This is a genomic window from Vibrio sp. St2 (genome assembly GCF_947311885.1).
Lineage (GTDB): Bacteria > Pseudomonadota > Gammaproteobacteria > Enterobacterales > Vibrionaceae > Vibrio > Vibrio coralliilyticus.
Genome location: NZ_CAMZNA010000001.1, coordinates 575,582 through 690,924, shown reverse-complemented (window position 1 = coordinate 690,924; position 115,343 = coordinate 575,582). Strand labels below are relative to the sequence as shown.

Here is a 115,343-nt window from a genome sequence, read left to right as displayed (position 1 = left end):
GTGATGAGCTTAATGAGTCTAACCATAAGTATATTGGTAAAATGTTGGCTAAGAAGATCCTCCGTAGCGCTTACACCTTAATCGCAGAAAAGGACAACAGTTGGAATGTGGAGATAAAGTGGTGTGCAAAAGCCGTATTACGCCATTATCCAAAAGAATCACAGAGTGTTGAACTTGCGCTACGCATGATTGAAGGTCAACCCTATGGTATTAAGGATATTCAGCAATTGGCAAACGGGTGGGGTAGACGAGTCGCTTACCAGTTTGAAGTTGAGGAGTATTAATATGGGGTCTGACCTAGGTTTTTCCTTTGAAGAGAATCGGGCTGAACTGAGGATTTTGCGTAACGGTAAGATTGTTACCATATTGCGTGGAAAACAGGCATCTGAATTCGTTTCGAAGGTTAGTGCGCTCTCAAATCATGACCAACAGCAACTAATGGCGAGAGTCACTGGCAATTACAAGCGGGGCAACGAAAGGTTAGCTAAAAAGCACCGTAAACACAGATGAGTTTAATAGTAAGGGAGGTTCCGGTGGAAGCATATCGTACAAACAGGTTAACCATAAAGCAGTTTAAAGATGGTGACCGCAATGCTCATTTTCTATCTGAAATTCAAGCAACCTTGACAGAAAAGGTTGTTGAGAATTTACCACCGTACTTTCACCAAGTCAGGTCTAATGAATCAGCAGAGACCTGGTTAAGCAAAATGAATGATGAAAGCGTGCTTTACGTAGTGAGAACTAACGATGGTGCGTTAGCAGGGTTCGTATTTGTCTATCAAGACAGCGGTAGTGCTCATATCGGCTATTTACTCGCAGAAGAGTACTGGGGGCAAGGGTTGGCTAGTGAGCTGCTTACTGGATTTATTGACTCCATTGCGAACAAAAGTGGTTGGAGAGAGCTCGTCGCTGGTGTTGATGAGTCAAACATTGCATCGTTGAAACTTTTAGAAAAGCTTGGCTTTGTAAAACAGTCCATGAATGAACAAAGAGTTGTTTTCTATCAATATGGTCTAAAAAATAATTCTCAGAATGAGGAACAGAATTGATGAGATTAATCCCCCCTTCATCGCAGTTAAAAGAGGCATTTTCTCGATTTTACCGGGATTTCAAACACAATGATCCTGAGAACGCAGATTACTATGCGGAAGGTGAGAGTGATATCGAACGCTATGTGAGCCGACTTTCCAATGAATCCTTGGGTATCGATTTAAAACCGGGTTACGTCCCTTGTAGCCATTTTTGGTTGATTGATGAAAATCAGAGTATTCGTGGAGCCATTCGTATTCGTCATCATATTGAAAATGAATTTCTTTCTTCTGAAGCTGGCCATATCGGGTATGATATCGCCCCCAATTTCAGAGGCCAAGGTAACGGTAAGATGATGTTGAAGTTAGCATTGGCGGAAGCTCGTAAACTGGGGATATCCAAAGCACTTGTGACTGCAGATGATGATAACTGGCCATCCCGAAAAGTGATTGAAGCGAATGGCGGTCAATTAGAAAACATTATTATGGGTAAAGTGTTTCCCAACCTTTTGGCAAGATATTGGATTCAGTTGTAGAGAGCGAGTAGTTGGCCATGAAATACAAACAGATAGCGCCTGAACACGTGCCATTACCACTATTACTCGAAGCGGACCCAAGCGAAGAAAACATTCAGTCGTATCTGAGCAAATCTCAATGTTTTGTTGCTGAGGATGATGAGGGAAAGTTTATTGGTGTCATGGTTATGCTGCCACGCAGCCAATCGCTGGTGGAGTTAATTAATGCTTCTGTTTTGCCAACTTTCCACGGGAGAGGAATAGGCAGCCACTTGCTCGAGTTTGTTCTCAGAGAACTTAAGTCCTCAGGTGTAAAACGTGTTGAGTTGGGAACAGGATGCTTTGGCTATCAACTCAAGTTTTATCAACGCCTCGGTTTCCGCGTGGATTCGGTATGGAAAGACCATTTTCTCAACCACTACCCAGAGCCGATTTTTGAAGATGGTATCCAACACAAGGATATGTTGAGACTCTACCTCGAACTCTAATCTTCTGATATCACAAGCACACTTTGTATTAATGGAGTAAAAAATGAATGCAAAAGAAGTCGTGACCACTTTTTGGCAAGCGATGCAAAGTAATGATTTTTACAAGGCCAGCGAATGGTTAAGCGAAGATTTTGAAGGCGTATGGCCCCAATCGAAAGAAAAGATTATTGGACGAGATAACTTCGCCGCGCTCAACACGAACTACCCAAGTCACGGTATCTGGACTTTTGAGATTCACTCGACAGTTTGCGAAGGTGAGACGGTAGTTACTGACGTGTCGATAACAGATGGTACTCAGAGCGCCAGAGCGATCACATTTCATACTGTGGTAAACGGGCTCATTGCAAAACAACTCGAGTTTTGGCCTGACAATTATCCAGCACCAGAGTGGCGCTCTCAGTGGGTGGAGGCTTTGTAACCTAGATTACGAAATGAGAGCTGAGGAGGGGGGGATGCTAGATAAACAAGTTTTAAGTTGCTGGGCGCAAACATCTGAACGATCGGAGATTCAAGAAGTGATCTCTGGCACTGTAAATTCTACTTATAGAATTCGATCAGACGAAACATACTATCTACGCCGTTTTAAACATACGAACAATCATCGAATCAAAGATGAGCTTCGTTTGCTGGCAGAACTTTCCTCTTCATTGCATTTTATTGTAGAGCCTTGCTTGAATGCCGAAAATTTACCTATCACTCTATGGAAAGGAGAATGCTTTGCTCTCTATCCGGAAGCTACTGGTAGGCAAGTATATTCAGACGAGTTTGACTGCACTTATGCATTTAATGCAGGGTACGCGCTCGCTAATTTACATCTAGCCATGGAGACAGCGACACAGAGAAGTTTCCCTACTATTGAGCTGAGTTGGAGCCAGCAAAACTGGCTTGAAAGACTGGAACGAATCATTAGAGCGATTAACAGCATAAAAGAGCCTGAAGAGGTCGATCTTTGGGCTCTGGAACGTGCTCAAACTCAGATGGCTTACCTTGCTTCTTCTCAAAGTCAGCACGAATTTCAGCCGAAGACTAAGCGAATTTTGATTCATGGAGATTATCATCATTACAATCTCTTCTTTGATATGAACAAACAGGTTTCGGGTATTATTGACTGGGACCTATTACAGTACATGCCGCCTGCTTATGAAATCGCGCGTGCTTGTCAATATATGTTTCAGTTGGATGTAAACAAGTCTAAAGCCTTTATAGAGGGTTACCTAAGTAAGAAGAGTTTGAGTCTAGAAGAAATTCGCGACGGCGCATTAGCATGGGGCATATACGCTGATCATCATATCTGGGCGCTTGAAGAAGTTTACTTCAAGCACAATCTATCAGCTAAAAAGTTTATTCCTTTCAAACAGTTCGAACCTTTTCTATCACTTTGGTGTCCTATAGAAGATACGATATTTCAGTAAGGAACTTGAGCGTGCCGAGAGTATTACAAGCCAAGGTTGTGGATGTGACGTTTGGAGACGATGTCACCATTGTTGAACCCTCCAACTTATATGGATGCACATTGGAAACCGGTGTGTTTGTCGGGCCATTTGTTGAAATACAGAAGAATACCGTTATTGGTGCGCGCACTAAGATTCAATCGCACAGTTTTATTTGCGAGTACGTGACGATTGGTGAGGATTGCTTCATTGGGCATGGTGTGATGTTCGCAAATGACTTGTTCAAAGATGGTCAGCCTGACCCCGACCCTGATAGTTGGGGGCGAACAAACATTGGCAACCATGTGACAGTAGGGTCAAACGCGACCATTCTAGCCGTCAACATATGTGATGGAGTCGTGATCGGTGCGGGTAGTGTCGTGACTAAAAACATCACAGAAAAGGGGATTTACGCAGGAAACCCGGCGAGGAAATTACGAGATTTACCATAAAATCAAACATGGAGTAGCGTTTGAAAAATTACGATGTTTACCTGTTCGACATGGACGGTACCTTAGTCAACTCAGAACCACTTAAAGGCCAAGCTTTAGCGCTAGCGTGCAAGGATTACGGCGCCGAAGTTGATTTTAATATCTACAAAGATGTGATGGGAGAAAGTTGGCCAGTAGTGACCGGGCATTTTTTCTCGCATGCGGACATTGCGCCGGAGTTGAAGGAGTTCAACCAGCACTTTAGAGCTCATTATGAGAGATTGCTGGATGAGAATCTGACCCTTAACCCGGGAGCAAAAGCGTATTTGGAAAATCTAAAATCAGCTGGCAAGCAGTGCGCGGTAGTCAGTTCTGCGGCCACTTGGATGGTGGATAATATTTTACAGTCCCTACAGCTCAGCGGGATGTTTGATGTGGTGATAACACAAGAACACGTAACAAAGCACAAGCCGGACCCTGAAGCCTATCAACTTGCTTTGAATAAGCTCAGTGTTTCTCCAGAGCGAACGTTAGTATTTGAAGATTCTTATGCAGGCGTTGAGGCAGGAACAGCATCAGGCTGTGATGTTATCGCGATTGCACATGACTTCAATGGTAAAAACAACCTTTCAAAAGCGCTAAAAACCATTCAGTCTTATCAAGAAATGTAGGGCTTAGTTGACGGTCCAAATGTTCTAGAGTTGCTAATACGGTCAGATTTTTCCTTTTGTTTAGCTTCCTGAAAGTATGATATAGCTATCGTTGGGCAATATGCTTGAGTGATTAAGGAATCAGTCAAATGATGATGGCTGCAATTTGGATGACAGGTGCTCTGGTCTCTTTTAGCTTGATGGGGGTTGGGGCCAGAAAATTAAGTGGCCACGTTGACACTTTTCTAGTCCTGTTTTTTCGCAGCCTGATTGGTTTGATTATTGTCTCTCTATTGATCGTTAAATCTGGGCAGTTTAGGTTGTTTCGAACGCAGCGTATGGGCCTACATACGCTGAGGAATGTCTTCCATTTTGGCGGTCAGTATGGCTGGTTTGTTGGTATCGGCTTGCTACCTTTAGCCGAAGTATTTGCAATAGAATTTACCGTTCCTTTATGGACATTATTGATCGCTTGTTTATTTCTGGGTGAAAAGCTCAATGTGCGGAAAGTGAGTGCAATAACGTTTGGCTTCGCTGGCGTATGGATGATCGTTCAGCCCGGAACCGAGATAGTTAATCTTGCTGCCATTATCGTTTTGGGGGCGGCGATAGGTTACTCCGTTGCCCATGCGACAACGAAGTCCTTATCATCAACTGAGTATCCGCTAACGATACTGTTTCTTATGTGTATGATTCAGCTTCCTATTGGCCTAGGTATGTCTCTTTCGGAGTGGCAGCTTCCGTCGGGTTGGCAATGGGTATGGATTGCTGTTGTAGGCATCACCGCGTTGACCGCTCATTTTTGTATTACGAAAGCGATGCAATATGCTGAGGCCAGCGTGGTCGTAACGATGGACTTTTTGAGGCTGCCAGTCATCGCAGCAGTCGGTATTGTTCTTTACTCGGAGTCGTTTGAAACTTCTCTGATACTAGGTGCTCTATTGATGTTGAGCGGGAATTTACTAAACCTCTACTCTCCCAACAAATCCATGGTTAAAACCTGACATCGCACCGTTTGAACGTCTTGAGGCCTTGCTGCTAAGGGAGTAGGATAACGAGGCCATTCGGCGCGTTGGACAGAAAGGAATAAACGATGGAATACATGCTGGTCATTGCTCATGTCGCAGTCATTTGGATGCTTGCAGTCATCACACCGGGCGCCAATGTTTTATTGACCATCAATACGTCTTTGCAATACGAGCGTAAGTTGGCAATGTTTTCTGCGTTAGGGGTCAGTGCTGCTGTAATGCTCTGGGGATTTATGGGTGGATCTGGGCTCGTACTGTTGCTTTCTCATTTCCCACAACTGTTTACAGTGCTAAAAGTCATCGGTGGGATGTATCTCCTATACCTTGGTTTTAGCCAGATATATAAGTCATTGCAACGTAAGCGCGGCGGCAAAGAACTGGATAGTGGTGTCGCCATCCCGCCTTCCGAAAAAAAGGTGTTCTTTTCAGCTTTCTTAACCAGTATTTTGAACCCCAAAACAGGCTTTTTTGTCGTGAGTTTGTTTTCGGTATCCATGCCACAAGAATTAACACTTCTTATGATGGTCGTGATCATGATGACCATGTCGTTGATTACGTTAGTTTGGCACCTGTTTCTAGCCGTCGCTTTTTCTCATCGCTCTGCGAAATCCGTCTATCAGAAAATATCAGTGGTGATGGATTATGTGACCGGAGGGTTATTTACTTTCCTTGGTATCAAAATCATGGCCTCCTAGATTTAGAAGAGCAGGTAAACGTACACTGCGAGTGCGGAGAGTTTTACTTATAGGCAAGCATTCGTTTAATTTTTCAAGTTTAGCTGGAGGGGTATATATAATTATATCAATTAAAGGTAGGAGAGAATTAATAAGTAAAACGATTGCACTGAGGAGAGTTATTCATATAAAGAGCTTATATTTAAAAGGGTGTTTTTATATAAGCTCACTCAAATGATGAAAATATGAACTCTTAAATAAAGGTCCCCATCTTCAATAGTTCTTCTAAATCCTCGATATTGATTTTTAATACGTGTTCTTTACCTAGTACATCGAGCTTTACAAACATAATCTCCTGTACGCTCAAACTTTTAAACAACTCAGCATCTCTTTCTTTACTCAACCGCGTAAGCGTTGGTCTGATGTAATGTCTGTTTGTCGTAAGATCATAGAGATTCGGGTCTTCGCTGAAGCGAATTTGAATCTTGCCTGATATTGGCCGCGTAACGTAGTGACTCTTATTCAGGTTAGTCGCATAGACACGGACTAGATCTGACTTCTCACTTTTTTGGAACACCAAACATTTGTCCGAATCGAGATCTTTCAAAACCAATTCAAATGTTTTGTTATCCGGTGAAAATACATCATAGCTTTCTGCTAAGTAGTTGCTTCCAGAATGATAAATTTGTTCTGTAGTTCCTTTTTCTGAGGCTTCGGCGAGTGACAGTGATGAAAAAGCACAAGTGACGATGAGTAATGCAGTTCTTATAAACATTAATATGCAATGTATTGTTATTGAGACGGCGCAGTTTAACAATCTATATTTATGCTATCAATATTATTGACTATAAATGACTAGCGAAATAATGAAGAAATAAGTAATTAGATATTAACCGACATTACGTTGGTTGTTATTTGAGCAAGATGGCTAATTGAAGTGAAGAGCCAGATAATATAAGCTGGCTCTAATTTAGTTATTATTAATGAGTTAGGTAATGTTTCACAAATTGTGAAATTTTTACCATATCATCGATTGCGATGAATTCTTCGGTAGTATGAACTTTTGCCATACCAGTCGAGACATTAACTGTTGTTAGACCCTTCGCGTTAAAGTTATTTGCATCGCTGCCACCACCAGTGCCTTTGGTGTAAGGTTTGGCGCCAATGGCTTCAAATGAGGCTTTAACGGACTCAATGTGCGGGTGATCATCTGCTATAACAAATGCATTGTATGCACGGGTGGACTCAATCTCTACCTCAGCTCCGTGTTGCTGGCATGTGTGCTCAAATGTCTCGATCATATGAGACACTTGTTGGGTCAGTTTGTCGTCATTTAGAGAGCGGGCTTCTGCGACGACTTTAAGTTCCGGCATAACGATATTTGTTGCGTTTCCGCCTTCCACAATACCAATGTTCGCAGTGGTTTCGCTGTCGATACGAAGCAACTTCATTTTACTGATAGCATCAGCTGCTACCTGAATGGCACTAATTCCCTCTTCAGGTGCTAGACCTGCGTGGGCTGGTTTACCTTTAATTTTCGCAATTATCTTTTGTTGGCCTGGTGCTGCGTTGACGATAGTGCCGATTGGTCCACCTGTATCAAGAACAATCGCTTTGTCTGACGTGATGTATGACATGTCAAAGTGCTGAGAACCAAACAAGCCACCTTCTTCATGAACCGTAAAGGCAAGTTCAATGGTTTTATGCGCCAATCCGTCAGACTGAATACAGCGGATAGCTTCCATGATTGCAGCGATGCCTGACTTGTCGTCACCGCCAAGAATAGTGTCGCCCTTGGAACGAATAATACCGTCTTCAATGACAGGCTCAATGCCAATACCCGGTGTGACAGTGTCCATGTGGCTACTTAGAACAATGCTGCCATCAAGGCTACCTTCGAGGCGCGCATATACGTTAAAGCCATTGGAAACTTGATGCGGTACGGGTAACTTGTGCACCGCGAGTCCCATTGCACCAAGCTGCTCTGCGAGTGTTTCAGCTATCTGCTTTTCATTACGTGATTCACTGTCAATCTTTATAAGCTGAAAGAAATGCTCTATCAGACGTTCACGGTTTATCTCACTCATTGTTATTTGACCTTTTTGGGAACAGAGGTCGTTACCATATCCTTGCCCGTAGATTCCGATCTCTGAGTTAAATCAATAAATGAGGGGTTATATGGCTGAAATCTTGGGAGCCTAAAAGTGAGATTTTTACTATTTATACGTGTTCGGTTTATCTATTCATTCTTCAGATAAATCTGATACTTATTGCTAGGCAATGTGTTTAATTTTACCTATCAAATCGGAGTAGTGCTGGCTGAGTAAATGGTGTGCATGGGCAACGAAGTTGCTAATTGATATGTTGAATGTAAAATAAATGTTACTAATTTTTGCGATAAATTTATATTATTCAGTCTCTTAACGATTTGGTCTGGTTCTGTTACGTTTTATTTACAAAATTACTTAAAAGTACATCCAGAGCGATTTAGAGCAGCTTTATTCCCTTAGTCATCAAGTTGGTTCAAGTTAATAAGAAAGGACGTAACCAATCACTGAGGGAAGAACAATGACTCAAGCATATAACCCACTTGGAACTGATGGATTTGAATTTGTCGAGTACACCGCTGCGACAGATGAAGGGATCGGGCAATTGAAGGCGTTGTTTGTTTCTCTAGGGTTCGCGGAGATAGCCAAGCACCGTTCGAAAGAAGCGTGGCTATACCGCCAGGGAGATATCAGTTTCATCGTCAATGCTCAGCCCCATAGCCAGGCTGAAGAGTTTGCCAAAATTCATGGACCATCGGTTTGTGGCATGGCATTTCGTGTTAAAGATGCCGGTGTTGCAATGGCACATGCGATAGAAAATGGGGCAGAAGAGTATAAAACTGTAGTCGGCCCAATGGAATTGAGTATTCCAGGGGTATACGGAATCGGTGAAAGCTTACTGTATTTCGTGGATCGTTACGGAAAACAGAGCATTTATGATGTTGATTTCAATTTTTATGAAGATGCTGAAGCTCGCTTGAAGGAAGCGGATGTAGGCATGTATGAAATTGACCACCTGACTCATAACGTTAAACAGGGCAACATGGATACATGGGCTGGTTTCTATGAGCGTATCGGTAATTTCCGTGAAATCCGTTATTTCGACATCGAAGGTAAGCTGACTGGCCTAGTCAGCCGCGCGATGACGGCACCATGTGGCAAAATCCGCATCCCAATCAATGAGTCTTCAGACGACAAATCACAAATTGAAGAGTTTATTCGTGAATACAATGGCGAAGGCATCCAGCACATCGCAATGACAACGGATGATATCTATCAAACCGTACAAACATTGCGCGACCGTGGTATGGACTTTATGCCAACGCCAGACACTTACTACGAAAAAATCGATTCGAGAGTTGAAGGCCACACGGAAGATGTTGAGAAACTAAAAGATCTGCAGATCTTGATCGATGGTGCGCCGATGAAAGATGGCATCTTGCTACAAATCTTTACCCAAACGGTAATTGGTCCGGTTTTCTTTGAGATTATTCAGCGTAAAGGAAACGAAGGTTTTGGTGAAGGTAACTTCAAAGCGCTGTTTGAATCGATTGAAGAAGATCAGATTCGTCGAGGAGTATTGAGCGATGCATAAATGGATTACATTCCCTCACCGGGAGGGAGTGTGCTCCAAGCAGGCACACGCCGACTTCCCGGAAGACGCAATTTATGAGCGCGAAGCAGGCCGAAGCGGATTCTTCGGCCCAGCGGCACACTTCCATCACCAACATGCACCAACAGGTTGGACGGAATGGGAAGGGGAGTTAAGACCTCGCGCGTTCAATTTTAATCTGGTTGAGAAAGCGGCACAGGTTTCACCATGGGTGGTGCCGAATCTTTTGCATAACAATGACTGTAAAATTCGCATCTGGCGTATGGAAGACAAGATGGATTTTCTTGTACGAAACGCCGATGGGGATGAACTGCTGTTTATCCATCAGGGTAAAGCAGATCTGTATTGTGACTACGGTCATCTAGAGGTAGGTGAAGGGGATTATGTGATGATTCCTCGCTCGACCAACTGGCGCCTAGAGCCATCTGAGCCAATGTTCATTCTAATGGTCGAGAATACCGATGCCGCTTACTCATTGCCTGAAAAAGGTATGGTTGGTAACCATGCGGTGTTTGATCCTGCCGTGTTGGAAATTCCTTCAATTGATGATCATTTCAAAGCGCAGTATTCGGAAAACCAAACTCAAGTGCAGGTGAAAAGACACGAGCAAGTGAGCGTGATTACTTATCCGTTTAACCCGCTTGATGCGATCGGGTGGCACGGTGATCTCTCTGTTGTGAAGCTTAACTGGCGTGATATTCGTCCGTTAATGTCTCACCGATACCACTTACCACCTTCAGCACATACGACGTTTGTAGGAGCAGGTTTTGTCGTTTGTACCTTCGTACCAAGACCGATTGAAAGTGATCCTGGTGCGCTGAAGGTACCGTTCTATCACAACAACGATGACTACGATGAAGTGCTTTTCTATCATGCGGGTGACTTTTTCAGCAGAGACAATATTGAAGCCGGCATGGTGACTTTCCACCCAGCAGGTTTTACTCATGGCCCACACCCGAAAGCATTTAAAGCGGGTCAGCAATACAAGAAGAAATTTACTGATGAAGTTGCTGTGATGATCGATACCCGACACGCTTTAAACTTTAGCGATGAGGCTCATGCAGTAGAGAACCCAGAATACGTTTACAGTTGGAAATCACATCCAGAAGAATAAAAGGGAACAATGATGAAGTTAGCGACCCTGAAAAATGACACTCGAGACGGACAATTGGTCGTCGTCAGTAAAGATCTGACTAAATGTACGGCTGTGCCTGATATTGCCACCACTTTGCAGTCGGCGCTTGACCAATGGTCGAAAGTAGAGCCTCAACTCGCTGAGGTCTATAAAGCATTAAATGAAGGTAAACTGGTTGCCGAGATACCGTTTGAACAAAATCAGTGTGAATCCCCATTACCGCGCGCTTATCAGTGGGCCGATGGCAGTGCTTACGTTAATCACGTTGAGCTGGTGCGTAAGGCTCGTGGTGCGGAAATGCCACCGAGTTTCTGGACCGACCCACTCATGTATCAAGGGGGCTCCGATGCGTTTATCGGGCCTAGAGATGATATTCCTGTAGGCAGTGAGGAGTGGGGCATCGATTTTGAAGGTGAAGTGGCTGTGATCACCGACGATGTACCTATGGGTGCGACCTCGGAAGAAGCCGCGAACTCGATTCGCCTATTGATGTTAGTGAATGATGTTTCACTACGTGGTTTGATTCCGAACGAATTGGCAAAAGGCTTCGGCTTCTTCCAATCTAAACCTTCTTCTGTATTCTCTCCAGTCGCCGTAACGCCAGACGAATTAGGCGATGCATGGGATGGTGGTAAAGTCACTCTGCCTCTGCTGTCTTTCTACAACGGTGAAGCATTTGGCTGCCCCAATGCAGGCGTGGATATGACGTTCGAGTTTCCTGAGCTGGTGGCGCATGCTGCGAAAACTCGCCCATTATCAGCTGGCGCTATCGTGGGGTCTGGTACAGTTTCAAACAAACAAGGCACAGAACACGGCACATCTATTGCTGAAGGTGGCGTAGGTTATTCGTGTATTGCAGAAGTGCGCATGATTGAAACGATTCGAGATGGCAAACCTTCAACCAGCTTTATGAAGTTTGGCGACCGAATCAAAATGGAAATGAAAGACGTAACTGGTGATTCTATTTTTGGCTCGATTGACCAGAAAGTGGTGAAATACTGATGTCGGAAATGACGTTGTATGGATACTGGCGCTCATCTGCGGCTTATAGAGTTAGAATTGCGCTCAACTTGAAACAGCTGTCCTATGCGCAGAAGTCAATCCATTTGGTCAAAAATGGCGGAGAGCAACACTCCGCCCAATTCCAGTCTCTTAACGCCAGCGAACTCGTTCCAGTTCTTGTGGATGGTAACGTACGCCTTAATCAGTCACTTGCCATTATTGATTATCTTGATGAGCAATATCCTAGTCTTTTGCTCACGCCTTTGGATAAACAAAAGCGGTATGTGGTTAAAGCTTTGGCGCAGGATATTGCAGTTGATATTCATCCCATCAACAATTTGCGTGTACTGCAATATTTAACCAACGAGCTATCGGTGGAAGAGGCAGAAAAATCACAATGGTATCGCCATTGGATTGAAGTCGGATTTCATAGTTTAGAGAAGAAGCTAGCTGAGACTCATGGTGCCTATTGTGTGGGGGATGAAATTAGTTTGGTTGACGTTTGTTTGGTTCCGCAAGTGTATAACGCAGAGCGATTCAATGTAGATCTCAGCCGTTATCCAATTATTCATAAAGTGACAATGTCACTAAGGCAACACCCTGCTTTTCAGGCAGCTTCCCCTGAAAATCAACCCGACGCTGTGATCAACTAATATCAGCGCTTCTTAAAACAACAAAGCCACCGTCAAACGGTGGCTGTTTTTTCTCACGAGAAAGCAAATTGCGGCTGCTATGACTGAGAGTGGCGCTCACGTTGTTGGCTCTCTGCGATATTGAATTGGCGAACGTCCAGTTTTGCTAGGTCGTTACACTCTTTGCAAGAGTGGTGGCAGAGGCCATCAATATACTCATGTTTGGTAACTAGGCTAGGTTTTTTGCACCAGTCGCAAATACCTTCGATAGTAAACATAGATTTCTCCTCACCTTGTTTTACCAGGTGTTATTTTCGGCGCAAATTATGACATACATGCGGAATGTAAGTTAACTATTTGTTACGTAAACTGGGAGAGAGATCGATTGCGCAAGTTAGTAAAAATAAGCCCTTTGAGCGTTTTAAACTCAATGTGTTTTAATTTGTAACTATCTATTAACATTGGTAAGAATGATCTTTAACGCACTATTCAGGCGTTTCATTTCTTCATCACTGCCTTTTAAATCTGGATGGTAAATCTTACACAACTGCTTATATCTCACTTTGATTTCTTTTTCAGCAGGAATTGCGCCGACTTTGAATCCGAATAGAGCACAGGCCAGAGAAAGCTTTTGTTCTGATGCTGAAGGTTCAGCACGGCGTCTTTGGGGGTTAGGGCTTTGAGCAGACTGAATTTTCTTAAACTGTTTGTACAATGTTTCCAGTTGCTTTTTCTGTTGCTTCAATAAGTTATTTTTGTCTTTTAGCTGAGACTCCAATTGACGCTTTTCTGAAGATAGATCTTTATGCGAGAGTGTTGAATGTGCTTTCAGCTTACTCACTTTTCGGCCTAGCCAGATCGCTAAAATAAAAAGTACTGTCGAAACCCCAATCAAAGAATAGATGATGTCGTTACTGCGCTTATTGGAGCTGGATTTGCTCTTAGCGATTGGACTTAGTTGAATACTGGAATCATCAAAAGCGACTTCTAACTGACCAATTGAGGATACTTGCTTCGCTCTCTGAGCGTTGAACTTCTTCTCCAACACTCTTGCATAAGCTTGCTCTGCTTCTTCACTTTGTGGCGAAGCTGTGCGATACCAGACTTCTGCCAAATCCAGTGTTTCTGGTGAGTGAGGCATGCTTTCATACACTTTGCCAAGATTTAACTGAGCCTGTACGTTACCTGCTACCGCGAGTTGCGTCAGCCAGTAAATCGCTTCTTTAGTGTTTCTATTGTCACCCTGAAGATGAAGAGAGGCTAATTGGGCGATGGCTTCAGTACTGCCATTGTTAGCGGCTTGCTCGAACCAGTAAATAGCGTCACCTCGTGAAGGTGGTGTTTCTTCACCATTGAGGTATTGATTGGCTAGTTGGACCTGTGCTTCTATGTCGTCATTCTGAGCTTTAGCGGTTAAAGCTTCAATCGACTCTGCCAAACTGAGAGGGGACAATAACAACAATAAAAGGCTGATAAATTTCAAGATATTCCTTAGTCCATTAAAACTGGCTTACCTGCACTATAGTGTAATGTATTTATCTGATAAATAAAAAATGGCTTCCTGAGAAGCCATTTTCATCGAGAAAATTACGGATGTTATTTGAGAGGTAGTATCTTGATCTCGACTCTTCGGTTGCACGCACGACCTTCTGAGGTGCTGTTCGTACATAGAGGGAAACGTTCGCCATTCCCACGTGCGATGGCACGTCCGGAAGCAACACCCTGAGAGATAAGATAAGAGCGCACGGATTCGGCTCTACGTTCAGATAACACTTGGTTAGTGGTATCACTGCCAGTGCTGTCTGTATGTCCTTCAATGACCAAGCTGGTATCAGGGTATTCGACCAGAATTTTCGCCACGCCACGCAAGGTGTTATGAATGCTTGGGTCTAAGTTGTATGAGCTGGTTTGAAAGCCAATGCCATTTTCCATACGAAGCATTAGCTGATTTTCACCAACACGCTCCACTTGCACGCCAGAGTTTAACAACTCTTTTCTTAGCGCAGCCTCTTGTTGATCGAAGTAGTAACCTACGCCGCCTCCAACAGCTGCACCGCCAGCTGCGCCTATTAAGGCGTGTTGACGACGTTCAGTCGCGTCGTCGCCAGTTGCTAATCCAACAGCCGCACCTGCTAGAGCACCGAGTAAGGCACCTTTGGTCGCTGAGTTTGTTTCTGATTCACCAGTGGTTGCATTTTGGCGCTGAGTTGCCTGACAGCCGGACAGGGCAATAGCGACGGCTAGCGCTAAAGTCATTTTTTTCACGAAAACATCTCCATGTATTCTTAGTATTCGTTTGTTCGCGAGGAATGAAGCAAAGAAGCGAACTTTTGCGGGAACAGAATTAACTATTTGTTGTTACTTATGTCAATTGAGGAGATATTAATTGACTGAATATTAACGCTGGCTGAACGTAAGTGATGGAAATTCAGCCAGGTTATGGGAAATTGGATAAGAAATTAGCGGAGCATTTTAGGGGCTTGTGCGCCATCAATAGGGCGGCTTACTGATACTGAGCGGCCTTTTTTAAGACCGACTTCGTAATCTTCGGTCAGGTTTTTCATCGCTTCTCTGAGCTGTTTCTTGAACGTCTCACGGTCGATGTTCTTAAACTCTTTATCGATGTAGTCATCGATTTTCTTGTTTGAATCGTCATCTGGGCTGATGATCGGCAGCTTTTCCAATGCGCCTTCGACCCAGCCAGACACAAACGAATTAACCCGTCGAGAAACTTCACCCGTCGAAGTCCCCGTCCCCGCAAAGCTATTGCGGAATTTACCTGTTTGCTCATTCAGTTCACGATAAATGATATCGAATGCGAACGCCGCGAAAATTGCACGATCTGCCTCACCGATGAACTCTGCGCGTTTCAAGCCTTTGTGGTTGGTCAGCACAGCCTCAACACCAAACTTAGTATTGATACCCCGAATGATGCGAAGCAAGGTAGAGCTGACGTTAGATGGCAGTAAGTGTGTCGATTTAGTTTTGCCCATTTTGATGAATTCAATATCATCTTTATCTAAGCCGTACTTAAGCATGAGGCGGTGCGCCATTTTGATCGCATTCGCCGCTTCATTAACGTTGGCTGAGTTACCAAGTTCTAGACACTTAGCAATTTTTTTGAGGGCTTTTTGTTTATCCATCGACAACAGAAAATCTCACTGATTTTTACGAAGTCGACCATTTTAACGCTTCTGACATTAAAACGAAACTCTTGACTGGCTCGCTTGGAAGATTTGTTTCGAAACAAACCATTAATAAAAGTAAAAAAGCCGCTTTTTTTCAGCGGCTTATTGAAGGAAGAGAACTGGCTTAGATACCTAGTTCATCGAGTAGATCGCTGCCATTTGGATCCGCTTCTTCTTTAGGTGCTTCTTTCTTTGACGTCAGCTTTTTCTGAGCTTGTTCAAGAATTGAATCTGGGCTCTCATCTTCGTGTGATTCGAATTCCTCTAACTGAATAAACTCAGTTTTGTCCATTGCTAGCTCAAGGTAGAAAATATTGCCATTTTCTGTTGAGAAGGTAACTCGACGCGCCTGTGGGCGATCTAAGTTGGTGTCTACCGACAAGATCACTTGTTTGTTCAGCGTTAACATCTTCGGCTGATTCTGAGTGATGTGCGTTTGAAGATCTTTTCTCACTTGGTTGGTAAAGTCACCAACTAGCTGGTTCATTAGCTCACCAAGAACATCACCCACCTCATCTGAAGTGTGTAGGACGGCTAATTCCTCTTCCGGCATGCCCATATTACGCATGTAGTTCGTATAAATCTCTAAAGCAGCTTTTGATGTGAAGTTGATAACAACCAGTCCTGAAAAGCCACCGTCAAACAATACAAAGCAGCCAAAGTCAGGTTTCAAGCTGGTCTTAGTGATTTTTTGCACCATCGCTGAATAGCTAATATCGGAGCTTGTTGCTGAAGTCAGAACGCCAGACACAGATTGGCAAAGCTTTAATAGAATATCTTCTGTGGTGATAATTTTATTTTTTTTCATTGATGATTCGCTCATAAAAAGGCACTTACTAATCTAGGTATAATTACTAAGTGTGGGTAAGAATTGCGATTAGTGCCATTCTGACATTGCAATTCTGTTTTATTCACCCTTTCAAATGTTGTAAAGTGACGAAAATCAAAAAAATATTACTTATTGTATTGAACCCAATGCTGAATAGGATCAGCGTAGTAGGGGCAGGAAGCAAATGTTACCAAGATTACACTCTCAATCTGATGTGGATCCCGTCGTACTCAGTTTTCTGGAAGAACTCCGACAATCGGGATTTTCCGGAGACATCGAAAGCCAATACTCAAGCCGTCTGGCTGTTGCTACTGACAACAGTGTTTATCAGCAATTACCCCAGTCGGTTGTCCACCCTAAATCCACTCAAGACGTTGCTTTAATCGGCAAACTCAGTATCCAACCTCAATATGAACGTATCACTTTTTCCCCGCGCGGAGGTGGTACAGGGACCAACGGTCAGTCGTTGACTAAGGGTATCGTGGTTGATTTGTCACGCCATATGAACAAGGTGCTGGAAATCAACGAAGATGAAGGCTGGGTTCGTGTTCAGACTGGTGTGGTGAAGGACCAGTTAAACGATGCTATCAGGCCTTATGGCTATTTCTTCTCGCCTGATCTTTCGACCAGCAACCGTGCGACTCTGGGCGGTATGATCAATACCGATGCTTCCGGACAAGGCTCTCTGAAATACGGAAAAACGTCTGATCACGTATTGTCTTTGCAAGCGGTTTTCGCTGATGGCTCGGTGCTTGAGTCGGATATGTCTCAAGGGGAACCCAAGGATGGCGAGTACGCATACCAAGCATTACAGGTTACAGAGCAAGTTTGTCGTAGCAAGCGTGAGCAAATCAACGCGAAATTTCCCCCTCTCAATCGCTTTCTAACGGGCTATGACTTAAAGAATGCAATTGATGAAGAGACACAGAGCTTCGATTTAACTCGAGTCTTATGTGGCGCGGAAGGCTCTTTGGCATTTATTACAGAGGCTAAGCTTAACCTCACTCCAATCCCTAAAGCTCGCACGTTAGTGAACGTGAAATACAACAGCTTTGATTCCGCACTGCGTAACGCCCCATTTATGGTTGAAGCCAATGCGCTTTCAGTAGAAACCATCGACTCAAAAGTACTCAATCTGGCTAAGCAGGATATTGTCTGGCATACCGTCAGTGATTTGCTGACTGACGTTCCAGGTAAAGATATGCAAGGCATCAACATGGTGGAGTATGCAGGCCAAGATGTTGAGGAAGTCGAGCAGCAGGTCGATGCGCTGACCAAACGTTTGGATCAAATGATGGAAGCCGAGCAAGCGGGCATTATCGGTTATCAGGTGTGCAGTGATGTGGCTAGCATTGGCCGAATCTACAATATGCGTAAGAAAGCGGTTGGTTTGCTTGGCGCCGCTAAAGGAAGAGCTAAGCCTGTTGCATTCGCAGAAGACACTTGTGTCCCGCCTGAAAACCTTGCTGACTTTATTGTTGAGTTCCGAGAACTACTGGATTCCAAATCTCTCAGCTACGGTATGTTTGGTCACGTTGATGCAGGCGTTCTTCATGTTCGACCCGCGTTAGATTTGTGCGATCCTAAGCAAGAGGCCTTGATGCATGAAGTGTCTGACGAAGTCGTTAAGCTAGTCGCCAAATACGGTGGTTTGATGTGGGGAGAGCATGGCAAAGGCTACCGTTCAGAATATGGACCAGAGTTCTTTGGTGAAGAGCTTTTTACTGAGTTGAGACGAGTAAAAGCGGCGTTTGACCCTCACAACAAGATGAACCCCGGCAAGATCTGTACACCACTAGAGAGCCAAGAAGAACTAGTTAAAGTCACAGATACAAAGCGCGGCTACTTTGATCGCCAGATCGACGTTGAAGTGCGAGACAGTTTTAAGCAGGCGATGGAATGTAACGGCAACGGCCTTTGCTTTAACTACGATACATCTTCGCCAATGTGTCCTTCGATGAAAGTGACGGCAGATCGTCGCCACTCTCCTAAAGGTCGTGCTGGCTTGGTTCGTGAGTGGCTGCGTCAGCTGACAGAGCAGGGTGTGGATATTCTCGATTTGGAGAAGCAGGCTTTAGAAGAAACGTCATCCATCAAGTCGATGTTGGACAGAGTGCGTAATTCTTTAAATAAGCGTCATGAGTATGACTTTTCCCATGAGGTCTACGAGGCGATGAATGGCTGTCTAGCCTGTAAAGCTTGTGCCAGCCAATGCCCGATTAAGGTCGATGTACCGAGCTTCCGTTCAAGGTTCCTCAATATTTATTACTCGCGCTATCAGCGTCCTGCAAAGGACTATTTGGTTGCGAATATAGAATCAGTTTTACCTGTCATGGCGAAAGCTCCGAAGTTAGTGAATGGCGTTCTCAGCCAAAAATGGGTCCAAAATCTCACGGCTTCTGCTGTAGGTTATACCGATGCGCCATTCATGTCAGTGCCAACACTCAAGTCGCGATTACAGCATCATCAACCTTTTGATCTGCAATACCTGGCGGCTTTGTCTAAAGAAGATAAAGTGAACCATGTGGTGATTGTGCAAGACCCATTTACCAGCTACTACGATGCTGAAGTGGTGGAAGACTTTGCTAAGCTGTTGACTAAACTTGGTAAAACGCCTGTTTTGCTGCCTTTCAAACCTAATGGTAAGGCTCAGCACGTGAAAGGTTTCTTACAGCGTTTTGCCAAAAGTGCTAAGAGCACTGCGATGTTCTTACAGCAAGTCGCCGATCTGGAAGTGTCTATGGTCGGCGTCGACCCGGCGTTGGTGCTCTGTTATCGCGATGAGTATAACGAAGTACTTGGCGACAAGCGTGGTGATTTCGAAGTGCTGACGGTTCATGAATGGCTGCAACCTAGGTTGGGTGAGTTCGAGGCCTCTGGTAAGAGTGCAGAAGAACCTTGGTATCTTCTGGCTCACTGTACAGAGAAAACCAAAATGCCAAACGCAGAGAAAGAGTGGGGAGCAATATTCTCGCACTTTGGTTCCCGCCTGAATACGGTTCCTGTGGGCTGTTGTGGTATGGCAGGAACGTTCGGTCACGAAGTCGATAAGTTGCAGATGTCGAGAGACATTTACGGGCTGAGCTGGAAACCTCAACTAGAGCAGTTGCCGAAGGAGCGATGCTTGATCACTGGCTATTCCTGTCGAAGTCAGGTGAAGCGCTTTGAGGACATCAAAGTGAAACACCCTTTACAGGCGCTACTGCAAATTGTGTGATTAAACCTAGCCCAGCTTTCAAAGCTGGGCTATTTTTTAGTAACGTCAGCAAAGCTATTGAACACTATGGAAAAATTAGAAAGAAAAATTCCTCCTGTTGCCCTGTTTATTGTTCTCGGTGTGGTGATGAACCATGTGGGGCACGAGTTCCATACTTTCTCGGTTAGTTTACCGATACCTTGGATAGTTTTATTGGCGTGCTTCGCGATTTCTGTTTTTGTTGGCGTAGCTGGGGTCTACGAGTTTCGCAAAGCGAACACAACCGTGAATCCAGTTAAGGTGAAGGATGCGTCTCAAGTGGTGGATAGTGGAGTGTTTGCCTACTCGCGAAACCCAATGTATCTGGGGATGTTTTTGCTGTTGCTTGGGTTTGCGTACTGGCAGCAGAACTTGTTGTGCATTGCGTTGGCTTTCGTGTTTGTACTGTACATGAATCGTTTTCAAATTAGTCCTGAAGAACGCGCTCTTGAAGAGCTTTTTGGGGCCGCTTATTTAGACTACAAGCAACGTGTCAGACGCTGGATATAAAAGAACCCCGCTCATTTGAGCGGGGTTCTTTTTAGAAATCTGAGTAGGCTATGCCGCTTTGTTGAACTGCGCTAAGAATTCCTCTTTGCGCTCGTTAAAGCGTGTCACTAAGCCGTCAATGTCTTCTTGGTTGTATGGCTTCAAACCACTCGCAACCATACGCTTAACGCCTTTACCGACAACCTCGTCACCTTCTTTAAAGTCGAAATTCAATGTGACGACACCACGTTTGCCTTCAACATCAAACGTTGCGCCTGCAAACTCGACTTCTGGGTGAGATAGGTTTAAGCGAGTGAATTCCACTTCCATGCTCTCGTATATGACTAACGGGCGCTGGCAGTTGATCATCATCTGCTGTTCTTCCATTAGTGGAACCATGATGTGTGGAAAGTTCATGCCTGAGAACTGAACGTAGTTTGTTACGACATGCTCGATGAATGCGGCATCGCGATTCACTTCACCTTCACGGTTCATGTGTAGGTATTCTTTACCGCTTTCGTCAACAACAGCGGCCTCTTTGTCACACTTGTTTTCAATGTGCAGAGCAACACCGTCACTGACCATACCTGAGAAATCAAAACGCATTTTCTGGCTAACGCCTTCTTTCTGTAGCAATACAGCGAAAAGCAGGTCGCCCGGAACGCAGAAGCGCTTGTTGTCTTCATCGTGAATGGGGTTGAAGTCGCCCGCAACCATCTTTGCAAAATGGCTTGCTTGCTGACGAGTGAACTGGAACTGCTTGTCGTTGTTAGAAAAATATGGTTTTAAAAACATAATTTACGGTAAATAGCCAAAACTGAGATGGATTATATATGACGATTCTTTTTGAATGGTCCATCCAGTGGAGTTATTACTGAATTATGACATTGAGAAGAAGAAAGGGCTCCGAATCGGAGCCCTTATATTGGTGTTTAGATACTAGGTAGAATCGAGTCTGGCATCAGATGATTGTGTACTGCAAGCTTAAGCAAACTGTTTGCTTGCTCTATGTCCGGCGCAAAGTAGCGATCTTTATCGTAGAATGGTACTTTCTCGCGCAGAATTTGTTTTGCTTCTTCGACTTTGGTAGACGACTTGTTTGGAGCACGGAAGTCTATCCCCTGAGCGGCGGCAAGATACTCAACTGCCAAAATGCCGCGAGTATTCTCCGCCATGTCACGCAGACGGCGCCCAGCAAACGTTGCCATAGAGACATGATCTTCTTGGTTTGCCGATGTTGGCAAGCTATCAACAGACGCAGGATGAGCCAGCGTTTTGTTTTCACTTGCTAATGCAGCGGAGGTGACCTGAGCAATCATAAAGCCTGAGTTAACACCGCCGTTGTCGACAAGGAAAGGCGGTAGCTTACTCAGTGCGCTGTCGATCAACAGTGCCATACGACGCTCAGAAAGACTGCCGATCTCAGCAATAGCTAAGGCGAGGTTATCCGCTGCCATGGCGACAGGCTCAGCATGGAAGTTACCACCAGAGATGATGTCACCATCTTCGGCAAAAACCAGTGGGTTGTCAGAGACAGAGTTGGCTTCCACTTCTAGGATGTCAGCGGCGTTACGGATTTGTTGTAAACACGCGCCCATAACTTGAGGTTGGCAACGTAGAGAGTATGGATCCTGAACTTTCTCACAACCTGTGTGTGAGTCGCCGATTTCACTATTGGCATCCAATACGTGGCGATAAGCCAGTGCTGCGTCCATCTGGCCTCGATGACCACGGACGCGGTGAATACGAGGGTCGAATGGACGACGGCTTCCCAGTGCCGCTTCTACAGACATTGCACCACAGGTTGTTGCTGAAGCAAACAGATCTTCAGCCGCAAACAAACCCTCGAGCGCAAAGGCAGTCGATGCCTGAGTGCCGTTAAGCAGCGCAAGGCCTTCTTTAGGCGCAAGTGTGATTGGTTCAAGTCCAGCGATTTTCATCGCTTCCAGACCTGAGATGATCTTACCGTTGTGGCGTGCCTGACCTTCACCGAGTAATACGGTACTCATGTGCGCCAGTGGCGCAAGGTCGCCAGAAGCACCGACAGAGCCTTTTTGTGGCACACATGGATAGACCTGAGAGTTTACTAGGTCGATCAGCGCTTGAATGACTTTAAGGCGAATGCCGGAAAAACCACGAGCAAGGCTGTTGATCTTGAGTACCATCATCAGGCGAACGGTTTCATCTGACATGAACTCGCCGATACCTGCCGCGTGCGACAGTACGATACTTTTTTGCAGCGTCTCGAGATCTTCTGGGGCAATACGAGTGTTAGCAAGCAGACCAAAGCCTGTGTTTATGCCGTAGACAGTGCGGTCTTCGGCAATCACTTGTTCAACCACTTTAGTGCTTTCATCGATAGCAGGAATGGCTTCCGGATCCAGAGTCAATCTTGCAGGAGAGCGGCTCACCTGACGAAGTTCTTTTAAGCTAATATTTCCCGGCTTTAGCGTTAAATTTAACATCTTTGTCTTTCCTTTCTTCAGGTGTGCTTACTTAAGCTTCTTCAGCTCTTCATTGAGCATAGGTAGGTCGAGCCCTTGTTCTGCTGCGCACTGCTTGGCAATGTAATAGCCAGCGTCTGCGTGACGCATCACGCCGGTACCTGGGTCATTGTGAAGAACGCGAGCAATTCGCTCAGACGCATCATCACTGCCATCACAACAAATAACCATACCAGAGTGCTGAGAGAAGCCCATTCCTACACCGCCACCGTGGTGGAGTGAAACCCAAGTAGCACCGCCTGCTGTATTTAGCAGAGCGTTCAGCAGAGGCCAATCCGATACTGCATCAGAACCATCCATCATGCCCTCGGTTTCACGGTTAGGGCTGGCAACTGAACCAGAATCTAGGTGGTCACGGCCAATAACAACGGGCGCCTTAAGCTCGCCATTTTTGACCATTTCATTGAATGCTTGGCCTAGACGTTCGCGATCTTTCAATCCAACCCAACAAATGCGAGCAGGTAAGCCTTGAAACTGAATACGCTCGCGAGCCATGTCTAGCCAGTTGTGCAAGTGTGGGTTGTCAGGGATTAACTCTTTGACTTTCTGATCGGTTTTGTAGATATCTTCTGGGTCACCGGATAGTGCAGCCCAGCGGAATGGACCAATACCTTCACAGAAGAGTGGGCGAATATAAGCTGGAACGAAACCCGGGAAGTCAAACGCGTTATCTACGCCTTCTTCTAGGGCCATCTGGCGGATGTTATTGCCGTAATCCAGTGTCGCTGCACCGCGTTCTTGAAGCTCAAGCATCGCTTTAACTTGAATCGCCATCGATTCTTTGGCTGCTTTGACAACAGCTGCTTCATCTTGCTTACGCATGTCGGCTGCGTGTTCCATCGACCAACCAATTGGAAGGTAACCGTTGAGTGGGTCGTGTGCTGACGTTTGGTCTGTCACTACATCTGGAGTGATGTTGCGCTCAACCAGCTCAGGGAAAACATCTGCGGCGTTTGCTAGTAGACCGACAGAAACAGGCTCTTCAGATTCATAAATGATTGCTAGTGCTTCATCTAAGCTGGTGGCTTTCTTGTCAACGTAGCCTGTACGTAGACGGTAATCGATACGAGACTCGTCACACTCAACCGCGATCATAGAGAAGCCCGCCATGGTGCCAGCCAGAGGCTGAGCGCCGCCCATGCCGCCAAGGCCACCGGTTAGAATCCAACGTCCGTTTGCTTTACCATCAAAGTGCTTCTTCGCAACAGAAACAAACGTTTCATAAGTGCCTTGAACAATGCCCTGTGAACCGATGTAAATCCAGCTGCCGGCGGTCATCTGGCCGTACATCATCAGCCCTTCTTTATCCAGCTCATTGAAGTGTTCCCAGTTTGCCCAATGCGGCACAAGGTTTGAGTTTGCGATAAGAACACGTGGCGCATTTTTGTGTGTTGGGAATACACCAACAGGTTTACCAGACTGAACCAGCAAGGTTTGGTCATCTTCCAAACGCTCTAAAACTTCAACAATCTTGTCAAAACATTCCCAGTTGCGCGCTGCACGGCCAATACCGCCGTACACAACCAGCGAATGAGGGTGTTCTGCTACGTCAGGATCCAGATTGTTCATTAACATGCGAAGCGGGGCTTCAGTCAGCCAAGATTTTGCTCTCAGATCTGTGCCATGTGGGGCACGAATGGTGCGGGTAGTATCGAGACGCATATCTTCTACTTGGCGTTCCGTCATGGTAAGACTCCTTGTATTTCACGTTTTCAGGTTGAAAGCGGTCTGCGCAAGAGCGAAGCTCTCACGCAATCTAGTCGCTTTCCTTTCTGTTTTTTCTATTTTTCGGAAAAGGCGTTAGCAATATCCCAACAAAGCCTTGCAGCTAACCGCGCCGTCTGACTGTCAACGTCATAGGTAGGGTTGTACTCAGCGATGTCGGCAATAACCAACTTCTGTTTGTAGTGTAAAATTCGGTCCAAAAAGAGTGCCAGCGTATCCATACTGACGCCTCTGGCGGCAGGAGCGCTGACGCCCGGAGCTGTCGCAGCTGGGAAAACATCAAGATCGATGGTGAGGTAGATGTAATCGCAATTATCGATGAAATGCTGCAACTGGGTTAGATGATAGATGTGGTTTAGATGTGCGAGATCTTTGTCTTCAACGAACCACACGTTGAGCTCTTTGGCTCGCTCAAACAAGGCTTGCGTGTTACTGGCTCTGCTGACACCCAGGCAGGCGTAATGGAATGGCCAGTCGTGCTTTTGGCAGTAATCATAAATTTGGTTGAATGGTGTACCAGAGCTGGGTTTTACATCGGCATTACTGCTTTCAAACGCACGTAAATCAAAGTGAGCATCAAAATTGATGATACCAATCTTAGGAGGCGTTACTGGGTTTAAGTACTCGAAGTAGCGCGCAAGTCCTTGAAAGGAAGCCCAAGCCACTTCATGGCCACCGCCTAGTGTGATAACTGGAGTAGAGCGAAGCGCTGCGGCGATGACATCGGCACATTCTGATTGGTATTGTTCCAGCAAGTCATCTTCACAGACGACATTACCTAAATCGATAAGTGCGCTTTCTTTATGCCAAGCCATGTTGGCAAGTGCTCGTCTAATCAAATCAGGTGCTTTTTTAGCGCCGACGCGACCTTTGTTTCGTGCAACACCAGCATCGCAGGCAAAACCCAAGATGCTCACAGCGTTTCGGTAAGGTTCAAGATCCTGTACTTGCAGCTGTTTGATAACGTGATGGACGCGTTTTCCCATCGCACCATCTTCAGCGTCATGGCGTCCTTGCCAGTGAAAATCCTGGTTAGTCGTTGGTAGGTTAGACATATTCCAGTTCTCCGTTTACCACGCGAGCAGATAAGCGTGACAAACCCTGCTGATAACTGAAATCGGCAGGGTGGCTCACGTCCCAAATAGCAAGATCAGCATCATATCCCGGCTGAATTTGCCCTCGGCTGTCACCGAAGCCTAGCGCTTGAGCAGCATTGCAAGTCACGCCACGCAATGTTTCCTCAGGTGTTAGGCCAATAAGTGTACAGCCCATATTCATCATCATAGTCAAATCTGAGAAAGGCGAGGTGCCTGGGTTAAGATCCGTTGCAATTGCCATTGGAATATTGTGTTGACGAAGTAGCTCAATAGGCGGTAATTGGGTTTCTCGTAAGAAGTAAAACGCCCCAGGCAGCAGCGTGGCAACCGTTCCAGATTGGGCTAGTGCTTTTACGCCTTCTTCATCGAGATATTCGATATGATCTGCTGACAGCCCTTGGTAGCGAGCGGTTAGGGCTGTGCCGCCTAAGTTAGATAGCTGCTCAGTGTGACCCTTTACATGCAGACCGTATTGCTTGGCTGCGGCGAAGACTTTTTCGGTTTGTTCCAAGTTGAAGCCAATCGATTCGCAGAACACATCGACGCTGGTGGCTAGCTTCTCCTCAGCGACAAGAGGAATAATCTCTTCGCATACCAGTTTAATGTAGTCATCCGCTTTACCCGCATACTCTGGAGGAAGGGCATGTGCTGCGAGTAATGTTGTGGTGATTCGAATCTTACGGTGATCTTCTAGTGCTTTTGCTGCACGTAGCATTTTGATCTCGTCTTGTACAGTCAGACCGTAACCCGACTTTACTTCTACCGATGTGACACCAGTTCGAATCAAACCGTCCAATCGTGGCAGGGCGAGGTTAATTAAAGCTTCTTCACTTGCTTCTCGCGTTGCACGAACGGTTGATAGAATTCCGCCACCTTGCTTGGCAATCTCTGGGTATGGGACACCATTAAGACGCATTTCAAACTCATTGGCGCGATTGCCTGCATATACTAGGTGAGTGTGGCAATCAACAAACCCAGGTGTGACCAACTGGTTTTTACAATCATAAGAGTTGGCGCAAGAAAGCTCGGAGCCACCGATTTGCGTGATCTTTCCACCCTTAATAAGAAGGCTACTTGGCTCAGAAACGGAATACCCTTGCGATCCAGCGACCATAGAGACCAGCCGTGCATTGGTTAGCAGCAATTCTTGGCTGTCGATGTTTAAGGATGAAGAAGCGCTTCCAAGCATGTAATTGAGTCCATAAGTTCAAATGTATATACAAATAATTGTTCAGGTATAACAATTGATCAAGTGGCTTGTTGCAAAAATGTGATCAGTAAAAAGTATGAAATGCTTTAACCGAGTAATATTTTAGAGCTTAATTTGTAGCGAGTGCCCGGGTGGTAAAGCAATGCAGAACTCACTAGTTTATCTTGGCTCCATGTCCTTCTGTTCAGTAGCAGGCAAGGTTCGTTAGCCCCGAGTCTCAAGGCAGTACGCACCTCATCATCTGCAACGATGGCTTCAACGGTATGTTCGATAGCACTTAGTGGGCAATTTTCGGATAGGTACTGGTTTGGGGTGATTTGGGTAAAGTCTTGTTCAAGATAGTCAGGCGCGTAGGCACTGTTTACCCAGCGAAGCTCATATTGAATAGGCGAATTATCTTCAAAGTGAATGATCTCACTATAGAAAATCGGGCTGTTCAACATCACCCCTAACTTTATTGCTACAGTTTCATCGGCGAGCATCGAGGCTTGTTTAATTACCTTACTAGAGTATGTTTTACCCCGTAATTTCACTTCTTCAGCAATGTTTTGGATATCCAGTAATGGAGATTCCGCTTTATCATCGGGAGCGCAGACAAAAGTGCCTACTCTAGGTCGTCTTTGAAGCTTTCCTTCGGCGACCAAATCGCGAATCGCCTTATTTACCGTCATTCGGCTAACCTTGAATTGTTCTGTTAGCTCAAGTTCAGTCGATATACGATGACCCACAGGCCAATGTCCGGAATCAATTTTGTCAGTAATATATTGTTTTATTTGAAGATATAATGGCGATTGGCTCATGATGATTTAATAATTATGTATTTGACTATACAAATGGTGGTTCATTTGTCATGAAATTGCAACTCTGGTTGCGGATTAAGCAGTCTAACCGATGGTTTACACATTATTCAGATAAATGTCTTGCGACTCGATAACCGCGCATGTTAATCAGAAACAATAACGACATAGAAAGTAAAAGGAAACCTTATGTTTGGTAAGTTAAAGGCGTCACTGGGAATTGGAGCTGCAAAAGTGGATACGGTTCTTGAGAGTATGTCTGTGTTTCAGGGAGAAACTCTGAAGGGCGTGGTTCATATTCAGGGTGGCGATGTTGAGCAGCAAATTGATGCCATTAATCTCAAGCTTTGTACTGAAGTTAAAGTGGAGAGTGATAACGGTGCCAGCTATCAGAATTTCACCATTGGTAGTCTTCAAGCGGTTCAGCCTTTCACCATTCAGCCTCAGGAACATAAACAGGTTCCGTTTGAATTAAAGCTAGATGATGAGACCCCAATTACGGCACTGAATGCAATGAAGAATCAGTGCCACGTATGGGTAGAAACCACGCTAGACATCGATTTCGCGATTGACCCTAAAGATCGCGATTTCGTTGAAGTGAAAGCACTGCCTGTCGCTTCCAAAGTGATTTCAGCTATAGAGCAAGCGGGCTTTGGAATGGTCAAAGCAGATGTGGAAAAAGGGCATTTGCGAGGCAGCAACTTCTCATCTAAATCTGGTTGCTATCAGGAGATAGAATTTCGCAACAATGGCTTCATTAACAAGAAAGAAATAGAGTTGTCATTCATACTTGATGGCAGTGTTATGCATTGTTTAGCGGAAGTTGACCGTTCGCTTAGCATGCGAGGTGACCAGTACGTTTCTTTCTCTCTGAGCCTTAACGCCAGCGATGCTGAAATCAGCTCTGCGGTTAGCCGAGTGCTTTCAGTTTAAGCTTGGTTATCTGAACCTCCAAAGCGGTACCGGTATCCTATTCCAAAGGCGATATCGGTGCTGTTATCTGCGTTAAACATGTTTTCCACTGCAGTCAATTCAATGGCTGAGTTTTCCATCTGGTAACGATAGCCAAAGGTGAATTCGGTCGATGGCTTGGAAAATTCATCCTCCCCATCTGATACGCCCTCATGAAAAGCGATTTGCCCAATAAGATGGTGCCTTTCCAATAGCTGGTAGCGATAACTAGCTCCAACTGTCCAGGTGCTAGAGCGATAGGGCATATCTTTGAATACTGTTGGTGTATTGCGAAAAGTGATAGCAAGTAGGGTGTCTAGAGAGTGTTTATCGCGGCGATAGCCGTAGTTTAGCTGAATACCTTGTTCGAATTCTGAAGAACTGAAAATGCCATGTTTGGTGTCGTTGTAGTAAAGAGATGCCCCGACTGAAAGCCCGTGATGCTCTTTATTGATAAATTGGTATTGCATGTAACTGGTGATCGCGTGACTTAGGCTTTCTCCACGGAAGTCTTCCAACTCTATGCCATAGTCAGGCATATTGATCACAAAGCGATCGTTGTCCACATCCTCTCGGCCATTTTGGTCAATGCCAACCCAATCGTGAAACGCAATGGTTAATCGATCTAGGTGGTTATTACCAGCGTAATTCCAGCGATAGCTAAGCTCTAGTTGCCATTCTGAAGAGAATTGCCATTTCCCACCAACGGCGATTTGATTTTGGTAGTAGTCTAACTCGTAGTCTGGAGTGACGGCCCAAATACTTGAAATGGTACCCGTACCATAGACCTCGATATCGTCTACATCCATTGAGAATCCAGAGCGGAGCTGAGGTGACAAACTGTTGGTATGGAAGGGCGATTGTGTATAGCTTTGTACAGGTCCGTAGTCGATTTGTGCCCACGCAGCGTTAACGATTACCAGAGGAATGAGAGAGAGGAAAAACTGCCTGCAAAGGATCATAGATTCATTTCTTATTCTTATGTCACTGATAAAATGATAGTTTATGATTTTATCGCGTGCCGAATTTATGATCGGATATGTGCTGATGGACGTCTGGCTAACCCTCAGCAGTCGGGCTGGGTAAGCTTTACAGTGGATACACTTTTTCGAATCGTTCTAGTACCAATTTGGACTGTAAATCGAATTTGGCGCCAATCTCACCAGCGTACTGAGTAAAGAATTTAATGTGCGCGTCACGCCACCATTCATAGCTCAGATCACCTTCTCCTTCTGAGCGGGCAAACTCTTCAGTTACTTGATCGAAAGGGCAGATAGAAACTTCTGTTAGGCGAATGATACAAACCGGCTCTTGCTGCCAGTTAAGCACCACTGTAATGCGACCTACCTGAGGAAGAGGCTCTTGCTCAATGTCGTAGCCTTGTTTAAGGCTGCAAGACGCTCGCTTTGTACCTTCATTAATCAACCTTGCACATTCGTTGGCATTAAACTCGTCAGCACAAAAATATTCAGCGATGGTGTCTGGTATTGATTCCCGCTGTTGAGGTGTGAGTGTGGTGAGGTATTCGTTTAGATACGCTTGCTGCTGTGGGGTCATCATCTTCCTTGAAAAACAACCCCTTCATTAGAAGGGGCTGTTAGCATTTAGTTAGGCCTAGGCGGCACTTAGATGGGTAGTAATATAAGGCTGCCATGCTTCTTGGTAAAGCGCTTTCGACTGAGCTCGCATTGACTTAATCTGGGCGAATTCAAACTCACTGATATCTCGGCTTTCTGAAGCCGCTTGACGTTCGATTTTCTGAATACGTTCGTACAAGTCATGCTCTGGACCACTTTTTACATCAGCAATGGCTTTAAGGTGTAGCTGGACTTCAGCAATCAAGTTGGTCTTTGGAAGCTGGACCAATAGATTTAGGTCACGATAGCCTGAAGCCCCGGGTTTCTTAAAGCGGTTTTTTACTTTTACCACAGTGGTTTCACGATTCAACACTTCGTAAGCTGACATCAAGCCCTCGATGTCATCAGCAACAATCGTCGCACGGGCAAGGTCAGTAATACGCTCAGCATCACCATCAAGTTCATAGGCGATCTTTTGCTTTGCTCGCTCTGCAGATTTCACACCTGCAAAGTGGGCGTCTGTTGAAGTTAGCATTGCAGTGCTCTTACAGATCATTTCTAGTTCAGCCTGAGCTTGGTGTGCTTTGCTGTATAGAATGTCGAAGTCAGAGTAGGGTTGAAGTGGAGTTGTTGGTGTGGATTGGATGCCATACAGGCCACTCAGGTTGTGTTTGAATGCTTTGGAACAGACTTCGTTCTGGTTAGTCGAACGATTTTCCTCACTACCGGGTGCTGTTGGAATAGCGGCGAAAGCTGGCGCACGGCTGAGCATTAAAAGCATCAGGGCCGTAGTTCGCAAAAATAGGCTCATTCACTCTCCTTAGATTCGTAGCGTCTTGTGTAAACGGTGTAAGAAAAGGCTCAACAACCAAAACGTACCAATCTCTAATATCTATATGGGGGCTAGCTGGCGAATTACAATGTAGGAATTACCCTATGGTGTAATTGTTTGAACTAACTCTCAATTTGTTTGAGTGCCCGATTTCCTTATGGTTCATTCTCAAGTTGTAAATAAGTATAAACACCTTACCTGAACCTAATCTGAACGGTTTATACAGCTTGAGGGATACCACTAAGAAACGCTTTCGTATAGGCTATGAAGCAGTCACGTCAGGTAGGGAATTGAAATGAAAGATCCAGAATTTTGGCACAGTAAATGGGCATCAAACCAAATTGGTTTTCACTTAGAAGACGTAAACCCGCTGCTGGTTGAGTATTGGTCCGAAACCAAGCCAAGTAGAGAAGATAAAGTGTTTGTCCCACTATGTGGCAAAACAGAAGATCTTGTTTGGCTAGCGACCAAACACGAGGACGTTCAGGGTGTTGAGCTAAGCAAAATCGCGGTGCGCTCATTTTTTTCTGAACATTTTTATACGCCTACGGTGATCCCTGTAAACGGCCAGCATGAATTGTACCAGTTTGATGAGCTGTCTATTTACACTGGCGACATCTTTACCGCACCCGTTCAGCCAGTAGAGATTGTGTATGACCGTGCCGCTCTGGTCGCTTTACCGGAAGAAATGCGCGCAGATTACGTCCAACGCGTTAAATCGCTGCTGAAGCCGGGCGGAAGAATTCTGTTAGTTACGTTAGATTATCCCCAAGCTGAAATGGCGGGTCCACCGTTCTCAGTCACCGAAAGTGAAGTTCGTCAGCTGTTTTCAGAATATAAAATTTCAAAACTGTATCGTGATGACGCAGATGAAAATCATCCTAAGATAGCGAAGAAAGGTTTATCCAGCTTCGCCGAAGAAGTGTATTTGATTGAAAGTTAATGATGAAAGCCCCTGAATAAGCTCAGGGGCTTTTGTTTTAATAAACGATTTTTATCTTATCTGCGCTGGCAACGGCACTTTCTATCGACTGCTCAATGGTCTCTCGACGAGCGATACTCACTCCTAGGCGTCTGCGGCCATTGATATCAGGTTTTCCAAATAAACGTAGCTGAGTTTGTGGTGTTGCTAGAGCATCTGCCATTCCTTCAAACTGAAGGTTATCGGATTGGCCTTGCCCTAAAATCACAGCTGAAGCGGTAGGTCCGTACTGGGTGATACCTGAAATAGGTAGGCCAGTGAATGCGCGTACATGAAGTGCGAATTCAGAACTGTCTTGAGACATGAGAGTGACCAATCCGGTATCATGCGGGCGAGGGGAGACTTCATTGAAAATAACGGTGTCGCCCTTAACGAATAGTTCTACGCCGAAGATACCACGGCCTCCCAATGCGTTTACAACCTTGCCGGCGGCGTCTTGGGCGGCAGATAGCGCCGCATCGGACATCGCTTGAGGTTGCCATGACTCGCGATAATCACCGTCTTCTTGGCGATGTCCAATCGGAGCGCAGAAGTGGATACCATCCACAGCTTTGACTGTCAGTAAGGTAATTTCGTAATCAAAATCGATAAAACCTTCAACAATGACGCGTCCAGCACCAGTGCGGCCACCTTCTTGGGCATACTGCCACGCTGTCTCTACATCTGTTACTGACTTAATAACGCTTTGGCCTTTGCCAGAAGAACTCATAATTGGTTTACATACGCATGGGATGCCAACGGATTCGATGGCTTGAGTGAACTCCTCATAGGTGCTTGCAAAGTGGTAAGGAGAGGTGGTGAGGCCAAGATCTTCTGCCGCCAGTCGACGAATGCCTTCGCGATTCATTGTTAGGCGAGTTGCATTGGCTGTTGGCACAACATTGAGCCCATTAGCTTCAAGCTCAACAAGCTTGTCTGTGGCGATGGCTTCGATTTCAGGCACTACGTAATCAGGTTGTTCTTTGGCGATGATCTGCTCTAGTGCTTCACCATCAAGCATATCCAATGTGTAGCTTCGGTGTGCAACCTGCATGGCTGGTGCGTTTTCATATCGGTCGCAAGCGATGACTTCCAAGCCTAGGCGTTGACATTCTATAGCGACTTCTTTCCCTAGTTCTCCGGAGCCGAGCAGTAAAACACGGGTCGCGTTCTTACGAGTTGCAGTACCAAACATAGATAACCTTTTTAAATAAGCGGATATGAAGTTGACACGAATCATACGGATATAAACGCAAAAAGCAAACGTTTGCGTCGAGTGGGTGGTTTTAGTCTAGCAACTCAAAATCTGCTCTAGTACACAATCTGGACAATTAGTTTTGTGAGCGATGATTTCGTCTTTGTTTAAGAGTGTACTGGGGGAATAAGGGCATCTAAGACAACCTGCTTGCCACGTATCATAAAAATTCTTAAATATGTGACGTATCAATAGAGCAAATGCTTAAGTAAAGTGATGAGTTTGAGCTTATAATTCATTAAAACTATAGAAATAACAATAGCAGCCATAGTCCATAGATGAAGTACGATCCAAGCAACTCAATAAAGGTTCCGATTGATACGTTAATGGTTGGGATGTTTGTTACCGCAATCGAAGATAACAAACGCGTCAATTTAGCCAATGCAGGTAGGGTTTCCTCCCAGCAGGCTATTCAGCAACTTGTTAAAAATGGGATCAAATTTGCGTGGGTGGACCAAAGCCTCTCCGCGAAAGGGAGTGTTTTCAAACCTGTAGTGGAAGAGGAACCACCTGAAGAAGACGTGTCTGCCACTCCAGTAAAACGCAAATCTATGAGCCGCTTTTCCAAGCAGAAGAAAGCGTCGAAGATTATCCGTGAAGCTAAAGGCCTTGCTCAAAAGATTCTTAACCAAACATTTGATGACAAGTCGATTCATGTCGATGACTTAGAAGGTTGGGCCGATGATCTTATTGAAGCAGTCTTAATTGATTCGGATGCGTTACATTGTGTTTCTGCACTTCGCAGTAAAGACGAGTATCTGCTTGAGCATTCAGTCAATGTTGCAACTTTACTAGTTACGTTTGGTAAACATCTTGAGTTGCCAAAAGATACGCTTAAGCAGTTAGCGATTGGTGGCATCATTCATGATGTCGGCAAAATAAAAGTCGATGATAAAGTCCTCCATAAGCCAGGTAAACTCACTCCTGAAGAGTTTGATCATATGAAGCTGCATCAGGTGTTTGCCGAAGAGATCATCTTTACTGTTGATGGATTGGGAGACATTAGCCGAGACGTCTGCTTGATGCATCATGAAAAGTTGGATGGGAATGGTTATCCAAAAGGGTTGAAAGGGGATGAAATTCCGCTCCATGGCCGAATGAGTTGCATTGTTGATATTTACGATGCATTGACGGCGGACCGTTGTTATAAAAAAGGCATGAGTTCAGCAGAGGCGTTTAAGATAATATTGAGCCTAACGCCGTTTCACCTCGATCGAGACTTGGTTTATAAGTTCATCAACTGTATTGGTGTTTATCCTGTTGGGGCATTGGTCGAGCTAAATGATGGAAGAGTAGGTATTGTATGGACATCGAATGCCGATGAGCCCTTAAAACCTGAAGTGAAGTGTTTTTATTCGCGTAAATATAAGCGCTTTGTCGACGTCAGCTTTGTCGATATTAAAAATAGCCAATATAAAATCGAAAAAGCGATTGCACCATGTAACCTTGAGGTCGATCCCACCCCTTTTTTTGATGTTTGATTTTTTAAATGTACAAAAAAGGCGCTATTTACAGCGCCTTTTTTCATTTACCCGATTAGATGGCTAGATATGCAACAGGAATATCTGGGTTAATTGCTTCCAGAGTAGACTGCGTATCTGCAAGGTGACTAATCGTACCTTCAGACATTTCTACAAGTGCTGTTGTTTCAATATCATCAAATGATCCACCATCAAGCAAGAGCTGGATAAGTGCAACCTGTAAAGGTGGAAGGCTAGGGTTGAATGCTGCGTTTTCAGCATAAGCGCCTTGGTATACTTTGCCATTTTTTAGCTTAATGCTTACACCACTCAAGTTGTGAGTATACGGGGCATGGCTCTTATTAAGCGCATTGAGTGCTTTCAATACCATCTCATCGGACTCTTCACACTTTTTGCCATGATCGATGGATGCCATTAAGCCAGATTTGATACCAAGATCCGATGGACCAAAGGATTCTGGTAGATATTCTTGCAGCGTTTTCTCATCACGTTGAGGTAGTTGTACCACCAACTCGTCTGCGGTCGTTAGTTCGTTCATAAACTGACGACAGTGGCCACAAGGGCTGAAGTTGATTGTGATATCTGAGATGCCTTGCTCGCCCTTCATCCAAGCATGGCTGATTGCTGATTGTTCTGCATGTACCGTCTGGCCAAGTTGAGCGCCTAAGATCTCTACGTTTGCTCCAAAGTAAAGACGCCCGGTGAGTCCGCGAACAATGGCACCCACGTAGAATTTCGAGATAGGCGCATAAGAGTAAGCTGCTGCAAAAGGAAGCAGGGCTACACGTAGCTCATCATCTTCCAATCCTGAAATGGTTAATAGCTCTGCAAATTGTGCTGGAGAGAGCGTTGCGTCAAAATCGTCCGCTAACAAAATAGGAGAAAGAAACTCTGCGACTTTAGCTGGCGCTTCAGACAGCGCTTGTTCAATGCGGCTTCTCATATTGGATCCTTGTTTAAGCAATAGTAGATATCTTCGGGTCTGCCTGAGTTACCTGTTTAGAGTGGCTTACCCTGATACTGGTATTTCATTTTATGTAACACAGAGAACTTTGCTGAGATGTTTGTCACATAATTCAGTGTAATGAGATTTGTCGTTTCACAATTAGAGTGAGCTCACACATGATAACGATTGCAGCATTCAATAGAGTGATGTGCGTCGGAATGCGGAGATAAGCAACCCGACGCAAAGGATCTTATGTAGCAAGCCAGACAGCCAGTGCAAAGAATGAAGGGGCAAGGATTGAGGTAATCACCCCACAGACTACAAGTGCCAAAGAGCTGAAAGCGGCATCTTGAGCATCTTTTTCTGCGCAAGTCGCGGTTCCTAGAGCATGAGAAACTGTGCCCATGGTCAGCCCTTTTGCAATAGGATGTGTGATGTTAAGTAAGTTGTAAATTGGATAAGCCAAGATGGCGCCAAACAGACCAACCAGTAAAACTAGGATAGCCGCAATGGCAGGTTCTCCACCTAGGTGGCTGGACACTTCCATCGCAATCGGAGTCGTGACAGATTTACCTAGTAGACTAGCGATTAAGGAGAGATCTGTTTGCATATATGAGGCGATAACCGTGGCTGTCAGCATCGACATGACACTACCGACACCACACGCCAGCATAATGATTCGCCAGTTAGCTCTTATTTGTGGAAGTTGCTCATACAAAGGGTAAGCGAGCGCAACCACGGCGGGTTGCAGTAGAAAGTTAATCCATTCATTGTCATTGTAATAAGTTTCGAACGGAACCTTGAGGTGCGTAAGTAGCGGAATCATCACTGCTAAACTGATTAACAGAGGGTTCATAAAAGGGCTGCTGATCTTCTGGCAAAGCCAGCGTGCAGAGAGAAATACGATAATCGTTACCAGCAGCCACATTATTGCTCACCTCGCTTCAACATTCTATCCAACATCAGCCCTAACAAGACTAGTACAATGAATGTGCCACCGACGGCACTAGCGAGGATTGGTAGGGCATTGTTATATAGCAGATCGAAGTGTTCCATAAGCCCAACGCTGATCGGAACAAAGAGCAGCACCATATAGCGAATAAACAGAGTGGCACTTGGGCGTACCCATTCTACAGGTACTAAGCCACTTGCAAGCAGAGCGAATAGGATAAGCATGCCGATAATGCTACCCGGAATAGATATATCTAGAAGGTTTTGAATGTTAATGCCTGCCATGAGGCAGAGGAAAATCAGCCCCATAGATACGACGTATTTAAGCAAGGTTTTCGCCATAGGTAGTGTCGTCCAAATTTTATCAACTTTTGCGTATGTGTAAGCCCTGAACCGTGGGTTCAGTTTGCTCACTGGCCTCGATCAACGTAGTGTTTTTTATTGTTTGATGAGGCCTGAGTTTTATAGGGTGCAGGCAATAAGTTGTTAAGATACTAGCTTTTGAACGTATTGGTAAACAGATTTTAAGATAGCTATCTTTTTTTCGTCACTCTCATGCTCGTGAACTAAGTTTTCCAAATTCAACATGTAGTCTTCTATTCGACTTTCGAAGTATTCGCGGCTGTGTGCTGCCCATTTTTGCTGTTCACTCTCATCCAATGTCCACGGAAAATGTCTGGCGCGATAGCGGAATAGAAGCGGAGCAATTCTGTCGTCACTGAATGAGATATCAAGGGCGGAAAGATTCTTGGGTTCAGTTTCTCGTATGATATCCATTGATTGCTTTGCCGCAGGAGAAAAGAAACCATCGTAAAGCATAGTATCAACATCATCGTTCTTTTCGTATTCTCTCTCGATGCTGTATAGCGAATTGAGTTTTTCTCTAATCTCAGGGTGCTGTCTTAGTCGCTCAAGGTTTTGTAAGCATTTTTCTCTGTCAATGCCTATGTTAGCTGCATTCTCAGCAGTTAATGTTTTGGCTGGAGCTAAAATAGGGCACTTGTTGAGATGGACAAGTTTGATTGGTACAGGCAGTTCGTCTGGGCCAAGTTCAGAATGTTTGGTGTAGAGACGCTCATTAAGTTGTTCTACATCTAAATCCAACAACGGCTGAGGGTCTTTCGCTAAATCGACAACAATCACCGCATTCTGGTTGGTTGGATGCCAAGCGACCGGAACCACCCAGCTAGTGTAATTGCATTCGCGCCCCAGCATACCCGATACGTGCATAAGCGGTGTCATATTCACGATATCGACGAGTTCGTTCAGTTTGCGCTTGTGGCGCATGCTAAGGAAATAATCAAAGAGCTTAGGCTGAGCGGCTTTTACCTTTTTAGCCATTTCAATCGTTGCTATAACGTCAGCCATCGCATCATGTGCATTCTCGTGTTCAATGCCATTGGCAACGGACAAGTGCTCTAGCTTAAAGCTGATAAAACCTTCGTCATTCTCTGGCCAATTAATGCCTTCTGGGCGAAGGGCGTGACAGGCACGCATGACATCAAGTAAATCCCAGCGAGAGTTGCCGTTTTGCCAGCTCCATGCATATGGATCGATGAAATTTCGATAGCAGGTGTATCGCGTTACTTCGTCATCAAATCGAATGCTGTTGTAACCCAAGTTGATGGTGTTTGGCGTGGACAACTGCTCATGAATTTTAGCAATAAATTCCGGCTCAGGTAACCCTTTACTTGCCGCCGTCTGAGGTGTGATACCAGTGATAAGCGCGGCTTCGGGTGATGGAAGATAATCTGAAGGCGGTTGGCAGTAGATAACAAGAGGCTCACCGATGATATTAAAATCCATGTCGGTGCGTACACCCGCAAACTGGGACGGTCTGTCTTTTGCTGGGCTGGTTCCCCACGTTTCATAATCAAAAAAGAAAAACGTAGGTTGATGCGCTTGTTGCATTATCTCTTTACCAAGTCTTTGAAATTCACTCGGGTATTAGACCATTGAGACCGAGACAAGGCAAACGGGAAGCGCTTGATTGCTAGAAATTTGTGCGGATAGAAAAAGCCCCGAGCTGTTCACTCAGGGCTTGGTCATTTTAGGCTTGTTGAGCTTCAAGCTCTTCGTCTGAGACTTTATCGCCAAGGATACGACTGGTTATGGTGCCAGCCGTCATAGCGCCAGAGACGTTGAGCGCGGTTCGCGCCATATCGATCAGAGGTTCGATTGAAATAAGCAGCGCAGCGATGGTTACTGGTAACCCCATTGCTGGAAGCACGATTAGCGCAGCGAAAGTCGCACCGCCACCCACGCCTGCGATACCGAATGAGCTTACTACGATAATTGCGACTAGGGATAGGATGAAGTTGATATCCATTGGGTCGATACCCACTGTTGGGGCAACCATTACGGCTAACATTGCAGGGTAGATACCCGCACAGCCATTTTGTCCTATGGTTGCACCAAATGACGCTGAAAGGTTCGCAATTGCAGGTGGCACGCGTAGCTTATTGATTTGCGCTTCCACGTTAAGTGGGATAGTTGCGGCTGAGCTGCGTGAGGTAAATGCAAATGTCAGTACTGGCCAAATCTTCTGGAAGTATTCTTTCGGGCTCACACCAACGAATGACACCAAAATACCGTGAACAACAAACATTAGGGCGATTGCAACGTAAGAGGCAACGATAAAGCCCAATAGATTCAGGATGTCACCTGCACTGGATGTCGCGACAACTTTCGCCATCAACGCCGCAATACCATATGGCGTGAGCGCCATAATCATTTTCACTAGTCGCATCACAACAGATTGAGTTGCTTCAACAAAAGTGCGAATTGGCGCTTCCAACTCTTCCTTTTCCGCCATCACCTTACGTGCAGCAATACCAGTCAGGACACCAAAGATCACGACAGCAATAATGGAAGTAGAACGAGAACCTGTCAGATCAGCGAATGGGTTGGTAGGGATAAAGCTTACCAGCATCTGTGGAATAGTGAGATCAGCGACAGTACCTACGCGATCTTCTAGCACTGCGATACGAGCAGTTTCACGCGCGCCCTCTGTCAGCCCTTCTGCTGATAGGCCAAACGCTTGGGTAATTACAATGCCCACAATTGCTGAAATCGCTGTAGTAGCGAGTAGCACAGAAATGGTGAGGCCTGAAATCTTGCCCAGTGAACCGCCTTTCTCAAGCTTGACGACGGCTGCGATCATAGAAACAAGAACGAGTGGCATGATGACCATTTTAAGCAGGCCAACATAGCCACGGCCAACGACGTTAACCCATTCTAAGGTTTGAGCGATGACAGGGTTACCTTCGCCAAAAACAAGCTGCAGTACTAGACCAAATGAGCTGCCGAGTACCAAGCCCAATAGTACGAGTCGGGATAGCGTATTCTCTTTTCGTTGCTGTCCGTAGAGGAAGAAAAGAATGCCGACAAATGCCACTAATGAAGCGATAGCCGCTACTGACATAATTGATAGTCCTTATTGAGTGTTTGTAACGTATTTATTGAGTAAATTAATTACAGGATTAAATTCTGTAACAAACGATAATGATTTGAAATGTATGATTGAAATGAAAAAAAGATATTTGATATGTATTTAAGTTATTAAAAGATGCGAGCTGAGTCTAATTTGCTCAAAAGTCAGCAGAAACCGTCGAATTATTGATATTTATTAATCAAGTTTCGCATCTGAATACTGTCCAATGTCTGAAGCTTTCGATCAGCATTTGTAAGAATTCCATATTGCATTGCTTTCGCTACTTCGCTTGCCTGGATCGGTATGAGTTTTGCGAGTTTGCCAAACATCAGAGGGCGCAAAGATTTTAGGACGACTTGTACGATGGCTTCGTCAGTGCGCGGTGTGTCTCTTAAACCCACTAAAGGGCCTGGTCTAACGAAGGTGATATGTTCAAAACCCAAACGTTCAATCGCCATTTCCATCTTCCCTTTACAGCGAAGGTAGTGGGAAAGAGAACGTACAGAGGCACCGTAACTTGAAACGACAGCCAGATGAGTGACACCAAGTACTTTCATTGTCTGGGCGACATCACACACCAGTTCATAATCAACACGCTCTAGTCCTTGCTTGGAGCCTGCCTGTTTAATGGTTGTGCCTAGGCAGATGAATCCATATTTAGGTGAAGGCTTATCTGCGTCCCACTCCTGAACTTGAAGCTGCTTGTTTTGAAGGACTTCTAACTTTGGGTGGAAAAAAGGGAGTTCACGTCGGCTAAGCGCATAGATACGTGTGACAGGATCTTCTTCTAACATTTGCTTGATGAGCTCGGTTCCTATTAACCCCGTTGCTCCGGCGACCATAACGACCAGATCTCTAGACTCAGACAAATTTCTTACCTTTAGCTAATCGTGACGATCAGAGCATCTAACAACAAACACAGAAAGTCTGTGATCAATCTTTTAGGTTGCGAGTAAAATTGGATTACGTTTGGCCCCGTTTAACGAGGCCAATTCTGATGGTGGAGTGGTCAAGTAAGAGAGAGAGGGACTCGTTTTTGAGTCTTTTGATTCGACTTGTGTTGCTTCTGTTTCTTTGATTTTTGATTGGCAAACATACAAACCTCCTTGCACTATCAAAGTTGGGTTAACCTCATTACGGCAATATCTAATGCAGTCTTTATGCCGTCTAAAATTCAGGTTGTTACAATTCAATAAGTTAGCGTTCGATTAGGTTGTACCCATTTAATAAGATAGGTGATAAATGGAAAAAGTTTCATTTTTGGTATCAATTTGATTGCAAAAATGACACGAGAATAGTCTTTTTCCGCCGATTGATAGGGGTGTTAACTGGCTGATTTCACGTTACACTCTGAGGTTCACAGGGGACTCGCGATACGAAAAGGATGAACAAGATGAATATCGACGCTAGCACTCTCGCTCCCACTCAGATATACCACTTAATGACTCAAACTGTTATTCCAAGGCCAATAGCGTGGGTTTTGACGGAGTCTGGTGAAACTGATTACAACTTGGCTCCATTTTCCTACTTCACGCCTGTCTCTAGTAATCCGCCTCTGTTGATGTTCTCTGTAGGTAAGAAACCGACCGGAGAAATCAAAGACACAACCCGTAATGTTCTTGAGACAGGTCGAATGGTGGTGCATATCGCGAATGCTGACTTGGCGGAACAAGTGACGCAGACTTCGGCAACATTGCCGCACGGAGAATCTGAAGTCGCTTTAGCTGCTCTAGAGCTCATCGATTTTGAAGGGTTTGAATTACCCCGAATCAAAGATTGCCCAATTGCTTTCGGGTGCAAGCTGTTTGAAGTTAAAGAAATTGGGGAAACACCTCAAAGCCTAATCTTTGCTCAAATTGAAGACATATACATTGCGCCGGAAGTGATTGGAGATAACCAAGAACGTTTAGTTGTTGATGCACTAAAAGTGAATCCTCTTTCTCGTTTAGGTGGCAGCCAATACGCCAATCTAGACCAAACCTTTACTGTCGCCAGACCGAAATAAAGCTGTATGTTAGATCAATCTTATTCAGATGCTATTTGGCATCGAATCAATCAAAAAACTAAACCACTGGGTGCTCTTGGGCAGTTAGAGTCACTTGCCCACCAGCTCGCACTGATTCAGAGTAATTTAAAAGGTGACGCCGTCACTAATGTGAGCATTGTAAAGCCTACAGCAATCGTCTTTGCTGGTGACCATGGCATTGCGGACGAAGGTGTTAGCATCGCGCCAAGTGCAGTGACTCAACAAATGGTGTTAAATTTTCTTGCTGGTGGGGCGGCAATCAATTGTTTTTGTCGGATAAACCAGATTGAGCTTAAAGTGGTTGATACGGGAATATTGATTCCTGTAGAGGCGGCAGCGCCTAACTTTGTAGTGCAAAGGCTGGGTGACAGAACGGCAAACTTTGCCAATGAAGCGGCAATGTCTAGTGAGCAAGTCCAACAGGGTATTGAGTTTGGTCGCGAGCTGGTTAAGCGAACGGTCAATGAAGGCTGCAACCTTTTCATGTTTGGTGAAATGGGGATTGGGAATACCTCAAGTGCCGCTGCCATAGTTGCAGCTTTGACAGGTCAGGATGCCCAGTCATGTGTTGGTCTAGGCACAGGAATTACTCCTGAACAGTTAGCGAAAAAGATGGCTCTAGTCGATAAAGGAGTCTCACGATGCCAAGGTTTGGATGTTTACCAAGTTCTATCCGAAGTGGGCGGTTTTGAAATCGTTCAGATGGTTGGGGCCTTCCTAGCTGCCTGTGAAACCAAGACGCCGGTTATTGTTGACGGTTTTATTGTCACAACGGCCGCTTATGCCGCGAGTTTGATTCAACCTGAATGTCGCGAATTTATGATCTTTGCCCATAAGTCAGAGGAGTTGGCGCACCAACTTCTGCTTGAAGAATTAGGCGCCAAACCTTTGTTGGATTTGTCAATGCGCCTTGGTGAAGGCACGGGCGCAGCGCTTGCTGTCCCTTTGGTTCGTGCAGCAGCTGAGTTTTACAACTCAATGGCAAGTTTTGAAGATGCTGGAGTGACAGTGTGATCAGTACCCTCAAGTATCAACTTGAATTGTTCTGGCTGGCTTTGGGCTTTTTTTCTCGCCTACCAATACCTCCGTCTACGCCTTATTCTGAATCACGCATGAATCAAGCGGGCCGCTATTTCGCGTTAGTCGGTCTGTGTTTAGGCGCATTATGTGCGGCCGTGTATTGGTTGGCTGAAAGTGTATTGGGCCCTAATGTGGCGGTTGTTGTCATGATGGTGTTCAGTTTATTGCTTACTGGCGCGTTTCATGAAGATGGTCTGACGGACATGGCAGATGGCATTGGTGGTGGGATGACGCTGGAAAAGCGTTTAACCATTATGAAAGACAGCCGTATTGGTACTTATGGTGCTAGCGCGCTGGTGATGGCGTTACTGGGTAAGTATGTCCTGCTAACTGAGCTTGCATCATTGACGAATGTTTTATTGGTTATCGTTGCTGCTTACACGCTAAGCCGCGCCGTGGCTGCATCGCTCATTTATGACATGCCTTATGTGAGTGACCCTGATGCCAGCAAAAGTAAGCCACTTGCGAATCAACAATCTAAAAGTGAGCTAGCCATACTGGCAGTATCGGCGTTGGTACCTTTATTGTGGTTTGATTTTGAATTGGTCGCTGTGATCGTCGGTATAACCGTTATTTTCCGTATTATGTTTAAACACTGGTTGATGAAACGAATAGGTGGTTTTACGGGGGATTGCTTAGGCGGCGCTCAGCAAATTATGGAACTGCTGATTTACATGATTGTTCTTGGCTGGTCTTTAAGGTGAGTGAATGAGTGTACATCTGATATTGGGCGGAGCTCGATCAGGAAAATCCAGTTTTGCAGAATCACTGGTCGTTGAGAGCCACTCTGTTTACACACGTCACTATGTTGCGACTGCAACGGCTTTTGATGATGAAATGGCGGTAAGAATTGCTCATCATAAAATCAGCAGAGGCAGCGGGTGGGTAGAGCATGAGTGCCCGAATGCTCTCGAAGAGCAGATCGAAGGCTTTACATCTCAAGATATCGTGTTGATTGATTGTTTAACTCTTTGGATAAATAACGTCATTTACAATCAAGGCCAACCTATTGAGCTACACCAGATATCTGACAGGGTGGGGCGTTTGGTAAAAACGCTGGCTGCCAGTGAAGCTAATCTAGTGGTTGTTTCTAACGAAGTAGGGTTAGGCGTGATTCCAATGGGAGAAGTCACTCGCCTATTCGTTGATCATGCGGGTTGGATGAATCAAGCCATCGCGAAGGTAGCAGATAAAGTAACGTTTGTTGCGGCGGGGTTGCCTATGGTGCTGAAAGAGAAGTCGCGTGAAGACAGTTAATATTTACCTATTGCGACATGGAAAAACGTTAGGCGAACCGGCGCTCAACGGAGCGAGCAATGTCTTAGTCGCTCACAGCACACAGCAAGCGATTTGCCAAAGTTTGTTAGAGGCTTCAATCAGTTTTGAACATATTATCACTTCACCTCTTCGCCGTTGTGCTGATTTAGCTGATTTACTGGCTGCAACGACCCCCCAGCTTTCTTTATCGATTGAAGATGATCTTAGAGAAATGGATTTTGGTGAGGTTGATGGAAAGCCATTTGATTCTATCAAATCAGAGTGGCCACTACTCGAACGATTTTGGAATGACCCTGCGGCGGTCGAGTTACCGCAAGCTGAAACACTGCAAGCGTTTCATCAGCGCGTTAGCAGGCAATGGGGCTCACTGGTAGAGAGTGTCGAAGAGGACACATTAATCATCTGCCATGGTGGTACCATACGTATGATATTGGCTTCATTATTAAATTTAGACTGGCGAAACCCCGCACTTTACTCCGTTTTACAGATAGGCAATCAGAGCCTAACTCATATTCAACTTACCAAAGCGGACAGTCTATATCAGCGAGTGTGTTCTATTGGCACACCACTTCACATAAAGGATTAAAACATGACGACACCAAGCTGGAATTTGTCTATTGCTTACCAAGGATTGGACGATAGTAAAATTGAGCAAGATGTAGCGCTGGTTCAGCAATGCATTCAGGTATTGGGACTAAACGTCGATCAGCGCAGTTCGGTCACGGTAATGCAAAACGCAATATTGACCAGCGAAGCCGCAGGAAAACTGCTTGCGACGATCAATACCTTTGCAAGCTGTCACGCGTCTGTTGATGCGATGAACAGTGATGCTAAAGCCATGATTGGCCGCGTTGCCAAATTGAGCTCAGAGTTATCGCAAGCATTTACCCCTTATGAAGACACTCTAACCAATGCGCCTCAAGAATTTATCTCTGAAGTTTTGAACCATGAAAACGGCGATGTATTTGGTCAGGCATTCCAGATCGAATGCACACGAAAGCAGGCAGATACTAAGCTCAGTGTCGCTGAAGAGCAGTTATTGTCAGCCATGCAGGTGGATGGCCGCGATGCTTGGGGACGAATGTACGACAATATCACAGGCGCACTTCAGGTGGAACTGAAAGAAGGGGAAGAGAGCCGTATTGGTTTCTCCCAGGCTGCCAGTATTTTGTATGGCACAGATTTCGACAATCAAGAGCCCGCTTGGCGTGGCATTCAAGAAGCGATGCAGACCCATCAGGAAAGCTTTGCTGGGATTCTAAATGCGTTAGCTGGTTGGCGTCATACAGAAAATCAAAAACGCTCTCACCTTAAAGACGTTCACTTTCTTGATACCAGTCTCTACGACAGCCGTATTCAAGCAGATACGCTGAGCGCGATGATGCAAGTCGCAAAAGACAATCGTCATGTGGGGCAAAAAGCTGGCCTACTCATGGCTCGGGTTCATGGCCTGAATGAGATGAAACCTTGGAACCACTTAGCAGGTATGCCTAGCCTGACTGACGGCGAGCCTAAGGTCTATAGCTTTGACGAGGGCATTGACATCATTACTAAGGCCTTTGCACAGGTGGATGGTGAAATGGCGGAATTTGTCGCCATGATGATGGAAAATGGATGGATTGATGCCGCGCCTTCTGCCAGCAGAAGACTTGGGGCTTATTGCACTAAGTTTGCAGCTACACGCTCACCATTGGTCTTTATGACTTGGGGTGGAAGTCGTTCGGATCTACTGACTCTCGCTCACGAGCTAGGGCACGCTTTTCATAACTGGGTGATGCGAGATATGCCGCTGTGCCAGACACGCTACCCAATGACGCTAGCAGAAACGGCGTCTATCTTTGCAGAGAATATTGTGCGTGATTATCTGCTTGAACAAGTACAGAGCCGTGAAGAAAAACTCGAGATGCTGTGGGAAGAGCTCTCTAGTTGTTATGCCTTGATGATTAATATTCCTGTTCGTTTCGAATTTGAAAAAGAATTCTATCAGCAGCGGATGTCAGGTGAGCTCAGCGCTGAGCAATTGTGTGACTTGATGAGCCAAACTTGGAAAGAGTGGTACGGCGAATCAATGACGGAAGCGGATCCTTATTTCTGGGCAAGTAAACTGCATTTCTCTATCTCGGAAGTCAGTTTCTACAACTATCCGTATTTATTTGGTTACCTGTTTAGCAAAGGCGTGTATGCACAACGTGAAGCGAAAGGTGAGAGTTTCTATTCAGATTACGTTAACCTTCTGCGCGATACTGGTTCGATGATGGCTGAAGATGTGGTTCAGAAGCACTTAGGTATGGCTTTGGATAGTGAAGCATTTTGGCAACAAAGCGTCGATATGGTGAAAACCAAGATTGATGAGTTTGAATCTCTGTTGGATCAAGAATAAATTCACCACAAATATGATATGATAATCAGCAAGCCGGGCAGGGAGTCTGCCCGGTTGTTTTATGTACAGCGAAAGCATTCTATCCCGAACGGAAAATGGTATCGGGCGTGGCAATTGAGTTTTTTACGATGAAGCACGGGTTTTCTCTTGATAAGTGAGATCGTGGCTACATAAATTGCCTGAACAATTCATTAACATACCCGCTGTGCAATAAAGGAGTAGCGCATGACGAAAAACCTCTTTCGCCAATCTTTTCTTTTTGACAGCCTGAACTTAGAACAAGAGATGCCAGCAGGGGAAATTACTGTTGCGAACGGCACTGTGTTCAAGCTTCATGAACGCGGAGTTCTGGAAGTCATCCCATCAACGTTGGACGAAAACAGCAAACACATCATTCTTTCCTGTGGTGTTCATGGTAATGAAACCGCACCTATGGAGTTAGTGGATAAAATCATTTCTGATATCCAGTCTGGCTTCCAGCCGGTGACAGAACGTTTGTTGTTTATCATTGCTCACCCTGAGTCAACGAACGCTCATACCCGCTTCCTTGAAATGAACCTTAACCGTTTGTTCGATGATAAAGAATATGAGCCAACGAAAGAGCTGGCCATTGCGCAGAACCTGAAACGTATTGTTGCTGATTTTTATCAAGACACGCCATCTGATAAACGCTGGCACCTAGATCTACACTGTGCGATCCGTTTGTCCAAACACTACACCTTTGTCGTGAGCCCGAAAACGCGCCACCCGGTACGCAGTAAAGCGTTGATGGAGTTTGTCGCGAGTGGTCATATCGATGCGGTGATGTTCTCTAACGCGCCTTCCAGCACATTTAGCTGGTTCAGTGCCGAAAACTTTGCAGCGCAGGCGTTGACAGTTGAGTTGGGACGAGTGGCTCGTATTGGAGAAAATGATCTCGATAAACTGGTCGCCTTTGATTTGGCAATGCGAGATTTGATTGCTTCCAGCGAAGCTGAGCATTTGCCGCGTGCCCCTGTAATGTACCGTGTCAGTCGGACTATCGTGCGTTTGCATGATGACTTTGATTTCATGTTTGATGACGACGTTGAAAACTTTACCTCGTTTAAGCACGGTGAAGTGTTTGGTCATGATGGTGACAAACCGCTCATGGCGAAAAATGAGGGAGAAGCGGTTGTGTTCCCTAACCGTCATGTGGCAGTTGGCCAGCGTGCAGCACTCATGGTGTGCCCGGTGAAAACGCGTTACGAAGAAGGTCAACTTGTCTACGATTAAAGCGTTTACGGCCTAAACTCATCTGAGAAGCTTTCTATTTTAATGGCTTAACGGTATCGTTAAGCCATTATTTTATTGTACCTATAACTTTAGCCGTTTAAGGCCAATCTAAGCTGCATGGAACTGAGTGAATTATTAAGCCGTAGGCATCAACGCTGGAAGCGCTACTTTATCGTGATCCTATCTGCGCTTGTTCTTTTCTCAGCGACGCATCTGATGGTTGGTGAAGTCTTTATTTCTCCTTTTTCTGAGCTGTCGAGTCTTCAACAGCAGCTGATTACTCAACTTCGTTTACCAAGGTTGCTTGCCGCGATTGCCATAGGAGCCTCACTGGCCGTTTCTGGTGCCGTGCTGCAAGTTTTGCTTGGCAATGTTCTGGCAGAGCCCGGTGTGCTTGGTATTTCTGGTGGCGCCAGTGTCATGATGGTTATTGTGTTGTTTTTCCTTCCCGCGCTTGCAACACCCATCGGGTTTATGATCGCCGCGGTCATTGGCGCATTGGTGTTTACTCTGTTGCTTGTTTCAATGGCGAAAATCATGCGTTTAACTACTACTAGACTCTTGTTAGTTGGGGTGGCGTTAGGCATTTTGACAGGCGCTATTGTCACCTGGGCATTCTATTTCAGCGACGATCTTAGCTTAAGGCAGTTAATGTATTGGCTAATGGGCAGCATTGGTGGTGCAAGCTGGTATCATCACGTATTGACGCTGACTCTTGTCCCTGTGCTTGTTTGGCTATGCATGAAAGGTAAGACACTAGACAAGCTAATGATGGGGGAGTTGCATGCCAAACAGCTCGGTTTGGACGTAGAAGCGGTCCGCTGGAAGTTAATCTTAGCCGTTTCGATTCTTGTAGGCGGCGCAGTTGCACTTGGTGGTGTGATTGGATTCATTGGCTTGATCGTTCCTCATCTTCTCAGGCTTGCATTGGGTAGTGAGAATCGTTATTTGCTGCCTATCTCCGCATTGTCCGGTGCGATGCTGTTGGTGTTTGCCGACATTATTGCTCGAGTCGCCCTAGAATCTGCTGAGCTACCACTTGGAGTGGTCACTACTACCATTGGGGCTCCTGTCTTTATCTGGATGCTGGTGAAACATCATGATTCACGTTAATAGCTTATCGGTTGGCTCACGTTTATTGCCGCTTTCGTTCTCTGTCGACAAAGGTGAAGTACTTCATGTCGTTGGTCCAAATGGTAGTGGTAAAAGTACCTTGCTGACAGCGATCGCTGGCTTGTTAGACTTTGAGGGTGACGCCGCGATTTTTGATTTAGATGTCAAAAGTAGCTCTATTGAGAGCCTTGCAAGTTATCGCGGATTCTTGAGCCAGAGTGATCGTCCCGCTTTCAATCTTGAGGTTTCGCAATATCTTTCCTTGTCACTCCCAAGCTCCGTCCAAGGCTTGGATGAAGCTGTGGAGCTAGCCGTTAAAGAGCTGGTGGATGTACTTGAGCTAGAGGATAAGCTTCATCGTTCGATTCACCAGTTGTCTGGCGGCGAGTGGCAGCGAGTGAGGTTATGCGCGATATGCCTGCAAATCTGGCCGTCTCTAAATCCTTATGCGAAGCTCCTTATATTGGATGAGCCTGCTGCGCCGCTGGATATTGGTCAGGAAGCCCTACTGTATAAACTGATTCGCAAAGTCGCTGCTATGGGAATCACTGTGGTGATGTCTAATCATGACCTCAATCGCACACTTAAACATGCCGATAAGGCTTTGTTGTTGGATAAAGGCGTGATTCAGCAAGTAGGCTCCGTAGGTCAGGTATTCGAGCCGAGTGAGCTTTCTAGAGTATTCAAAACTCGAGTTCAAAAAACGGAGTTTAACGGAGAACCTGTATTAATCTTTGATTAATCAGGCAATAGCCCCATTTCCCAATTCTCAAATTAGTGCGCTATGCACTACATTTGAGCACGCCTCATGCTCACAGAAATCGCTGAAAATACCATTCCTATAAAAATCAATAAGTTACTATTTCTAAAAACTTGGCATAAGTTTGGCTTTAATAAAAACGATACATTCTCGTTCTTGTTAGGCTTAGTCAATTTGAAGGGAGACTGGAAAGCTGACAAATATAAGCCCATTTTTACGACTATGGCAGCTTCCGCCACCTAAGGTTTTCCGAAGGTGGCGGCTTTTTATCTGGAGGCTTATGCTGTTAGCGGAGCAAGATCAGCAGGGCGGTAGTAAACAGACTTCAATACCTTTCCTTGGCGAATCGTTTTTGCTTCTGAAACAAAATCTTCAGCACATTTTGCGATGATGTAATCACCTTTTTGTACTGCCATTAGTTTGATTCCCTGCTCAGCGTAATGCGCTTCTGTCTCAGCGTATTCTTTCTCGTTGCGGCAAACCTTGCTCATGTTGCTTGAGTGGACTTCGTCCCAACAAGGGATAAAGTTGATGCCACGATTAACGGCAACATTGAGTAGTAGGTCAATCAGATAACTGATAGCAAGGTTCGACTCAACCTTGTCATCACCCAAATGAACTAGACGACCCATCAAAACGTAAACGCTGTCGATGATAGCGTCAGCTTGTTCCGTCTTGTTATCAGCTTCTGCCAGTTCAGTGAGCTCTTCTACCGCTAAAGAGGTATGCAGCGTATCTGCTTTCTCGTCTAAGCTTTCAGGAGAGGCAACAGGTAAGTCGAAAGTAGTACGAAACTCAGTAATGTCGCGGTAAAGGTGGTCAAAGATTTCTTGAGTAAGTTTGGAAAGGTGCATTCACTTAACCTGCATTTGGTAATTATCGCGTCATACTAACAAAGCCTTATGAAACGTGCCATTACAGCACGAAAATAAATGGGGACAAGGGCAAAGTATTCAGAGTTTTATGTGCAAGGCTATTGATGTGATTATTGGGATAAGTCTATCTTACGTATAAGAAATTTTAGCTATCAGGACAGTATATGGTTGTAGCAAGTGAAAGTGAAAAGGTCATACGGAGACTCTATCAGATCACAAACGATTATCAGAAAGGGTTTGATATTCAGATTACCCAACTCATCATGATGGGCTTGGAGCGTTTCAATCTGGATATTGGTATTTTATCCCGCATTGATGGCGAGCTATATACAGTCTTGTATTGCGTTACTTCTGAAGGTGTAGAGTTAAAACCTGGCGATACGTTTAATTATGAGTCAACTTATTGCCAAATCACCTGTAGTTCATTTGGCCCAGTATCCATTGAGCATATGGGAGAAAGCGATGAGTATGCTAAACATCCTGCCTATGAAGCGTTTGGCTTAGAGTCGTACATTGGTATTCCAATTTTTGTTGATGATGAAGTTTTTGGCACACTGAATTTTTCTTCTGCGTCACCTTACCCTCGAAAATTCAAAGATATAGATGTTGATGCGCTCAAACTGATGGCGTCTTGGATTGAAGTAGAATTAATCCGCCGGAAACAGGAAGAGCGCCTTAGAAAGTTGAATAGCCAACTGGAATATCAAGCCTATCACGATGCGTTGACCAATGTTGCCAACCGCCGGTGTATGTTCAAAACCATCCATCTTGATATCGAACGCATGAAGATCGCCAATGGCAAAGGTTCACTGGCCGTGATTGATATTGATAACTTCAAGAGGGTCAACGATGTTTACGGTCATCAAATCGGTGATGACGTTTTAAAGAAAACCGCGCAACAACTTCAAGCATGTTTATCTGAAAGGGACTTTATTGCACGGTTCGGGGGAGAGGAGTTTGTCGTTTGGCTGCCCGAGAGAACAGAACTTGAAAGGCGTCAACTTATCGAAGAGCTTCACCAATCTGCCAATGAGATTCTTCTAGATGGCGAACCCGTCACCGTGTCCATCGGTGTGTGTGAATTTGATTTTGGTAACGAATCAGCAATAGATAACAAGAAAGGTGCACTTGACCAAATCATCTTAGTAGCCGATGAAGCTTTGTATCAGGCAAAGAATCAGGGGCGAAATAGAGTAGTTGTTCGTTCCCTATCAGAAGAACCAGCGACCGAAATGATGAGTGGAGACTGAGCTCCACTCTTATCAATATGATTATTTAAACAAGTAGGGGAAAAGCTTCACTAGCTCAGACTGAGTCAGGGATTCCACACGAGCTATGTTGGTCTCAGGAATTGATTCAGGATCTGGATAATGTTTGAGAACTTTCTCCATGCTCTCTTCACGAATCAAATGGAACACAGGGTAGGGGGAGCGGTTAGTTAGATTCTCCGCATCCTCTGGTTCTGCTCCACCAAAGCAATACTCAGGATGAAACGTCGCCAACTGGTAGGTTCCTTCCCAGCCTTGCTGACGGATTAATGCTTCGACCCAGTCTATAAACAAGTTATAGTCATAAAAATCTTCCAGCATGTTTGGTACAACGACCAATGTAGTTTCTAACTCTTCAGCTGTCTTTGATTCTAATTCCATTAGCTGGGTGAGTATGTCCTCTAGCAATGCTTCTTCTTGCTTCGCTTCACTGACAAATATTTTTATTTGTTTATTGCGCTGTGGCTTTGCAGCGAATGGACATAAATTAAGGCCAATTACCACGTCATTAAGCCATTGATTGACTTGCTCTGCGATAGTCTCTTTTGAGCTTGGGGTTGTCATCTTACTTCCAATTTATAGTTTGGAAGCAAGAATAACAGATTCGTTTTGTGGTCGTAAGCGTCGAGATGAGTCTAGTGAGATGAGGGCGTTGCCTTTAGCTCAGAAGTTGGACTGGTGTTAGCTTCGTTCTCCAGTTCTGCTGAACTTTGATGAATTACATTCAGTTTATAGCACAACACAAAAATCATCAGATAAAGCAACATACCACCAGCAATGACGTAACCCCAACCGCCATGTTGCCAGCAATAAATTAAGAAGAAGCCTCCTAAGCTGCCACCAACATAGTAGTGAACAAGATAAAGAGCTGTGGCAGTCGCTTTAGCTTGGGTGGCTTTTTGGCTAACCCAGGCATAGGCCAGCGTATGCGTGAAGAAGGCGCCAAAACTAATAAGCGCTAATCCGAGGATCATGAATGGAATACGATCCAAATATGCGACCAACATACCGAGTAGGCTTATTATAGTCCCGCAGACCATACCTGAAATGGGCTGACGGTTTCGGTTCCACACTGAAGTAAGCTTAGAGCTTAATGTGCCGGGTAAGTAGCAGAGGAAAATCAACGAGGCTAGGCCAATAGGTAGTGAATGTGGAGCCTCAACAAGACGAAAGCCCATAACAGAATACAAGTTAACAAACAGAGCAAAATTCACCCCACCAATCAGCATAGCTAACCAAATAGCTTTGTTTTTTAGGTGCTTAACCAACGCTCGGTTGTGGTATCTAAGCATGCCTCTTTGGGGAGAGAAGTATTTCTGCTTTGGTAACATCGCGCATACCGCGATAGCTCCAATCAAGGAAAACACCGCCATGGTAATCACTGCTTGTTGCCAGCCGAAAGCATCAGTGAGTGTACCACCGACGATTCGCCCGGTGATGCCGCCGAGTGAGTTAGCCGCTATATAGCCTCCAATTGCTTGACCAAAGGCTTTAGGGGACAGCTCTTCAACCATGTAAGCGACTGCCACAGAAGCAAAAGCGGCTAATGCGACTCCCATTAGCGCACGCAAGACTACTAAGCTAAGAAGTGAGGGTGATAGAAGCATCCCGATACTGATTACAGGCATAGCTAAAAGGCCATACAACATCACTCGTTTTCTCCCTACGGACTCAGATGCAACTGCCCATGGTACGAGGCTAAATGACAGCGCCAGCGTCGTTGCTGCAAACAACCAGTTAATTTGAGTCTCGGATACGGAGAAGTGCTGAGCCATGTACGGCAGCATCGGTTGAAACAAGTACAGGTTACAGAACACGATGAATGAGCCGAGAGCGAGACTCAGTGTTACTCGTCGGTAATCTTGGCTTCCAAGTTCGATCATTGGCGTTGGCTACTCTAGTTATTCAGTCAGTTATTGTGATCAAAATATCAGTGATAACTGGATTAATAAAATATATTAAAAATATAGAGTTGATATATTTATGATATGGGTATCTGATGGACTCCCGACACTTAAAACACTTTGTGGCCGTCGCTGACCATGGCCACTTCACCATGGCGGCGAAAGCACTACATATTGCTCAGCCTGCGCTGAGTATTTCAATCAAGAAGTTTGAACAGCAGTTGGGTGTTGAGTTATTCCGACGAGAAGAGCGACGCATAACGCTTACCGATGAAGGCAAAGTGCTATATGAACACGCCAAGCGGGTTTTGCAGCAAATCGATGATGCTAAGTTAGCAATAGATGAACTGAGAGGCCTTGAAAAGGGAGAAGTTAGACTTGGTGCGCCAAGCATGATGGGGTCTTACTTTTTCCCCCAAGTCCTGATGGCGTTCAAATCGCATTATCCTAATCTCAAGCTCACGCTAATTGACGCAGGTACCCGATCTATTAGAAAGATGCTTTTGGATGGTGAACTAGACATTGGCGTGATTGATGATGAAAACGTCCCGGAAGATCTTGAAACAGACCATTTATTGAATGTAGAAATGGTTGCTGTTGTTGGGCTGGAACATGCTTTGGCACAGAACAAAAGCATTAGTTTTGAAGAGTTTTTCAAACATGAACTAGTCATGTTTAAGCCCGGTTATTTTCACCGTGACTTTGTCGAGAAAAAGGCGCGCTTATACGACAAAGAAATGAAGTTTTCATTTGAAACGAATCTATTGCCAATGATACTCAGTATTGTGAAACATGAGTTTGCGATAACTGCGCTTTTGAAGCTGGTGACTGAGCATGAAAAAGATGTGGTTGCCATTCCTTTTGATGAACCGGTCAATCTGACTTTATCTCTTGCGTGGCGAAAGAACGCCTATTTATCAATTGCGGATAGAACATTCATTGAATTTGTTAAGCAATATGTGTAGTTCACATTTCTTTTCAAGGTGATCGCAACATTGTTTTAAATAACGTAATTTAATTGCATACAATTTGAAAAAGAGAGATTTGGTTAAATGCAGTTGAAGATGACAGATCTGGTGGTTGAAACAGGTTCGAATACGTTAGAGATAAAAGACTGGGCTATCGAGGAAGGCCAATCTTGGGGCGTTTTCAGTACCGAAGGTGATATTGGGTCTGCTCTTGGCTGCTTGCTTTGTGGCGAGTCAGAAATTAAGCAAGGCTATATGGAACTCTCCGATGGCAAGGTTTCACAAGTTTCATTGGTTGAACAGCAAAGGTTGCTTGAAGAAGAACTGGCTAAAGATGACACTGATTTTCTAGACCGAATAGATAAAGGCAGCTCAGTTTACTCTCTGATTTATGAACAGTGCGAAGATGCGCAATTGACTGCTCAATTACTTGATGATTTGGATCTGGAACATTTGAGTGATAGTGGATTTCGAGTTCTGTCGACCGGAGAAACCAGACGGGTAATGTTAGCTCGCGCTTTGGCAACCAAGCCAGATCTGATTGTACTCGATAACCCTTACACAGGCTTAGATGTGGCTCATCGCGCTTCACTTACCAATTATTTGACTGAGTTATCGCAGTCGTTGCAGATGGTGGTGACATTTAATCGGGAGGAAGATGTCCCTTTATGGATTGAGAAAGTTGCTTTGTTTAGTCATGGCAAGTTAGACAGCGTGATGGATATTCAGTCATGGCACCAGCATCCGGTGATTAACCAAATCAAAGCTCAGTCCAAGCAGCAGAGCGAGCAGATGATGGATCTCATTCGAAGCCATCAACACAAAACAGAGTTCAGCAATCCGATTTTTGAGCTTAAAAATGGCAAAGTAGAATATACAGAGAAAACCATTTTCTCAGAGGTTAACTGGAGAATCGATAAAGGCCAGCATTGGCAGGTGAAAGGACCGAATGGGTGCGGGAAAAGTACGCTCCTTGGGTTAATCTTCGGTGATCACCCCCAATGTTACTCTAACGATATTCATATCTTGGGTAACCAGCGAGGCTCGGGTGAGTCTATCTGGGATATTAAAAAGCACATTGGGATGGTTTCCTCTTCTCTGCACCTTCAATATCGCGTGAGTTGCAGTGCTTTAGAAGTCATTTTATCTGGCTTCTATGACTCCATTGGCTTATATCAGCAACCGGCAAAGAAAGAAATTCAAATTGCCCAAGAGTGGTTAGAAATTCTGCATATGTCAGAGTATGCAAAGACATCATTTAAACAGTTGGAATACGGCCAGCAACGTTTACTTCTTATCGCCAGAGCAATTGTAAAGCAACCAGCAATTTTGATTCTGGATGAACCTTATCAGGGCCTCGACTATTTAGGCAGAAGATTAGTCAAGAACACACTGGAGCTTATTGCTAAAGAGAATTTGAGCCAGTTGCTCTATGTCTCTCACTATCATGACGACAAATTAGAGAGTATTCAGAATGAGCTGGAATTTTGTTTCGATGAAGTGGAGACGTGCTACAAATCGACCATTCGTCAGTTGTAGCAATCTTGAACATAAATAAAGCGGGTTGGTGTCTTGAAGAATAGACGCAACCTGTTTTTTGTTTTGTAAAGTCAACAAATTACTGGAAAAAACTTCATGCTTTCCTAGGCTAACTATAGAAATAAATAATAACGACTACGTTGGTGACAAGTATGGCTAGGAAATTTCTAATTTTAGTGTTGGCGCTGTTTGCCAGCGTCGTGCAGGCTGAAAAACCTGATGTACTTAAGATCTATCTTGATGCTGATAGAACGGGGCATCTGGAATCGGCACTCTCCATTGAGCATGGAATTAAGGTTGCCTTCTCCCAGAAAGGTAACCAAATATCAGGCATACCAGTAGAGTTTGTTACCACTGACCATAGAGGGAACGTCCTACGTAGTAAGAAAAACATGGAGCGTTTTCTTAAGGACAGCAATGGATTGGTTTACATTGGTGGCTTGCATTCTCCTCCATTGATCAAGTACCGAGAATACATTAACAAATCCAAGATGTTGACTTTGGTTCCTTGGGCTGCGGGTACGCCTATAACTCGATATCCTTCTACTGAGGATAACTACGTATTTCGTCTTTCGGTTGATGATTCTAAGGTAGGAAAGATACTGGTTAACTACGCGTTAGAGCAACAGTGCAATCAACCTCACTTGATGTTAGAAAATACGGGGTGGGGCAAATCAAATTACAAAGCAATGATGTCTGCTTTACCTGAAGACCTAGCCGAGCGCGTGAAAACCAGCTGGTTTGATTGGGGCATAAAAGATGTTGATGCGCGAATCTTGATTCGTGAAGCCCAATCCAGCGGAGGAGATTGTGTTCTGCTGGTGGCTAATAGTCGTGAAGGTAAACTCATCGTTGAAAGTGTTGCAGACGTTGGCATTAAAATGCCTATATACAGCCACTGGGGCATTACTGGCGGTAAGTTTGCTCAGAACGTGCCTTTCCCTATTCGTGAAAAAGCCAACCTTCATTTCATTCAGTCTTGTTTCAATTTCTACAGCTCGGAACAAAACAGCTTTAATCAGAATGTGTTCAAGGACGCAAAGACTATGTTCCCAGCTTACTTTGAAGACAGCAATATTGAGGCACCAGCTGGTTTTGTCCATGGTTACGATTTGGCAAAGGTATTCATTGAGGCAGCGAGTACGGTAGAGCTAACGGATGATGCGGAGTCGAACCGAACTGCATTAAAGAAAGCACTGGAGTCGATGGATAAGCCAGTACAGGGGCTGATTAAAGAGTATCGTGCTCCATTCGCCCCTTTCACTGAAGATGATTTTGACGCGCATGAGGCGTTAGGTGCAGACGATTTCTGTATGGCTATTTATGACGATAAAGATGCCGTGAAACTAATTCCTAAATCCATCTAGAGCACAGAGGTAACGCAGGTCTATGTTGAAGTTTGATAAGAAAAATGGAATGCATCTGTTTTCGTTGTTTCTCATCGTTGGGGCCTGCGTTTTTATGCTTGCGAGCTTTGCTTTTGTTCAACATCAAGCTAGAGAAACCGCTCAGGTCTTGATAAGTGAAAGCTTGAAAGGAAAGTTCGTCGCTATTGAGAGATACGTATTTGAGTTTCTAAAATTGCATGAACAGAGGCTTGAGCGCGTGACTTCTCACCCTGTCACGAAAGGTGCAGTCTTAGAAGGAGTGGATGATCAGAGTGCGTTTAAAGATCAGCTTGAGCTTCTCAAATCTTCCGGAACGACGGCTGACATCAACATATATGATTTTTCTGGCGGTAACGTTTATCAAGAAATTACATTGCCCGATGTTGTTTATACCTTTGTTACGACTGGTATAGAAAACGAGTCCCTAATGGAAAAGCCTTCGTACTCGCTCTACAAAAATGACGGTAGGGACTACCTCCTTCTTAGCTCTCCAATCTTGTACAACGGTTATGCTGAAGGGCTAGGAGTATATGTAACGCCACTTGATGAAAGTGAGTTTTTCGAAAGCCTAGGCACCGACAGTATGCACTGGTTTGGTATCGCCCAAAATAGACTTAACTGGAATATGCAAGCTCCTAATAATTGGAAGATGGACATGTTTCCAATTGAGGGCACTGATCTTTCCTTGTTGTATTCGGTCTCCCCCCAATTGGTCATTGATGCGGAAGCTAATTTGACGGGAAGCCTGCTCGTCGGGATGTTAATTGCGACCAGTATGACGTTGGTTGTCATGTTCATTTTTGGACGAAGAATTTTGGTATCCCCATTTCGTAAGTTAGCTGAGTCTGAGCAGCAGCTTTATGAGCAATCTGAATCGCTAAAGATAAGGGAGGCAGAGTCTGCCCGCTTAGCTCGAGTGGTTAAACATATGCGTGATGCGGTGGTGTTTACGGATTTAGATTCCAAAGTGACTTGGGTGAATGGAGCATTTGAGCGGCTGACAGGGTATTCACTATCAGAAATGATCGGCAAAAAACCGGGTGATGTCCTTCAGGGCGTGGATACCGATAAGCGAACGACACGAAAGATTCGAGAACTGATAGATCGTCGAGAGCCAGGGTTCTTTGAGTTACTCAATTACAACAAGGAAGGAGAGTCATACTGGATTGAAATTGCCTTGACGCCGCTGTATTCAACCCACGGACAGATAGAAGGTTTTATGGCTGTAGAAAGGGACATCACTCAGCGAGTAGAGTTGGAAGAATCGCTGAAGATAAAGGCGGTTGAAGCAGAAGCGGCAAACATCGCAAAATCCCAGTTTTTGGCAGCAATGAGCCATGAATTACGAACGCCAATGAATGGTATTCTGGGTGTCGGGGACCTTCTCAAAAATACGACGCTCAACGAAGAGCAACAGGAGTATGTCGATACATTTCTTGGGTCGGGAAAACACATGTTAAATGTGCTTAATGACATACTTGATTTCTCTAAAATTGAAGCGGGCAAGCTGGAACTTGAAAAAGTTGAGTTCTTACTGAAAGACGTGGTGGCAAGGCTTACCCGACTTTATGAGCCATTGTGTGCGGATAAACACCTAGAGTTTAAGTGTGAGTACTCTCAATCTTGTGACCGTGCGTTAGTTGCCGATGAGACACGCATTCTTCAGATTCTACAAAACCTATTGAGTAATGCTCTCAAGTTTACGTCGGAGGGCGGTATTACGTTGTCGTTGGATGTGGTAGAACAAAGCCATCGTATTGAGCTTCATATTGATGTCTCCGATACCGGAATTGGTATCAGCCCAGAGAAACAGTCCGCAATTTTTGACCCATTCTCACAAGCTGAAAGCGACACAACGAGAAGGTTCGGTGGTACCGGCTTAGGGTTATCGATTACTCGGGATCTGGTTAAAGCCATGAACGGGACTGTTGACCTTAGCAGTGAGGTTGGTAAAGGCAGCCAGTTTACAATTGTGGTTCCTGTTGGGCTGAAAAAGGTTCGTCAGGGCAGTGATAAACAAGAACGACTATCTGCTTTTGACGGCTCCGGACTGAGCGTATTAATTGCTGAAGATACTCGCGTGAATGCACTGGTCTTAGGCAAGTTTCTTAAAAACAAAGGCTTCGAATATGAAGTGGTTGAGAATGGCGAACTGGCAGTTGAAAGAGTACAGCATCAACACTTTGATTGTGTCTTAATGGATAACCACATGCCAGTGATGGATGGCATGAAGGCAACAAGGGCGATTATGAAACTCGATTTACCCAATCCTCCTGTGATTATTGGCTGTACGGCTGACGCGTTTGAACAGACGAGAGAAAGAATGATTTCGGAAGGGTGTACGGATGTGATCACAAAGCCTATCAGCTCCGATAAGCTGGATGAAGTATTTCACGCAACGCTAAAACCCCTTGAAGCTAATGCGATGCGTGAGGCTTGATCATTTCGAGTTGTACATTTTCTCGAAGTTTTTTGGATTCCAGCCAATCATATAGCGATCACCAATTTTGAGCACGGGTAAAGAGCGTGCTCCAATAGCATCCAGCTCTTTTCTACCACGCTGCATTTTTGCGTTGGTTAATCTGTACGCATAGCCCTTTTCATCTAAGTATCGCTGAGCATCTTTACAGTGAGGGCATTTATCCTTCACATACAGAACAAGTCTTTTCATCGTAAATTCCTACATCTTGCTATGCAGCAGAGTGTAATGAAAAGACAGTGAATGGCAAGTGTGATTCAGGTAGACTTACGCGTCTTCAATTTGGCGGACCGAAACTTATCCTATGAACCCAGTTCTTCGCTACATCCAAGGTTACCCTGAACATATTGTGACGCCTGTGACTCAGATGGTGGAGTCTGGTCGCTTACAAAACTGGTTTAAACAGCGTTACCCTGATAATCATACGATTAAGAGTGAAAAAGCGCTGTTTGAATACACCATTGCGATCAAAAATCGCTATATGAAGAAAACGGCGCCGATCAGCAAAGTCATTTACGACAATAAAATTCACTTGATCAATAACGCGCTAGGCTTGCATACCTACGTTGCGAAAGTGCATGGCGGTAAAATTAAAGCGAAGAATGAAATTCGTATTGCGAGCGTATTTAAAAATGCTCCAGAGCCTTTACTCCGTATGCTTGTGGTGCACGAACTAGCTCACTTGAAAGAGAAAGAACACAATAAAGCGTTTTATCAACTCTGTTGTCATATGGAACCTGACTATCATCAATTAGAGCTGGATGCTCGCCTGTTCATGATTTATACCGAGATGGTTGAGAAAGCAAATAAGTAACTTATGACTAAGCAGAAAAAAGCCACCCATTCAAAAACGACAAATGATACTGTTCGCTCGGAAATGAAAGTGACCATGGTAAAAGGCAAAGCAGGTTTGCATAAAAGAAACCTTCACCATAGCCGTTATGACTTCAATCAATTGGTAAAAGCGACACCTGAGCTAAAAAAGTATGTCGTGAAGAACCCTAAAGGCGAAGCCTCTATTAACTTTTCCGATCCACAGGCTGTTAAGTTACTCAATAAAGCGCTGCTTGCACATCATTATGGTGTCATATCTTGGGATATTCCTAAGGGTTACTTATGCCCACCGATTCCGGGTCGCGCCGATTACATTCACCGTTTAGCAGAGTTACTGTCAAAAGATGGGAAACAAGTGAAGCATGAATCGGTAAACGCGTTTGACGTCGGTGTCGGTGCCAACTGCATCTACCCTATTGTCGGGGCTACCCAATATGGTTGGGATTATGTGGGGTCAGACATCGATCCAGTTTCGGTAAAGAACTCTAATCAAATAGCAGAAGACAACCCAGTACTTAAAGGCCACGTGGAGTGCCGCTTACAAACCCAGAGTCGCTATTTCTTCAAGGGAGTGATTAAGGAAAACGAGTACTTTGACGTGACGACCTGCAATCCGCCATTTCATAAATCCATGCAGGAAGCGCAACTAGGTACTGAACGTAAGATCAAAAACCTCAGCCGAAGTAAGCAACAACGTGGTCAAGCGAGTGAGAAAGGTAAGGTCAAAGCATCACCTATACTTAACTTTGGTGGCCAAAATGCGGAGCTATGGTGCCCAGGTGGTGAGGCAGCGTTCATTAAGAATCTGGCGTTTGAAAGCCGTGACTTTGCTCATCAGGTATTGTGGTTTTCTACGCTTGTCTCGAAGAAAGAAAATGTACGTTGGATGCGAAAGAACCTAGAAAAAGCCGGTGCGAAAGAAGTTCAGGTTGTTGAAATGAGCCAAGGACAAAAGGTTAGCCGCTTTATCGCTTGGACATTTAAAACAGCGACTGAAAGACAGGCGTGGTACAACGCAAAAGTATAAGCATAGAGGAGGGCATATGGAGATTGAAATTTATATGCCCTGTGAGCCTGAATGGGTGTGCGACAGTTTACTGCTGCTTTTTGCGCTTTTGTTTGTCTCTGGCCTGATCGGGTTTATCTATATTGTTTATAGAGAATACGTAAAAATTCAGCGCGCTTCGCGGGTCCGCGGGCGCCGCAAGGTCCCTCATTCTCAACGCAAAAAACGTTAACCTTTTGAGCAATTTATGGCTTTGGAGAAGAACGATGATGCTTTCGGGTCTCCAGCTCGACCAGAAGTCTCAGTGATATCTCTTGCATGCCAAACTGTTGATGAAAAAGCGTTATATGGTTTTGCGCTGCTTCATACCTTCCTTGATTCATTTCCAATTGTGCCAAATTTAGAATAGCCTGAGGTCGGTTTGAGTCATGAGCAATTGCCCGCTCAAAGTAACGGGCTGCTCTAGCTTGTTGGCCTGCTTTCAAAGCACAAAATGCCGCATTCTCATAACTGTCGGCAACATAGTAGTAATTGGGTTGAATTACCGCTCTTTCGAACAGTACGTTTGCTTCCTGAAATCGAGATTGCTTACATAGAAAGCTACCATAATCGTTGAGTAACTGTCCGTTGTTAGGGTGTTGTGAAATGGCTTGTTGAAACCAGTGCTCCGCGTGGGTGAACTCAGAAACCTGTTCTAGATAATGTGCCATTGCTAACTGAGCGCGATAGTACTCTGGTGCGTGCTCAAGTGCCTTTTGGATATTTTCTCTTGCTTTTACCCTGTTATCACGTTGCAAATAACTCAAGCCCAATGCTATTCGCGCGTCGGCCTTGTCTTTTGTGCCTGTAGTGACAGTTTGAGTGTCAATTGTGACACATGAGGACAAAAGCATTGTGGCGATGAGGCAAAAAAAGCGCATAAGATAGATGTAGAAAATTTTAAGGATCTTGAATGTATAACGTGGTCTGTCCGGTCTGGTAAAAATGAGCCCAATCATGCGGCTGATTTGGCAACAATACTAGTAAATAAAGGAGACGAAGTGTGAGAAAACAAGTCGTTGGTGCAACGGTTCTAAGCTTCCTAGCTGGGTTATCGATAAAGTCGTCCATTGCTTCAGAACTGGATGCTACCACTCGTTTTGCTGACAGTGGTGTTGCTTATGTCGAGCAGGGTAATGCAGCCAGTAACTATCGGTTGATCTTCATACATGGCTCACCGGGTAACAAAGAGGGGTATGAAGCATATCTTAAAGATACGTGGCTGCTCGAAAATGCCGAACTCATCTCCGTGGACCGTGTTGGGTATGGCCAGTCTCCAGAAGAGCTTGCAGCCGATTTGGATTCGCAGTCAAAGTCGATAGAATCACTACTTGCTAAAGACAAAGTTAACATTCTCATTGGCCATTCCCTTGGTGGTCCAATTGCTCTGAACCTTGCATTAATGTTTCCAAATCTTGTTCAGGGGATGGTGCTGGTGGCGCCTGCGTTTGATCCCAAACTAGAGGAGCCAAAATGGTATAACGAGCTCGCAGATACTTGGTTGGTCAGTGTGTTTTTGTCTGATAACTGGAAAAAGTCGAACGGAGAAATGATGCCGCTGGCTGATGAGCTTTCCAAGTTGAGCAATAAAGACTGGGGCTTACTGGACTCAGTACCTGTGACTTTGATTCATGGTGATGAAGACAATATTGCCGATCCAGAAAACTCTGCATTTGCGATTCAGCGCTTAACAGGGAAAGAGAAAAAACTCGTAGAAGTGAAAGGAGAGGGGCATTTTATCCTTTGGCAAAATACCCCGAAGGTAATTAATGAAATCAAACAACTAATCAGTAGCGCTGACCTCAATCGTCCGTAGTAAAGTTGGCTTCACTGAAGTGATCCAAGTCGTAAGGTGTTTGCTGGTAAACGCAGTAATTGAGCCAGTTTGAGAACAATAAATGGCCATGGCTTCGCCAGCTCGCAACAGGCTTGTTGTCAGGGTTATTATTCGGGTAATAGTTGACAGGAATTGCGGGCTCCATTCCTTCTCCCAGATCACGAATGTATTCGTTGTGAAGTGTGAAGGCATCATATTCTGGGTGGCCTGTGACAAATACGTTTCGCTTGTCTTTTGTCGCAGCCAGATAAACGCCAGCAACATCTGAAGTTGCCAGCACATCCAAATCGGTATGTTCAGCTAGATACTCTGGAGAGAAATCAGCGTATCGCGAGTGAGGAGCAAGAAACGTATCATCGAAGCCACGCAACACTGGATGGTATGGCTGATGAATTTGATGATGATAAACACCAGACAGCTTTTCTTTACGTGTGCGTTTTGGCAAATCATAAAGCAGTTTTAAACCGGCCTGCGCAGCCCAACAGACATACAGGGTTGAGGTGACATGTTGCTTCGCCCAATTCATGATCGCCTCTAGATGTTCCCAGTAGATCACATCTTCAAACTGAACCAAGCCCAGCGGAGCTCCAGTAATAATCAGTCCATCGAAGTTGCGCCCTTTCACCATCTCAAATTGACGATAGAAGTTATCAAGATGCTCAGTCGGCGTGTTTTTACTTGGCCTGTCATCAATACGAAGCAGTTCAATATCAACCTGAAGTGGACTGTTGGAAAGCAAACGAAGGAACTGCGTTTCAGTCTCGATCTTTTTCGGCATAAGATTGAGGATCAATACCTTAAGTGGACGAATCTCCTGGGTAGAGGCTCGGGATTCAGGCATTACGAATATGTTTTCCTGACGTAATACATCACTAGCAGGTAATTGGTCGGGGATCTTAATCGGCACAGCTTTCTCCCTAAGCTTTGTTTTTAGACGTCTATACATCCAAAGTTAACTCAAACGGAATGAGATGTCGATAGCATTTTTATGCTTATTTACGGTAATATCACCGCTTCATTATTCGAGTTATTCATTTTCATGACGTTAAAACTGACCATTATTCGCGGATTGCCTGGTTCAGGGAAAAGTACGCTGGCTAAGACACTGGATGTGAATCATTACGAAGCGGACATGTATTTCGTTGATGCAAAAGGTGAATATGACTTCAGGCCAGAACATATCGCAAAGGCCCATGATTGGTGTAAGAACATGACACGGGACAGCCTGATGAAAAGGCAAAGCGTAGTGGTTTCGAACACGTTTGTGATGAGATGGGAAATAGCGCCTTACTATCAGATGGCAAAGCGGTACGGTGCTGAGTTTGAAATCATTGAATGTAAAGAGAACTTTGGCAATATTCACGGTGTAGCAACGAGCACCATCCAGCAAATGAAGAAACGGTGGCAAGAATGGCGAAAAGATCAGCCATAGTAGAAATGACGTCTTACGGCATCTATAGTCAATGGGATTCCAAGTCAAAACATCTGCCGAAGATACAAGAGTTCACAACCAAAGTGCCTGCCGATCAGGATATCGAATTTGGTTTCATTGTGAATATTAAAAAAGCCAAAGGGCAAGTTATTGAATATTGTATTGAACATCCGGGCGTATTAGGTAAAAAAGGCCAAGTGCTGGACCCTTTTACAGGTGATCTTCACATTGGAAACAACGACTGGAATTTCTATCTAGGTGATACAATCCAGTTGCTCGACCCGATTAATGGATTCGACTCCAATATTGGAAAGTGGCGGATGACTATCGAAATGAATGGGAAAGTCATTGCCGAAAAAACCTTCGAAATATACAGTCGAGATGAAGGTGAATTCTGGAAAAGAAGAGGATTCTAATAAAAGCCCGTTTTAGCAACACGGGCTTTTATTTACAACCAAGATTCTTTGAGATCGTCTAATTCTAGGGGCTTGGAGAAATGGTAGCCCTGCAGGTAAGATACATTCATTTTGGCCAGATATTCGACTTGGTTTTGTTCTTCCACTCCCTCCGCAATCATTTTTACTCCCAAGCGATGGCCAAGGTCAATGATAGTATTGAGCACGGTAGAATTAACGGTTTCCAAACCTATGGTATCCACAAAACACTTATCTATTTTCAGATAATCAAATTGTGTTTTCTGAATGACAGAGAGGGCGGTGTGTCCGGTACCAAAGTCGTCAATAGAAACCAAAATACCACTCTTACGAAGGTCAGCGAGCGCTGTTCGACCTTTGTCGTCAAGTATTTCACGTTCTGTAACTTCTACTGTTAACTGAATTCCAATATGTCTGAATTGTCTAGCATAACTATGTAGATTGATGAGATGGCTCTCATCATGCAGATATGAAGGTGGAACATTAATTCCTAAATGTATGCCGTTGAAATTCGCTATGCTCTGAAGATCAGCTAACGTTCGTTCCAGTACATAGTCAGTGATAGTGTTTATGAGCTGTTGGCGTTCGGCTAGTGGTATAAAAACATCGGGTCTGATTAATCCTAATGTAGGATGCTGCCATCGAATCAGTGCTTCAAGGCCAGTCAGAGTTTCTGTCTGACTGTCTACAATAGGCTGATATGCGAGAAACAGCTCTTTTCTTTTTAAACCTTTTTTTAAATCATCGACCAGACTGTCTCTATTTCTTATGTGAGACATTACCGCAAATAGAGTGATTGAGATGAGTAGTGAAAGAGGTAGACTACTCAGTCCATAAAAAATCGCCCGCCTTTTGATGAATGCCGGACTTGCTTCCACCAAAAGAGAAAAGCCATATAAAGATGATGTTGATGTGTAGTGAAGTGTGTCTGACACAAAAGTTCTATCCGCTGGGTAAATCTTTTGGCCAAATCGGGCAGTAATAAAACTGAGTTTATCATCCTCTACCTTACCTAGTCTTTCGACTAGATAATTCTTGTCTACAATAGCAAAAGCACCACTGTTAGCTCTGTCTTCTTGTGCAGTTACAACGACCATTGTTCTTTGGCGCGGGTCACCTTTAATATCGAATAGAAAAACGCCGGATTTAGCTTCGTTGCGCTTAAATACACCTGTTAAATCCAAATGAAGCTCGCCACGTTTAGAGGAGCATATAGCGACACCATCCTGAACAATGATTAATTCTCTCAAGTAGCTTTCAAATAGTAGGTCTTCTTGAATGGCTTCACAGCGCTCTGGGTATTTCATAGCTTGAGCGTTCTCGTCTTTTAGTTCAGTGATGACATCTTCGATTCTTTCTTGAAATGTAACAGCGATATTTCTTAGGCTGTCATTAATGCCTTGGTAAGCAACGTACAGTGAAGCTGGAAAAACAATGAGGATTGGAATTAAGGCGTAAGCGAGCAGTGATTTAACTTCTAGCGTCAACGTTGGTGTTGGCAAAGATCTGTTCATTTGACTTATGGAATATCCGATGACTAATTGAACAATAGTATATATTATGAGCAAAAATGTTACATCGTTCGCAAAATAATCGCAGTAACTAAATTAACTGCTGACCGAATCTTGACCTAGAGTTCTACTTTCCTCCCAAATTCCCACTTAATCTTTTGAAGAATTTAAAAATACCTGACACAAAATTAGCCTTTTTAATAACAGTATCGGCGATAGCTGTATATTGCGATGACTCCCCAAAACAGACTTTGTAACCACAATAGGCTCCACTGGGAAGATACTTGATTCCACTCTGCGCCCATTTGATTCAAGGCAAGAAAACCCTGAATAGCAGGTGTGCTAGGAAATAGCTGCGATAACCAGGTTATTGATGCCGGGATGCTTTCCAATGGCCAGATAAATCCAGCACTGAATACCAGCGGCATTGAGCTTATCAGCACCACCAAAGTCACTAACTCACGTCTAGGAACGATAGCGCCAAGCCAGATTCCAATCGCGCAGGACGCCAGTAAGAAAGGTAACAGTAGACTAAGAAGCTGAGTGCTACTGGCAAGCTGGCTCACCCCATGCGTTGTAAAACTGTGCCCGAAGTAATACATACTCAAAAGATAATAAACAGTGGTGAGTACACAAAGCCTTACCAACAAAAGCGTTGTCGGTGAGGTTTTGCTCCAATATCCCGAGCCATTCTTCTGACTCCCGGTCATTAGGCCTGCTGCCATCACAAGTGTTTGCTGGAGTATTAAAACGAATACGGCAGGCACGACGTAATCTATATAGCCCATACGTGGGTTAAAGGTTGGTTTTAAATTGAGTTTGGTTGAGGCGAACTGCTCGCTGGCTAAAGAGAGAGGAACGCCATCCAATATTAATCTGGATACTTTAGTTTGCGCCGCTAATGTGCCTCCTGCTTGTGCCAACCCTTCTACTATGGTGCCGTAAACCAGAAAATAGGAAGCATCGCCGGCAAAGGAGAGCGTTGGGCTTTTACCGAGCAATAAGTCTTTATAGAAATGCTCTGGAATGACTAGAAAGCCGCTCACCTCACCGTTGAGAAAGGCTTGGTGAGCTGACTCAATGGTGTAATCTCGCTGAACAACCTTGGCTTGTGGTGTTGCATCTACCATTCGTTCCAGTTTGAAGCTTATCTGGCTTTGATCAAGGTTAACGATACTGATCTTTTGCTCTCTCGGCGTTTGATGGCTGTAGGGAAGCGGGTAGAGGAACGAATAGAATACAACGCCTCCAAAAACAGTCAGCATCACCACAGGGTTTGTTAGAAGCGCTTTGAGTTCAGCATAGAATACTTGTCTGAATGTCATTTGGCCTCCTGTGAATATAGGCTGTTATGGCGAGATAGATGCTTTTTGATCAAAAGTACCGATATTAACGCAGGCAGTAAGTACCCTGACATCGGCAACAGACCTAGCGCTGTATTCACCCAAAACTGTCCGTAGCTGACTTGGCTTACCTGAGCTTCAATATAGTGACTGATAGGCAGTAAACTTCGCCAGAATTGTGCAAGTGGGTTCATGTCAGTGACTGGAAAAGTGATGCCCATAAAAGCAAAACTGGGCGCAGTAAATGCTCCAGCGAAACTCATGGCGCGCGCAGGGTCGAGTGTCAAAAAGAAGAAAAAACTGCCCATGATCATACAGGCCATAACTGTCAGCCCCTGAGCAAACATCAGCACCAGTAAACTACCATTCATCGGCCAGTCAAAGCCCAAGTAAAACCAACATAGAAAAGTGAAACCTTGGACCATGAATACAGGGAAATAAGGCAGCAATGTATGGAACCACTGTGTGGTTGGATCGCTTTGGAGCCATTGAGTCAAACCTCTGTCTCTGTGGTTAGCCGCCAACACCAATATGGTTGAAACCACAATGATGATTTGCCACAAAGCTGGAACAATGGCAGAGACTAGAAATTGAGCATAGTTAGCGTTCTTGTTAAACAGAGGAGTGATCTGTGTTTGCACTGGAAGAGCAGTACCTACGGCAGAGCCAACGGTGCTGTTCCCTTTGGCGAGTGCTTTTGAAGCATCAATGCGCGCATTGAATGTTGCTTGAGCTTGTACTAATGCTGAGCCTACCAGTTTTCCAATCAATATTGTTTGGCTGTTGTAGAACGCACTTACTTCAGGAGGTAAACCGCGATAAATGTCTTTATCAAAATTATCCGGAATAACAACGTAGGCATATACTTGGTTTGAAACCAACGCTTGTTTTGCCTCTGCAACGTCAGCGAAGTGATGCGTTACAGAGAGTGTAGAGGTCGCGTCGTAGTCGCGACTAAGCTGTCTTGAAAGCTGGCTGTGGGATAGGTCGACAACGCCAATGGGGAGGTCTCTTGCAATACCCTGAGAAAATATCGCCCAGATGGAGACAACCAATATAAGCGGTATCCATGTCAGACACGAGAGCAGCCATCGGTCTCGTTGCAGTATGCGCCACTGCGTGGCGAATAAATCGGACATTTTACAACTCAACAACTAAGCTCATACCCATGCGCAGGGTATCTTTGTGAGCCAATGGGCGGGCTTCGACCTCGAAGGTGCGTAAGTCGAAGCCTTGTGACGCATCGGTTGAACGCCAAGTGGCAAAATCACCCATGACTGCGATATGAGTGACCTCAAATTCAAGTGAATGACCAAGGGCAGGCAAATAAGCACTGAATCTTTGGCCTTTGGTGAAATGACTAAGTTGATCCTCGCGGACATTTAGTACCGCCCAAGAATCATCTGTATCAATGACGGTCACCACAGGAAAACCTTGAGGGGCAAGCTCACCGCTTTGCAGCAGCACTTGTGACACTTCGCCGTCAAACCAGCTTTCGATTTGTGTGTCTTTTGCATAAGCCTCAACTTCGGCAACCGCGCCTGCTGCCATGCGAGCTTTCTCTGCAGCAGCAACCTTGGTCTCGTCGCGGGCGCCTTCGTGAGCCATCTGGTACATTTGATAAGCGGCGCTTTCTGTGTATTTTGCCGCGTCCCATTGGGTTTTGGCTTCATCGCGCTTTTGTTCAGCGACAACGCCATCTTTGTAGAGGTTGTTAACCCGAAGGTAGGTTTTCTCCATTAATTGAGAGGCGGCTTTAGCTTTCTGCCATTGGTCTTTTGCCGCTTGGATTTGTTGTATTCTTGCGCCTTTTTCTGCTTCCTGAGCGAGCGCGCCAGCGGCCTTCTGTCCTGCAATAGCCTGCTCTAGTTTGGCCTCTATTTCTGGGCTATGAAGAGTGAAAATCAACTCGCCTTTTTCTACTTTGTCACCTTTGCGAACCAGCACCTGATCGATACGGCCCGGTACCTTGGAAGAAATGCTGTATTGTTGCGATTCAATTTGCCCCTGCAGACGCACTGGCTTTGGTTGATAGGCTTGATAGAAGCTATACCCAATCCAAGATGATATGGCTAAAGCGGCAGCAGTCAGTACAATCGGTTTGGCTTTTTTCATCTCGGTATCCTAAAGGTTTGAAGTGTTGATAGAGGTTTGCTGATATTGCTGAAATGTGTTCATTTCGCTCGATAAAGCGAGAAGCTTTGATAGCGATATTAAGTAGTTAAAGCTGGCGGCTGATTTCTGTGTTTGGACACTGGCTAAGTAAAGCTGAGCGTCAACGACGTCCGTCGAAGTAGAAAGGCCTTGAGAAAAGGCCTTCTCTCGCAGTTTGATGTTCTCTTCAGCCAGCTCAATGCTGGAGTTAAGTCCGAGCACTTCTTCCTGAGCTTGCTGCGCCTCTAAATAGGTCTTTTGAACAAGCACTGTTAAATCTTGCTTGGCTTGCGCTTTGAGGTATTGCACTTGAGACACCGCACTATGAGCCGCTTTAACTTGATCCGAGCGACCTGTTGATTCAATGAGCGGAATACTAACGCCAACGCCAACGAGCCAATCTGGTTTCATCTGACTGGCGAGTGAATCATCTTCATGTAAGCTGTAATCACCATACAGGTAGACCTCAGGGTAATATTTGCCTTTTTCTGCTTTGATCAGACTTCGGGCCTGCTTCTCTTTTGCATCAAGCAACGACAACCCCGGGTAGGTGATTAGAGTTTGGTTAATGAATGCGTCCATTGGGGGAAGAGTGTCGTTGATAAATAGATGATCGCGTGGCTCAACCGTCGAAGATTGGCTGAGTATCTGAGTCAGCGCTGTCTGTGCGATATCAAGATTCTTTTGTGCCTTCTTGCGCTCAATGGTCGCTTGATCGAGTGCGGATTCCGCTTGGAGACGTTCAACTCGAGCGATTTGTCCCTGCTGCTCTAATTTAAGTGCGTTGTCTCTGTGCGTTTTTAAGCCGCTTTCTACCAGTTGACGTGTCTCGACCACTTCTTTTGCTAACAAGACACTAAAATAGTATTTGCTTAAGTCTTCGTATCGCGCTTGAGTTTCCATCGCGAGTTGGCTTTGCGCTTCCTCTGATTTCCCTTCTGCTGCTGATTGTGCTGCGGTGATTCGACCGCCAGTAAATATCGGCCAAATAGCTCTGATAGAAGATGTAAAAATATCCCGCTCAGTAATCGTAGAGGTTGTATTACCTAGATCGGTAAACAGTTGATCGAGCCCTGAGAGTAATGAAGGAGGAAGAGAGAGACTACCGACACTGGGTAGCGTGCCATTGGTACTTTCAATCAGTTGGTTGCCCGATAGGGTGACATCGGTATCTAAACGCGTGTAGTTTGCCCCAATCGTCACAGATGGCAGGTTCAGGTTATCAGTCGCATTTTCCAAGTGTTGATATCGGTCAACATTCGCTCTTTGCGCAGCCAACGAATTGTTTTCGTTTTGCAATAGCTGCCAAGCTTCACTAAAACTGATGGCCGCGGAATGGGCTGCAAACGGGAATGAGCTAAGACAGCCAACTATCAAGGCAATAGGACGCAGCGACATACAATGAACTCTATTTGTTAAAATTAGAGTATAAACTCTAACTAATATTGTTGGCAAATAGAGGTAACAAAGGAGGCTAAATCGCCTCCTTGAAATGGGTGTTTATTGTTCCGCTTTAACGGGACTAGGTTTCAGCTTTTGGAACAGCTTAACGATGATAGGACTAAACAACACTAATACGGCTAACACTGTAAAGGTCATTGTGATAGGTCTTTCCCATAGGAAGCTGAGTTCTCCATCACTGATCATTAACGCCCGACGCAAGTTCTCTTCCATCAATCCGCCAAGAATAAAACCAAGCAGTAATGGTGCGAGAGGGAAATTAGCCAGCCTCAACGCAATGGCGCCCATCGCAATCAACAACATGATGAATACATCCATAGTGTTGAATGACACTAGGTAAACACCAGTGATAGAGAAGAACAGAATCATAGGTAACAGCACGGTTCTAGGAACTGCTAACAGCTTGGAAATGTACGGAATCAGTGGCAAGTTAAGGATAACCAAAACAATGTTGCCGAAGTACATCGAGATGATGACTGACCAGAAGACGTCAGGGTGTTCGACAAACAGACGTGGGCCCGGTTGGATGCCATAAGCAATCAGTGCGCCTAACATGATGGCTGTTGTGCCTGAACCCGGAATACCCAAAGTTAAAAGTGGTACAAAAGAGCCACTTGATGCCGCGTTGTTCGCTGACTCAGGTGCAACCAGTCCTCGGATGCTGCCTTTACCGAATTCTTCTTTTTTATCTTTAGGTGCTAGGTTACGCTCCATACCATAGCTCAGGAAGGCTGCGATAGTCGCACCAGCGCCTGGCAACACGCCAGTAAAGAAACCCAATATGGAAGAACGGATCGAAACAGGCGCTACCTCTTTGACTTCCTCTTTGGTTACTTTCATGCTGCCAATGTCACTCATTTTGCTTTGTTCTTCGTTGCGAGTGTCTTTTTCTGGCTTAAGGATGCCCATTAAGGTCTCGCCTAATGCAAAAGTCGCCATCGCTAACAGCAGGAAGCTGAATCCATCCATTAAGTCTGTCAGTCCAAATGTGAAACGCTCTACACCCACGCCCTTGTCGATACCTACCGTGGACAGCATCAGGCCTAGAATTGTCATCATCCAAGCTTTGATTACCTGACCTTTACCAGCAAAGGCAGCAACGGCTGACAAGCCCAATAGCATCAGTGCGAAGTAGTCAGAAGACTGGAAGCTAAGTGATACGCTTGCTAGTGCAGGAGCCGCTACAAGCAGCATAATCGCGGATAGCGTACCACCTGTGAATGACGAGTAGGCAGCCAGTGCCAACGCTTTACCAGCTTGGCCTTTCTGCGCCATTGGGTAGCCATCAAAAGCGGTCACAACGGTAGAAGAACAACCCGGAGCGTTGATCAGAATAGAAGAGGTTGAGCCACCAAATACGGCACCGTAATACACACCTGCCATTAAGATTAGGCCTGATGAAGGATCTAATCCATACGTAATGGGGATCATCAGAGCGATGGCTGAAATAGGGCCAAGGCCAGGAAGCATACCGATGAAGGTACCAACGAAACATCCGACGATCACCATCATGATGTTCATCGGCATAACTGCGGTCGAAAGACCTTGTAAGATTCCATCTAACATTTGTTATTCCTTACTGTTTACGACCACATGGTGAAAATGACGCCCGGTTCCAGATAAATATCCAGTCCCTGAGTGAGCAGCAGATAAAATGCGATGACAAAAGGGAAAGAGGCTCCGAACAGGACCTTTTTCCGACGTTCACCCAGTAGGTAGAAACCGGCGAGCAGAAACAATCCTGTTGCGAGCACAAATCCAATGTAAGTCAGCCCTAAACCGTAAAACGCCATTAACGCTAAAAACGCGATCAGCAGTTTCCAGTTAAAACCCACTACCGCGCCGCTTTGTTTATCCGCTTGACCTGTTACAAGCAACATCAGAGATAGGCCGATACCGATAAAGGTCAGAAGTGTGGGTAAGGTGCGAGCTGTGAAGGGTTCATATTCGTCACCGGGAAAAAGAGGGATTTGTGATGTTTGATAGCCATAACAAAGGCATACGAGAAGAAAGATCATGGCACCGACGCGATCGCGGCAAAGCAAATTCTCTTTTGAGAAAAACTGACCTTTGTTGAAAGAATTCGTTGGCAAGTCCGACATATCCAACTCCATTTGCATTCACATTGAGGGAAGAAAAAAGCCGTACAAGAGGGATTAATGAGCATGTATCACTAACCAATAAGCCATTTGCTGCTAGTCAAAGAGGCTTAACTGTTTATCTCTAAACAGAGGAGATTGTGTCGTTATCTCAGGTACGGCAAAAAGGAAAGAGGGCAAGTGCAAGTTTGCCCTCGACAGGATTACTTAAGGAAACCCAGCTCGCGCATCAGGTCGCCCATTTGCTTTTCTTGATCCTCAAGGAAAGCGTAAAAATCTTTATCTGCCTTGTAGTTATCAATCCAGCCATTGCGATCTCGAACGACCTGCCACTCGTCGGTGTTATACATTTTCTGCAGCGCAGTGTTCCACTCATCCAGTTTTTCTTGGCTGGTGCCTGGAGCGGCGAAGAATCCACGCCAGTTAGCAAAGACGGTTTCGTTTCCGTATTCAGTCAGAGTTGGAATTTCTGGTGCTGCATCTAGGCGTTTAGGTGCTGTGACCGCTAGGATCTTAACTTGCCCGGATTTTGACATTTCCAGTACTTCACCTAGGCCAGTGGAAAGCAGTTGCGTTTCGCCAGAGAGTAGAGCTGCCATAGCTTTGCCGCCCGCATCGTAAGCGATGTAGCGTACTTTGCGTGCATCGAAACCTTCACCCTTGAACGCTGCCGCTACAACTAGGTGGTCCATACTGCCACGAGCAGAGCCGCCAGCAATTTTGACTTTACGAGGGTTAGATTCAAAGTCTTTAACCACGTCTTCCCATGTGTTGTACTTAGAATCGACAGAAGTCACGATTGCGCCATAGTCTGCAATAGTGGCTGCGACAGGTGTCAGGTCACGGAATGACTGAGGGAAAATACCTGTCAGTGAGCGCACAACGATTGGAGTAGAGTTCACCATTAGCGTATCTTCTTGGCGCTGAGCGGTTTCGATCAGGTGAGCAATGGCTTTACCGCCGCCACCGCCGGATAGGTTTTGGAATGAGACGTTGTCGACGATATCTGACTTAACGAGGACATCACCCGTTCCACGAGCCGTCATATCCCAGCCACCACCAGCACCGCCAGGGATTAAGAAGTGTATTTTTTCAAGATCGGCTGCAAAAGTGTTGAAAGAAAAAGACGCAGCGATGATTGAAGCTGCCAGTGTTGGCTTGAGTACCTTAAACATGATTCACGTTCCTTATGTTCAGGTGCATCTTCATTGAGATTGCACTTATCGTTATCAGTTTTCCATTAACAAGGGAGGGAAACTCGTCAATAGATGCGTTTAAGGTTAATGGTGTGTTAAATAATTGTCGTTAATACGTTGATAAAAACAATATTGAGCATTGTGAGGATTTTGTTCATAAAGTTCACGGCAAAATTTTTGACCTGAACAATTACCCTAATCGGCATTGTTCTGCAGCTAAATTGTTGACGCGCTACGAATAATCGAAATTTTCCTTCCAGATATGTCTCTGCTTTCTATGCAATTACTACACTATTTAATTGGTACTTTAGTTCATCTCAAAGTCTAGAAGTTATGGCCATGGAGGGCGTGTAGTTGGACGAATTGAAGAAGCATAAGCACACATACTCGATACGCTTTACAGTCGGAACGATGTTCATTATTGCAACGATCGTTACATCGATGTTCGCAATTAGCCTGCAGTACATTTTTACTCGTCAGATGTCCGAAGAACACGTAGTAAGCAAGCTGACCAAGGCGACAACCGACGTCAGTGAGTATATCCAAGAGGTCGATCTGAACGCGAAAAGCAGTGCGCGGATTCTGAGCAGCATTTCAAGAACGATCGATCATGATTTCAGTGAAGAAGAAATCCGTACCATACTGACTCAAGTACTGAAAGATAACCCATTGTTTTACAGTATTTATTTTGGTAATAGCCAAGAAGACTTCTACCAGATTATCAACCTAGAGTCTTCGCCAATTGTTCGGCAGCGCATTGAAGCCCGTGCGGATGACCGTTGGGTGGTGATCAAAATTAATGGTCCGGAACATAATCGAATACGCCAGACGATTTATTACACCTCCGATTTTGAACAAACTGGTGTTCGTACCAAACAAAGTAATTATTTCCCCACACAGCGTCCTTGGTACCAAGCTGCTTCAGCAGATGATGTGTACAAGACAGAACCATATCTCTTTAAGCATTTGAAAATTACTGGGCAGACTTATTCTCTGAAAACACGGGAAGCGGTATTGGGCATTGATATAGTTCTGTCTTCGATCAGTTCAAGAATCACCGCTGCCGCCATGGGCTTGCCAACCGACGCAGGCATAGAATCGTTTGTTTTTCATCGCACTGGTGAAATCATTGCTTCCAATCAACAGGGAACGGATGAGATTCAGTCTGTGACCAAGCCGCTAACATTAAGCCCGAGTGAACAAGAACTAGTGGATAGGACGCCATCTTTGTTGGTATCGAATCAACTCAACTGGAGGCCATATGACTACGCCCGTGCCGGTGAACCTCAGGGTTACTCTATCGCGTTACTGAATTTATTGGCAAAGAAAACGGGGCTCCATTTTGAGTTTATTAATGGGTTTTCGAGTGATGAGTTAATTCGTAAGTTAAACCAAAGCCAGCTGGATATTGCACATTCGCTTCCAGAAATGGATGTGGATGCTGAGCACGCTCGGATACTTCTGTTTAAAGAACCTTTAGCCATGGCTTTTTTAGGGGAGACAGCACCTGATTGGTACTCAAGTAAGGTTGGAGTTATTGATGGGCATCGCTTTAACGCTAGTTCTGTTATGGGAGAAGTTAGCCCGACAGTATTCAGTGACGGTGAAGATGCGTATCAGGCGTTACTGAAAGGGGATATCCAGCTTTTGCTCGATACGCGGAGGACATTGGAACATTTAGGTCAAAACAGCGATGTTAAATTCCAATTCTTGCCGATTCAGGCATCTGCACCTTTTTACCTGACACTAAATGAAAAGCATCACGCTCTCGAGCCACTATTAGCTCGCGCCATTGACAGCATCACACCCGACGAGCTGACAACGTTGAGTGATGCGTGGTTTAGCCAGGTTAAAGAGCATCGAGTGCCTTATGAAGGATTAGACTCTTTGGCGGGCTCAGGGACTATCCACAAACGTGAGGTGAACGGTAGCAGCAAGTTCTTTTATGTAGAGGCATTAGGAAAAAATGCTCAAGACAACGAAGAGTTCCTTGCTGTTATCGTGCCGGAAGATGTGGTGATGGCGCAGGTATATGACAGGTTGTATACCTCGATTGGTGGTACTGTGGTGGTCTTGTGCTTGTTGTTACCTGTAGCTTGGGTATTCGGTAATCCGATAGTGAAACCCATTCGTCAGCTTCAGGAAGAAACGAAGAAAATCAAATGTCGCAAGTTTGATGATGTACAGATAGTGAATTCTAATATTAAGGAAGTCTGGGCGTTATCACATTCGATTCATGATATGGCACGTGAAATAAAACGACATGAAAAGCAACAAGAGGCGTTTGTTGAGTCATTTATTAAGTTGATTGCTCAAGCCATTGATGACAAATCTCCTTATACGGCTGGACACTGTAATCGCGTTCCTGAGCTTGGAATGTTACTTGCGGAAGCGGCTGAGAAATGTGATTCGGGCTCACTGAAAGATTTTTCGTTTGCCAATAATCAGGAGCGTAGGGAGTTTCGTATCGCAGCTTGGCTACACGACTGCGGTAAGATAACCACACCTGAACATATCGTTGATAAAGGCACTAAGCTCGAAGCTAACTATAACCGTATTCATGAAGTAAGAATGCGATTTGAAGTACTGTGGCGAGATGCTGAAATCGAGTTTCTACAATCTCAGTTAGCGGAAGACGTAGACAAAGAGCAAGCCTTACAGATATTGCGTGCAAAGAAAGCCCAACTGCAAGAGGATTTCGAGTTTGTCGCGACATCAAACGTCGGCGGTGAGTTTATGGGGAAAGAGCAGGTTGAGCGAATTAATTCCATAAGCCAAATTACATGGCAGCGAAATTTTGATGATCGATTGGGTTTATCGCCTTTTGAAGAATTGAATAAGCCAGCCACTCAACGCACTTTGCCGGCAACAGAGAAGTTACTTGATGACAAACCAGAACATATACAGCACCGGATTAGACCGTTGGAGTTTGATCCTAAGTTTGGCATCAAAATGGATGTGCCGAAATACCAGTACAATCTAGGGGAATTGTATAACTTATCTATATCAAGAGGTACATTAACGGCAGAGGACAGATTCAAAATTAATGAACATATGATTAGTGGCATCAAAATGTTGGAAGCTTTACCGTTTCCGCCCGAACTTAGCCGAGTACCACGTTATGCTTCAACGCACCATGAAACCTTAAAAGGTACGGGTTATCCACGTAAATTAAAGGCGGAAGACTTATCGGTACCAGAACGAATTTTGGTCATAGCGGATATTTTTGAAGCGCTTACTGCAGCAGACAGGCCGTATAAAAAAGCCAAACCAGTGAGTGTCGCGGTAGATATCCTCCATAAAATGGCGTTGGATAAGCATGTCGATATGGAGCTGTTCTTATTGTTTTTACAAAGTGGAGCTTATCTAGAATATGCCAATAAGTTTTTGCCCGAAAGCCAGAACGATAAAGTTGATATCACCCAGTATCTGACGCGAGAGCAAGTTGCCTAGCACGTTTAACTTGCTGTGCTACTAGTATTTGATAACAACTTGAAAGGCTCCCTAATATTGGGAGCTTTTCTGTCTTTATAAACTCGATCAACGACTGTTCTGAAAAAGGGTGATGTTCCCACATAGTTTGCAGCGAAATAGCGAGTGAAAAGAAATCATTCTGAGGGGAAATTTCACCAGTGCGTAGGTTCGGGTTTAGAGCAGAAAACATAGGAGAGAGAGAAGGGCTTGTTTGTTGTTCGTAACTGGACCCTATGGGGAGTATGCTTCCCATATCGACCAATATGGTTCGGTAGCATGGCGTTACTATCAGGTTGGAAGGCTTGATATCGCCATGAATGTATCCAGTGCCGTGTAAGGCAATGAGGGCCTGCTCAGCGTTACTGGTAATTTCTTTTTTTAGAGAATGATCTAGTTGAGAATAATCGATGGACAGAGATTCAAAAAACTCCAGCATCAGCCAATCCATCCCCATATCGGATCCATAGTCCAGATACTTGGGCCAGTAAGGAGAGGAATGGTGATGCAGGAATTCAGCTTCTGTCTTGAGTTGCTGTTTTGCAGCTACACTATGAGCAAACTTTACAATCGTGGGTCCAAAATGTGGGTGAGTTGCGAGATAAGTACCGTTGCGAAGCAGCGAATACTGAGTAACCTTCAGTACTCTAAAGCATGTTTCTATTTTGCTAGCTGCTTCGCGGTTTATCTTCACATTTAGATACTCGATGGTAATGAGAAGGCAGAGAAGAAATTCGGCACAAATGGATTGTTTTGTCCCTGCGTCTTGATACTCAACTCAACCTGACTTTCGCCATACTTAATGGCTACTTCAGTTTGTTGAGACGTCGTAGATGCAACTCTTGGTTCAATCAGCTTAAACCAAGCCCAGTTACCTTCGAATTTCTCGTTAGCAATAGAGCTGGCTTGTGCTTTTATCTGGAAGCCTAACGCATCTTGCTCAATTGCAGTTGCGTTCCAGCTTTGTTTACTCCATAGGCGCGGGCCGTGTTGATAAGTAAACAATGGTTTTTCACCTCGGATAATAAACTCGGTGACATCTGAACTCATCTCTTTGGCTTTAAGCTGGAATTGCAATGACATATTTTGCGGATCCGCCAAGAATAGGGCATTTCGAATATCTCGAGCTTTGTCTATCATTTGCCACACTGCTGGATCTAACGCTAACCCTGTATTCGGTAACAAACCATACAAGTATGGAGAGCGTTCTTCGGTGGAGAAACTCTTCAGTTTTGTTTGGTAGAACTGGTCTAAGATTCCGTTAACTTTAAAGAAGGCTGCAACGTCAGCCGTGCTTGCATCTAGGCTTGCAGTCTTGTTAAACGGGTAGTACGCAGCAATGGTTGTTTCGTAAGGCTGATAAACCTCTGTTTTCCATGTGCTGTTCAGATAGGCATGTGCCAAGCTCATAACAAGATCGTTAGTTTGCTTAGTAATCTGACCGAGTATCTGCTTCGAAATGCTTGGTTGAGAGGCTTCTTGCTGTGCCAAAAGTGAAATCGGGTTACTGGTTTTTATTTCAGCTGTCAGTGCTTGATAGGCCACTTTTTGCGGGTCTTCCGCCTCGTAGAATTTACCGAGCCAGGTTTCTGCTTCTGTAAATCGCGCTAGTAACGCATCAATTGGTTTATTACCTTGGTCATCAGCGGTCACTTGTTTGTGGTATTGGTTGAACGCGATATAGATTTGTCGTGCAGACTCTTTCTTATCGATATCCTGTTCAGGTGGCTGTTCTCCTTCCTTCTTCGCTTCCGGCTGAATTAACTCAACAGATGTGTATTTGCTGATAGTCGTATACAGCTGAGCCAGTGGATTGTTAGATGCGGTTGTTAATACCGCAAGCGTTTGTTTTAGCTCATCAGCATTTGAGATGCTTTTAACTTGGATATGGGTAGCAAAGTCTCTCCAGTAATTAATGTAATCGCCCTGATACATTTGCTTGAGATCTCGGCTGATACGATACATTTCTAGCGCACTTGGTGAAGTGCCAGCAACTCCCTCGTACGCTTTCAGAGCGTCTTTAAGTACTGGAGAGTCGACGGATAAGTCCAACTCGTTGAAGCCTGATGGTGTAAATAGGTAAGGAACCAAGTAACCCACGTAGTCTGGAGAGAAAGACAGCAACTGATTAAAGTTGGTCCCAAGCTCCTGACGAACATCAATGCGCTTCGAATAGGTTGGCGAGTTCAGGATATGCTCATACAAAAGAGTCTCTATACCAGTTTGGTTAATGACCTTTTTGGCTAGGCTTTCTAAATCAAAATTAGGCTTGATAGGAACTAAATCCTGCGCAAAAACGTCATCAAGCAAGACCCTAAGTTGTGCAACATTGACGCTGTCTGCTTCGCCTTGCTCTTCTAGCGTAGTGACAAAGTAATTCTTGAGTTCAGTAATGTTGGTTCGCTCAGGATTGAACAGCAAGCGATAGTTGTTTAGCAAAGACAAAGTTTTTGCTTGGTCTTCCAGGTTAACGTAAACAAACAGATCTTTCTCTAACGTATTTTCCATAGAAGGAATCAATACGCGCTGTAGTTCACTGAAATAGGCTGCCTGAACATCTTTCATGATACTTGAGCTCGGCATGATTGACAGCGTGTACCAAGGCTTAGGCTCAAGATACAGAGAATAAATCCGGTTTAGAGAATACAGATTCGGAATGTTATCTGACATGTTTTCAATGTCATAAGGCTGCGCTGCGATAGACTCCTTGTAGCGTTCGAGCATGCTATCGGCACGCGCTTCACGTTGGCTTTGGTAGTCGAAATCCAATTTTATGACAAGTAGTACACTTGCAAACAATCCTAGCCAGAATAGGGTATAGGCTGTTTGCATAGTCAGCAGTAAGTTTTCTTTGCGACGATTGACTCCAACAAGATCGTGCTCGTTAAGTACAGCGTGAGTCATCAGGTGCTGAGCAAATAAGGTTTGCTGCACTGGGATTTGTTGATGCTGCTGAAACTGCTCGTGTCCAAGAGACTGGTTTACGACGTTAGCTAAGACATCGTGCTGCGCTTGGTTCGTGCCACTATGTGTGAAATAAAAGCCTCGGAAGTTAAGCCCATCTTGTAGCTGATCGCCGCGATATAAGCGATGAAGGAACTGCCACAGACTTTGTTTTAGTAAACCGAATTGGTATGGGGCTGCACAGATTGCATTGCGGTAATCTTGATTTAGTTGCGATGCTAGAGCGGTACTCATATTAGCGATTAACTGGCTAATGAGGCTGTCATACTCTTCATTGAACCAGTCCCCATCAATTCCGCCATGCTTTTGAATCGGAGATGTAGCACCAAATACCTCGTTCCGTTTTGTTTCATCAAAAGCAGAGAAAAACTGACAAAAATCGTTAATTTGCCCCATCTGAGTAATGACGTTGTAAACTGGTAGATTAAGGCCAAATGCTCGGTTGAAGCCCTGAATCTCAGATTTTATCTGATCTGCTTTTTGCGTTAGGGTCTCCGTGGAATTGAGTAGCTCTTTCACATCTGTCGTCAATAACAGACCATTTATTGCCTGACGCGGACGCCATTTATTCAAACTTTGGCAGAGCGTTTTGATGTAAGCAGGGTTTTGGTCCTCTCCCAAGCTCACCGAAATAAGTATTGAGTGTTCACTTAGCCAAAATAAAATAGGGAACTCGATATCGTTGCCAAAATCATCCACTTTGTAAGCTTCATAACCCATTTGAGTAATGATGCTCTTATCTTTACGAGGATCGTCGCTGAGTAGAATATAAGTTGGTTGATCGTAACGGCTACTGAGGCGTTTCTTTCTCTTTTGCACGTAAAGCATCAGCTTAAAGTGTTGTGCAAGCAGTTTACAGCGCTTGTTGATTAGCGCTTTTTCTTGATTAGATGTTTGTGGCTTGTTCTTTCGACGAGAAAGTAACCAATAACATAGCGAGCCTAAAAGGATAGCGACCAGTAGTGTCGATAGTACACCAACTAAAGTGTGTGTTGGATAAGCATACTTCCAGGTCAGAACACCTCCAACAGCAAAGGTAATGACCACAAACAGAAGAGTCCAAAGTATGCTGCTTCGTCTGTTGTTTGTAGATTTAGATGAAGTTGATTCTGCCATTCCTAAGGAGCCTCTGAAGTTTTCTTAGTGTCTTTTATTGTTTTTTTGTTTTGCACAATGATGGCTTTGATTGCGTCTTTTTCTAAATACCAAGCTTTAATCTCTCTGGCTTGTTGAGAGGATTCGCTGCGAACAATGACCCGATAAAAGGAGTGAAACTGTTCTACGATAGGCGTGTAAGCGGATGGGGACAATGTGCTTATAAATGCGTCTGCATTTTTTTGTGACGAGAACGTTGCCAATTGCACCAACCATTCTGACTTGCTGGTCAGCATTGAAGGTGGTGGAGTTGCATCGACCATCTCTACTTTGCTAGCTCGTTGCGGAGTATTTACCAAGTCATCATCGTTGCTGATGAAGACGATATCGTTAACTTCACCTGATAAGACGTAACGTTCGCTAAAGTCCGGTAAGAAGTTAAAGTCTCGTGCGCGCTGTGGCATTGTTTTTTCATACCAGAAGTGAGTTAAGCCTATACTCAGCGCAATCAAAGTACTGAAAAATAGTGTCGTTAGCAGATAGCGTTTTCTGCGTGTTGGCTTACGTGCTTTAGGCTGTTTTACTCGAGTCCGGCAGTGAATGCTGTTGCTTTGGCGGTATTGGCTGATGACTTGCTCTAGCTGATGAATGAAGCTCTTTAACTGTTCACTGCCCGATTCCCTATATTGACCTTTGAAGCCGATGTTGAGGAATATGTATATGACTTCAAGCAGATCGATCAATTTATGAGGCTGTCTTGTTGCTTTTTCCGCAACGGTGAAAAACAATTCACCGCCATTTCTCATACCGAATAATTCGCTGAGCAGGGTTTTATTTTCCCAGCCGCGTTTTTCTCCCCATTCGCTGTAGATAATTAGCTCATCTAAAACAACGGCATATAGGAAGCAGAGTTTATCAATAACCGCTACAGGGTAAGTTAACTCTGCACCTTTGGCTTTGATTTCATTGATATTACTTACAAGCTGGTGGCGAAGTGTTGTGACATCTTCTGGTTCTGGCAGCGTTGATACTTTTAATGTCGTTGACAGTAACTCACTGCTGATATTGATTAACTGGTTTTCTGCTTTATCAAAATAATTCAGAAATTCATGATGGTTTTTACTGGCATTAACCGACACCCAGCGAGATGTGTTTTCATCGTTGTTCTTTTCAGTAAAGTCAGACTTGTTTGTGTCCCAAACCAGTGTTTCTTCGTCTAAGTAGTCCATAGGCATTATCTCAACGCGTACAACATGACTTCTAATTCACTAATGCGTGTATCTACATGCATTGCAATAGCATCACGGTTTTCAAGCATCTCAAGCCACATTCTATCGGAGGTATCCACTTCGAAGTAAGAAACCCCTTGCATCGGCTTTAATTCACTTGGCGCAACAGGCAGCGGGGAGAGCGCTATACCTGATAAACTGTTTCTCACTAGCTCAACAATGCGAGCGTTGTTACCCAGCTTGGCAGAAACGGGGAACAGCTCATTTAGTTCAGCACTACTTATATTTGACTTAACGGCAAGCACGAATCGGCGATTAGAGACGCTTGCCGTATCCTTAATCAGTGTACGTAACAAGCGACGACGTTCGAACAAAGAGGAGTCCCAATTGAACTCGATAACAGAGTCCTGTTGGACCAGAGTAAGCATATTACGCAAACTAGAGAACAGAGGATTAAAGCTATCATACAGCCTGTGATACTGAAGATTGCTACATGGCTCAGGGATTGCTGGCGTCAGAGCCATTACCTGTGCTTCAAACTTTCGCAGTTCGAGGTACAAATCATGCGTCTGGAACTTAGGGTTATTGATGGTGAGATCAAACCACGGCAGCCATGTATTTAAAGTCTGCAACCAAAGGTAATCTTGCATCATAGACTGAGGGCTCTTCTGTCCCTGTCCAGCTTGGATTCGCTTGAGCAGATTTGTTGCTCTGTTGGAAGAAAGAGCGTGGATTTCTTTCATGCGCTCAACCAATAATGTCGAAGCGCCGTAGTGAAGACAGGCAGGAATAAATGCTCGATCCAGTACCACATCTCCTGATTCGCTGCTTTCCAGAATTTTAGAAATAGGAATCAAGGTAAAACCGGAAGTATCTTCACCCTCAAGCTTGATAGAAATGTTCAGCTGGGCAACATCTATTTCGACACTTGCATTTTCTGACGTTGATGTGTCGAAAACACTGATGGACTGTGTGACATAGCGACTCTGCTCTGACTCATCACTGCCATAGTCATTGTTGCCTTGCAAAGATATTGGTAGGGCGAGATAAGCAATGGTTTCTATTGTTCCTTGAGGAATATCTCTGGCGACCTCTTCTTTCAGCTCAAATTGAGTTCCATCAGGGAAGACACCCGCTGATGAAGCTACCGAGAGTTTACCAATTTTAAGTAGATCGTGATTGATGGTTAATTCAGTCACACCATAAAAGGGAGCAAATCCTGCCAAGGTCTCGATATTTTGACGAACGTAATTTTGGACATATCGATCCTGCTGCTGAAAATGTTGTGGGGCAATGAACATACCTTCTTGCCATACTACTTTTTTGAATGCGTCCACGTACTTTCCCTATTTTATGATTAAAATAATTTCCACCAGGGAGAATCTGGCGTAATAACTTCGAGCTTGGCTTTGTCACCTGAAATGCTAAGTTGCAAATACTCGTCTGAATTTTTAGGTAACATTGACACCGACTTTGGCTCACTTTGTTGATAGTCAATAAACTCCACCAAAACACCGACGTATTGTGTTTGGTTATTGATATCTAAAGTTATTTTCTCCTCGCTCCCAGGAATGACCACTGGCAAAATTTGCTTGGAAATCAAGTTAGCGCTAAGTAACTGTACGTCATTGCTGTACAGGTCAATAAAAGTCTGCTGTTTAAACATTTGTGCATCAGTCAGCTGGTAAAGGCGTACAACCACAGGGTTGGAATCGTTAGACTCCGAAGGGTTAGCCGATTTGTCTGACTTAATTGCTAATGAGTATTGTGTAACAACAGGCGCTGGATCGGATGAACAACCCACCAGAAACAGAGCCAAAACAAAACACCACTTAGCCATCAATTTTCCTCTCTTTGCTTTTGCATGTTTTCCATAAAGAGAGCTTTGAACTGGCGTCGGAAATCTCCATTTTCTTGTCGGTGCTGAAAGTGCTTACGGTAGATTCTCCAGTATTTCTTTTCTTTACTACTGAACATGCCACCGGAAATATAGTCGCTAAACTGTCTCTCTAGCTGAGAGGGTGCGAACTCGTTAAGAAACTGATCAACGGTTTTCTCAAGGGCATCAAACAATGCTTCGTGATGTAACGTTGGGTTTCTCAAGTACTTTTGGTTTTTCTCTGTCATCGAAAGCAGTTTTTCCAGAGATGACTCAATCGGGGTATCCGCTTTTGATTGCACAGGTAGAAACTCCGAATCTTCCGGATCTTGGACCACTTTTGCATTTGCGTTGATATCATCCACTTCAACGTGTTTCGCAATTGTATCTGCATCTAAATCTTCGAATGGATCTGCTGCAAACGGGTCATCACTTAGAATGTTGTCTTGAGAGAAATGGTTACTTTTTTTACTTTCCACGGGAGCTTTATCTTCCTCCAAAAAGTCGATTTCGTCATTCTCAAGTTGGAGTGAAAAAGGTTCAGAAAACAAATCGTCGTCTTTTTCCTCTGCAGATGCCTGTTCTGATGTGACCAATGTTGATACCAACATGGTGTAGTTTTCGACCTTGAGAATATCACCATCATTGAGCGGGTATTCTTTTCCCTTTGCCATCGTTTTATCGTTAAGCACTGCGCTATTTTGGCCTGTGCTCTTTACACAGTAACCGCTATCAGTCAGGCGAATACTGCCGTGTACCCTTGATATACGTTTACTTTGGTCGGGTAAAGAGATGTCACAAGAAGTTGCCCGCCCAAATTCACCACCTGTTTTAGGTAAGTACACAACCCTAGAAGTAACGACTTCATCAGAGGGTACAGAAATCAAATGAATACTAATTGTCACTTGTTATCCCTCACACTTTAAAATCGCTGCATTGAATGCAGATAAAAAACCAGAGTACTTCTTAAGGAAACGTTTTGAGAAATAGACGCCCATCGGTTTGGTGTCCATTAACTGAGACTGGAAAAAGTCATGTGGTAAAGATGCCTCTTTTAACTCTCCGCTGAACACTTTTTCATCTTCCAGTGCTACGTCAATTTCCCTTTGTTTTAAAAGCTTTAGTAATACTTTAGCATCTCGCGGCTGTTTGACTACGTTGAATCCGTTGCGCTTTAGCCAAAACCACTTGTTGGACCCAAATTTTGCAGAAAATTTGAGGTTAACTTTGGTTAGCTCGTCCATCTTAGGCTCTACACCCGGACCAAAGTACCAACGAAGCTCTTGCTGAGCGATAGGTTCTGACAGCGTTGCGTATTCGTCTCGCTCTGCCGTTTGTGTGGCTACAAAGAAGCCGTGTTGAGTACCACTTTGAACTCTGAGCTGAGCATCTGACCAGACCGTCATGGTTATTTGGTAAGGTTGACCCATATGGCTAAGTGCGCATTTTACTTTGTCTAAAGCAAGACCTTGCATCTGCCCATGCTTATAGTCTTGATAGGGCGGCCAGTCTTGAGTCGTCAAATGCAGACGAGCAGGCCCAAATGTTGATTGTGCTGATGCGTTGGCTACGGTGAATAAGCCAATCAAAATAGTTAGGCAGAAAGTAAAATACGGCATCATTCTGACCATTCATTTCCTCCAATAAGCTCGGAAATTTTTAAAATAGAAACAGGTGGATAATAGTCTAGTGTTCTTGCAGCGCCGACGTTGACTATATATGAATATTGGGTTAAAGGTTCGATTGGAACGTCACTCGGCTGATACTTACCACTTAATATTTGCTCTGCTTTATGACCAGCAAATTGACCCACGTTGTAGTAGCGGCTCACGATACCAAATAGAGCATCATGTTTGCGTATAGGCGACTCAGTTGCTGAAAACGTTGCGATGCCTTGTTGGTGCAAGTTATCAACAATGTCTTTCCCTTGACTGATGATATAGGAATCCGGTGGAAGATAAGCTAACTGAACACCATCTTCAATCATTAGGTCAACAACCTTTCCAACAGAGCTAGAGTCTGGTTTGTCATTCAATGTTCTTAGTGGATAAAGATAAACATCCTTTTGATACTTGGCCGAAAGTGTTTGTATACTGCGAGCTGTTACAACCGCATTGTTTTCTAGTGGATTGAAAATGATCCCAATTGTCTTTATTCCGCTCAATTGACTAATAGCGTTAAACTGAACATTGTGTGGAACAATGTGGCTTACGCCTGTGAAGTTGCGACCCTTTTCATCAAGAGAGTCTACGATTTTAGAACCGACAGGGTCAGTAACAATACTAAACACAACGGGTGTATCACTGTTTTCTCTAAAGCGACTTGGATTGTGTTCTGTACCGAGTAGGTTCAAAGTGATGGTTGTGCCAAATGTGTAGATCAAGTCGGGATTTCTTTCTTCGACACTCGCTAAGTGTTGTTTTAGGGCTTCTTTATCACGCTTTGCATCAAGTACGGTATAACGCACCTGCATTTTGTTGGATAAGTAATCCATAAATCCGCGTTCTGCATCAGTCACACCTCGCCACAATACCATGACAACGTGTTTCTCTGTTTCTGATGTTTCAGCCGAAGACACGAACGGCAGGATAGTCAGGAGACATAAAAGTAGAACTCTCATTTAACCACCTCCATTTGATTTTTATCACGACGGGTAAATAAGCTATAGAAGCTTAGTAACACGATTGAACTAATAAGAAGAGCCACACCGAATAACATAATGGTGTCTTGGAACCCTAAAACACTGAGAGCAAGACCTGCGACCAAAGGGCCAGCGATATTACCAATTCTCTCAGTCAGTCTGAATATGCCTATAGTTTTCCCTTTATCTAAGCCAGAGTCTGACAAGAGGTCGATAATAAGAGGGACCTGAGGTGAAACGCAAATACCATGTGCAATACCAACAAGTATTACTATTAATAGCAACCCAAATGTGCCAGGAAGCATCATGATATTAATCAATGCACCTGCAGACAAGATACCGCCGATAAATATAAAGGCGATCTTGTTGTTCCATTTATCAACTAATATGGCTGCAAGCGGCGAAATGACAATGATTGCTAGGCCATAGGTCATCATTACTCTGCCGGAAACGGCACTGCTTTCGCCAAGAGATTGCAAATAAACGGGGCAGATGTAGTACAGAAAGCCCGTTAGTACGATTTTTGCAGGAACGGCACTGAAGAAAGTGATGAGCGCGAAATATTTGTTGCTCAGTAGAACCTTAAAGTCGGAAAGTCTTACTGGCTTACTTTCACTGTTGGCTTCACCTCGGTCAAAGAAACTAATAACGAGCATGACCCCCACAATGGCAAATGCGGCGGCTAGCAAGAATGTTACAGAATAGCCCAGCTTATCTGCTAAAACACCTCCGATTGCTGCACCACATAAGGAACCAGAGAAAAATGCAGACAAGAATGTCGACATACCTTTGGTTCTGTTATGAGAGTTCGTAGTGTCTGTGACATAACCCTGAGCTGAGATAAACACGATACCATAACCAACAGCGGTAACGGCTCGGGCAATGAGTAGGAGTTCTAAATTAGGGCTTAACGCGGTTGCAACCAAGCCTACAGAAGTTAGTAGCCCCCCAGCTATCAGCGATTTTCTACGTCCGACTTTATCTGACCAGTAGCCAGCAAACGGTAGAGAAATTGCCCAGCACAGCATGAATAGAGAAATTGGCAAACTGGTGACAAGGTCTGCCGGAATTAAGTTGTGGGTGCTTGGTAGGCTAGCCACAAAATTAGGGAAAAAGGCAAGGGATGCTGCTTCTGAAAAGATCAGGATAAATAGAGGGAGTCGAACAAAGCGATAATCCTGAATATTTCGAGTTGGCAAATCCTTATTGGCAAATGAGCCTTTCACCAACTTATTGAGTTTTTCAATTAATGTACCGAACTCGTCATTGGATTGAACATTGACTAAATAGGGCATTTGTTTGTGGTCGCCAATGGCGATCAGTTGCTTTATTTGCTTCCATGGTTTGATGATCATGAAGTTGCAAATAAACAAAATTATCTCAATAACAAACAATCCAGAGGCGACTAAGACAGTTATCATGTCCATAATGCTGTCTTTGATCATCTGCGGAATGATATTGGTATCCGCCATCATCTGTAGCTTGATAATACCTGTATCGTCGATTGGGATAGAAAGTTCACTAGCTTCAACATAATCCGGAAAAAACTTGGGATGTTGATATATAGCAGCGGTATCTCGTTCGAGGCGTATCGACAATAATTCGGGATGATGTTCAATGTAAGCTGAAAACTCTTCTTCTAAGCCAGCGAGACGATCTAGCGGTACTCCTTCGTCAATTAAGCGGCCAATCATGTGCGAAAGAGTATCGCCAATCAGATTCGACTTTTGCTCAAGTTGATTTTCATAAACGACAGAGAATTTGCTTAACGACTGATAAGAGCTACCTAAATTTGATGTTACGGTCAGAACGATCGCTAATAGAATGATCAAAAGCGGGAAATATCGCGCTCGAATCTTATCCCACTTTGATCCACTTCGGTCTGCAATAATGTGTGTTTTTGCAGCGGCCAGAAGTTGATTGTCAGGTAGCCCTTGAGTATCGATTGCATTTGTCGCGGATTTGACTTTCTTAAGCAGAAAGTCGATCAGAGAGTTTAATGCCAAATAACCAATGACTGCAGCGATCATCACCCATAGGAAGGTGTCCATTATTTGCTGCGACAGTAGGTCTTGTTTAATTTGGTCTAGATAGAGTGGGGAGTAATAGAGCCTCAGCTCACCCTCTTTTACATCAAAAGTATTGACGATATCGGTGGTGAGCAGCCGATCGGTGTCAAACTTAGCTACCCCAGTCGTAAACAGGACTTCATCTGCGCTGTTTACAACTTGAATTTTGCTGATGCCATCAACCAACTCAGAGCGTCTCTCAATGAGTGATTGAATATTGGAAATTGATGACAAAGGTAAACCCAAGCTCATCGCTTGGCGAATGTCGTTGTCGGTCTCATCCAAAACGACCTGATATGTTGAATCGCTCGTTTGTGTCAGGCGCTTGTCGAAGTTGAGATAGTTAAGCGTTGTGTTCAGGCCATTTGAGAACAGCAGGACAGCTACGATAGCCAAGATAAGCTTGGCTCGCAAAGATATAAATCGCTTAGTTTTATCCATATATGCGGTATCCATCCTGCTGTTTTATCCGAACTTACTGAATAGTAAGCTCGAATCCTTCCTCACTGTTTGCGGCTGTAACAGATACTTGGGTGATTGGCTGTTGCAAGCTCAATCTACTGATACATTCCTCTGCCAATTTTGGCATTAATGAACGGTTGATGATCTGCTCAACAGCACGACCCCCTGTAGTCGGGTCAGTGTTTTTGCCCACCACGTAGTCAACAAAACCTTCATCCCATGTAAACGACGCTTGATACTGCTCAGCCAGTTTTTTCTTAATGCGGTTGAGAGATATCTCTGTGATTTTAGCTAACTCCTCATCATTTAGTGGGTAGTAAGGTACGATGGTTGTACGACCCAAAAACGCTGGCTTAAAGTAATGCTGGAGATCAGGACGAATGGCTTCAAGTAACTCTTCATTGCTTAAGCGTTCGCTGTTGTCTGCACAGACATCACAGATGGCTTGATCCGCCGCATTTGAAGTCATAATGATGATGGTGTTTTTGAAATCTACCGTTCTACCTTCACTATCTTTAATGTGGCCCTTATCGAAAATCTGATAGAACAAGTCGTGAACACCTGGATGCGCTTTTTCCATCTCATCCAAAAGTAGCACTGAGTATGGGTTGCGACGGATTGCTTCTGTTAATACGCCACCTTCGCCGAAACCAACGTAACCAGCAGGAGAGCCAAGTAACATAGAAATTTTATGCTCCTCTTTGAACTCAGTCATGTTGATCACCGTCAGATCATTGCTACCTCCGTACAGCTGCTCTGCAAGGGCCATCGCAGTTTCAGTTTTACCAACACCACTTGGACCACACATTAGGAACACGCCAATCGGCTTACGGCTGTCAGTTAAGCCTGCACGCGAAATACGAATCGCTTTGGCAAGCTCTTGCTTTGCAACATTTTGACCAATGACACGTTTATCCAATTCTTCTTCTAATGAAAGAAGGCGGGCAATTTCGTCGCTCATCATGTTGCCGACAGGAATACCAGTCCAGTTAGCAATGACCTGAGCAATGGTGTTGTCATCAACCATTGCATTAACTAGAGGCTCTTCACCCTGCAATTCACCAAGTTGGTCGATAAGCTCATTGAGTTTGTCTTGCTTGGCTTTATCTACCGATTCTTCAGCTTGCTCATCGCTGATTTCTTGTTGGAGTGTTTTGATCTCGTCAACCAAATCAACTTCTTGCTTCCAACGAGCTTGATAGTCTGTCAGCTTCTTCTCGTTTTCTGCAATTTCTGTGGTTAGTTCCGCAATTTCATCTTCTGCAATACCAAACAGAGCGTTCTCTTTTTCCAGTGCCGATTTTTCGTTTTGTTGATAGCGAATGGTTTGCTCAAGCGCCTCAATCACTTCTGGCTTAGCGCCTTGTGTTAATGCAATACGAGCACTGGCAGTATCAAGCAAGCTGATCGCTTTATCAGGTAGTTGGCGACTTGGAAGGTAACGAATAGATAAATGAACAGCGGCATCAATCGCTGATTCTGCAATGAAGGCACCATGGTGTTTTTGTAGCGATGCTGCGATACCACGCAACATTTGCTTGGCATCTTCAGCGTTTGGCTCTTCTATTGATACAACTTGGAAGCGTCGTGTAAGAGCAGGATCTTTTTCGAAGTATTTTTTGTATTCAGCCCAAGTAGTCGCTGCGATGGTTTTAAACTCTCCGCGTGCTAAAGCTGGCTTAAGAAGGTTAGCTGCATCATTTTGACCTGCTGCACCGCCCGCGCCAATCAAGGTATGGGCTTCATCAATGAAGACAATAATAGGCTTTTCGCTGTTTTTCACTTCATTGATAACGTCTTTTAGACGATTTTCAAACTCACCTTTGACGCTTGCACCTGCTTGAAGTAAGCCAAGATCAAGTGAATGGATCTGTACACCTTGCAGGGCACCAGGAACTTCGTTGGCCGCGATACGTAATGCTAGACCCTCGACAACGGCTGTTTTACCTACACCAGGCTCACCGACCATGATCGGGTTGTTTTGGCGTTTTCTACACAGAATATCGATGGCTTTACGCACTTCTGAATTTCGACCAGAGATAGGATCAATATTGCCGTCCAATGCTTGCTGTGTCAGATTCGTTGTGTATTTACTTAATGCGTCATTGCCGACAGGGGCACCGCCAGTACCATCTGCTGCAGCAGCTCCAGTTTTTGCTCTGGCAACGGCTGTTTTATTGATTAGCCCTTGAAGAGATTCCAGTGAAACACTTTGCAAGCTTTCTAGCTGAAGCGTATTCATACCCAGCACGTTTTGTTGCAACATAGCTTGAATCAGGTGGAGACTGATCACTTCGCCATGGCCATAGTTGACAGAGGCAATCATCCAAGCATCTTTGACGATTTCGGTAAGCGCTTGGCTTAATGTTGGCTGGCCTTCATTACCTTTAGGAAAACGAGCGATTTTTGAAGATAACTCGTTAACCAAGTTATCTTGGGATAAATTCTGTGATTGAATCAGGCTATTTAGATGCTTGTCTTGCTGAGAAAGAAGCTGAAGCAACCAGTGTTCTGTCTCTATAGAAGGCACATTTTGATTCATTGCGGCACCAGCTGAAACTTCAAGTGCTTGTTTCAGCTCTGGTGACAGCTTAGCGACTAAATTTGTTAGTGTAACTTGCGTCATACCGTTTTCCTTGTATCTCAAGAGGCATCAATACGTCTTTAATACCTAACTCTTTGTTTGGTCCTGAAGCCAGATTACTTCAGAAGAATACTTACGATTTGTTGAGGTTTCCTTTCCGGCGCAAGGCAATCAACTTCGCCCAATTTCGCCGCGTTATATTTATTGCTTGATAGTCGTGGTCGATTTAGGTACTCCCGTTTCACATTTAGATAAACGGAAGTCGGGGTGTTGTCCTTCAAGTAATGTTGGATGAGCTCTTTCATATTGCTCGCCAACAATGGGTCTGATTGAATCGCTATCAACTCGTTTTCTGTTTTTGGAGTGATGGAGACAATTAGGTGACTAAAATGTGTCAGACATGTTTTGCCGATTAAAAAGCCTTGACCCACTCGGCTATTAAAATGCTCTTTTTGCCCCAGGCGAGTTAGAGAGTCAGAAGGCAATTGGCGTCTTTCATGTGTTTTGGTGGAAACTTGAATAGCGAAAGGGAAGTAGTCATTTAGCATTTGGCTCAATGTACTTAAACTACGCTGCCCCTGACTCAACAGCATCGAATACTGGAAATACTTGCCATGATTCTTTTTTAATGTCGCGATATGGTTCAACAACGCGGTCTTTGCAGGGTAGAGCTCATTTTGTACGACAAGCCAGGAGCCCGTTTCCAGTTGGCTGACAATTTCGAAATATCGTTGATTGAAGACATCAAGAAAGTCTTTTAAAGCATGGTCATCGTTGTGCAAAGCAGCTAACAGCTCTTCGTATATGTAGTTAGGTATAACCCCTTTTACACCTGATAAAGCTTGTTTTGCCAATCTCAACTTAAGTCGATTATTCTTCAGAGAGAAGTATTGAATTTCGCTGGCATCACCTGTTGGCATCGCTTCTGCTTTCAGCACAAGCTTAACCCGGTTCGGAGTCTGATTAATCCAATGCGTCAACAATCTCATCGCTTGAGCGAAGTCATATTGCTGCGGGTGCTGAGTTAGGTCGTTAATGAATGACATAATCGCTTTCCTGCCAGCAACTACATTGCTAGCTGGCTCCCATGGATTTTAGGGTAGCGTTTTGCGATGCCATCTCGCCCGTATATCTTAATAGACAGCTGGATATAGCGATCAAAACTGCAAAACTGTTGGAAGAAACGATTAAGAACATCGCTAAAGACCAGAAAGCCCCCTTGAGTATCGAGTGTGAGTTCAATCTCTGTACCTGGAGAAAAGACGTTTTTACCCATAATTCGAATGGCAGACACCTGAGATTTGATGGATACATTGTGAATCGTTTGTATTTCTTCCGCGGATACTTGCTCTCGACTACATAGCTGCAGCATTTGCTTTAGCTTCTCTGTCGGGTTATCAGCATGTAACAGTGAAGAAAAGTTACCATTCAATAAGCCAACAAACTGCCAGTGAAGATTGAGGTTCTGTTCTCGTTCAATCGGAGCCGTAGGTGGGTAAATAGCACGAAATACGCCAGGAAGGTCAATGCTTTCAAGACACTCCATCTCTCCATTAATACCACATGCTTGTTTTCCATTGGTACAAAGCAAGTGTGTCCCATAGAGTTTGTTGAACTCTAATTCATGGTTTGGTTTTAGGCTGATGGCGAGTTGGAATTGGCCATTAATATCCCTTGAACTCTGCCAATAATCGGCATTTGGATTGGATTTATAGCTATCCCTGAATAGTGGAACCAGAGGTTTTTCACCTTGAGGGGTGATCTCAAAGACTTCTTTTACTTCGACAACTTCAATGTCACTTTCACTGTGAGCATCTGCATTGATAGGAATAGTCAGAGAGCGTTGGTCATAATTTGTTGGTTCACCTGTTTGTTCAAACAAGTTAACCGCTGGGATTATATCCAGCTTAAACACTTGATTATCGAATAAGCGCATGAATTCTGTAGGAATTGAATTCATAAATAGGTTCAGTTTGATTTCGGAGCAATCAAACTGCTTTATTGCTTGTCCGAAATCTTTTAGACGGAAAAACTGGCGCTTTTCTTTGAAGAAGAAAAATTCGCTAATAAGTTGAAAGCCCGAAAATTGGTTTCCTTTTTGAGGAAGGAACAGGAAATTCAGGTCACTTATCCGACTTTTAAGTTTTTCAGCTAGCAAGACAACGTGTTTTTCGCAACCGGCATCCGATATCGAAATCGCTTTGGTTTGTCCCAACAAGAGCTCCACTAGAGAATCGGCATTATTCTCGAAACCCTGAACAAATAGATCTAGGTCTTGGTGACCGAGCTGAGAAAAATGAGTATCTGGATCCCCTGTGGTAAACGACAGCTGTATCACTGCAGTAGACTGCTCGGTACCAGCGGGACGATTGAATTTAAACGGTGCGCTGGAGGCTGTTGTATCGGTCAATGTAAAAGGTGCAGTTTTGAGATCGTCTACAGTCGTAAACTGACACAATCGGCCCTTAGCTTCAGAAGTAAAGTGTGAGCCTTTAGGTATTAAAACTGACTCCGGCACATCTTCTTCTTGCGCCAACTGTAGGTATGCGACACTCGGAATAGTTTGAATATAGCTCGGGTAGAGCACACCTAATAGGCCTTCGACTACTTCTGGTAATTGTTCCGATAACTGTTTTTCTACCGTCGCATTGAGGAGGGCAACGCCATCCAGTAATCGAGCGAGGCTTGGGTCTTCAATCTGACCCTGATGAATATTTAATCGCTCTGCATGTTCTGAGTGCTGTTGGCCAAATTGACCTAGTGCGCGTCTTACGAAAGTAAGCTCTTGCTCGAAGTAACGCATTAAAGGATCAGTCATAACTATCCTCCGTCATTACTGTTGTTAAATCATTTAGAGAGATCTTTGAATCGAAAATCAGCTCTTGCTCTCCTTTCGAGGTCTTCGCTTTCGCGATAATGTTGAATACCAAAGCATTTTCGTTGTCTTTTCGCTCAAGTAATTCAACCATGACTTGTGTTAAACGAGGCTCGAAGTTTCGAATATAGCTTTCTAGCCTAAGAGCCAATTGAGTTTGGTCTAAGCTGGCACTGAGCAGTTGCACATCTTCAATGCCAAAGCGAAGGTTAGAGCGCTGAAGTTCTGTAAATCGGTCGTCGATATCAACGAGAGAAGACTCCGATTCTAAGAGTTTGGTGAGATGATATTTAATATCATCAATCTCTTCGCTCTGCATCGAGCTTCGAGGATCTATAAACGTTTTCCAGAATCCCATTACGCAGCCTCATCCAGTTCTGTGGTGAGAACGACTTCACCAGTGAAGTGATCGTATTGATACTGAGGGACAATTCTCAGTGTGCATACAAAGCTACCAGGCTGATTCTCAGACTCTGAAACACTAATTTTGGCAAAGCTTAGAGGGTACTTAGCGAGCGTTTCTTCATTCGCATATGTTACGTTACTAGCGAACTTCTCTACCCACTGAGTTAAAAAGAGTTCACACTCGGCCGCTGTGTTGAAGCTACCCAGCATCTCGCGAACCTGAACTTTCAAATAATGAGCGATACGACAAGACATTAAACTGGTTTGAATTTGTGTCAGGATCTTTTCGTTATCGGATGTTCCACTTTGCCAGATGGAATTGTTACCGTTAAAAAAATACTTGTCACTGAGTGGGCTCTTGGTAAGTGGTACGAACCCATTTTGTGCGTAAAACGTGGATATTTGGCCAAATAGCACTACGTTTGTTTGTGGCTCTCTCAAAAACAGGCTGCTATGTTGGTCAATATTGACGATCGCGCCTTGGGATTTATCATTCCAGCGAGATTTAAGAAAACCAAACCAGTTTACGCGGTGGTATTCACGCATAATCGTTGCCGCAAATGCAAAACCCGCGTTACCCCATAGGCCAGTACCGACTTCGTTGTAGATGAACCCTGCTTTGGTGTTCTTATAACAATGACGCATACGAACAGAAGGCATAACAAAGCCGATAAATCGAGCACTGGGTTTGCCACGTAACGATTGCCATGCTTGATAATCTGGACCTGTGATGATTTTTTCTATCCGATTTATATCAGACAGCCAATCTGCTCCCGGGTCAACAAAGAAACTTTTATCGGGAGAAAATATCATCGGGCACAATGTGGACTCGCCCAATTTGCTTAACATTTCAACTGTAAACAGGTCGTCGTAGTCGGCATCAAAATCCATATCAATAGCTATTGGGTGAGTGTAAACAATACATCCAAATGGGTGACCGCCAAGGGTATTGAGTTCTTGGTTGCCAATCTTGTTGAACAAGTTTGATGCTTTGATATTGTATGCTTGATTAACGTCTGCTGAGACTTCTTCCCAATCCATATCGAGAAGCTTGAGTTTGGTTCGTTGCTTGTTTACTGGAAGGGTGGCAAGGCCTTGTAGCCCCAACCAACTGCTATGCAGCTGTTCGAATGCTTTGTCGTGAATAATTTGATCTAGTTGTTTCGATAGGATGTCATCTAACCTCGCAACAAGGCGAGATACGAAGTTAACTAGCGATGGTTTGTTTGATAACGCATCTGAGTTAACTTCAGACAGTAAAAAGAGCGCGTCTCTTAGAAAGTCGCTTTTTTTGCTGTCTAAAGCGGCAAACTTCTGCTGCCAATCTGCGTCGAAATTCAATTTCATATTGTCCTTAGATTGTAAACGAGAAGAAAGGAAGGCCGGATTGCTCCGGCCTTAAATTTGATTAACCTGGAATTTTAGCAACCATACGTACAGAGGTTGTTAGCTCTTCCAGTTGTAGCCACGGTCGTAGGTGTGCAACCGCCGAGTAAGAACCAGGTCGACCTGGCTGCTCGACTACTTCAATTCTAGACTCGCAAAGTGGCGTTTTAGCACGTTGCTCGTTGCCAATCGCACCAGCGTTGGTGTATTGATCAATCCAAAGTTGAAGTTCACGTTGAATATCCGGAGCTTCAAGGTTTGAACCTAGTTTGTCACGTCCCATTACTTTCAGGTAATGAGCAATACGGCTACTCGCCATGATGTATGGAAGACGCGCAGAGATAGCAGCATTAGCTGTTGCGTCTGGGTCTGTGTATGTCTTTGGTTTTTGGGTCGTTTGACCACCAATGAATACACCGTAGTTTGAGTTCTTGTAGTGAACAAGAGGCAAGAAACCTAAATCACTTAGCTCTTTTTCACGCTCATCCGTTAGGTTAACTTCTGTTGGACACTGTTGAACGAGATCGCCAGCTTCCGTTTTGTAAGTCAGGTTAGGGAGGTTTTCAACTTTACCGCCGTTGTCCAGACCACGAATAGAAGTACACCAGCCTGACGCAGTGTAAGCTTGAGTCATTTTAAGACCAAGATCGTAAGCTGCGTTTGACCAGACAAGTTGGTCGTTATTTTCTGGATTTGGATTACCATCCATATCCGTACCAAGCTCTTCATAATCGAATAGCTCAGTTCCAAGACCCTTAGCACCATATGGTAGGCGTGCAAGCGTTCTTGGTAGAGTTAGAGTTACATAACGCGCGTCATCACTTTCACGGAATGCATTCCAAGCTGCGTATGCCGGCGAATCAAAACCAGCGGCAACAGGTTTGCCTTCATCAAAAGTGGTGAAGTCGTTGAATTCGAACATTTGAGCGTTCGCTGCGGCAACAAATGGTGCGTGACACGCTGCAGCAACTTCACCCATATAGCGAAGTAGGGCAACGTCTTCGTCTTTTGCACTGAATTCGTAGTCGCCAATGAATGTACCGTAAGGCTCACCACCTGCAGTACCAAATTCGCCTTGGTAAACTGCGTTGAATAGTGGGCTACGGTCAATGGCCGGTGCATCTTCAAATTGGTCTAAAAGCTCTTCTTGAGAGAAATCAACCATTTTGATTTTAAGATCACGACCTAATTCACTTTCTTTCACCAACTTCTGCAAGCCGCGCCATGAGCCTTCAAGTTTCTGAAGGTCTTTTTGTTGCATGACTTCAGAAAGCTGCTTTGACAGTTTTTTGTCAATTTCTGAAATTGCATTTTCGATGGTTTTAGTAACGTTTTTATCCCACGTTACTGTACCGGAAAGTGCTTGTTCAGCTAGAACTGAGAACAGCTCTTTTGTTGTATCAGCAGGCGTTTGAGTGGTGGCCTCAATCGCTCTGTCTAGAAAACTCAGCGAACCTTCTGCTGCTTCAGTTTGCGTTTGATTTTCAGCTTCTGTACTCATTCTTCGCCTCCTTCCTTATTGACACCAAGCTCTTCCGATAATGCATTGATAGTATCTGCACTTTGGAGCACTTCTTTCAGCAGCTTCTCGAGATCGCGAGAGCGATCTGCTTTTGAAAGTAGTACTTTTAGCTGGTTACGGGTTTCAACAAGCTTTTTAAGAGGTTCTACTTGCTCGACGATAGCTTCAGGTTCAAAGTCTTTCATTGAGTTGAACTTCAAAGCAGCTTCAAACTGGCTATCATCGTCTGCAAGTACATTGTCGACTTTCAAAGACAACTCTGGGCCAACGCGTTTCATCACGGTGTCAAAGTTGTCTTTGTCAACGTTGTAGAACGTACGATCTTCAACGTCTTCCTTGTCTTGTTTATGACCAGAGTAGTCACCAATTACCCCAACCACAAATGGGAGTTCTTTGGTTTCTACAGCGCCATTAGTTTCCACATCGTAAGTAATACTTACGCGGTTTTTACTTACACGTTTGTGTTGGGAATTAAGTGCCACAATGGTTCTCCTTAACTAATTAAGCAGCAGTCGAAGTAACTTTCGCAGTTGTTGCATCGAAGCCAACTTCAGGACCTTTCTCGATCTTACCGCCTTCACCTTCGATGTAGTAAGCTTTCGAAATTTCAGTGTAGGTTAGAGAGAAAGATTCGTTTGGCAGAGTACCGTCAGAACCAGCCATGTTGTAGCTAGACATACGAGCTGCTTTTAGAGTTACGATTAGGTATGGATCTGCACCAGAACCTTCACGGTTTGGCTTAGTCATTACGATTTCAACTGTTTTACCTTCACCGCCTGGTGCGTAAAGGAAAGTTGTTAGATGCGGAGTTGCACCGTCACAACCACGAGTTACGTTGATTTCGCCAAGCGCAACCATACCTTGGTCAGCGTTGTTTGCGTTACCCACATCAATACCCACGCCACGAACAGCATTCCAAGTCACGGTGTCAATAGCAAAGAAGCCATCTTTACCACCGATCTTTTCTACAGTTGCTGCACCTTTAGGTGTAGTGCCATCAATTCTCATGAAAATAGAAGCCATGTTGATCTCCTTCGCTAATTAGCATTTAGTGTTTTTACCACTCGAAGTTACTAATACCACTTTCAGGTTGAGTAGTGTTCGCTTCAGTTTGAGTATGTTGTTCGCTCGTTGTGACTGGCTCTGAAGGAGCTGAAGCCGGCGGAGGCGGAACGTGAACATCTGGCTGAGTGAGCCCAGATGCGGAGGATAAAGTTTGTGCTGACGCTGATGGTTTATTACTAAGGTCAGCTTGAGATAGGTTGTCCATACCTGATACTTGATTGATATGAGCAATTACTCCTGAGTTACCACCTGTCATTTCATTTAGCAGTTCAGGTAGGCTCATGTAGCCCCATCGAATTGCTCGTTCTAGCAAAAATGGAATAGGGCTATGTGGTTCTGTTTGCTGAAAAAAATCTGAAATCTTACGTAATTCATGAAACGCTTGATCACGGCTGGTGATTACACCAGCTACTGGAACTTGCTGCACGACGGAAGCTTGAGGTGCTTGCTGAACTTGGTTTTGGGCGACAGGATCTGCATTGGTGGCTTCAGCAGAGGCTGGTTCAGCATTTGATGCTTCGACAGGTGCAGTTTCTTGAGGTGCTAATGCCGCTTCTGGCTGAGGTTCATCTGTGACAGGTTTGAACTCACTATCTAGCGGCCATCGAGCAAACTTGTCTCCCACAAGATATTGAATAGCATTGATCAAATCGGCTAAGTTTGCTTTTACGAATTTAAAGCTGGCAGGAGTTACACCGGCAGCCTGACATTCTTTAGCAATCAGTTTTTCAGCAGCATCAAAGTTTTGATAACTTTCAGAAAGTTTTGTGAGCGTCTCTTCTACATCGCGAGAAAACAGTGATTGCGCTCTATCTTTTAACTCCGCCATTGTGCCGTTTCTCTCTGCACGCAGAAAATCGCCAAAAGACACGTCGTCAATAAGAGAGATCATTTGAAGTGGCATATAAAGCGCAGTGGAATCTTGGCTTTCACCAACAAGTTGCAGCAGAGGCTTTAAACGAAATTCGATTAGTTCTTTTGTCTGACCAGCTTCATCGCTACTTTTTAACTTTTCGACTGGAGGGTGGGGGTTTAGAGTTCCCCAAAACGATTCGATGAAACCCGCTAGAACTTTTGTTGCACTTGCTAGGTTTTCATACGGTGAAGCTGTGAAAGGTTGGCTGGCAATGTACCAACCTAAAAACTCGATATCTTTGGTCTGAGATGTTAGCGCCTCAAACGTTGAGGTACGCAGCAAATCCCAGTTACTTTGGTTGGCTTCGATTAGCGCTTCATCGCTAGACGCATCTGGTGTTTCGATGAGTTGACGGAAAGAAGATTGTGCCGTGTTGTAGTTGTTTCTCAAAGTACGATAGGCACTACGATCTAACTTCAGGTATGTACCTGATGGGTGTTCTTCTGAGATAGGTGCCAATAGTGCTTCAATATCAACCATACATTTTCCGTTGCTAGTGTTTCACCAAAAGGTTTATAAATTGTTTTGTTAATTAGTATTAATAACTAAAAACTTACCTTTCATAGTCTAGGCTTATTTTTCGAAAAGGCTCGTTCATTTTTATTATTTGCTTTGAAAAGTGATCTGTCTCTAGAAAACTGGACGGATGACGTATATTTTTTATCAATACCTTGTTTTTGCTGTGGTTTACAAAAAATAAATTAGATTATTTTATGACCATAAAATGACATTTTTTGTTCAATGCATCCATTTATCGGGTATTGTGTTGCAACTTAATAAGCCAGTTTTATAGGTAAATATTTTACTTTTCTTGAACGTTAATTATCACTAATGTGTCTTTTGGCCTAAATTTACGCCAATTCGTAGATATTACTTTTATCCACCTATGAGTACTGTCGGCATCCCCAATACGATAGTTCCACCATGTGCCGTTGTATCACCCATTCTGGCTGCTGGTTTGCTATTGATAAGCACAGTGGCACTTCCCTTAATAATGGAATCTGGTGGACCGACACATACACACATGTCTCCAAGTGTAGCGGCAGGCATGTTTCCAACTAAAACAGTGGGTGCACCAGGGCCAGTAATTGGGCCTCCTACATGCGGGATAGGTGGAACCGCTGGTGTCTGCATAGGGCAGACGTGCATGTCTGTCAGCCGAGCTGCGGGTAATGTCATTTGAGACCTCCATTACCGCCGGAAGCGATGTCTAGTGCCGCTTGAATAGCACTTTCGTAATACTGTTCTGATTTATCCCATTCTGGAAGTGATGCAGCGTGATTGATCGCGCCGCCAACTGCTTTCGCATATAAAAATGGGTCAGGCAGTACAGCTGGCAAGTCTGGTGCTACGATGCTGCCTGAACCATTCCAAAATACAGCTTGAGTTAACCAAGAAGGGCCACAGTTCAACTCCAAGCGATTGGCAAGCAGTTCGGCGCGTCTTCTAAGCTCCTCTGATGGTGATTGAGCCCATTGCTTGACTGTATCAAGTGACATCTTCTGTGTATCTGTCCATACGTCGTTTCGAGTCGAAACGCAGCATAAAGCCCACCAAATGCTTTCTCGGACGGGCAGTGCATGCGCGAGAAACTGAATGAGATCGTTATAGAGCTTTGCTTCTTGGAGCTTTTTAATAACTTGGTCGATGGGTTGCTCTTCGCCAATGACTTCTTTTGCTTCATCAGAGGCTTGAAATCTCGGTAAGATCTGGGCGCTGCTTTGATAGGGAATCTTTTTATACATAATTTTAGTTTACCTTCACAATGGCGCCTTTCAGTTCGCCTAGTACGCCACCATCGAATGTGCCTTTCAGGCCAGATTTGAATTCAGCACTTAGTGAACCCTCGGCACTTAATGTTGTGCTGGCTTTAATCGCAATGCTTAATCCCTTGATACTGTTTGAACTGGTTGCTTCAAGTGCAGTTGTGGTGCCGGAAACTTTGTTCGCAGATGTAGCTTTGCTGGTGACATTGGTTCCTTCAAGATTGAGCGCACTGCTTGCTTTGATATCGATGTTCGTGGCTTCAATAGAGATAGATGACGAAGATATAGAAATTTTACTTGAGCCAACTTTGAGGTCGATGGAGTCATCAGCTTCGAGCGTGATGGACTTCGCTGAACCACTCATTGCTTTTGTGACGTTCAGGGTGTAATTGTCTTCTGTCGCAATTGTCATCGCTTTCGTCACCGACTGGCTCAATTCGCCTTTAACGGTTTCAGTATGATTGTTTTCAACCTCCTGAGTAATGTCTTTGGCAGCATGGAGATAAACCAGCTCGTTGTCTTTCTTGTCGTCGAAGTAAAGTTCGTTTGTCTGACCTGTTAATTTCGTTTTTATACCTGTTTTGGTCGCATTTGCTTCTTTATAAGGAGGTGCGTTTTTACTGTTGTAAACACTGCCTGTAATGATTGGCTGATCAGGGTCGCCGTCAATAAAGGAAACCAGTACTTCTTGACCAACTCGTGGAATAAACTGCGTCCCATAGCCGCTACCTGCCATCATTTGCGCGACACGCACGTAACAACTGGTTTTGTCTCCGCTGGCTTCGGTGTCCCAATGAAATTGGATACGGACTCTACCTTGGTCATCTTGGTTGATTTCACCTGCTGTTGAGCCTGCAACTGTAGCACTTTGCAAACCATTGACGACTTGCTTGGAACGTGGCTTAGGGTAAGTCGGTGTGGCTTTCGGGATCAGTTTTACTTCAGTGGCGCATCGAACATCATCCGCGTAGTGTGTGGATGTTTTGACAACCGAGAAATCACCAAGCTGAGATTTGTCTAAATGGCTGGACAAGGAAAACCACGTCGCAATCTCGAACATATCGTGTTCAGCCTGAGCAATAACAGATTGGTAATCTTGTTCTATTTGCTCAATGCGTCTTTTAGCCAGGTTGCTAGATAAGTCAGTCATATCCCCACTTATACCCAAATCAGGATAGTGGACGGATGCCAGTTTCGTATTGTTTGCAATCGTATTGCTGCTTGTTTTGGCTTTGCTTGTTACTAATTTAGACTGCGAGTAGTCATACGCCGTTAACTCAACACTCGCGCCATGGAAAGACATAACAGGAGCCCAAGACTTTATCAGTGGGAGACTACCGGAAGGGGTTTCCTGCATATCGAATTTGGCGACGTCGGCTTTGTCGAAGGGGGACTGAGCATCCTGAATGACCATTGTATGGTCACCGGATTCGTGCTCGAAGTAGTAATGAAGGCCCTCTTCGGCAAGCAATCGAGTAACAAAGTCAAAGTCAGATTCATTATACTGGAGGCAGTATTCTCTTTTTGTGGAAGGCAAACTAGAGAGCTTGTACTTCCCTTTGAAGCCTGCGTTGTCGAAGATGTCACTGACGATATCTTTAGTTGACTGAGTTTGATAGACGCGAAATGAGTGAGTATGCGTTAGTAGCCAAAACCAAGGCTTGAGAGTAATTCGGTACTGCATAAATTGCAGGTTAGCGTCTAGGCCCATTTGTTCAATACGAGCAATTACGCCATTGAAAGAACGTTGTAGCTTATTGCTGCCGGACTCGTTGGAATAACGATTAATCGTCAGTAATTGACCTAATTGATCTTTAACACTGAAACTAGAAGAAACGAGTATGGCGGTAATCTCAAAAGGAGTAGACAAAGCTTGAGTTACGGTAAATTCACTTACCGTATGCTCTTGATTTTTATAGTCCTTTGCCGAAATTAAGCTAGCCGACGCTGAATACTTATCAGCCATATAATATCCTTGAAATAATGAGTCTGTTACAAAAAAGACCTTAAAAATTATACTGATACGTACGATATAATTTGTTGGATTTATAAAAAGTAGCAGTAAACTGATCGTAAATAAATCCTACCACTTATTATAAAAGGCTGATTGTGTGTTGAATCGCTGAATGTGTGAGCCTCTCTCAGAATCCAGGATTCTCTTAACGGCTATCAACAACTAACAATTTTGCACTTCTATACGCGAAATCCATGCTTTCTACTTCATTTGGACGGTTGATTATCAAATCGACTGAAGGAAGCACGACAAAAAAGACCAATGGTTCTGGGTGAAGATACATCCACCGTAGGTTTGAATCTGACTTCTTATACACTTTCATATTGATAGTAAGAACTAAGCTGTCTTCAGAGAGCTGGCTGTCCTTAAAACGTCCCAATTCATGTACTGCTCCCCAAAGAGAATCGAGTGAGCGCTCGTGAGTACTTTTTAGAAACAACTCTAGCTGTAATTTATCCTCATCGTCATTCAGTGTAGTGCTTAGCCTCTGAGTAAACCGTAGCCCATCCTCGAAGGGTAGGTAATCTAGGTTATTGTCGACAATCTTAGAATCTAGTGGGCATAGTTGCACAGAATCAGCGGGTTGTTTGCTGGCATACAGCTCGCAAGTGAACTGCTTAATGATGGTTTTCAAGCCTTCATGGAACTGCTTATTCTGAATGTCCTTGACTGTCACAGAGGAGCTATTCAGCACTTCAGCAAATACTTTGGCGGCGTTGTTATTAACCTCATCGAGGTCTGCAACGTTGACATATTGATTGGACTTAATGGCGGTTTTGAGAACATTGTTTGATTCGATCACCGTAATGTCTTCGTCAGAGTATACGGTGTCTCTAAGTGCGGGGTAATAGGGTTCTCTCTTAGGTTCTGAGAACATTGAGCACGCTGTTAGGCTCAAACCTAGAGCAACAGCGATTGATGTCTTACCAATTGGAGTCTGCATCCTTGTCATAGATATCCATTGTTACTTCTATACTAACGATACTAATTACATATGAGAGTTAAGTCATTGTTCTTGTGTTGTTCTTGCCGATAGAGCTCACAAACAGAGATGAGAAACGAGTACTGCATTTCGTTAAAAGTCAGATGCCCTTACCGAATTAACTTATACCTTAGTCTAAATTGTCGACAATTATCTTGATTGTCGACAATTTGATCGGCTATTTTATAGGTATGGCATAAGAACTGTTGACACATTGGGTTGAGCAGGTAAGCGAGCAAATGTATGAATGATGAACTCACGACTCGTATGAAAAGTAGAGCAACAGAGAAAGAAAACACCAAATCAGAAAGCCTGACCGAAATTCTGATTGAAGCAATTGTAGAAGGTAGTTTAGAACCCGGAAGTAAGATCTCTGAGCCTGAGTTGGCGAAACGATTTGAGGTAAGCCGAGGCCCACTGCGAGAAGCCATTATGCGACTTGAAGGGCTGGGGTTGATTGAGCGCATTCCTCATGTCGGAGCACGAGTGATTGCCTTCTCCCCTGAAAAGCTGGTTGAAATCTATGCGGTTAGAGAGGCTTTAGAGGGTATGGCTGCGCGCTTGGCAGCACGTTATATCTCTCAGGAAGAGTTGTTGAGTTTGGAGCTATTGCTTGCCAAGCACTCAAAGCACATCGATGAAGTTGCAGGCGCTTCTTACTTTCATCAGGAAGGCGACTTTGATTTTCACTATCGTATTATTCAGGCGAGTCGCAATAGTAAGTTGATCGCCCTCTTATGTGATGAGCTGTATCACTTGCTGCGTATGTATCGATACCAATCGCCGAGGGCTCAATCCAGACCAAAAGAAGCGCTGAACGAACACAAATTTATCCTTCAGGCGATTCGTAATCGTGATGAAGAGTTGGCCGAAATGTTGATGAGAAGACATATCTCAGGCAGCAGACGATTAATAGAGCAACAAATTTTACTTGCTGAAAATGACTAGAAGGAAACTGTCATGAGTTTATCTCCAGGTGCGAAATTCAGAGCCGCCGTAGAGCAAAATGATCCTTTGCAGATTGTCGGTACGATTAACCCATACTGCGCCATGATGGCGAAAAACATAGGTCACCAAGCGATCTATTTATCAGGTGGCGGCATTGCCAACGCATCTTATGGTCTCCCTGATTTAGGAATTACGACCCTCAATGACGTCTTGGTCGATGTTGACCGCATTACTAACGCGTGTGATTTGCCTTTATTGGTGGATATCGACACTGGGTTTGGTGGCGCATTTAATATTGGTCGCACGATTAAAGCGATGGAAAAAGCCGGTGCTGCCGCTGTTCATATGGAAGATCAGGTGGCCCAAAAGCGTTGTGGTCACAGACCAAACAAAGCCATTGTCAGTCAACAGGAAATGGTTGATCGAGTTAAAGCTGCGGTAGATGCGCGTAATGACGAAAGTTTCGTCATCATGGCTCGCACTGATGCGCTTGCAGTTGAAGGAATGGATAGCGCCATTGAACGAGCGATTGCCTGTGTGGAAGCTGGCGCGGACATGATCTTCCCAGAAGCAATGAACAAATTAGAACAGTATTCACAGTTCTCTGAAGCGCTAAAGCAAGCGACCGGAAAACACGTGCCTATATTGGCGAACATTACCGAATTTGGCCAAACGCCATTGTACGGTGGTGAAGAGTTAGCCAAATCAAATGTTGATATGGTGCTGTATCCACTAAGTGCTTTCAGAGCAATGAATAAAGCCGCAGAAATGGTTTATGCCCACCTGTTGAAAGAGGGAAATCAAGAAGCACTGCTTGATTCGATGCAGACGCGTAAAGAGCTCTATGCGCACCTCAAGTACCACGATTACGAAGACAAATTAGATCAGCTGTTTTCAGAAGGAAAATAGCCAACGGAAACAAACGGAAGCCCAAGAAAAGTATCGGAAAACTTTTAATTCAATAACGTGAAACTTGTCCGAACAGAAATGCTCCATTCAGAGGGCAGAGCGGACAGAAAAGGAGTTCAACATGCCTACTAAAGAGATAGGTGGTGCAGGCCTACGAGGTCAAAGCGCCGGAAGCACTGCATTATGCACCGTCGGTAAAACAGGTACAGGTCTGACGTATCGAGGTTACGATATCACTGATCTAGCCAATAACGCGCAGTTTGAAGAAGTAGCTCATCTACTGTTACGTGGTCACTTACCGACGCAGCAGGAGCTGGATGCATACAAAACGCGTCTGATTGGCTTACGCGGCTTACCTTCTGAGCTAAAGCAAGCTTTGGAACTGGTTCCAGCAAGCGCTCACCCTATGGATGTGATGCGAACAGGTTGCTCAGTTCTAGGCAACCTTGAACAGGAAATGGATTTTTCTGAGCAACAAGACGCGACGGAACGAATGTTGGCGCTGTTCCCAGCAATCATTTGTTACTGGTACCGCTTCAGTCATGATGGCGTTCGAATTGATACCGAAGATCAGTCTCAAGATTGTATTGGTGGTTATTTTCTTAAAATGCTTACGGACAAAGATCCGAGTGAACTGCATAAGCAGGTCATGCATTGCTCACTGATTCTCTATGCGGAGCACGAGTTTAATGCCTCGACGTTTGCGGCTCGTGTGTGTGCCTCGACGCTGTCGGATATCCATTCTTGTATTACGGCTGCTATTGGTACTTTGCGTGGTCCACTCCATGGCGGGGCAAACGAAGCTGCGATGGAAATGATCGAAAACTGGCAGACGCCTGATGAGGCAGAAACCAACATCATGCAGATGCTAGCCAATAAAGACAAAATTATGGGCTTTGGTCATGCTATCTATCGTGAAAGTGACCCTCGAAATGCATTAATCAAACGTTGGTCGAAAGAGCTTTCAGATAAAGTGGGTGATACGCACCTTTATGCGGTCTCTGAGCGAGTCGAATCGGTGATGAAACGTGAAAAGGGACTGTTCTGTAATGCAGATTTCTTCCACGCTTCGGCGTACCACTTCATGGACATTCCAACCAAGTTGTTTACACCTATCTTCGTCATGAGCCGTCTGACTGGCTGGGCTGCGCACGTTTATGAGCAGCGTGCTAACAACCGCATTATTCGCCCAAGTGCGGATTACACAGGTCCTGAGCATCAGGATTGGGTTCCTATCGAAAAGAGGTAACACCCAGTTACCCAAGAGTCTCCTTACCAGCTAGTAGGGAGGCTCGGATACACGAATGTTATCTGAATGGAAGCAATGATATGAGTAGTACAGTGAATTCAAAATATCGTAAGCCGCTTCCGGGATCTGATCTTGATTTTTTCGATGCCCGAGAAGCAGTCAATGATATTATGCCAGGAGCTTATGAGACTCTCCCTTACACTTCGCGAGTTCTAGCCGAACAATTAGTGCGACGATGTGATCCTGAGTCGCTCACGGCCTCTCTTAAACAACTGATTGATCGCAAACGCGATTTGGACTTTCCTTGGTACCCAGCACGCGTGGTTTGTCACGATATTTTGGGGCAAACCGCTTTAGTTGATTTAGCCGGTTTACGTGATGCAATTGCAGACCAAGGAGGCGATCCTGCTAAAGTGAACCCTGTGGTAGAAACCCAGCTGATCGTCGACCACTCTCTGGCGGTAGAGCATGCGGGTTTTGAATCCGATGCGTTCGAAAAAAACCGTGCGATCGAAGAGCGTCGTAATGAAGACCGTTTCCATTTTATCGAGTGGTGTAAAACGGCGTTCGAAAACGTCAGCGTTATTCCTGCAGGTAACGGCATTATGCATCAGATTAATCTGGAAAAAATGTCACCTGTAGTGCAAGCTAAACAAGGTATTGCTTACCCGGATACCTGTGTCGGAACTGATAGTCATACCCCGCATGTAGACGCGTTAGGTGTTATTGCCATTGGTGTTGGCGGGCTTGAAGCTGAAACAGTAATGTTAGGCCGACCATCAATGATGCGCCTACCGGATATTGTGGGTGTTAAGCTCACCGGTAAACGCCAGCCCGGTATTACGGCAACGGATATCGTTCTGGCAATCACTGAGTTCTTACGCAATGAGCGTGTTGTCTCATCGTACCTTGAGTTCTTTGGTGAAGGTGCCAGTGACCTGACAATTGGTGATCGCGCAACCATCTCCAATATGACGCCTGAATACGGTGCGACAGCAGGTATGTTCTACATTGATGAACAAACGCTTACCTACCTTAAATTGACGGGTCGAGATGACCAACAAGTTGAACTGGTTGAGAACTACGCCAAGCAAACAGGCCTTTGGGCCAATGATTTAGATACGGCGCAATACGAACGAGTGCTTGAGTTTGATTTGTCGGCAGTGACACGCAATATGGCTGGCCCTTCGAATCCACATCGCCGCTTACCAACGTCAGAGCTAGCTTCACAAGGTATTGCAGGCCAGTGGCAAGAGAGTGAAGGTCAATTGCCAGATGGTGCGGTAATTATTGCAGCGATCACCTCTTGTACGAACACCAGTAACCCAAGAAACGTTGTCGCCGCAGGCTTGGTTGCCAAGAAAGCCAATCAATTGGGCCTTGTACGCAAGCCATGGGTGAAGTCGTCTTTCGCTCCGGGTTCAAAAGTCGCGAAGTTGTATCTTGAAGAAGCAGGTTTGCTTGAAGAGATGGAAAAACTAGGCTTTGGTATCGTCGCGTATGCGTGTACGACATGTAACGGGATGAGTGGTGCGTTAGACCCTGAGATTCAACAAGAAATCATTGACCGAGATTTGTATTCGACTGCGGTACTTTCTGGTAATCGCAACTTCGACGGGCGTATCCATCCTTATGCGAAACAAGCATTTTTGGCGTCACCGCCTTTGGTTGTTGCTTATGCGTTGGCAGGAACGATTCGCTTCGATATCGAGCGAGATGCGTTGGGTACAGACGCTGACGGCAAGCCTATCTACCTCAATGACCTCTGGCCAACTGACGAAGAAATTGACGCGGTAGTGGGCAAATACGTTAGACCTGAGCAGTTTAATCAAGTTTATATTCAAATGTTTAAACTTGATGATGAACAAAGCAACAGTAATCCTTTATACGATTGGCGGCCGCAAAGTACATACATTCGCAGACCTCCTTATTGGGAAGGCGCTTTGGCGGGTGAAAGAACGCTGTCTTCAATGAGGCCTCTAGCAATACTCGGTGACAACATTACAACCGACCATTTGTCTCCCTCTAACGCCATTCTTGCATCCAGCGCAGCAGGGGAGTATCTAGCGAAGATGGGAGTTCCTGAAGAGGACTTTAACTCCTACGCGACTCACCGTGGAGACCACCTTACCGCGCAGCGTGCGACCTTTGCGAATCCTAAGTTGTTTAACGAAATGGTTAGAGACGAAGGTGAAGTTGTACAGGGTTCTCTGGCTCGTATTGAGCCTGAAGGAAAAGTCACGCGTATGTGGGAAGCTATCGAAACCTACATGAACCGAAAACAACCCCTCATTGTTGTTGCAGGAGCCGATTATGGTCAAGGCTCATCTCGTGATTGGGCGGCAAAAGGCGTTCGCTTAGCAGGCGTTGAAGCTATTGTTGCCGAAGGTTTTGAGCGTATCCACAGAACCAATCTTGTGGGGATGGGCGTGCTTCCTTTGCAATTTAAAGAAGGAGTTAATCGTCAGTCGCTGATGCTTGATGGCACAGAACTTTATGACGTGATTGGTGAGATTAAACCGGGGACTGACCTTGCCTTAGTTGTGACGCGTCAGAACGGCGAAAAGCTGGACGTGCCAGTCACGTGTCGACTTGATACCGCCGACGAAGTCTCTGTTTACAACGCGGGTGGTGTATTGCAACGTTTCGCCCAAGACTTTCTGGCTCAGTAAGGAGTGATTATGAGTGAAATTAGACCGAGCCAGATAAAAGTCGCCGCGACCTATATGCGAGGTGGTACGAGTAAGGGTGTGTTCTTTAATCTTTCTGATTTACCCGAAGAGGCGCAAAAACCGGGAAAGGCTCGAGATGCGTTGCTGCTAAGAGTCATTGGTAGCCCCGATCCCTATGCTAAACAAATCGATGGTATGGGAGGGGCAACTTCGAGTACAAGCAAAACCGTCATCGTTTCACCGAGCAGTCAGCCAGAGCACGATGTGGATTACCTATTTGGGCAAGTTTCCATTGATAAGCCTTTTGTTGATTGGAGCGGAAATTGTGGAAACCTATCGGCGGCGGTTGGCCCGTTTGCGATTCATGCCGGGCTAATTCCTGCAGAGCGTATACCTGAAAATGGTGTGGTTGCGGTGAAAGTGTGGCAGGCCAATATCGGAAAAACGATTGTCATCCACGTGCCTATCCTCAATGGACTTGTTCAAGAAACTGGAGACTTTGAGCTAGACGGGGTGACTTTTCCTGCGGCTGAAATTCAAGTGGATTTCATGCACCCTGCTGCGGGTGATGGAAGTATGTTCCCAACGGGAAATTTAGTCGATGATCTTGAAGTACCTGAGGTTGGTACATTTAACGCTACTTTGATTAATGCTGGTATCCCAACAATTTTTATTGATGCCGATGCCCTTGGTTACTCTGGTACTGAGCTTCAACAAGATATCAATAGTGATGAGTTGGCATTAGCACGATTTGAAAAAATACGAGCTTACGGCGCACTCAAAATGGGGCTTATTGATAAGGTCGAAGAAGCGGAATCTCGCCAACACACCCCTAAGGTAGCTTTTGTTAGCAAAGCGAAGAGCTATCAAGCCTCAAGCGGAAAACAGATTGATGATAATGACGTTGATCTGCTGGTGAGAGCTTTATCTATGGGCCAGTTACATCACGCAATGATGGGAACAGCCGCAGTTGCCATTGCTTCAGCTTCTTGTGTGCCGGGGACATTAGTCAATTTGGCCGCTGGAGGCGGTGATAAGCATTCAGTGACTTTTGGACATCCGTCCGGAACGCTAAAAGTAGGCGCTAGGGCCACTCAGTCAAACCAAGGCTGGGTAGTAGAAAAAGCCGCAATGAGCCGAAGCGCTCGTATTTTGATGGAGGGCTTTGTGCGTGTTCCCTCCAATGTCTTTGAAGAATAAATCTCGTCGGTAACAAACCCGATGTAAGTAATGTCAGGACATACTGGAGGAAGCATTATGTCTGCATATCAGAAAGAATACCTTTGGGCACAGGAAAACCCACAGCAATTTTGGAAAGCGCAAGCCGAGCAATTGGACTGGTTTGAGCAACCTAAGACCATTTTGCAAAAGGATGAAAACGGTATTGAACGTTGGTTCCCTGATGGTGTGCTTAACACTTGTTGGCTTGCACTCGATTACCACTGTGAACAAGGAAGAGGGGAGACAACAGCACTAATCTATGACTCTCCTGTCACTGGTAACAAGCAAAAGTACACATACAAAGAGCTTAGGGATAAGGTCGCTAAGATCGCAGGGATGCTAGCAGAGCAAGGGGTGGAGAAAGGCGATCGGGTTGTTATCTACATGCCAATGATTCCAGAAGCTGCTATGGCGATGTTGGCATGTGCACGATTAGGTGCCATTCACTCTGTGGTATTTGGGGGCTTTGCACCAAACGAACTCGCAGTACGGATCGAAGATGCTGAGCCAAAAGTTATCATGACAGCGTCTTGTGGTATCGAGATCAATAAAGTCATCCCTTATAAACCTATGGTTGATAAAGCAGTGATGGATAGCCGTTGGAAACCAGAAAAGGTTTTGGTATTACAACGCCCACAGTGTGAGGCTGAATTAAGTCAGGCGCGAGACGTGGATTGGATGCAGGCGTATAATAACGCTTTACCTCACGCGTGCGTACCGGTTCTGGCCACTGACCCTCTCTACATTCTTTACACCTCAGGAACAACCGGAAAACCGAAAGGAGTCGTGCGTGACAATGGAGGCCACGCTGTCGCGATGAAGTACTCAATGAGTGCCATTTATAACGTTCCTCAGGATGGTGTTTATTGGGCGGCTTCTGATGTGGGTTGGGTAGTAGGGCATTCTTATATCGTCTATGCGCCGCTCATTCATGGCTGCACTACGATTTTATTTGAAGGCAAGCCCGTGAGAACGCCAAACCCTGGCGCCTTTTGGCGCGTGTGTGAAGAGTACAAGGTCGATGTATTGTTCTCCGCGCCAACTGCTTTCCGTGCCATCAAGAAAGAAGACCCAGATGGTGAGTACCTCAAGCAATATGACCTGTCGAATCTAAAAACCATCTTTATGGCGGGGGAACGTTTAGACCCTCCAACCTTAGAGTGGGTAGAAAGTAAAACCGACAAACCGGTTGTAGACCATTGGTGGCAAACGGAGACAGGTTGGGCA

Annotated in this window: 106 protein-coding genes (2 of these 106 running past the window's edge); 47 read left to right on the top strand and 59 right to left on the bottom strand. The window is 44.7% G+C overall.

All coding sequences use genetic code 11. The annotated features are described in order from the left end of the window. The 11 genes from QMA41_RS03065 to QMA41_RS03015 all read left to right on the top strand — a co-directional run. On the top strand, positions 1–284 hold the 3' portion of the coding sequence (locus tag QMA41_RS03065; protein WP_281628808.1) for a nucleotidyltransferase domain-containing protein. The gene continues 487 nt to the left of window position 1, outside the view; only the last 284 of its 771 coding nucleotides appear in the window; its start codon lies off the left edge, out of view; it ends in the stop codon at positions 282–284. A gap of 1 nt (position 285) precedes the next feature. Next, a complete protein-coding gene (locus QMA41_RS03060) occupies positions 286–510 on the top strand; it encodes a hypothetical protein (RefSeq protein ID WP_021456438.1) in 225 nt (74 codons plus the stop codon). Positions 511–533: 23 nt separating this feature from the next. Further along, complete coding sequence (locus tag QMA41_RS03055; protein WP_281628807.1) at positions 534–1,049, top strand: GNAT family N-acetyltransferase; 516 nt, start codon at positions 534–536, stop codon at positions 1,047–1,049. Further along, entirely contained in the window at positions 1,049–1,564 is a 516-nt protein-coding gene (locus QMA41_RS03050) for a GNAT family N-acetyltransferase (protein ID WP_281628806.1), read from the top strand. Before QMA41_RS03055 ends, QMA41_RS03050 begins: the two co-directional genes overlap by 1 nt. A gap of 17 nt (positions 1,565–1,581) precedes the next feature. After that, positions 1,582–2,031: a GNAT family N-acetyltransferase gene (locus QMA41_RS03045; protein WP_281628805.1), complete on the top strand. Its 450-nt coding sequence runs from the start codon at positions 1,582–1,584 to the stop codon at positions 2,029–2,031. 43 nt (positions 2,032–2,074) lie between these two features. Beyond that, entirely contained in the window at positions 2,075–2,449 is a 375-nt protein-coding gene (locus QMA41_RS03040; RefSeq protein ID WP_171353402.1) for a nuclear transport factor 2 family protein, read from the top strand. Between the two features lie 34 nt (positions 2,450–2,483). Continuing rightward, complete coding sequence (locus QMA41_RS03035; RefSeq protein WP_281628804.1) at positions 2,484–3,443, top strand: aminoglycoside phosphotransferase family protein; 960 nt, start codon at positions 2,484–2,486, stop codon at positions 3,441–3,443. 5 nt (positions 3,444–3,448) lie between these two features. Next, complete coding sequence (locus QMA41_RS03030; protein ID WP_281628803.1) at positions 3,449–3,913, top strand: acyltransferase; 465 nt, start codon at positions 3,449–3,451, stop codon at positions 3,911–3,913. A gap of 20 nt (positions 3,914–3,933) precedes the next feature. Then, on the top strand, positions 3,934–4,563 hold the full coding sequence (locus QMA41_RS03025; protein WP_006961999.1) for an HAD family phosphatase: 630 nt from the start codon (positions 3,934–3,936) through the stop codon (positions 4,561–4,563). 128 nt (positions 4,564–4,691) lie between these two features. After that, the gene (locus QMA41_RS03020; RefSeq protein ID WP_281628802.1) at positions 4,692–5,546 is read left to right on the top strand and encodes a DMT family transporter; all 855 of its coding nucleotides are present in this window, start codon (positions 4,692–4,694) and stop codon (positions 5,544–5,546) included. An 89-nt stretch (positions 5,547–5,635) separates the two neighbouring features. Next, positions 5,636–6,265 (top strand): LysE family transporter, encoded by a 630-nt coding sequence (locus tag QMA41_RS03015; protein WP_281628801.1) that lies wholly within the window; start codon positions 5,636–5,638, stop codon positions 6,263–6,265. Between the two features lie 232 nt (positions 6,266–6,497). Here the strand turns inward: QMA41_RS03015 and QMA41_RS03010 are convergent, their stop codons facing one another. Together QMA41_RS03010 and QMA41_RS03005 are read right to left on the bottom strand one after the other, a co-directional pair. Beyond that, positions 6,498–7,019 carry a hypothetical protein gene (locus QMA41_RS03010; RefSeq protein ID WP_019275651.1) on the bottom strand — a complete coding sequence of 174 codons (522 nt, stop codon included), beginning with the start codon at positions 7,017–7,019 and terminating at the stop codon, positions 6,498–6,500. Positions 7,020–7,224: 205 nt separating this feature from the next. Beyond that, the gene (locus QMA41_RS03005; protein WP_281628800.1) at positions 7,225–8,331 is read right to left on the bottom strand and encodes a M20/M25/M40 family metallo-hydrolase; all 1,107 of its coding nucleotides are present in this window, start codon (positions 8,329–8,331) and stop codon (positions 7,225–7,227) included. Between the two features lie 481 nt (positions 8,332–8,812). Between QMA41_RS03005 and hppD the strand changes: the two genes are divergently transcribed. From hppD to maiA, 4 genes are read left to right on the top strand one after another with little or no spacing between them, the layout of a single operon-like run. Then, positions 8,813–9,886, top strand: coding sequence for a 4-hydroxyphenylpyruvate dioxygenase (gene hppD / locus QMA41_RS03000; RefSeq protein WP_281628799.1), 1,074 nt, complete (start codon positions 8,813–8,815; stop codon positions 9,884–9,886). Further along, the gene (locus QMA41_RS02995) at positions 9,879–11,018 is read left to right on the top strand and encodes a homogentisate 1,2-dioxygenase (RefSeq protein WP_019275648.1); all 1,140 of its coding nucleotides are present in this window, start codon (positions 9,879–9,881) and stop codon (positions 11,016–11,018) included. Before hppD ends, QMA41_RS02995 begins: the two co-directional genes overlap by 8 nt. A 12-nt stretch (positions 11,019–11,030) precedes the next feature. Further along, positions 11,031–12,041, top strand: coding sequence for a fumarylacetoacetate hydrolase family protein (locus tag QMA41_RS02990; protein WP_095663930.1), 1,011 nt, complete (start codon positions 11,031–11,033; stop codon positions 12,039–12,041). Then, positions 12,041–12,694: a maleylacetoacetate isomerase gene (gene maiA, locus QMA41_RS02985; protein ID WP_095572870.1), complete on the top strand. Its 654-nt coding sequence runs from the start codon at positions 12,041–12,043 to the stop codon at positions 12,692–12,694. The genes QMA41_RS02990 and maiA overlap by 1 nt, the downstream gene beginning before the upstream one ends. A 77-nt stretch (positions 12,695–12,771) precedes the next feature. Here maiA and QMA41_RS02980 read toward each other — a convergent pair whose 3' ends face one another. The 5 genes from QMA41_RS02980 to QMA41_RS02960 all read right to left on the bottom strand — a co-directional run bounded on the left by QMA41_RS02980 (position 12,772) and on the right by QMA41_RS02960 (position 16,669). Beyond that, positions 12,772–12,951 carry a hypothetical protein gene (locus tag QMA41_RS02980; protein WP_038158662.1) on the bottom strand — a complete coding sequence of 60 codons (180 nt, stop codon included), beginning with the start codon at positions 12,949–12,951 and terminating at the stop codon, positions 12,772–12,774. A gap of 170 nt (positions 12,952–13,121) precedes the next feature. Further along, entirely contained in the window at positions 13,122–14,156 is a 1,035-nt protein-coding gene (locus QMA41_RS02975) for a hypothetical protein (protein ID WP_281628798.1), read from the bottom strand. Between the two features lie 113 nt (positions 14,157–14,269). Then, positions 14,270–14,938, bottom strand: coding sequence for an OmpA family protein (locus tag QMA41_RS02970; protein ID WP_281628797.1), 669 nt, complete (start codon positions 14,936–14,938; stop codon positions 14,270–14,272). Positions 14,939–15,132: 194 nt separating this feature from the next. Next, a complete protein-coding gene (locus tag QMA41_RS02965; protein ID WP_006962010.1) occupies positions 15,133–15,816 on the bottom strand; it encodes a DUF2786 domain-containing protein in 684 nt (227 codons plus the stop codon). A gap of 169 nt (positions 15,817–15,985) precedes the next feature. After that, positions 15,986–16,669 carry a DUF3334 family protein gene (locus QMA41_RS02960; RefSeq protein ID WP_019275643.1) on the bottom strand — a complete coding sequence of 228 codons (684 nt, stop codon included), beginning with the start codon at positions 16,667–16,669 and terminating at the stop codon, positions 15,986–15,988. 205 nt (positions 16,670–16,874) lie between these two features. On the opposite strand from QMA41_RS02960, the gene QMA41_RS02955 reads away from it, so the two are divergent. Beyond that, positions 16,875–19,907, top strand: a complete 3,033-nt coding sequence (locus tag QMA41_RS02955; RefSeq protein WP_281628796.1) for an FAD-binding and (Fe-S)-binding domain-containing protein — start codon at positions 16,875–16,877, stop codon at positions 19,905–19,907. Between the two features lie 66 nt (positions 19,908–19,973). Next, positions 19,974–20,435, top strand: coding sequence for an isoprenylcysteine carboxylmethyltransferase family protein (locus QMA41_RS02950; protein ID WP_038158672.1), 462 nt, complete (start codon positions 19,974–19,976; stop codon positions 20,433–20,435). Between the two features lie 48 nt (positions 20,436–20,483). Here the strand turns inward: QMA41_RS02950 and QMA41_RS02945 are convergent, their stop codons facing one another. The 6 genes from QMA41_RS02945 to hutC form a co-directional block, all read right to left on the bottom strand. Beyond that, complete coding sequence (locus QMA41_RS02945; RefSeq protein WP_006962014.1) at positions 20,484–21,209, bottom strand: DUF3581 domain-containing protein; 726 nt, start codon at positions 21,207–21,209, stop codon at positions 20,484–20,486. Positions 21,210–21,346: 137 nt separating this feature from the next. Continuing rightward, a complete protein-coding gene (gene hutH, locus QMA41_RS02940) occupies positions 21,347–22,879 on the bottom strand; it encodes a histidine ammonia-lyase (protein WP_021456418.1) in 1,533 nt (510 codons plus the stop codon). Positions 22,880–22,906: 27 nt separating this feature from the next. Continuing rightward, entirely contained in the window at positions 22,907–24,604 is a 1,698-nt protein-coding gene (gene hutU, locus QMA41_RS02935; protein ID WP_281628795.1) for a urocanate hydratase, read from the bottom strand. Positions 24,605–24,699: 95 nt separating this feature from the next. Beyond that, on the bottom strand, positions 24,700–25,698 hold the full coding sequence (gene hutG, locus QMA41_RS02930; RefSeq protein ID WP_038511950.1) for a formimidoylglutamase: 999 nt from the start codon (positions 25,696–25,698) through the stop codon (positions 24,700–24,702). Further along, positions 25,691–26,929 (bottom strand): imidazolonepropionase, encoded by a 1,239-nt coding sequence (gene hutI, locus QMA41_RS02925; protein ID WP_281628794.1) that lies wholly within the window; start codon positions 26,927–26,929, stop codon positions 25,691–25,693. The genes hutG and hutI overlap by 8 nt, the downstream gene beginning before the upstream one ends. A gap of 107 nt (positions 26,930–27,036) precedes the next feature. Beyond that, a complete protein-coding gene (hutC, locus tag QMA41_RS02920) occupies positions 27,037–27,750 on the bottom strand; it encodes a histidine utilization repressor (protein ID WP_029236085.1) in 714 nt (237 codons plus the stop codon). 186 nt (positions 27,751–27,936) lie between these two features. Here hutC and QMA41_RS02915 point away from each other — a divergent pair, with 186 nt between their 5' ends. Beyond that, positions 27,937–28,680, top strand: a complete 744-nt coding sequence (locus tag QMA41_RS02915) for a sporulation protein (protein WP_065740236.1) — start codon at positions 27,937–27,939, stop codon at positions 28,678–28,680. Here the strand turns inward: QMA41_RS02915 and QMA41_RS02910 are convergent. From QMA41_RS02910 to QMA41_RS02900, 3 genes are all read right to left on the bottom strand, one after another. Continuing rightward, positions 28,677–29,660, bottom strand: a complete 984-nt coding sequence (locus tag QMA41_RS02910) for a DUF3187 family protein (RefSeq protein WP_064488212.1) — start codon at positions 29,658–29,660, stop codon at positions 28,677–28,679. The genes QMA41_RS02915 and QMA41_RS02910 overlap by 4 nt on opposite strands. 127 nt (positions 29,661–29,787) lie before the next feature. Continuing rightward, the gene (locus QMA41_RS02905; protein ID WP_281629158.1) at positions 29,788–30,255 is read right to left on the bottom strand and encodes an ASCH domain-containing protein; all 468 of its coding nucleotides are present in this window, start codon (positions 30,253–30,255) and stop codon (positions 29,788–29,790) included. Positions 30,256–30,312: 57 nt separating this feature from the next. Then, the gene (locus tag QMA41_RS02900; protein WP_006962022.1) at positions 30,313–31,086 is read right to left on the bottom strand and encodes a phosphoribosylglycinamide formyltransferase; all 774 of its coding nucleotides are present in this window, start codon (positions 31,084–31,086) and stop codon (positions 30,313–30,315) included. Positions 31,087–31,402: 316 nt separating this feature from the next. On the opposite strand from QMA41_RS02900, the gene QMA41_RS02895 reads away from it, so the two are divergent. Further along, positions 31,403–32,050, top strand: coding sequence for a thiopurine S-methyltransferase (locus tag QMA41_RS02895; RefSeq protein ID WP_006962023.1), 648 nt, complete (start codon positions 31,403–31,405; stop codon positions 32,048–32,050). A gap of 37 nt (positions 32,051–32,087) precedes the next feature. Here QMA41_RS02895 and purT read toward each other — a convergent pair whose 3' ends face one another. After that, entirely contained in the window at positions 32,088–33,263 is a 1,176-nt protein-coding gene (gene purT / locus QMA41_RS02890) for a formate-dependent phosphoribosylglycinamide formyltransferase (RefSeq protein WP_281628793.1), read from the bottom strand. A gap of 338 nt (positions 33,264–33,601) precedes the next feature. On the opposite strand from purT, the gene QMA41_RS02885 reads away from it, so the two are divergent. Then, complete coding sequence (locus tag QMA41_RS02885) at positions 33,602–34,804, top strand: HD-GYP domain-containing protein (protein ID WP_031343039.1); 1,203 nt, start codon at positions 33,602–33,604, stop codon at positions 34,802–34,804. A 55-nt stretch (positions 34,805–34,859) separates the two neighbouring features. Here QMA41_RS02885 and cdd read toward each other — a convergent pair whose 3' ends face one another. The 6 genes from cdd to QMA41_RS02855 form a co-directional block, all read right to left on the bottom strand. Then, the gene (cdd, locus tag QMA41_RS02880) at positions 34,860–35,747 is read right to left on the bottom strand and encodes a cytidine deaminase (RefSeq protein WP_281628792.1); all 888 of its coding nucleotides are present in this window, start codon (positions 35,745–35,747) and stop codon (positions 34,860–34,862) included. A 253-nt stretch (positions 35,748–36,000) separates the two neighbouring features. Continuing rightward, positions 36,001–36,678, bottom strand: a complete 678-nt coding sequence (locus tag QMA41_RS02875; protein WP_006962033.1) for a CidB/LrgB family autolysis modulator — start codon at positions 36,676–36,678, stop codon at positions 36,001–36,003. Beyond that, positions 36,678–37,043: a CidA/LrgA family protein gene (locus QMA41_RS02870; protein ID WP_006962035.1), complete on the bottom strand. Its 366-nt coding sequence runs from the start codon at positions 37,041–37,043 to the stop codon at positions 36,678–36,680. The genes QMA41_RS02875 and QMA41_RS02870 overlap by 1 nt, the downstream gene beginning before the upstream one ends. 144 nt (positions 37,044–37,187) lie before the next feature. Continuing rightward, positions 37,188–38,612, bottom strand: coding sequence for an exodeoxyribonuclease I (sbcB, locus tag QMA41_RS02865; RefSeq protein WP_281628791.1), 1,425 nt, complete (start codon positions 38,610–38,612; stop codon positions 37,188–37,190). A gap of 139 nt (positions 38,613–38,751) precedes the next feature. Further along, complete coding sequence (locus QMA41_RS02860; protein WP_019275867.1) at positions 38,752–40,125, bottom strand: L-cystine transporter; 1,374 nt, start codon at positions 40,123–40,125, stop codon at positions 38,752–38,754. A 191-nt stretch (positions 40,126–40,316) separates the two neighbouring features. Further along, positions 40,317–41,003 carry an NAD(P)H-binding protein gene (locus tag QMA41_RS02855; RefSeq protein ID WP_281628790.1) on the bottom strand — a complete coding sequence of 229 codons (687 nt, stop codon included), beginning with the start codon at positions 41,001–41,003 and terminating at the stop codon, positions 40,317–40,319. A gap of 524 nt (positions 41,004–41,527) precedes the next feature. Between QMA41_RS02855 and QMA41_RS02850 the strand changes: the two genes are divergently transcribed. From QMA41_RS02850 to btuD, 9 genes are all read left to right on the top strand, one after another. Further along, the gene (locus tag QMA41_RS02850; protein WP_277683993.1) at positions 41,528–42,139 is read left to right on the top strand and encodes a flavin reductase family protein; all 612 of its coding nucleotides are present in this window, start codon (positions 41,528–41,530) and stop codon (positions 42,137–42,139) included. 6 nt (positions 42,140–42,145) lie between these two features. After that, complete coding sequence (gene cobT / locus QMA41_RS02845) at positions 42,146–43,174, top strand: nicotinate-nucleotide--dimethylbenzimidazole phosphoribosyltransferase (RefSeq protein ID WP_281628789.1); 1,029 nt, start codon at positions 42,146–42,148, stop codon at positions 43,172–43,174. Beyond that, positions 43,171–43,944, top strand: a complete 774-nt coding sequence (locus tag QMA41_RS02840; RefSeq protein ID WP_171354705.1) for an adenosylcobinamide-GDP ribazoletransferase — start codon at positions 43,171–43,173, stop codon at positions 43,942–43,944. Before cobT ends, QMA41_RS02840 begins: the two co-directional genes overlap by 4 nt. 4 nt (positions 43,945–43,948) lie before the next feature. After that, positions 43,949–44,497 (top strand): bifunctional adenosylcobinamide kinase/adenosylcobinamide-phosphate guanylyltransferase, encoded by a 549-nt coding sequence (cobU, locus tag QMA41_RS02835; RefSeq protein WP_281628788.1) that lies wholly within the window; start codon positions 43,949–43,951, stop codon positions 44,495–44,497. Continuing rightward, complete coding sequence (locus tag QMA41_RS02830; RefSeq protein ID WP_281628787.1) at positions 44,484–45,104, top strand: histidine phosphatase family protein; 621 nt, start codon at positions 44,484–44,486, stop codon at positions 45,102–45,104. The genes cobU and QMA41_RS02830 overlap by 14 nt, the downstream gene beginning before the upstream one ends. 3 nt (positions 45,105–45,107) lie before the next feature. Then, positions 45,108–46,898 carry a M3 family oligoendopeptidase gene (locus tag QMA41_RS02825; RefSeq protein WP_281628786.1) on the top strand — a complete coding sequence of 597 codons (1,791 nt, stop codon included), beginning with the start codon at positions 45,108–45,110 and terminating at the stop codon, positions 46,896–46,898. A gap of 225 nt (positions 46,899–47,123) precedes the next feature. After that, entirely contained in the window at positions 47,124–48,152 is a 1,029-nt protein-coding gene (locus QMA41_RS02820) for a succinylglutamate desuccinylase (RefSeq protein WP_006962046.1), read from the top strand. Between the two features lie 117 nt (positions 48,153–48,269). Continuing rightward, positions 48,270–49,265: a vitamin B12 ABC transporter permease BtuC gene (gene btuC, locus QMA41_RS02815; RefSeq protein ID WP_019275858.1), complete on the top strand. Its 996-nt coding sequence runs from the start codon at positions 48,270–48,272 to the stop codon at positions 49,263–49,265. Beyond that, entirely contained in the window at positions 49,252–50,007 is a 756-nt protein-coding gene (gene btuD, locus QMA41_RS02810) for a vitamin B12 ABC transporter ATP-binding protein BtuD (protein WP_281628785.1), read from the top strand. Before btuC ends, btuD begins: the two co-directional genes overlap by 14 nt. Before the next feature lie 296 nt (positions 50,008–50,303). Here btuD and QMA41_RS02805 read toward each other — a convergent pair whose 3' ends face one another. Continuing rightward, positions 50,304–50,879 (bottom strand): nucleoside triphosphate pyrophosphohydrolase family protein, encoded by a 576-nt coding sequence (locus tag QMA41_RS02805; RefSeq protein ID WP_006962050.1) that lies wholly within the window; start codon positions 50,877–50,879, stop codon positions 50,304–50,306. Between the two features lie 185 nt (positions 50,880–51,064). Between QMA41_RS02805 and QMA41_RS02800 the strand changes: the two genes are divergently transcribed. Continuing rightward, complete coding sequence (locus tag QMA41_RS02800) at positions 51,065–52,150, top strand: sensor domain-containing diguanylate cyclase (protein WP_281628784.1); 1,086 nt, start codon at positions 51,065–51,067, stop codon at positions 52,148–52,150. Between the two features lie 21 nt (positions 52,151–52,171). Here QMA41_RS02800 and QMA41_RS02795 read toward each other — a convergent pair whose 3' ends face one another. Then, the gene (locus QMA41_RS02795) at positions 52,172–52,732 is read right to left on the bottom strand and encodes a DUF1415 domain-containing protein (protein WP_281628783.1); all 561 of its coding nucleotides are present in this window, start codon (positions 52,730–52,732) and stop codon (positions 52,172–52,174) included. 71 nt (positions 52,733–52,803) lie between these two features. Beyond that, positions 52,804–54,051 (bottom strand): MFS transporter, encoded by a 1,248-nt coding sequence (locus QMA41_RS02790; protein WP_281628782.1) that lies wholly within the window; start codon positions 54,049–54,051, stop codon positions 52,804–52,806. Positions 54,052–54,167: 116 nt separating this feature from the next. Here QMA41_RS02790 and QMA41_RS02785 point away from each other — a divergent pair, with 116 nt between their 5' ends. The 4 genes from QMA41_RS02785 (at position 54,168) to QMA41_RS02770 (ending at position 60,407) form a co-directional block, all read left to right on the top strand. Beyond that, the gene (locus QMA41_RS02785) at positions 54,168–55,037 is read left to right on the top strand and encodes a LysR family transcriptional regulator (RefSeq protein WP_281628781.1); all 870 of its coding nucleotides are present in this window, start codon (positions 54,168–54,170) and stop codon (positions 55,035–55,037) included. Between the two features lie 87 nt (positions 55,038–55,124). Then, positions 55,125–56,579: a molybdate ABC transporter ATP-binding protein ModF gene (gene modF / locus QMA41_RS02780; protein ID WP_281628780.1), complete on the top strand. Its 1,455-nt coding sequence runs from the start codon at positions 55,125–55,127 to the stop codon at positions 56,577–56,579. Positions 56,580–56,731: 152 nt separating this feature from the next. Continuing rightward, on the top strand, positions 56,732–57,946 hold the full coding sequence (locus QMA41_RS02775; protein WP_038158748.1) for an ABC transporter substrate-binding protein: 1,215 nt from the start codon (positions 56,732–56,734) through the stop codon (positions 57,944–57,946). A 22-nt stretch (positions 57,947–57,968) separates the two neighbouring features. Next, positions 57,969–60,407 carry an ATP-binding protein gene (locus tag QMA41_RS02770; RefSeq protein WP_281628779.1) on the top strand — a complete coding sequence of 813 codons (2,439 nt, stop codon included), beginning with the start codon at positions 57,969–57,971 and terminating at the stop codon, positions 60,405–60,407. Here the strand turns inward: QMA41_RS02770 and QMA41_RS02765 are convergent, their stop codons facing one another. Then, the gene (locus tag QMA41_RS02765) at positions 60,408–60,638 is read right to left on the bottom strand and encodes a glutaredoxin family protein (RefSeq protein WP_006962058.1); all 231 of its coding nucleotides are present in this window, start codon (positions 60,636–60,638) and stop codon (positions 60,408–60,410) included. Between the two features lie 112 nt (positions 60,639–60,750). Between QMA41_RS02765 and QMA41_RS02760 the strand changes: the two genes are divergently transcribed. From QMA41_RS02760 to QMA41_RS02750, 3 genes are read left to right on the top strand one after another with little or no spacing between them, the layout of a single operon-like run. Further along, positions 60,751–61,260, top strand: a complete 510-nt coding sequence (locus tag QMA41_RS02760; protein WP_006962059.1) for a M48 family metallopeptidase — start codon at positions 60,751–60,753, stop codon at positions 61,258–61,260. A gap of 3 nt (positions 61,261–61,263) precedes the next feature. Further along, entirely contained in the window at positions 61,264–62,307 is a 1,044-nt protein-coding gene (rlmF, locus tag QMA41_RS02755) for a 23S rRNA (adenine(1618)-N(6))-methyltransferase RlmF (protein ID WP_281628778.1), read from the top strand. Positions 62,308–62,323: 16 nt separating this feature from the next. After that, the gene (locus tag QMA41_RS02750) at positions 62,324–62,518 is read left to right on the top strand and encodes a hypothetical protein (RefSeq protein ID WP_171348366.1); all 195 of its coding nucleotides are present in this window, start codon (positions 62,324–62,326) and stop codon (positions 62,516–62,518) included. 13 nt (positions 62,519–62,531) lie between these two features. On the opposite strand, the gene pilW is transcribed toward QMA41_RS02750, so the two are convergent. After that, positions 62,532–63,206, bottom strand: coding sequence for a type IV pilus biogenesis/stability protein PilW (pilW, locus tag QMA41_RS02745; protein WP_281628777.1), 675 nt, complete (start codon positions 63,204–63,206; stop codon positions 62,532–62,534). Positions 63,207–63,328: 122 nt separating this feature from the next. On the opposite strand from pilW, the gene QMA41_RS02740 reads away from it, so the two are divergent. Next, the gene (locus QMA41_RS02740) at positions 63,329–64,141 is read left to right on the top strand and encodes an alpha/beta hydrolase (RefSeq protein ID WP_281628776.1); all 813 of its coding nucleotides are present in this window, start codon (positions 63,329–63,331) and stop codon (positions 64,139–64,141) included. Here the strand turns inward: QMA41_RS02740 and metA are convergent. Further along, on the bottom strand, positions 64,128–65,069 hold the full coding sequence (gene metA, locus QMA41_RS02735; RefSeq protein ID WP_006962063.1) for a homoserine O-succinyltransferase: 942 nt from the start codon (positions 65,067–65,069) through the stop codon (positions 64,128–64,130). The two genes, QMA41_RS02740 and metA, sit on opposite strands and share 14 nt — an antisense overlap. 132 nt (positions 65,070–65,201) lie before the next feature. Between metA and QMA41_RS02730 the strand changes: the two genes are divergently transcribed. Further along, a complete protein-coding gene (locus QMA41_RS02730) occupies positions 65,202–65,594 on the top strand; it encodes an ATP-binding protein (protein WP_281628775.1) in 393 nt (130 codons plus the stop codon). Beyond that, the gene (locus QMA41_RS02725) at positions 65,573–66,010 is read left to right on the top strand and encodes a DUF3859 domain-containing protein (RefSeq protein ID WP_038158760.1); all 438 of its coding nucleotides are present in this window, start codon (positions 65,573–65,575) and stop codon (positions 66,008–66,010) included. Before QMA41_RS02730 ends, QMA41_RS02725 begins: the two co-directional genes overlap by 22 nt. 32 nt (positions 66,011–66,042) lie before the next feature. Here QMA41_RS02725 and QMA41_RS02720 read toward each other — a convergent pair whose 3' ends face one another. The 8 genes from QMA41_RS02720 to QMA41_RS02685 all read right to left on the bottom strand — a co-directional run bounded on the left by QMA41_RS02720 (position 66,043) and on the right by QMA41_RS02685 (position 75,771). Next, positions 66,043–67,530, bottom strand: a complete 1,488-nt coding sequence (locus QMA41_RS02720; RefSeq protein WP_242704131.1) for an EAL domain-containing protein — start codon at positions 67,528–67,530, stop codon at positions 66,043–66,045. 206 nt (positions 67,531–67,736) lie between these two features. Continuing rightward, positions 67,737–68,864: an ABC transporter permease gene (locus QMA41_RS02715; RefSeq protein WP_281628774.1), complete on the bottom strand. Its 1,128-nt coding sequence runs from the start codon at positions 68,862–68,864 to the stop codon at positions 67,737–67,739. Beyond that, the gene (locus QMA41_RS02710) at positions 68,861–70,021 is read right to left on the bottom strand and encodes an ABC transporter permease (RefSeq protein WP_281628773.1); all 1,161 of its coding nucleotides are present in this window, start codon (positions 70,019–70,021) and stop codon (positions 68,861–68,863) included. Before QMA41_RS02710 ends, QMA41_RS02715 begins: the two co-directional genes overlap by 4 nt. Before the next feature lies 1 nt (position 70,022). Next, a complete protein-coding gene (locus tag QMA41_RS02705) occupies positions 70,023–70,997 on the bottom strand; it encodes an efflux RND transporter periplasmic adaptor subunit (protein ID WP_021457570.1) in 975 nt (324 codons plus the stop codon). 9 nt (positions 70,998–71,006) lie between these two features. Then, positions 71,007–72,434, bottom strand: coding sequence for a TolC family protein (locus QMA41_RS02700; protein WP_281628772.1), 1,428 nt, complete (start codon positions 72,432–72,434; stop codon positions 71,007–71,009). A 102-nt stretch (positions 72,435–72,536) separates the two neighbouring features. Continuing rightward, positions 72,537–74,063: a tripartite tricarboxylate transporter permease gene (locus tag QMA41_RS02695; RefSeq protein WP_019275836.1), complete on the bottom strand. Its 1,527-nt coding sequence runs from the start codon at positions 74,061–74,063 to the stop codon at positions 72,537–72,539. Between the two features lie 17 nt (positions 74,064–74,080). Beyond that, positions 74,081–74,611 (bottom strand): tripartite tricarboxylate transporter TctB family protein, encoded by a 531-nt coding sequence (locus QMA41_RS02690; protein WP_281628771.1) that lies wholly within the window; start codon positions 74,609–74,611, stop codon positions 74,081–74,083. Positions 74,612–74,799: 188 nt separating this feature from the next. Then, complete coding sequence (locus tag QMA41_RS02685; RefSeq protein ID WP_006962072.1) at positions 74,800–75,771, bottom strand: tripartite tricarboxylate transporter substrate binding protein; 972 nt, start codon at positions 75,769–75,771, stop codon at positions 74,800–74,802. A 432-nt stretch (positions 75,772–76,203) separates the two neighbouring features. Here QMA41_RS02685 and QMA41_RS02680 point away from each other — a divergent pair, with 432 nt between their 5' ends. Next, positions 76,204–79,245, top strand: coding sequence for an HD domain-containing phosphohydrolase (locus QMA41_RS02680; RefSeq protein WP_281629157.1), 3,042 nt, complete (start codon positions 76,204–76,206; stop codon positions 79,243–79,245). On the opposite strand, the gene QMA41_RS02675 is transcribed toward QMA41_RS02680, so the two are convergent. The 22 genes from QMA41_RS02675 to QMA41_RS02570 form a co-directional block, all read right to left on the bottom strand. After that, entirely contained in the window at positions 79,211–79,957 is a 747-nt protein-coding gene (locus tag QMA41_RS02675) for a hypothetical protein (RefSeq protein WP_162197212.1), read from the bottom strand. The two genes, QMA41_RS02680 and QMA41_RS02675, sit on opposite strands and share 35 nt — an antisense overlap. A gap of 2 nt (positions 79,958–79,959) precedes the next feature. Beyond that, positions 79,960–83,343, bottom strand: coding sequence for a type VI secretion system membrane subunit TssM (tssM, locus tag QMA41_RS02670; RefSeq protein ID WP_281628770.1), 3,384 nt, complete (start codon positions 83,341–83,343; stop codon positions 79,960–79,962). Positions 83,344–83,345: 2 nt separating this feature from the next. Further along, complete coding sequence (gene icmH, locus QMA41_RS02665) at positions 83,346–84,551, bottom strand: type IVB secretion system protein IcmH/DotU (protein WP_198560931.1); 1,206 nt, start codon at positions 84,549–84,551, stop codon at positions 83,346–83,348. Between the two features lie 5 nt (positions 84,552–84,556). Further along, entirely contained in the window at positions 84,557–85,888 is a 1,332-nt protein-coding gene (gene tssK / locus QMA41_RS02660; RefSeq protein ID WP_006962077.1) for a type VI secretion system baseplate subunit TssK, read from the bottom strand. 20 nt (positions 85,889–85,908) lie between these two features. After that, positions 85,909–86,391: a type VI secretion system lipoprotein TssJ gene (gene tssJ / locus QMA41_RS02655; protein WP_281628769.1), complete on the bottom strand. Its 483-nt coding sequence runs from the start codon at positions 86,389–86,391 to the stop codon at positions 85,909–85,911. Continuing rightward, on the bottom strand, positions 86,391–87,335 hold the full coding sequence (locus QMA41_RS02650) for a type VI secretion system-associated FHA domain protein (RefSeq protein ID WP_031343071.1): 945 nt from the start codon (positions 87,333–87,335) through the stop codon (positions 86,391–86,393). Before QMA41_RS02650 ends, tssJ begins: the two co-directional genes overlap by 1 nt. A 3-nt stretch (positions 87,336–87,338) precedes the next feature. Then, positions 87,339–88,052 carry a transporter substrate-binding domain-containing protein gene (locus tag QMA41_RS02645; protein WP_038158866.1) on the bottom strand — a complete coding sequence of 238 codons (714 nt, stop codon included), beginning with the start codon at positions 88,050–88,052 and terminating at the stop codon, positions 87,339–87,341. Continuing rightward, the gene (locus tag QMA41_RS02640) at positions 88,049–89,050 is read right to left on the bottom strand and encodes an ABC transporter substrate-binding protein (protein WP_281628768.1); all 1,002 of its coding nucleotides are present in this window, start codon (positions 89,048–89,050) and stop codon (positions 88,049–88,051) included. The genes QMA41_RS02645 and QMA41_RS02640 overlap by 4 nt, the downstream gene beginning before the upstream one ends. After that, positions 89,047–91,581, bottom strand: coding sequence for an MFS transporter (locus QMA41_RS02635; RefSeq protein ID WP_281628767.1), 2,535 nt, complete (start codon positions 91,579–91,581; stop codon positions 89,047–89,049). Before QMA41_RS02635 ends, QMA41_RS02640 begins: the two co-directional genes overlap by 4 nt. Before the next feature lie 34 nt (positions 91,582–91,615). Then, positions 91,616–94,228 carry a type VI secretion system ATPase TssH gene (gene tssH, locus QMA41_RS02630; RefSeq protein ID WP_095572826.1) on the bottom strand — a complete coding sequence of 871 codons (2,613 nt, stop codon included), beginning with the start codon at positions 94,226–94,228 and terminating at the stop codon, positions 91,616–91,618. A gap of 74 nt (positions 94,229–94,302) precedes the next feature. Then, on the bottom strand, positions 94,303–95,232 hold the full coding sequence (locus tag QMA41_RS02625) for a type VI secretion system baseplate subunit TssG (protein ID WP_006962084.1): 930 nt from the start codon (positions 95,230–95,232) through the stop codon (positions 94,303–94,305). A gap of 20 nt (positions 95,233–95,252) precedes the next feature. Continuing rightward, positions 95,253–97,004, bottom strand: coding sequence for a type VI secretion system baseplate subunit TssF (gene tssF / locus QMA41_RS02620; RefSeq protein WP_281628766.1), 1,752 nt, complete (start codon positions 97,002–97,004; stop codon positions 95,253–95,255). Next, positions 96,997–97,419 (bottom strand): type VI secretion system baseplate subunit TssE, encoded by a 423-nt coding sequence (tssE, locus tag QMA41_RS02615; RefSeq protein WP_038158808.1) that lies wholly within the window; start codon positions 97,417–97,419, stop codon positions 96,997–96,999. Before tssE ends, tssF begins: the two co-directional genes overlap by 8 nt. Then, positions 97,419–98,813 (bottom strand): type VI secretion system contractile sheath large subunit, encoded by a 1,395-nt coding sequence (locus QMA41_RS02610; protein ID WP_095572825.1) that lies wholly within the window; start codon positions 98,811–98,813, stop codon positions 97,419–97,421. Before QMA41_RS02610 ends, tssE begins: the two co-directional genes overlap by 1 nt. Positions 98,814–98,874: 61 nt before the next feature. Then, the gene (gene tssC, locus QMA41_RS02605; RefSeq protein ID WP_006962088.1) at positions 98,875–100,353 is read right to left on the bottom strand and encodes a type VI secretion system contractile sheath large subunit; all 1,479 of its coding nucleotides are present in this window, start codon (positions 100,351–100,353) and stop codon (positions 98,875–98,877) included. Beyond that, positions 100,350–100,856: a type VI secretion system contractile sheath small subunit gene (gene tssB, locus QMA41_RS02600; RefSeq protein WP_006962089.1), complete on the bottom strand. Its 507-nt coding sequence runs from the start codon at positions 100,854–100,856 to the stop codon at positions 100,350–100,352. The genes tssC and tssB overlap by 4 nt, the downstream gene beginning before the upstream one ends. A 19-nt stretch (positions 100,857–100,875) precedes the next feature. Further along, positions 100,876–101,397 (bottom strand): type VI secretion system tube protein Hcp, encoded by a 522-nt coding sequence (locus QMA41_RS02595; protein ID WP_006962090.1) that lies wholly within the window; start codon positions 101,395–101,397, stop codon positions 100,876–100,878. A gap of 34 nt (positions 101,398–101,431) precedes the next feature. Next, entirely contained in the window at positions 101,432–102,835 is a 1,404-nt protein-coding gene (locus QMA41_RS02590; protein ID WP_281628765.1) for a type VI secretion system ImpA family N-terminal domain-containing protein, read from the bottom strand. A gap of 396 nt (positions 102,836–103,231) precedes the next feature. Further along, the gene (locus tag QMA41_RS02585) at positions 103,232–103,534 is read right to left on the bottom strand and encodes a PAAR domain-containing protein (protein WP_019278072.1); all 303 of its coding nucleotides are present in this window, start codon (positions 103,532–103,534) and stop codon (positions 103,232–103,234) included. Next, positions 103,531–104,103, bottom strand: a complete 573-nt coding sequence (locus tag QMA41_RS02580) for a hypothetical protein (RefSeq protein ID WP_029236348.1) — start codon at positions 104,101–104,103, stop codon at positions 103,531–103,533. Before QMA41_RS02580 ends, QMA41_RS02585 begins: the two co-directional genes overlap by 4 nt. A gap of 1 nt (position 104,104) precedes the next feature. Beyond that, positions 104,105–106,087, bottom strand: a complete 1,983-nt coding sequence (gene tssI / locus QMA41_RS02575; RefSeq protein ID WP_006962095.1) for a type VI secretion system tip protein TssI/VgrG — start codon at positions 106,085–106,087, stop codon at positions 104,105–104,107. Between the two features lie 193 nt (positions 106,088–106,280). After that, on the bottom strand, positions 106,281–107,078 hold the full coding sequence (locus tag QMA41_RS02570; protein ID WP_064487307.1) for a hypothetical protein: 798 nt from the start codon (positions 107,076–107,078) through the stop codon (positions 106,281–106,283). Positions 107,079–107,360: 282 nt separating this feature from the next. On the opposite strand from QMA41_RS02570, the gene QMA41_RS02565 reads away from it, so the two are divergent. The 6 genes from QMA41_RS02565 to QMA41_RS02540 all read left to right on the top strand — a co-directional run. After that, the gene (locus tag QMA41_RS02565; protein WP_021458177.1) at positions 107,361–108,065 is read left to right on the top strand and encodes a GntR family transcriptional regulator; all 705 of its coding nucleotides are present in this window, start codon (positions 107,361–107,363) and stop codon (positions 108,063–108,065) included. A gap of 12 nt (positions 108,066–108,077) precedes the next feature. Beyond that, positions 108,078–108,974, top strand: coding sequence for a methylisocitrate lyase (gene prpB, locus QMA41_RS02560; protein WP_043007900.1), 897 nt, complete (start codon positions 108,078–108,080; stop codon positions 108,972–108,974). Positions 108,975–109,095: 121 nt separating this feature from the next. Beyond that, the gene (gene prpC / locus QMA41_RS02555) at positions 109,096–110,223 is read left to right on the top strand and encodes a 2-methylcitrate synthase (RefSeq protein WP_172855060.1); all 1,128 of its coding nucleotides are present in this window, start codon (positions 109,096–109,098) and stop codon (positions 110,221–110,223) included. Between the two features lie 80 nt (positions 110,224–110,303). Next, positions 110,304–112,895: a Fe/S-dependent 2-methylisocitrate dehydratase AcnD gene (gene acnD, locus QMA41_RS02550; protein ID WP_281628764.1), complete on the top strand. Its 2,592-nt coding sequence runs from the start codon at positions 110,304–110,306 to the stop codon at positions 112,893–112,895. A 9-nt stretch (positions 112,896–112,904) separates the two neighbouring features. After that, entirely contained in the window at positions 112,905–114,095 is a 1,191-nt protein-coding gene (gene prpF, locus QMA41_RS02545; protein ID WP_021458181.1) for a 2-methylaconitate cis-trans isomerase PrpF, read from the top strand. 57 nt (positions 114,096–114,152) lie between these two features. After that, on the top strand, positions 114,153–115,343 hold the 5' portion of the coding sequence (locus tag QMA41_RS02540; protein ID WP_281628763.1) for a propionyl-CoA synthetase. 687 nt of this gene lie beyond the right edge of the window; the window shows 1,191 of its 1,878 coding nt (coding positions 1–1,191); its start codon is at positions 114,153–114,155; its stop codon lies off the right edge, out of view.

Coding starts and splice junctions, on each gene's coding strand:
- QMA41_RS02700 (WP_281628772.1), bottom strand. CDS start 72,434: ATGTCGCTGCGTCCTATTGCCTTGATAGTTGGCTGTCTTAGCTCATTC.
- pilW (WP_281628777.1), bottom strand. CDS start 63,206: ATGCGCTTTTTTTGCCTCATCGCCACAATGCTTTTGTCCTCATGTGTC.
- QMA41_RS02980 (WP_038158662.1), bottom strand. CDS start 12,951: ATGTTTACTATCGAAGGTATTTGCGACTGGTGCAAAAAACCTAGCCTA.
- QMA41_RS02685 (WP_006962072.1), bottom strand. CDS start 75,771: ATGTTTAAGGTACTCAAGCCAACACTGGCAGCTTCAATCATCGCTGCG.
- QMA41_RS02725 (WP_038158760.1), top strand. CDS start 65,573: ATGGCGAAAAGATCAGCCATAGTAGAAATGACGTCTTACGGCATCTAT.
- QMA41_RS03040 (WP_171353402.1), top strand. CDS start 2,075: ATGAATGCAAAAGAAGTCGTGACCACTTTTTGGCAAGCGATGCAAAGT.
- hutH (WP_021456418.1), bottom strand. CDS start 22,879: ATGTTAAATTTAACGCTAAAGCCGGGAAATATTAGCTTAAAAGAACTT.
- icmH (WP_198560931.1), bottom strand. CDS start 84,551: ATGGACTACTTAGACGAAGAAACACTGGTTTGGGACACAAACAAGTCT.
- QMA41_RS02820 (WP_006962046.1), top strand. CDS start 47,124: ATGACGAAAAACCTCTTTCGCCAATCTTTTCTTTTTGACAGCCTGAAC.
- QMA41_RS02910 (WP_064488212.1), bottom strand. CDS start 29,660: ATGATCCTTTGCAGGCAGTTTTTCCTCTCTCTCATTCCTCTGGTAATC.
- QMA41_RS02645 (WP_038158866.1), bottom strand. CDS start 88,052: ATGATGCCGTATTTTACTTTCTGCCTAACTATTTTGATTGGCTTATTC.
- QMA41_RS02680 (WP_281629157.1), top strand. CDS start 76,204: ATGTTCATTATTGCAACGATCGTTACATCGATGTTCGCAATTAGCCTG.
- QMA41_RS02995 (WP_019275648.1), top strand. CDS start 9,879: ATGCATAAATGGATTACATTCCCTCACCGGGAGGGAGTGTGCTCCAAG.
- btuD (WP_281628785.1), top strand. CDS start 49,252: ATGATTCACGTTAATAGCTTATCGGTTGGCTCACGTTTATTGCCGCTT.
- purT (WP_281628793.1), bottom strand. CDS start 33,263: ATGTTTGGTACTGCAACTCGTAAGAACGCGACCCGTGTTTTACTGCTC.
- QMA41_RS02885 (WP_031343039.1), top strand. CDS start 33,602: ATGAAGTACGATCCAAGCAACTCAATAAAGGTTCCGATTGATACGTTA.
- QMA41_RS02570 (WP_064487307.1), bottom strand. CDS start 107,078: ATGCAGACTCCAATTGGTAAGACATCAATCGCTGTTGCTCTAGGTTTG.
- cobT (WP_281628789.1), top strand. CDS start 42,146: ATGTTAGATCAATCTTATTCAGATGCTATTTGGCATCGAATCAATCAA.
- tssI (WP_006962095.1), bottom strand. CDS start 106,087: ATGGCTGATAAGTATTCAGCGTCGGCTAGCTTAATTTCGGCAAAGGAC.
- tssF (WP_281628766.1), bottom strand. CDS start 97,004: ATGACTGATCCTTTAATGCGTTACTTCGAGCAAGAGCTTACTTTCGTA.
- tssH (WP_095572826.1), bottom strand. CDS start 94,228: ATGACGCAAGTTACACTAACAAATTTAGTCGCTAAGCTGTCACCAGAG.
- QMA41_RS03050 (WP_281628806.1), top strand. CDS start 1,049: ATGAGATTAATCCCCCCTTCATCGCAGTTAAAAGAGGCATTTTCTCGA.
- QMA41_RS02590 (WP_281628765.1), bottom strand. CDS start 102,835: ATGGTTGATATTGAAGCACTATTGGCACCTATCTCAGAAGAACACCCA.
- QMA41_RS02875 (WP_006962033.1), bottom strand. CDS start 36,678: ATGTGGCTGCTGGTAACGATTATCGTATTTCTCTCTGCACGCTGGCTT.
- QMA41_RS02760 (WP_006962059.1), top strand. CDS start 60,751: ATGAACCCAGTTCTTCGCTACATCCAAGGTTACCCTGAACATATTGTG.
- QMA41_RS02610 (WP_095572825.1), bottom strand. CDS start 98,813: ATGAAATTGAATTTCGACGCAGATTGGCAGCAGAAGTTTGCCGCTTTA.
- QMA41_RS02990 (WP_095663930.1), top strand. CDS start 11,031: ATGAAGTTAGCGACCCTGAAAAATGACACTCGAGACGGACAATTGGTC.
- QMA41_RS03045 (WP_281628805.1), top strand. CDS start 1,582: ATGAAATACAAACAGATAGCGCCTGAACACGTGCCATTACCACTATTA.
- QMA41_RS03060 (WP_021456438.1), top strand. CDS start 286: ATGGGGTCTGACCTAGGTTTTTCCTTTGAAGAGAATCGGGCTGAACTG.
- cdd (WP_281628792.1), bottom strand. CDS start 35,747: ATGAGAAGCCGCATTGAACAAGCGCTGTCTGAAGCGCCAGCTAAAGTC.
- QMA41_RS02695 (WP_019275836.1), bottom strand. CDS start 74,063: ATGTTAGATGGAATCTTACAAGGTCTTTCGACCGCAGTTATGCCGATG.
- QMA41_RS02750 (WP_171348366.1), top strand. CDS start 62,324: ATGGAGATTGAAATTTATATGCCCTGTGAGCCTGAATGGGTGTGCGAC.
- tssM (WP_281628770.1), bottom strand. CDS start 83,343: ATGGCAGAATCAACTTCATCTAAATCTACAAACAACAGACGAAGCAGC.
- QMA41_RS02775 (WP_038158748.1), top strand. CDS start 56,732: ATGGCTAGGAAATTTCTAATTTTAGTGTTGGCGCTGTTTGCCAGCGTC.
- QMA41_RS02895 (WP_006962023.1), top strand. CDS start 31,403: ATGAAAGATCCAGAATTTTGGCACAGTAAATGGGCATCAAACCAAATT.
- QMA41_RS03035 (WP_281628804.1), top strand. CDS start 2,484: ATGCTAGATAAACAAGTTTTAAGTTGCTGGGCGCAAACATCTGAACGA.
- QMA41_RS02785 (WP_281628781.1), top strand. CDS start 54,168: ATGGACTCCCGACACTTAAAACACTTTGTGGCCGTCGCTGACCATGGC.
- QMA41_RS02915 (WP_065740236.1), top strand. CDS start 27,937: ATGTTTGGTAAGTTAAAGGCGTCACTGGGAATTGGAGCTGCAAAAGTG.
- QMA41_RS03005 (WP_281628800.1), bottom strand. CDS start 8,331: ATGAGTGAGATAAACCGTGAACGTCTGATAGAGCATTTCTTTCAGCTT.
- cobU (WP_281628788.1), top strand. CDS start 43,949: ATGAGTGTACATCTGATATTGGGCGGAGCTCGATCAGGAAAATCCAGT.
- hutI (WP_281628794.1), bottom strand. CDS start 26,929: ATGCTTGGAAGCGCTTCTTCATCCTTAAACATCGACAGCCAAGAATTG.
- QMA41_RS02765 (WP_006962058.1), bottom strand. CDS start 60,638: ATGAAAAGACTTGTTCTGTATGTGAAGGATAAATGCCCTCACTGTAAA.
- QMA41_RS02705 (WP_021457570.1), bottom strand. CDS start 70,997: ATGAAAAAAGCCAAACCGATTGTACTGACTGCTGCCGCTTTAGCCATA.
- QMA41_RS03015 (WP_281628801.1), top strand. CDS start 5,636: ATGGAATACATGCTGGTCATTGCTCATGTCGCAGTCATTTGGATGCTT.
- QMA41_RS03010 (WP_019275651.1), bottom strand. CDS start 7,019: ATGTTTATAAGAACTGCATTACTCATCGTCACTTGTGCTTTTTCATCA.
- sbcB (WP_281628791.1), bottom strand. CDS start 38,612: ATGCAACAAGCGCATCAACCTACGTTTTTCTTTTTTGATTATGAAACG.
- QMA41_RS02730 (WP_281628775.1), top strand. CDS start 65,202: ATGACGTTAAAACTGACCATTATTCGCGGATTGCCTGGTTCAGGGAAA.
- QMA41_RS02800 (WP_281628784.1), top strand. CDS start 51,065: ATGGTTGTAGCAAGTGAAAGTGAAAAGGTCATACGGAGACTCTATCAG.
- QMA41_RS02960 (WP_019275643.1), bottom strand. CDS start 16,669: ATGAAAAAAAATAAAATTATCACCACAGAAGATATTCTATTAAAGCTT.
- QMA41_RS02860 (WP_019275867.1), bottom strand. CDS start 40,125: ATGTCAGTAGCGGCTATCGCTTCATTAGTGGCATTTGTCGGCATTCTT.
- QMA41_RS02950 (WP_038158672.1), top strand. CDS start 19,974: ATGGAAAAATTAGAAAGAAAAATTCCTCCTGTTGCCCTGTTTATTGTT.
- tssC (WP_006962088.1), bottom strand. CDS start 100,353: ATGAGTACAGAAGCTGAAAATCAAACGCAAACTGAAGCAGCAGAAGGT.
- hppD (WP_281628799.1), top strand. CDS start 8,813: ATGACTCAAGCATATAACCCACTTGGAACTGATGGATTTGAATTTGTC.
- hutU (WP_281628795.1), bottom strand. CDS start 24,604: ATGACGGAACGCCAAGTAGAAGATATGCGTCTCGATACTACCCGCACC.
- prpC (WP_172855060.1), top strand. CDS start 109,096: ATGCCTACTAAAGAGATAGGTGGTGCAGGCCTACGAGGTCAAAGCGCC.
- QMA41_RS02805 (WP_006962050.1), bottom strand. CDS start 50,879: ATGCACCTTTCCAAACTTACTCAAGAAATCTTTGACCACCTTTACCGC.
- QMA41_RS02710 (WP_281628773.1), bottom strand. CDS start 70,021: ATGTCCGATTTATTCGCCACGCAGTGGCGCATACTGCAACGAGACCGA.
- QMA41_RS02955 (WP_281628796.1), top strand. CDS start 16,875: ATGTTACCAAGATTACACTCTCAATCTGATGTGGATCCCGTCGTACTC.
- prpB (WP_043007900.1), top strand. CDS start 108,078: ATGAGTTTATCTCCAGGTGCGAAATTCAGAGCCGCCGTAGAGCAAAAT.
- QMA41_RS02715 (WP_281628774.1), bottom strand. CDS start 68,864: ATGACATTCAGACAAGTATTCTATGCTGAACTCAAAGCGCTTCTAACA.
- hutG (WP_038511950.1), bottom strand. CDS start 25,698: ATGTCTAACCTACCAACGACTAACCAGGATTTTCACTGGCAAGGACGC.
- QMA41_RS02565 (WP_021458177.1), top strand. CDS start 107,361: ATGAATGATGAACTCACGACTCGTATGAAAAGTAGAGCAACAGAGAAA.
- modF (WP_281628780.1), top strand. CDS start 55,125: ATGCAGTTGAAGATGACAGATCTGGTGGTTGAAACAGGTTCGAATACG.
- QMA41_RS02625 (WP_006962084.1), bottom strand. CDS start 95,232: ATGTCATTCATTAACGACCTAACTCAGCACCCGCAGCAATATGACTTC.
- hutC (WP_029236085.1), bottom strand. CDS start 27,750: ATGAGCCAATCGCCATTATATCTTCAAATAAAACAATATATTACTGAC.
- QMA41_RS02690 (WP_281628771.1), bottom strand. CDS start 74,611: ATGGAGTTGGATATGTCGGACTTGCCAACGAATTCTTTCAACAAAGGT.
- QMA41_RS02585 (WP_019278072.1), bottom strand. CDS start 103,534: ATGACATTACCCGCAGCTCGGCTGACAGACATGCACGTCTGCCCTATG.
- btuC (WP_019275858.1), top strand. CDS start 48,270: ATGGAACTGAGTGAATTATTAAGCCGTAGGCATCAACGCTGGAAGCGC.
- QMA41_RS02905 (WP_281629158.1), bottom strand. CDS start 30,255: ATGACCCCACAGCAGCAAGCGTATCTAAACGAATACCTCACCACACTC.
- QMA41_RS02945 (WP_006962014.1), bottom strand. CDS start 21,209: ATGTTTTTAAAACCATATTTTTCTAACAACGACAAGCAGTTCCAGTTC.
- tssJ (WP_281628769.1), bottom strand. CDS start 86,391: ATGGCTAAGTGGTGTTTTGTTTTGGCTCTGTTTCTGGTGGGTTGTTCA.
- prpF (WP_021458181.1), top strand. CDS start 112,905: ATGAGTGAAATTAGACCGAGCCAGATAAAAGTCGCCGCGACCTATATG.
- QMA41_RS02595 (WP_006962090.1), bottom strand. CDS start 101,397: ATGGCTTCTATTTTCATGAGAATTGATGGCACTACACCTAAAGGTGCA.
- QMA41_RS02640 (WP_281628768.1), bottom strand. CDS start 89,050: ATGAGAGTTCTACTTTTATGTCTCCTGACTATCCTGCCGTTCGTGTCT.
- QMA41_RS02770 (WP_281628779.1), top strand. CDS start 57,969: ATGTTGAAGTTTGATAAGAAAAATGGAATGCATCTGTTTTCGTTGTTT.
- QMA41_RS02850 (WP_277683993.1), top strand. CDS start 41,528: ATGAATATCGACGCTAGCACTCTCGCTCCCACTCAGATATACCACTTA.
- QMA41_RS02870 (WP_006962035.1), bottom strand. CDS start 37,043: ATGGCGAAAACCTTGCTTAAATACGTCGTATCTATGGGGCTGATTTTC.
- maiA (WP_095572870.1), top strand. CDS start 12,041: ATGTCGGAAATGACGTTGTATGGATACTGGCGCTCATCTGCGGCTTAT.
- QMA41_RS02795 (WP_281628783.1), bottom strand. CDS start 52,732: ATGACAACCCCAAGCTCAAAAGAGACTATCGCAGAGCAAGTCAATCAA.
- QMA41_RS02825 (WP_281628786.1), top strand. CDS start 45,108: ATGACGACACCAAGCTGGAATTTGTCTATTGCTTACCAAGGATTGGAC.
- QMA41_RS02635 (WP_281628767.1), bottom strand. CDS start 91,581: ATGGATAAAACTAAGCGATTTATATCTTTGCGAGCCAAGCTTATCTTG.
- QMA41_RS02790 (WP_281628782.1), bottom strand. CDS start 54,051: ATGATCGAACTTGGAAGCCAAGATTACCGACGAGTAACACTGAGTCTC.
- QMA41_RS02900 (WP_006962022.1), bottom strand. CDS start 31,086: ATGAGCCTATTTTTGCGAACTACGGCCCTGATGCTTTTAATGCTCAGC.
- rlmF (WP_281628778.1), top strand. CDS start 61,264: ATGACTAAGCAGAAAAAAGCCACCCATTCAAAAACGACAAATGATACT.
- tssE (WP_038158808.1), bottom strand. CDS start 97,419: ATGGGATTCTGGAAAACGTTTATAGATCCTCGAAGCTCGATGCAGAGC.
- QMA41_RS02965 (WP_006962010.1), bottom strand. CDS start 15,816: ATGGATAAACAAAAAGCCCTCAAAAAAATTGCTAAGTGTCTAGAACTT.
- acnD (WP_281628764.1), top strand. CDS start 110,304: ATGAGTAGTACAGTGAATTCAAAATATCGTAAGCCGCTTCCGGGATCT.
- QMA41_RS03020 (WP_281628802.1), top strand. CDS start 4,692: ATGATGATGGCTGCAATTTGGATGACAGGTGCTCTGGTCTCTTTTAGC.